Below are 115,343 nucleotides of genomic sequence, written 5' to 3' on the forward strand. Positions count from 1 at the left end.
CAAAAAACATATTATTTCCAACAAGAATCGATAACAAAAATCAAGCAAATACGACACGAATACTACATTTTTGACATAAATAATAAAATATAACTAACTTTAATTTGCAAGAATAGAAAATTAAAATAACTTTGCATTCAACATCAGTCAAAAACAAGAATTGATAAATTTACAAGTATGACAGTTTTCAGTATCCTCATTAGCATTATTATTCTTCTCTGGTACAAAATCAGGGTGAGTTTTGCTATGTAGTTACTGAATCAGTAATAAAAGAATCGAAAGCCTTTCTCACTCTGTATGTGAGAAGGGCTTTTTTTATTTATAAAACATTAAAAACAAACAACAATGGAAAAGTTATTTATTTTCGACACAACACTGCGAGATGGAGAGCAGGTTCCTGGCTGCCAATTGAATACAATCGAGAAAATCGAAATAGCCAAAGCCCTCGAATCACTCGGAGTTGATGTTATCGAAGCAGGTTTTCCGGTATCGAGCCCGGGAGATTTCAATTCGGTTGTCGAAATATCGAAAGCGGTAACTTGGCCAACAATATGTGCTTTGACCCGTGCCGTTGAGAAAGATATAGATGTTGCGGCCGAAGCACTGAAATACGCAAAAAACAAACGCATACATACCGGAATCGGAACATCCGACTATCACATCAAATATAAATTTAACTCAACACAAGACGAAGTTATCGAGCGTGCAATTGCTGCCGTGAAATATGCTAAACGCTATGTTGAAGATGTTGAATTTTATGCCGAAGATGCTGGTCGTACGGATAATGCTTACTTGGCCCGTGTGGTGCAGGCAGTCATCAATGCAGGTGCTACGGTCGTAAACATTCCCGACACGACAGGCTATTGTCTTCCGACCGAATACGGTGCAAAGATCAAATATTTGATCGATCATGTTGATATGAAAAATGCTATTCTTTCGACACATTGTCACCAGGATTTAGGTATGGCTACAGCCAACTCGATAATGGGTGTATTGAATGGTGCTCGCCAGGTAGAAGTTACGATCAACGGAATTGGCGAACGTGCAGGTAATACGTCATTGGAAGAAGTTGTGATGGCTATAAAGAGCCACAAAGAATTGAATATCGAGACAAATATCAATACCAAGAAAATATATCCTCTTAGCCGTAAGGTGTCGAGCTTGATGAATATGCCTGTTCAGCCTAATAAGGCGATTGTCGGACGAAATGCATTCGCACACTCATCGGGCATTCATCAGGATGGAGTATTGAAAAATCTTTCCACATACGAGATTATTGATCCGAAAGAAGTCGGAATCGATGATAACGCAATTGTATTGACAGCCCGCAGCGGTCGAGCTGCTCTTAAAAACAGAATGCAAATTCTAGGAATCGAGACAAACGAGGACGAATTGGCTGCTATATATGAACGTTTCTTGAATCTTGCCGATAAGAAAAAAGACATTACCGATGAAGATATCTTGATTCTTGCCGGTAAAGAAACAAACAATATGCATCGTATCAAATTAGAATACTTGCAAGTCACTTCGGGTATTGGTATTCGCAATGTAGCATACGTTGGATTAGATATAGCAGGCGAAAAATTCGAAGCTTCATCTACAGGAAACGGACCGGTTGATGCTGCTATCAAAGCAGTGAAAAACATCATCCGCCGTCAAACGACAATACAAGAATTTCTAATTCAAGCTATCAACAAAGGCAGCGACGACATAGGTAAAGTACACATGCAAATCGAATATGAAGGGCAAACATATTACGGTTTCTCGGCCAACACCGATATAGTTGCCGCTTCAGTAGAAGCATTTATAAACGCTATAAACAAATTCGTAAATTAAAACATACAGTATAATAATCATATGAAAACTCTATTCGACAAGATCTGGGATGCACACGTTGTATCTACCGTAACTGATGGACCAACACAGTTATACATCGACAGACATTTCTGTCACGAAGTAACTAGCCCGCAAGCTTTCAACGGACTACGTGCAAGAGGATTGAAAGTATTTCGTCCGCTACAAACAACAATTGTAGCCGACCACAACACACCTACAATCAATCAAGATCAGCCCGTAAAAGACCCGATTTCGAGAAATCAGCTGGATACGCTTGACAAGAATGCTAAAGATTTCGGTATTCCATTTTATTATCCTTTGGGAAATAAAAAGAATGGAGTTGTTCATATCATTGGCCCCGAGAATGGATTTACGCAACCAGGAATGACCATTGTTTGTGGCGACAGCCACACATCAACTCACGGAGCATTCGGAGCAATAGCATTCGGAATCGGAACGAGCGAAGTCGAAATGGTTCTTGCTACTCAATGTATTTTCCAATCTCGCCCAAAAACGATGCGTATCAATTTCGAAGGCAAACTAAAAGCCGGCGTTACAGCAAAAGATGTAGCACTATACATGATATCGAAACTGACTACTGGCGGAGCTACCGGATATTTTGTCGAATATGCAGGAGAAGTTATCCGAAACATGTCGATGGAAGAGCGCATGACACTTTGTAACTTAAGTATCGAAATGGGAGCTCGCGGAGGTATGGTCGCTCCTGATCAAACAACATTCGATTATCTGAAAGGTCGCGAATTTGCGCCTAAATCCGACGAATGGGAAAAAGCTTTAGCCCATTGGAAAACTTTGTTTACCGACGAAGGAGCTAAATTCGACAAAGAACTGACGTTCAGTGCATCTGACATAGATCCGATGATTACATACGGAACAAACCCTGGAATGGGTATGGCTATCAATGATGCAATACCTACTCTGGACGAAGTTGACGAAGCCGGACGTATTTCTTTTCAAAAATCGATGGATTATATGGGCTTCAAACCGGGAGAAAAAGTAGAAGGTAAACAAATCGACTACGTTTTTCTTGGAAGCTGTACCAACGGACGTATCGAAGATTTTCGTATGTTTGCAAACTTCGTAAAAGGTAAAAAGAAAGCAGACAACGTAGTTGCTTGGCTTGTTCCGGGTAGCTGGATGGTTGAGAAGCAAATCCGAGAAGAAGGTCTTTACGATATTCTAAAAGAGGCCGGATTCGAACTTCGTCAACCGGGATGCTCGGCATGTCTTGCAATGAATGATGATAAAGTTCCTGCCGGAAAATATGCAGTATCTACATCCAATCGCAATTTCGAAGGTCGCCAAGGTCCAGGTGCACGAACAGTTCTAGCTGGTCCGCTTGTAGCTGCAGCTGCAGCCGTTACTGGGCGCATAACCGACCCCCGTAAAATCTAATTTTCTGATTCCTTTTAAAACTCAATAAACTATAATGGAAAAGTTTACAACATTGACATCAACATACGTTCCACTTCCGATAGAGAATGTGGATACCGACCAAATTATACCGGCTCGTTTCTTGAAAGCCACTACAAAAGACGGATTCGGAGACAATCTGTTTGCCGACTGGCGTTACGACAAAGAAGGAAATCCTAAAAAGGACTTCGTTCTGAACGATCCAACTTACAGCGGGCAAATCCTTGTAGCAGGTAAAAACTTCGGTAGTGGATCGAGCCGCGAACATGCAGCTTGGGCGGTAGCAGGATATGGTTTCCGTGCAGTAGTATCGAGCTTTTTTGCCGATATATTCCGTAACAATGCACTAAATAACGGCGTACTGCCAGTAGTAGTTTCGCCCGAGTTTTTGTCTGAAGCTTTCGATTCAGTAAATAAAGATCCGAAAGTAAGTTTAACTATCGATCTCGAGAAACAAACTATAACTAATAATGCAACCGGTAAATCAGAATCATTCGAGATAAACTCTTATAAAAAAGAATGCCTCTTGAAAGGTCTTGACGATATAGACTATCTACTTGCCCAAAAAGTAAAAATAGAAGAATACGAACAAAATCGTGAATCATTTTAAATAATCAAACAGATTGAAACCTATGCTCGAAATAATGGACACCACCCTGCGTGACGGAGAACAGACTTCCGGAGTCTCGTTTTCGGGACAGGAAAAGCTGAATATAGCTCGTCTACTCCTCAACGATCTGGGTGTAAACCGCATCGAAATAGCATCGGCACGTGTATCGAATGGCGAATTCAAAACGGTAAAAGATATAGCCGATGTAGCCATCACAACGAATAATATCGACAAAATCGAGATTCTTGGCTTTATCGACAATGGAGAATCCATCAAATGGATACACGAAGCTGGTTGTCGCAATATAAATCTTCTGACAAAAGGTTCCTACTCTCATGTAACCGAACAGTTGCGTAAGACTCCCGAACAACATTTGGAAGATATAAAGCGGGAAATTGCTATTGCACAAGAATACGGCATCGGCGTCAATATATACTTGGAAGATTGGTCGAGAGGGATGAGCAGCTCGGAAGATTATGTTTATTTCTTGATGGATGGTCTGCGCGATCAGCCTATCAAACGATTTATGCTGCCTGATACACTTGGAATCCTCAACCCGCATACTACTTGGAAATTTTGCCGTAAAATGATAAATCGTTATCCTGAACTTCATTTCGATTTTCATGCCCATAACGATTATGATCTGGCTGTAGCAAATACAATGGTAGCTGTAGAAGTAGGAGTAAAAGGTATACACCTGACAATAAATGGATTGGGCGAGCGAGCCGGAAATGCAACAATGTCGAGTGTTATAGCTGTACTGCACGATCAGTTGAAGATAAGAACCAGCATCCGAGAAGATCAAATCAACAATGTTAGTCGTATTGTTGAAGGCTGTTCGGGACAATTGATATCATCCAACCAACCTATAATCGGAAACAATGTATTCACACAATGTGCCGGTATTCATGCTGATGGTGACAACAAGAACAATTTGTATTACAATGAATTGATTCCTGAACGATTCGGACGCCAACGCGAATATGCCCTCGGAAAACTATCGGGCAAGGCCAATATCCGCAAGAATATTGATGCACTAGGTATTCAGTTGACCGAAGAGCAGATGCGAATAATTACCGATCGTGTTATCGAATTAGGTGATAAAAAGGAAATAATCACTCAAAGTGATCTTCCGTTCATCATCAATGACGTTATCCACAATTCGACAGAGCAAAAGATCGAAATCGTCCGATTTCATTCGAGTATTTCGAAAGGTTTACGACCTACTGCTACTGTCAGAATCAGGATCAACGGCGAAGAGTACGAAGACACATCGGCAGGAAAAGGACAATACCATGCATTTTCAAAAGTACTTTGGAAAATTTATTCTAAATTAGCCAAGCCAAAACCGGAATTAGTAAACTACTCGGTTGCTATACCTCCAGGAGGGCGAACTGACGCTTTGGTACAGACAATCATCACATGGAAGTTTAAAGAAAAAGTCTTTAAAACTCATGGTCTTGATGTGGATCAGGTAGAAGCAGCAGTGAAAGCTACTGAGAAAATGTTGAATATAATTGAAGATTTGTAATTTGCATGAGCGTCGATAAAGAGCGTGTAGAATGGATTGATATTGTAAAGGGAATAGGTATTATATGCATAGTGATCGGGCACATCTTCATGCCCAATACATTTATACATAAATCCATGCTCCTATTTAATCTTCCTCTGTTCTTTTTTATGAGTGGATTTCTATACAAAAAGGGACAAAACAGCAGAAGTTTTATAACCAAGAAAGCAAAAAGTCTGCTTATCCCTTATGTTGCAATTTTCTTGTTACTCTATCCATTCGTAACTGTGTTTCTATTTTCGGCAGATTTATCGTTCGAACAATTCAAAACCGATGCATTGTATTATCTCATGAGCGGGATTGAATTACGAAATCGTATGGATCATATTTTTGTTGCAATGTGGTTTATTACTTGCCTTTTCTTGGTACAAGTTCTTTATCACTTTATGCACAAGCTGCTATCTGAAAAGCAGGTACATATAGTAACCCTTATCATGCTCGTAGCTGGATATTATGTTTCGACAAATTATAAATATTTTTTCATGTACTGGTCAGCGCAGAATATACTTGCAGCACTACCCTTGTATCATGTAGGATACACGATAAAGCAGAATATGAATGTACTGAACAAATATACAATCGTATATTATCTGGCAGGAACACTTTCTCTACTGAGCTTGTTTGTTTTACCTAAGAATATGTACGATATATTGGTTAATAACTACGGAATACCCGTTCTTACTTTGGCTTGTTGCACAATTGTTATCGTTATGATAATCTATATATCTAAGTTTATTATGGATTATAAAATCTTATCCATACCACTTCAACATATAGGTCAAGCATCGTTAACAATCATGGCCTTCCATTTACCGCTTTATGCTTTTTTGTGGAAGTACTTTCAACTAAGTTCGGCAATAGCTATTCCGCTAATGATTATATTACCTTTTCTGCTTCATCAAGCGTTCAACCAGTTCAGAATAACTAAATTCCTATTTTTAGGAAAAACATTTCGTAAAAAAGCGATAATCAACTAATAAAAAACAATTATAATCATGAAGCTTAACATTGCTGTACTACCGGGCGACGGAATAGGCCCCGAAATTGTAAAACAAGCACTTCGTGTAACCGAAGCTGTATGTAAGAAATTCAATCACGAACTGGAATACAAATATGGCATCGTTGGAGCTTGTGCTATCGATCAGGTTGGCAATCCTTACCCTGACGAAACACACGAATTGTGTATGAAATCCGATGCTGTATTGTTCGGAGCAATCGGAGATCCCAAATTTGACAACGACCCATCAGCCAAAGTTCGTCCTGAACAAGGATTGCTGGCTATGCGTAAAAAATTAGGTTTGTATGCAAATCTTCGTCCAGTAACTACGTTCCCTTCACTTATACATAAATCGCCACTCAGATCAGACCTTGTTGAAGGAGCTGATTTCATGTGCGTCCGCGAATTGACCGGAGGTTTGTATTTCGGTCGTCCGCAAGGAAGAAGTGAAGATGGCAATACAGCTTATGATACTTGTATCTATACACGCGAAGAAGTTGAACGTATCCTTCATCTGTCGTATAAATACGCACGTATGCGTCGCAAAAAGCTGACTGTAGTCGACAAAGCAAATGTATTGTCTACATCTCGTCTGTGGCGACAAGTAGCACAAGAAATCGAAAGACAATATCCTGATGTAGAAACAGAATATATGTTTGTTGACAATGCTGCTATGCAGATTATACAATGGCCGAAACGTTTCGATGTATTGGTTACTGAAAACTTATTCGGAGATATCCTTACCGACGAAGCCTCTGTTATTACAGGATCTTTAGGTATGTTACCATCGGCATCTATCGGCATACACACTTCGGTATTCGAACCTATTCACGGATCATATCCTCAGGCAGCAGGAAAAAATATTGCAAATCCATTAGCTACAATTCTTTCAGCAGCAATGATGTTCGAATATGCATTCAATCTTCAAGAAGAAGGTGCACTTATTCGCAAGGCTGTCGATGCATCAATGCAAGCACGTATCGTAACCGAAGATATTGCTTTAGGCGACAAAGCCCATTCGACCAGCGATGTTGGCGACTGGATAGTAAACTATATCAACCAATAAATGAAGTTAAAAAGATCGGATTTTTTCCGATCTTTTTTTATCTTTATAAGGAACGCTAAAACTTTGAGGCTATGAACAATATTGCATACGAAGCCCGTGCTGAATTTTTAGAAGGTTCAGCTGATATAGGAGTACTTGTTATCCACGGATTTACTGGTGCAACCCAAAGTATGAGACCAATAGCATATGCACTAAACAAACAAGGTTATACTGTGAGTATGCCCCGATTGGCCGGGCATGGCACTTCTGCCCAAGAAATGGTTACAACCGGTTATCAGGATTGGATCAATTCGGCAGAAGAAGCCTATCACCAACTTCGAGAGAAAGTGAAAAATGTATATGTATTTGGTCTATCAATGGGAGGGACCTTATCGCTTTACTTAGCTCAGAAGTATGATCTAAAAGGAATTATTACAGTAAATGCGATAGTAGTAATGCCCGAAGAGTTTAATCAAGTAATCAATAATCCTCAAATACCCGACTTTATTGGAGGAATAGGCTCGGATATAAAAAAAGAAGGAATGAAAGAATGGGCATACCCTCAGACACCTAAAAAGAGTATTATCGAAATGGCCAAACTCTGTGAGATTATTCGTGATAAGCTCAATGATATCAAGCAGCCCATACTTATTTTCAAATCGTTAGAAGATCACGTAGTGCCTCCTACAAATCAGAATTACATTTTCGATCATATAGGAAGTTCCATCAGCACGTTGATTGATCTTCAAAACAGTTATCATGTTGCAACCCTAGATAACGATGCGCCATTTATCATCGAAAGTACTATCAAGTTTATAGACAAAACAAGCAACTTATAAAAACTTCGAAACGACTCTTAGTTTTACAGACAATAAGGCATTGATAAAATGCCTTATTTTTTATACTTTTGGGACTTATTATAATTTAGTCTAAATGACACTCAAAGGCGCATTCGAAAATTTCCTAGTATGGAGGACAAAGAATATAAAACCAAATCAATTTATACTTTTTGTCAGCTTTCTTGTTGGGATACTTACAGCTTTGGCTGCATATATCCTGAAATCGTTAATACATTTTATTCAACACTTGCTGACGAGCAACCTATCTGAAAATTTCAATATTCTATATCTGGTTTTCCCCGTTCTGGGTATTTTGATAGCTGGCCTATATGTCAAATACATCGTGAAAGATGACATAAGCCATGGTATTACCAAAATACTATATGCGATATCGCAACGAAAAAGTTTTATCAAACTTCACAATGTCTATTCATCGGTTGTAGCCAGTGCAATAACCATCGGATTCGGGGGATCGGTAGGAGCCGAGGCTCCAATTGTATTAACAGGTTCGGCCATTGGCTCAAATCTAGGTCGCCTATTCAAACTCGAATCGAAATATCTGATGTTGATGATTGGCTGTGGAGCTGCCGGTGCTATTGCCGGAATCTTTAAGGCGCCAATAACAGGTCTGGTATTCGTTATCGAAGTACTGATGCTTGACCTGACTCTGTTCACGGTACTACCTCTGCTTGTATCTTCAGTAACAGCCGCTACATTCTCCTATCTGACAATGGGTACAAAAGCGATGTTCGACTACTCGCATAGCGATGCTTTTCTGATGGAACGTATCCCTTACGTGATTCTTTTAGGAATTTTCTGCGGATTTGTATCGCTCTATTTTACCAGATCGATGATTTGGATAGAAGGGAAATTCAAACGCCTTACCTATTGGAAGAAATTCTGCTTAGGAGCTTGCATCCTTAGTACATTGATATTTCTTCTACCTCCATTATATGGTGAAGGTTATAATACAATAAACACACTGATAGACGGAAGCAATGATTACGGTTCAATCCTTTTCGGTAGCTTCTTTTATCAATACAAAGATCACAGCTGGAGTATAGCAATATTTTTAGGTGCTGTACTGCTTATGAAAGTATTTGCTACATCTGCCACCAATGGTGGAGGCGGAACGGGTGGTACATTCGCGCCTTCCCTTTTCGTTGGATGTATTGCTGGATTCTTATTCTCATACATACTGAATAAAACTGGGATGTTCACTCATTTATCGGTACAAAACTTTGCCCTTATGGGTATGGCCGGAGTTATGGCTGGAGTTATGCATGCCCCGCTTACGGGTACATTCCTTATTGCCGAGCTTACTGGTGGATATGAATTGTTCTTGCCCTTATTGATTGTATCGGGTGCGGCTTATTTCACAATTAAATTGTTCGAATCGCATAGTATTTACTCAATGCGTCTGGCTCAGAAAGGAGAACTGTTAACTCACCAAAAGGATAAAGCTATTCTTACACTGATGAATAATGAGAGTTTGCTCGAAACTCATTTTCAGGTAGTGAAGCCAGAGATGTCATTAGGTGATATGGTGAAAGTAATAGCTACGTCGAGTCGTAATATTTTCCCTGTAGTAGATGACAACAACTACCTGAAAGGTGTTGTTCTGATGGATAATATAAGGAATATCATGTTCCGTCCAGAATTATATAATCGCTTTAAAGTTAATAATTTCATGACCGAACCTCCTGCCATTATATCGATGGGAATGCCTATGGAGAAGGTTATGAGAATTTTTGACGATACCAAAGCATGGAACTTGCCGGTAGTAGACGAGAAGGGAGTTTATCTGGGATTCATTTCCAAGTCAAGTATCCTTAACGTTTATCGAGAGGTACTTGTCGATAACTTTACTGAAGAATAAAAAGAAAAATGGATAAAAAAGATCTGAAAATAGTTTTCATGGGAACGCCCGATTTTGCGGTCGAGAGTCTTCGTATCCTTGTCGAAAACAATTACAATATTGTCGGAGTAATAACAATGCCCGACAAACCTGCCGGACGTGGTCATAAATTACAGCATTCGGCTGTAAAAAAATATGCTTTAGAAAATAATCTTCCTCTTCTTCAACCTGAAAAATTGAAAGATGAAGATTTCCTTACAGCATTAAAAGCATGGAATGCTGATCTACAAATTGTAGTTGCTTTCCGTATGCTTCCAGAGGTGGTATGGAATATGCCTCGCCTAGGAACATTCAATTTACACGGGTCTTTGCTACCTCAGTATCGCGGAGCTGCTCCAATCAATTGGGCTATAATGAATGGTGATACCGAAACCGGTGTTACAACCTTCTTCTTAACTCACGAAATTGATACGGGAAAAATCATCCTTTCAGAAAGAGTTCCAATTGGGGAAAATGATAATGCTGGAAAGATTCACGACGAATTGATGCACATAGGTGCTAAGCTAGTGAAGCAGACTGTTGATCTTGTGCTAGAAGACAAAGTGGAAGCAATAGCTCAAGAGCAGTTGTACACAGACGAAAATCAGCTGAAAGCTGCGCCCAAAATATTCAAAGACACTTGCCGCATCAATTGGAATAAATCTCCAAAAGACATACACAACCATATTCGTGGACTATCTCCCTACCCTGCTGCATGGACTGAATTGCATGGCGACAAAACAGAACCGCAATTGGTGAAAATATACAGTTCGCAATGGTCATGTTCCGAAATACAGCACCCAATAGGAAGTATCATAACAGATAACAAAACATTCCTTCACGTTGCGTGTTCAGGAGGAATTATAGATGTATTGGAACTGCAATTCGCCGGTAAACGCGCTATGAAGATTGGTGAGATACTAAATGGTTTTAAATTTGATGAGAATATGAAATTCATCTAAATCTCTGTAATGTTTCGATCATACATACCATCATCAGTAAAGTACAATTGGAAATTTGGACTTGCATTGATAGTGATTCTCACTATTGCACGTTTTATTCTTGTGATTGATGCAAACATAACAAAGAGCTATCATACTGCGTCAATAATCTTTCTGATAATGATTATACTTCCTTTCCTTATATTAAATAAATCAGGAAGGAAGACTATCGGCATAATTAAACCTAAAAGCTTTCTCTGGCTCATATCATCATTAGTTATAGGCATAGCGATTTCCTCAATAACATATCTTATATTTTGTATATTATATGATGACTCTATAAGTAACAGCTTTGTTTATATTGCACAATCTTATGCTATTGATGGATTAAATGATCAGAACCGACTTCTTATATTTTTAATATTATGTCCTTCAGTAATGACATTTAGCCCTTTCGGCGAAGAATTATTCTACAGAGGATTGGTACATGGAAGCTTTGTATCTGAATTTGGAGAAAAGCGAGCATCAATATTCGACAGTCTGGCTTTTGCTATAGCGCATTTACCTCACTTTGGATTAATATATACTCTAGAAAAAGGAATAACTTTATTGTTTATACCAGCCTTGGTTTGGATGTGCTGCATGTACTTTTTAAGCCGTGCTTTTTTCTATTGCAAGCAAAAGTCCGGATCTATTCTAGGAGCGATAATTGCTCATGCCGGATTCAATATTGCCATGACATATTGGATCATCTATCATATACTTTAAATTATCATTTTCTCTTAAAACCTCAGTTACAATGCAAAAAGTTATAAAAGCAACCAACTTAGATCAGGATTTATCGAATGTTATTTCTCAACATAAATTCGACAAAATCTTCATTCTTACGGACGAACATACCGAAAAGCTATGTTATCCATTAGTTGCCAACAATAAATACATTGCTCAGGCTGAGAAAATTGTAATTCCTTCGGGTGAAAAATACAAAAGTATAGAAACACTCAGCAATATATGGATGTTCTTATCGCAAAACGATGGAACGCGTCATTCGCTACTTATCAATCTCGGAGGAGGCCTACTAACCGACATCGGAGGATTTGCTGCTGCAACCTTCAAAAGAGGGATCAAATGCATTAATATTCCAACCACTTTACTTGGAGCAGTTGATGCTGCCGTAGGTGGAAAAACCGGAATCAATTTTAATGAATTGAAGAATGAAATCGGAGCTTTTGCTCCGGCTGATGCTGTTCTGATCGACTCGGTATTCTTTCGTTCACTAGATCATAAGAACCTGCTATCGGGCTATGCCGAAATGCTAAAACACAGCTTGCTCGATAATCGAGAGGAATGGAAATCGATTATATCATTCGATACTGAAGAGATTGACTATGACAAATTGAAACAGCTCACAGTTAATTCAGTTTTAGTGAAAGAGCGGATTGTCGAAGAAGACCCTTTCGAAAAAGGTATACGCAAAGCACTGAATCTTGGTCATACGATTGGTCATGCATTCGAAAGCTTATCGCACAAAAAAGAGAAACCTATTCATCATGGCTACGCTGTAGCATGGGGAATTATTTGCGAGTTATACTTATCAAGTAAATACTGCGGTTTCCCGAAAGATGAATTATACAAAACTGTATATTTCATCAAGGATAACTACGAAGGTTTTATGTTCGATTGTGACGATTACGAGCAATTGTATGAATACATGAAACACGACAAAAAGAATGAATCGACTGAAAAAATCAACTTCACATTTCTATCCGATATCGGCAAAATAGAAATTAATCAATCGGCAACTAAAGAAGATATCTTCGAATCAATTGACTTTTTGCGTGAAAGTGTAGGCCTATAATTCTCAAGAAGATACTGCCTGCTCGAAAGACTCCAGATTGATTCTTTCTCCTGCCAACCACAATACGTCTCCTTCTTCAATATTGGTTGTCGCTGAAAACGATTCGAGACTAGTCCCTACTCTATCAATTCCAACAATAGCACAATGTGCTTTTTCTTTGATATGAGAATCTTTGATGGCAACGCCCACCAAGGGTGAACCTTCTTTTATAAGATATTGAGAAATCTCAACTTTGTGTCGGTTCTTCAAATACTCGTGTTCCGAAGGAAGATCTGATTTTACTTTCTCTATCTCTGCCTCGAATTTCTGTATCTCACTATCCGTTCCCGCTATTACCAATTCATCGAATGGATATATACGTATTTTACCATCAGGAATATTAATTCTTTCGCGTCCACGGTCGATACTGATCACATCTACTCCTATCTTTTGTTTGAAATTCAGTTCGGATAAGGTTTTTCCAATCAATTTTGAGTTCTGGGGTACAGCTATTCTTTCGATATGAATATTCTTATTCAGCATGGCTTCTCGAGTCTGATGACTAACCGAAGCTAATTGCTCTCTGATAATTTCATTCGAATTCAGATTTTCGAAGAAATGCTGTTCCATTTTTTCCGAACGTGAACTGAAACCTTCTGATAATGTGATGACAATCACAACAACAATTGCAACGATAAGAAGTACTCCAAACATCCTAGGGAATAGAGGTATAAGCACCAATAAGATAAGTAAAACACAAGGCAATACTCTCAGAAGATTCAGTATAATCAAAGCACCTTTATTAAAGGTACTATTTTGCCACAATTCTTCAGTATCCTTAGTTTTTCGATGCCGCTTTATAATAGCACTCATAAACGGTGACATAAACAATAACGTTATCGCAGCCGATAATACAGTTCCCCATATACCAGGTAAAAGATCGCGAAGTATTGGAATTAGAAATTTCTGTGAAAGCAGAAGAACAGCAAATGCCAATGTAAAATATATTACAATCGTTATAGCTAAATCTTTCAAAACAGAGCTCCAACCTTTATTATTAGTTATATTCTTCGTAGTCGTAGCCGAATAACCCTCTATGATACGTGTCCATCTCTTAGGTACAATTTTCTCTACTCCGTTATATATGGATGACGAATATCGTATTAAATGAGGAGAAATAAACATTGTAATAACTGCCACACAAACAATCACAGGATAAAGGAAATCACTCAAGACTCCTAGTTTTATACCTAGTGTAGCAATGATGAACGAAAACTCTCCGATCTGTGTCATACAAAGGCCAGACTGGACAGCTACTTTCAAGCTTTCACCAGAAATAAGTATACCTGCCGAACTCAAAATAAAACGACAAATAATAAATACGACTGCTAATAGTAAAATAAGTGACGTATATTCCAGTATAACGTTAGGAACTATCATCATCCCAACCGAAACGAAGAAGATAGCAGCAAATAGATTTTTAACCGACTGCATGATCGAACTGATACGTTTCGAATCAATTGTTTCGGACAGAATAGACCCCATAAGGAATGCTCCAAGAGCTGAAGAAAATCCGACCGAAGTAGCAAACAACACCATACCCAGACACAATCCAATAGATACGATAAGCAAAGTCTCATCGTTCAAATACTTTCTGAATTTTTTGAATAGTGGTGGGATGATATAGATTCCTCCGATAAACCAAACCAAGATAAAAAAGACGAGTACTAGTATTTTCTCAGCAAATTCGCTTCCTTCGAAATGTTGACTAATTGCTAATGTAGGTAATAATACCATTATCAGAATTGTACCAAGATCCTCGACGACAAGCATGCTAAATACAATTCCGGCAAATTTCTTCTTTGCCAGCCCCATATCGGTCAGAGTCTTTATAATGATGGTTGTAGATGACATTGACAACATACAACCCAGAAAAAGGCTTTGTGTATTTCCCCACCCTAGCATTTGTCCGAGCGTATGCCCAATAGCAATCATGCCGATCATATTTATGGAAGTTGCGATAAAGGCGGTTCCACCCACAGCAACTAGCTTTTTGAGACTGAAATCCAAACCTAAGGTAAATAGCAAGAAAATAACTCCGATATCAGCCCAAGCATTAATATTCTGAACATCGACAACCGATGGAAGAAATACGAAATGTGGACTTATAAGAAATCCGGCAACAATATATCCTAATACAACTGGTTGTTTAATAGCCTTGAAAACAACCGTTACTACTCCGGCGGTAATAAGTATAATAACTAGATCGTGAAGTAATTTTGATGATTCGTCCATATTACCAATTTATTGAGTTTTCAGAAGATGGTAACAATACGACCTGATGATGACTGTATTGCAGAATCTACTTTGGATACACAAAATTAAGAAATAGTCATTTTATTAAATGCTCAATCCTTTATTTTTTCACGATAAAATAGTATATCCTAATTTTCACTCAGACGAATTTTATCCAAATCCAGAGCAAGATTTCCTTTTTCTATCTCGAAGCGTATAACCGTAGTTATATCCTCGGCTCTATACATAGATAAATTTGCTATAATTTGATGTATGGGTATCGTATCCTTCTCTTTCAGAAGATCTTTTAGACTGTCAGCAATAGCATTATAACGTTTATTGGTTAATCCCGAGTCATTTTTAGCAAGACACACATCACAATATCCGCAATCTTTAGCATCACTTTCGCCAAAATAAGTCAATAGAATACGGCTACGACACTGATCTTTCTGCTCCGCATAATACGACATTGTCTGAATACGCTTTTCGAAACGGCTCTTTCTATCCTCATAGATCAATCGAGGGATACGCACATATTTGCTCTCAATGCGAGGATGTGTATATGTTACTAAAGGAGTTTTTTTATGCGGTATATAATCTAGCACCTGCTGCTTCGACAGCATTTTCAAAGTCTCGTAAACATGCTTGCGAGATACTCCGGCTTTAGATGCTATCGATTCCTCATCAATATTTGCATAATCGGCAAAAAGTCCGGTATAAAGGCGTAAAATTATATTTATAAGATTATCAGTATCACGTTCGAATCTATAATGATAAAGATCATCACGATATACTTTGAACATTAGTCGTGAGCGGTTATCTATCTCGTCCGAATATTCAATATATCCGGCAAGCGTCAAAAGCTTCAAGGCACTATGCACCTGAATCATCGGCAGCTTATAGTTTCCACAAAACTCTTTCAAATTAAAATCGTAAGTCATCCCCATCCCTGCTCCATCAGCTACTTGACAATAATAAGCCAACGAATCATAGACTTTCAGTATAAAGTCTCGATCAGGGAATTCATCTACAATTCGTTTCTTCAGCTTCGAACTGTCTTGCTTTACGTAAAGGATGACTGCATATGCTTTTTCTCCGTCACGACCAGCACGACCAGCCTCTTGAAAATACTCTTCGAGCGAGTTTGGCAAATCCATATGAACGACCAAACGTACATTTGGTTTGTCGATTCCCATCCCGAAAGCATTAGTAGAAACAATGATACGGCACTCGTCGTTTTTCCACGCATTCTGCTTACGTATCTTATCATTATATAATAATCCGGCATGGAAATAATCGGCCGAGAAGCCAACTTTTTGCAGATATTCTGCTATTTCTTTCGTTTTCTGACGACTTCTCACATATACTATAGTAGATCCTTGCACTCGATTCAAGAGGTTAACCAACGGCTCAGTTTTATCCTCAACCTGACGAACAAGATATGCCAGATTAGAACGTGAAAAGCTTGTCTTAAATACATTCTTTTCTTTAAAGTTAAGCCGTTCCTGAATATCATCCACTACCTCAGGAGTAGCTGTGGCAGTCAATGCCAAAACCGGCGCATCGGGCAGTAATTCACGAATTCCTGCAATCTGAAGATATGATGGTCGGAAATCGTAGCCCCATTGCGAAATGCAGTGTGCCTCATCCACAACAATCATGCTGATATTCATAAATTTCAGCTTTGCAATAAAAATATCGGAAGCTAAACGTTCGGGCGAAACATAAAGGAACTTATAATCGCCATAAACAGCGTTTTCCAATGTCGTAATGATCTCCTGACGAGTCATCCCCGTATATACCGCCAACGCACGAATACCTCGATCTCGCAGGTTATCAACCTGATCCTTCATCAAGGCAATCAAAGGAGTTACTACAAGACATACCCCTTCTTTCGTCATTGCCGGAACCTGGAAAGTCAATGACTTTCCACCTCCCGTAGGCATCAAACCTAGAGTATCCTTGCCTTCACTTATCGAATGGATAATATCTTCTTGCATTGGGCGGAAACTTGTGTATCCCCAATACCTTTGCAATATTTCGTGATATATATCCATATTTGTGCAATTATTTTACAGTATTCTAATTCTTCAAAAAGTAACAAAAGTGACAAATATTCACTGTATAATCAGTTCTTATTATCGTCACTTCTGTTTATCTTATCATCCGTATTTCATTGATTTATAGAATACAGATAAAGTTTATCTATTTTCATTATCAATCATAATCGCAAGTATCAATATCCTTTACATAAAGCTGGATATTTTTCTTGCCACGATGATTGTTTTCTTCCAGCGTATAGCAAATATCAAATGTATTCTTTCTTATTTTATCAAAAACCACTCCTTGACGAAATGCAATACCATTAACTGGAAACGATGTACTCTTGTCAATCATGTCCAATTTGATATGTACGTTTCCCTTTCCAACCAATTTACTTGTACCATAATCAATTACATTGCGTGTTACAAAAATCGGATTTTCATTTTCTGGACCAAATGGTTGAAACTGAGCTAAATCCTCAATAAACTGTTGGTTAATTTCACGGAAAGTAAGCTCTGCATTGACATCTATCTGAGGTTGCATCATTTCGGGAGCAATTATCTCCATCGAAATTTCTTCGATACGTCGTCTGAATTCATATAGATTCTCCTCTTTTAACGACATCCCCGCAGCATAAGTATGCCCGCCAAAATTTTCAAGTATATCTTTACACGACTCAATAGCTTTGTAGATATCGAAACCACCTACCGAACGAGCTGAACCAGTAATCAATCCATTCGATTTAGTCAGCACTATTGCAGGACGCAGATATTTCTCAGTCAGACGTGAAGCCACGATACCAATTACTCCTTTATGCCAACTCTCGTCGTAAATTACGATACTTTTTTTATTCTGAATATCAATATGTTCGTCGATGAATACATTTGCTTCGTCCGTAATTCGCTTATCCAATTCGCGACGATCATCGTTATAATGATCTATATTCTCACTCATTTTACGGGCTTCGTCCAATGATGTAGCAATCAACAGATCAACAGCCTCTTTACCATTCATCATACGACCCGACGCATTGATACGAGGTCCTATTTTGAATATAATATCGCTGACAGTAATATCTTTATTGTGAGTCAACCCACAAACATCTATTATTCCTTGCAGTCCTACACTGGGATTAGAATTGAGCTGTTTTAATCCAAAATGAGTCAGAATTCGATTTTCGCCGGTAATAGGAACTATGTCTGACGCCACACTTACAGCTACCAGATCTAACAATTCATACAATTCAGCCGGATCAATTTTATTGTTTTGAGCTAGAGCTTGTGCCATTTTGAATCCTACCCCACACCCCGAAAGATGTTCATATGGATAGATCGAATCTGTGCGTTTTGCATCAATAACAGCTACGGCGTCAGGCAATTTATCGTCAGGCATATGATGATCGCCTACGATAAAATCGATACCTTTGCTTTTAGCATATTCAATTTTATCGATCGCTTTAATTCCACAATCTAAGGCAATAATAAGCTTAACTCCGGTTTCGTGAGCATAGTCAATACCCTGCTCGGAAATACCATAACCTTCATCGTAACGATCGGGAATGTAGTAGTCTAAATTTGTTGTAAACTTGCGTAGAAATTTATAAACCAATGCTACCGCAGTAGTACCATCTACGTCATAATCACCATACACCAGAATGCGTTCTTTTTGGCCAAGCGCCTTTTCTATTCGTGCCACAGCCTTATCCATATCAGGCAGTAAAAAGGGATCGTGTAGATCCTCTAAACTCGGATTGAAAAACCTTTCTGCCTTCTCAACCGAGTCAATGCCTCTCTGGATCAGCAATTGAGCCAAAACAGGAGACTTCGCTATTTTCTTCGCGAGCTCATCTCTCTTCTCTTTTTGCTGGGGTGTAAGGACATCGTAATTCCATTTGTAAATCATTATATATAGTTTTTTCTTTTTCTCAGTCGAGGCGGAAACATAAACTCACATTCAAAAAAAGCATTTCGAAGTACTAGATATATGCATGTTTCCGATAGAAATATCAAGATAAATACGCAACGTATATCGACAGATATTCCAATTTGTAAAGATAATATATATATAGTGATTTTCTGCTATTATTTCATCTTTTTATAAGCGAACAATAGCAGTAAATTAATTAATAAAAGTTATAATCTTTCTTATTGAGAGAAATTACTTATCAACACAACTAGCTTTCAGTCCTCTTATTACAGCTGATGTAAATCCGGCATGCTCAAGCTCGTTGAGCCCTTTTATTGTAATACCTCCGGCCGTAGTCACCTTATCAATTTCTTGCTCGGGATGTGTTCCGTTTGCCTCCAACAAATCAATAGCACCACGCAAAGTCTGAATAGCAATTTCCTTAGCCTGATTTGGATAAAGTCCTAATTCCACACCACCCTCCATCGAAGCTCTAATATAACGAAAGGCATAGGCAATTCCACATGAGGCCAAGGACATACCTGCGCCCATCGTTTTTTCACTGATCACCTCAACTTTACCAAGCTCCTCAAACAAAGACGTAACAAGATTAAGCTGTTCATCTGTCGCATTTCTTGATGTCACAAAAGTCATACTTTGCTTTACAGCAATTGCCGTATTTGGCATCACTCCAAAAACCGTCTTACCCTTGCGACTCCAATCCTCCAACTGATCCAACGTTATTCCGGCAGCAACAGAAAGCAACAATTGACCATCTCGCTGGAGAGATTCATTATGCTTATCCAAAAATTCTTCTATGAGCCAAGGCTTTAGAGCTAAAACAACAATATCTGCGTTAGCTAGCGAAATATAGTCATCAGCAACTGCATTCAGCTCGGTACATTTAGCTTTCAATTCATCTGCTTTTTCTTGTCTACGGTTAATCACCGTAATATCGCTCGGATCAACAAGTTTACCTGCGGCTAACCCTAAAGCTATTGCACCGCCCATATTTCCACCACCAACTATTGTTATTTTCATAGATTACTCTTTTAAATTACATCGTAAAGTTAAACAAAACATCTTAAAACATGACATTATAATCATTTTCATTAAATTTGTAGAAAAAGAAACAATTATGAAACTAACATACTTATATCACAGTGGTTTTTCTCTCGAATTTGATTCTTTTTCTATTATAATTGATTTTTTCGAGGATACCGACACCGAATACGTTCGCAACGTACTACTTAGCAGTAGTAAACCTCTTTACGTGTTATCCACTCATTCGCATCACGATCATTTCAATCGAGAAATCCTAACATGGAAGCATCGCAAGGGAAATATTACATATATTTTCTCGAAAGAAATACTTGACAGTGAACTCGCAAACCAAAATGATGCGATTTACCTGAATAAATTTGACGAATACAAAGACGAATTCATACAGATAAAAGCATATGGATCCACTGATGCAGGAGCTTCTTTCGCGATCAAAGCGGGCAATCTCAAATTATTTCACGCCGGAGATCTGAACAATTGGCATTGGAACGAAGAATCGACAGCAGAAGAAATCAAAGAGGCTGAAGATCATTATAAATTCGAACTTTCGCAAGTAGCGAATGACATCCGTCATCTCGATCTGGCAATGTTTCCTATTGACCCTAGACTTGGAAAAGACTTCATGAAAGGTGCTACTCAATTCATCAAAACCATTCAAACAGATAGACTAATACCGATGCATTTCACTAGCTATCCATCGAAAGTGAAGTCATTCGAAGCAATTGCAAAAGAACATAATTGTGAGTATATTTGTTTAGTCAAAAAAGGAGATTTTATCACATTATAATTTACAAAATCATGGAAATAAAAGGAAGATTCGACCACTTCAATATCAATGTAACAAACCTTGATAAAAGTATCGAATTCTATAACAAAGCTCTTGGGCTTAAAGAAGTAAGAAGAAAAGTAGCTTCGGACGATTCATTCATACTTGTATATCTTGGCGATGGCGTTACACCGTTCAGTTTAGAATTAACATGGCTTCGCGATCATGCCGATACGCCATACGAATTGGGCGAGAATGAAAGCCACCTATGCATCCGCGTAGAAGGCGACTATGATAAAATTCGCGAATATCATAAAGAAAACGGCTGGGTATGCTACGAGAATCACAGCATGGGTTTGTATTTCATTAACGACCCGGACGACTACTGGATTGAAGTTCTACCCGTTAAATAACTAGGATTTAGACTTTTTTTAAGCCTTTTACAATCAGTATTCTAAGAATTTAACAAAATTCATACCGATGGAGTTACAAAGAATGCAATGAAGTATTATCTTTGTAACTTTATCATTTGTATAAATTAAAGATGGAAATATTTCTCTCTATTCTAATTACTCTATTTTTCGTACTACTTAACGGTTTTTTCGTCGCAGCTGAGTTTGCAATTGTTAAAGTTAGAGGTTCACAAATTGAACTAAAAGCACAAGAAGGCAATCGCACAGCGGTACTTGCAAAACACATAACACATCATCTGGATGCATATCTTGCAGCAACCCAGTTTGGTATTACCATAGCCAGTTTGGCTCTGGGGATGATCGGAGAACCTGTCGTTTCAAAACTTGTCACTGCATTTTTCAGCCTGATAGGGATTAACTTTGAATCATTCTCTATTTTCGGATTCGAAATTACCATTCATGCAATAAGTATTGGTCTTGCATTCCTCATCATTACGATACTGCATATCGTGTTTGGAGAGCTTGCTCCGAAATCGATTGCAATACAACGATCGGAGCAAACAACATTGTTTGTATCTTACCCCTTACAAGCTTTCTATTGGCTATGTCGCCCAATGATTTGGTTATTGAACGGCGTAGCTAACTTTTTCATCAAAGCTATTGGATTACACTCTATATCGGAAGAAGAAAGCACATATAGTAGTGATGAACTTAAATATTTGGTTGATCAAGCAACAGAAAGTGGTCAAACTGAAGCCGAAGGTCCAGACTTTAAACTGATCAAGAATGCTTTCGATTTTTCGGAACGTACAGCCAAACAAATTATGGTTCCACGCACGCACGTTGTAGCCATTGACTTGAACGACTACGAGTTGAAAGATATAGAGCATGTCATAGACGAAGGATTTTCACGTATTCCCTGCTATGAAGACAACATTGACAATACAGTTGGAATTGTACACCTAAAAGATTTGCTCGAACAAATGTGGAGGAGCGATGCAGAACTTGTAGATATTCGGTCGGTTGTTCGTCCGGTTTCTTTTATTCCTGAGACAAAACGTATCGGAGTACTACTTAAAGAATTCCAAATAAAACACCAGCAAATAGCTATGGTGCTGAACGAATATGGCGGTGTAGAAGGCGTTATAACGATGGAAGACATTCTTGAAGAACTAGTTGGTGAGATCCAAGACGAGTCGGACAACGAAATTCCATTTGTAGAAAAGAAAGACGATAATACATATGTCGTATTAGCTACGGCTGCCATAAGCGATATTAATGATAACTTGCCTCACCCTATCGACCGCGAAAAGCAATACGATACACTTGCAGGGTATTTGATCGATAAATTTGGGCGCATACCAACTGCTCACGACAGCCTCGAATCGGAAGGTTATGAGTATATAGTACTGAAAAAGATGAAAACATCAATCGTACTGGTACAGATGAGAGACCTACTAGTAAATCAGAACGAGGAAGACGAATCAACAAAATAAGTAAATGGATTTTGAATTACAATATACCGATCCAAACTCGGATGCCCGAGCTGGATTGATAACTACTGATCATGGTCAGATAGAAACTCCTATTTTCATGCCTGTAGGCACACAAGGAGCAGTAAAAGCCGTTCACATGCCCGAGCTAGAAAATGACATCAAGGCTCAGATCATTCTTGGCAATACATACCATCTATATCTGCGTCCGGGGATTGAAACTCTGAAAGCTGTGGGTGGACTACATAAGTTTAACAGTTGGAGCAAACCTATACTGACCGATAGTGGCGGTTTTCAGGTATTTTCTCTAGCTCACAATCGTAAACTAACCGAAGAGGGTGCAATTTTTCGCTCCCACATTGATGGCTCCAAGCACTATTTCACTCCTGAATCGGTAATGGATATCGAACGTGCCATTGGAGCTGATATCATGATGGCTTTCGATGAATGTACTCCGGGAACTGCAGACTATAATTACGCAAAGAAATCTCTCGAGCTAACAGAAAGATGGCTCGATCGCTGCATTACGCGCTTCAACGAAACAGAATGCGAATATGGCTATCGTCAGGCACTGTTTCCTATTGTGCAAGGATGTGTTTATCCCGATCTGAGAAAACGTGCTGCCGAAAATGTAGCATCCAAAGGAGCTGACGGAAATGCCATCGGAGGACTTGCCGTAGGTGAACCTACAGAGAAGATGTACGAAATGATAGAAGTTGTCAACGAAGTACTTCCAAAAGACAAGCCACGCTATCTGATGGGCGTTGGAACTCCTGCTAATATTCTCGAAGCGATAGAGCGAGGTGTAGATATGTTCGATTGTATTATGCCAACACGCAATGGACGCAATGGACAACTATTCACACAGAATGGTATTATGAATATGCGTAATGCTAAATGGGCAAAAGACTTCTCTCCACTTGATGAAAATGGCACTTCATTTGTCGACACATTATATTCAAAAGCTTATCTTCGTCACTTGTTTATAACTGACGAGATATTAGCTCTGCAAATAGCATCTATTCACAATCTGGCATTTTATTTATGGCTTGTGAAAGAAGCTCGCAAACATATTATTGCAGGAGATTATGCTTCGTGGAAAAAAGAAATGGTAATAAACGTATCGAGAAGACTTTAATATATAAGCCTAAGTATGAAAAAAGCGATATCGAAAATAGATAAATACATCATAGTGAAGTTTTTGGGAACATACGTATTCTCAATCATCCTCATTATTTCGATCGCTGTAGTTTTCGATTTTAACGAAAAGCTGGATAAATTCATCAAGAACGATGCTCCTACCAGTGCAATTATATTCGATTATTATCTGAACTTCATCCCATACTTTTCTAATCTGTTTAGTGCTTTATTCGTCTTTATATCTGTAATTTACTTCACATCAAAGCTAGCTGACAACTCCGAGATTATCGCCATGTTATCGACCGGTATGAGTTTCAAACGTTTGATGAAACCATACATGATTTCGGCAGGAGTAATTGCACTTATCACGTTCGTTCTCAGCTGCTTTATAATTCCGCCGGCCAATAAGAGTAGAATTGATTTTCAGAACAAGTACGTAAGAAACAAAGAGATTACGCATGCTAATCGTGTACAGATGCAGATAGATGAAGGACTCATCTTCTACATTGGTCGATTCAATAAGAACGACAACAAAGGTCGCGAACTAGCTCTGGATAAATTCTCAGAAAAGAATCTCGACACACGATTAACTGCTCAGAGTTTTACATATAACGACAGTAATTCGTGGACATTGAATAATTACACGATTCGTGATTTGCGAGGTACGCAAGAAAAAATCATTAGCGGAACAAAACTTGATACAACAATAAACGTAACACCTCAGGATTTTCTGGTATCTCCTACCGACTACGAACTCATGACTTCTCCCGAGCTGTACAGATATATCAAAAGGCAGAAAGAAAGAGGTATGATTGACATTGGAGGAGTAAGTCTGATGCAATTCGAAGTAGAATATCACAAACGCTTCGCTTCGGTATTCTCTGCATTCATATTAACAATCATCGGGGCATCGCTATCCGCACGTAAAGTTAAAGGTGGAATGGGACTTAATATCGGTATAGGACTTGGACTAAGTGTTACATATATACTATTTATGACGGTCAGTTCATCATTTGCAGTATCTGGTTCTATGTCACCAATGCTTGCTGTTTGGTTTCCAAATATAGTGTATATTTTTATTGCTGCATATTTCTACCGAAAAGCACCAAATTAAGAAACTGTTCAATTAATTGGCATAATTCATTGCATGATAGTAATCTAAAGTTCCTTCCTGCAATTGAATCACTATTCTTTCTATATTGGCATCTTTACCTTGTGGATCATATTCAGCTTTCAAGCTATTACCAAACAATCCTGCAAAAGCATTATATACTCCTGCACGAAAATCTCCTAAAAGGGCTTTTACAATCGTATAAGAAGTAATATTACATTCACGATCAATCAGTTTAATTAAAATTTGACCTTGAGTACGAGTCATTTTCTTCATATGTGGCTTATACTCATCCATCATATATTTCTGCACCGCTTCAAGATGTTTTTGCTTAGCTTTTTCGTTAGGTAAAGTTTCCATAAACTCGTAAGTTTCAATTACCGATCGAGCTATCATACGAGCATACGGATATGTTTTACGCACATCACGAACTAATTTTGAATAAGCTACTTTTTCTTTCCTATTCTTAAACTTCATAGGAGCAAATACATGTACTTGCCGCAAGGCAAAAAGCGGAATAGTATCATTATCTACCAATATATAAACCTGCCGATGCATCAAGGGTTTCTTATCATCTTCCTTCTCTTGTGCATTTACACCTAAAGAAATGATAATAAGAAATATAAACAATAATATTTGGACAAGTTTTTTCATAGAAAAAAGCATACTATTTTCATCAAATATACTAGAAAAAGGAACTAAGAGGTCAAATTTTATATTAAAAATTCTTCAAAGCAGAATAGACTTTCTTCCCCTTTAAGTAATAAGCACTTAATATACTCTTGTTAAATTGAGTCGGGATCACTTTTTGCGTTGTTTTGTTAAGGTTATCCAATCGAATCGAATCGTACTTCGATCTTATATTTACAAAGTCTTTATAGGCATCTAATACAGCTTTAGCATTTGCTATATTTCCGGTAAGTAAAAACTTAAGAGCTGCTACCCTATCAAGCATTTTCCTTACTTTATAGATCGATTTAAACTTCGAATCTGGTAGATTCTTGTATAACATCAATAGATTATTTCGAAAATTCAGAAAAGTTTTTCTCGGACTCTCTTGATTTAATGTGGCCCCACCTACATGATAGACGACTGATTGTGGCACACATTGTAATATCCGTCTACGTGCATTAAGCCTCCAGCAGAGATCTATCTCTTCCATATGTGCAAAGAAGCTGGCGTCAAGGCCACCGGCACTGAAATAATCCTTCGAACGGATAACTAAGCATGCACCTGTCGCCCAGAATATATCTGCAACTGAATCATATTGCCCTTGATCTTTTTCGAGTGAAGTAAATATACGGCCTCGACAGAAGGGATAACCGTATTTATCAATAAATCCACCGGCAGCTCCGGCGTATTCAAAATATTCTTTATCGCGAAAAGCACAAATTTTAGGTTGGACAGCTGCTACCTGCTCGTTCGAATCAAGTTGATACACTAGAGGTTCCAACCAGTTTTCAGATACTTCGACATCTGAATTAAGGAGTACAAAATATTCTGCTTCGATTTCTCTTAATGCCCTATTGTAACCTTCTGCAAAACCATAATTCTGATCTAACTCGAGAAGACGAATATTGGGATAATTAGCTCGTATAAAAGATACTGAGTCGTCGGTTGAAGCGTTATCTGCTACAACAATTTCAGCTAAAGCTGAAGAGGTATAGCTTACTACCGATGGGAGAAATTGTTCGAGCAATTTCATTCCATTCCAATTCAATATAACGACTGCTACCTTTTTCACTTATCTCTGTGTTTTATTTCTTGCTGTTGGCGTTCCACGTCTTCACGTTTACGTTTCCAGCGCTTATGCGACCACAACCAATATGCAGGATTACGAAGTATTGTTTTTTCCATAGCACGTGCATACTTTTCGGTAATTGCAAATTCAGGTTCTTCTTTAGGATTATCCGAAATCAATCGAACAGTAGCTTCGTAATATCCTCGTTTAACCTTTTGTACATCCAAATAGCAAACATAAAACTCAGTCTGTTTAGCAATACGCTCTACCCCATTGAAAAACGGTGTTTCTTGATTTAAGAATGTTGTCCAATAATGGATATTCATTACCGAAGGAGTCTGATCTGCCATGAAACCAATCATCGTCTGGATACCATCCCTACGCTTACGGATAATTGCCCGAAATGTATCATCCTTTGCTATACTGAAGGTATTGAAGCGACTACGTATCTTCAAGAAAAGACGATCGAAAGCTTTATTCTTTAAAGGACGATAAATTTGGCCAAGCTGAAAATTTGTTCCACCAAGATGCATCATCAATGAGGGTATCCACTCCCAATTACCATAGTGTCCCAGATACATCAAAACAGAATTTCCGTCTTTTGACAATTCCTGCACTAACTCAAGATTATGAAACTTCATCCGTTTCAATATCTCCTTATCCGATACATGCAGCAGTTTAATCGTCTCGAAATAATAATCACATAGATTGTGATAGAAATCCTTCTCTATCCTTTTAAGTTCATCGCCCGATTTATCAGGAAAGGAGGCTGCCAGATTCCGACGTACAACTTTAAGACGATACCCTACCAAATGATATACAACATAATACAACATATCTGAAAAGACATACAAAACCCTAAAAGGCAGGATTGCGTGTAGCCACATGTACGCATATAAGATATAGTATTGTATTTTGTCCATTATTTCAGTTTTAACGCAGTTTTAGTTTCTCCGAATTCGCCTAATGTACCAATTGTTATTTCATTGATCTTTGCAGCATCATACGGAGCTTCGACCTTCACATAGTTTTCAGTAAAACCATACATAATTCCATCGTACTCGGTATGTTCGAAAAGAATCTTAGCTTCTTTTCCTTGCTGCGATTTATAGAAGTCATGCAATTTACGATCAGAAATATCCAACAAAGTTTTTGAGCGGGCATGCTTTGTTTTAGGATCAACTTCGTGATCTATTTTCAACGCCATAGTTCCAGGTCTTTCGGAATAGGTAAATACGTGCAATTGCGAAAAATCTAAGCTTTCAATAAATTGACGGGCATCTTCGAAATACTCATCTGTTTCGCCACGTGTACCAACAATTACGTCAACTCCGATAAATGCATGAGGCATAACCGACTTAATTTTTTCTACTTTGTGTCTGAACAAAGCTGTATCATACTTACGTTTCATCAGCTTCAACACATCATCTGATCCCGATTGTAATGGTATATGAAAATGCGGAGCAAAACGTTTTGAAGTAGAAACAAAGTCAATAATTTCGTCTGTCAACAAGTTTGGTTCTATTGACGAGATACGGAAACGCTCGATTCCTTCTACCTCATCTAATGCTTTTACAAGATCAAAGAAACTCTCACCGGTTGTACGTCCGAAGTCTCCGATATTTACACCTGTAAGAACAATTTCCTTCCCTCCATTAGCCACAACTTCTTTTGCTTGTTTTACTAAGCTTTCGATAGATCCGTTGCGACTTCGTCCTCTCGCAAATGGAATTGTACAGAACGAACAGAAATAATCGCACCCATCTTGTACTTTTAGAAAATAACGTGTACGATCATCATCATTCGAACATGAAGGTACAAATGAGCGTATTTTTCCTATCTTGGTAGTATGTATTACTCCTTTATCCTTTTTCTTTAGTTCATCCAGATAAGAAACTACATCTAGTTTCTCTTCAGAACCCAGAACTAAATCAACCCCCTCGATATTTCCCAAATCTTCTGGTTTCAATTGAGCATAACATCCCGTAACAATTATATAAGCTCCGGGATTATCCTTTATCATTTTACGAACTGCCTGACGGCATTTCTTATCAGCAAATTCTGTCACCGAACATGTATTAATAACACAAATATCGGCACTTTCCCCTTCGCGGGCACGTCTAACACCTACAGCTGAAAGCTGTTTTCCTAACGCTGAAGTTTCAGCAAAATTGAGTTTGCAGCCCAATGTTAAATAAGCTGCACGTTTATTTTCGAATACTGAATGATCAATCATTTAAATTTATACCTTTTTATAAGGCTACAAAGATAAGTTTTTTTCAGCAAAGAAGTGTCTAGTCTATGACATATAGATAATTATGATTGCCCATAACTAACGTATGCCCTATATAAGCCTTACTACACAAAAAACAGAGCAATGATGCAGACAAAAAGTTATAAATTACAAAGAACTCATTAATCTATGTTTAAAGGATTGGATTCTACACCTCTTTTTTATATTTTCGCATAACTTATTTAAGAAATATATTACTATGCAATATAAAATAACAGCTCCGAAAGACATAGAGACATCCATCAATTTACCAACATCAAAAAGTATCAGTAACAGAGCGATTATCTTGAATGCTCTTAGCATGAGCGACTATCCTATTCAGAACTTATCTGACTGCGATGATACGCGTGTTATGATCGATGCATTCGAGAACGAGACTAACCTTATTGATGTTAAAGCTGCTGGAACTGCCATGCGATTCTTAACAGCTTTCTTATCACGAGTACCTGGCACATGGATCATTACCGGAACCGAGCGAATGCAGGAACGCCCAATCAATGTATTGGTCGATGCTTTAATATCGTTAGGAGCGCGAATTGAGTATCTAGGTAAATTGGGTTATCCACCACTCAAAATAAAAGGGACAGCCTTAGATGGTGGCGAGATCTATCTATCCGGCGAAGTTAGTTCACAGTTTATATCTGCGCTATTAATGATTGCTCCTACAATGAGCAAAGGTCTCACTATTCATCTAGAAGGGAACATTATATCTGTTCCATACATCAAACTCACATTAGGTATGATGGCTCAATATGGTGTAAAATCTCATTGGAATGGCAATACAATTAAAATATATTACGAAGACTATCGCCCTACCCCTTATATTGTAGAAGCCGATTGGTCTGCTGCATCCTATTGGTACGAAATTGCAGCTTTGTCTGATCATGCCAGAATAGAGCTTAAAGGCTTATTTAAAAACAGCATGCAAGGGGATGCCAAAGTTGCCGAATTATTCATGGATCTTGGTATTGCGACTGAATTTACAGAAGATGGAGTTATCTTGACAAAGACAAATCGTATAACCAAAAAGATGTTCCACGACTTCGTCAACGAACCCGATTTGGCCCAGACTTTTGCTGTTACCTGCTGCATGATGGGAATACCATTTATGTTTACAGGATTGCAATCTCTGAAAATAAAGGAAACAGATCGCATTGAAGCTCTAAAAGTTGAGCTTGCAAAATTGGGTTTTGTACTTCGTGATAGAGAAAATAGCATTCTCGAATGGGATGGAGAACGTTGCATTCCTGATGCTAAACCCGTAATAAAAACTTACGAAGATCATCGAATGGCTATGGCATTTGCGCCTGCTGCGATTAAAGTTGAAGGTCTGATAATTGACAGTCCAGGAGTTGTATCTAAATCATACCCTAGATACTGGAATGATCTAGAACAGATAGGCTTTACGGTCGAAGAATAAGATTACTTTTCAAAATATAAAAACGGTTCATAAAATTTCACGAACCGTTTTTTTTTGTTTTATTCACTTGGAGTATTAGCTACTACGCGTCTTATCTTATATTCTCCAAAAATTGAGATATAATCGTCAATCCACTTATACATTCCATTTTTACGCAATAGGCGTTCTGCTTCAAGTGGCATTATCTGAGGGTCTTGCCATGAAATATGGATATAGCACCGGCCACCATTGTTAGATTGTATATAAAGACGAATCCCTGAGAATAGACGTTCACCTTCTTCACCCAAAGAATATCCTATACCCATAATCATAGGGCGAATATTCAAATCAGCCATTAACTTTCCAAAAGACTCACCCACATATGCTTCAGCTCTATCCTCGAAATTATACCGAATAAATGCTACAGTATCAAGTTTAAAATCTGTAATAGTCTGATAGACGAGAGTATCTGTTTCCTCTTTCTGCGAATACAGATTTATCAGTCCCACAATGGATATCAATATGATTAACAATATTTTTTTCATAAACCAATCTCTATTAATAAATAACAAATATAAAGAAAGAAGCTCTCATATCATCAGATAAAAGAACTTCTCGTCAAAAAAACTTATTCAACTAATTTAGGGATTTCAATTCTCAGCTTCGAACTCTCTCAATTCATCTAAAGAGTCATTTATATTTTTTATCTTATTGATAAATATCTTTTTATAAGCATATAACATTATCAATATCGCTATTACTCCAATTATTACCGCAGTCAGGATGCCATACAAACTTATTCGATTATTAGAGATAACCATCAAAATCATCCAGCCTATAAACCATATCAAACCAATATACAATTCATACTGGATATACTTTCTATAATTAGCGACCTTAGGTGCAACCTTTGTCACGGGCATACCCATCAAATCAATACCTTTTAGGTATCTCAATTTATAGAATTGCCAGACTCCTCCGGCAATACATGGCAAAGTAAAGTATAGTGCTACATATAGCTTTTCAGTATACAAGTAAACTACACAGATAGGTAATATGAATATCAACAAGACAAGCGCAAAAGTCTCCCATCTCACAAGAGAGGCATGAGCACTATGCCCTCGCTTACGTATAATATTCTGAAGTTTTTCTTCGTCGATAACAGATTTTACGTTCAAGTTCTGCCATCCACTTTTTATATTATCTAGTTCCATCATACTATTAATTTGAATTTCCTTCGGACATTTTTCGAAGTTTTTCTTTAATCCGATTTAGTTTTGTAGCTACATTAGTGACTGTCATCCCCATAATTTCAGCCATTTCTTTATATGATTTATCTTCTAGATAAAGTAGGACAAGAGCGCGCTCTAACTTTCCCAATTGATTAATCATTGCATATAGTTCCTGAATCTGATCATCCTTCTGATCTATAGCCTCGCTTAATTCAGGTAAGATTTCTAAATACGAAGTAGACACTTTTTTCCTTCTGAAGAATGATATACATGTATTCAACGCAATACGATATATCCATGTCGATGGTTTACTATCCCCTTTAAAGCTAGGATAGCCTTTCCACACATTTATTATGACTTCCTGATAAAGGTCTGCTATCGGATTCTCGGCATCAGCATAGAATGAGGCTACTTTATATATAATCCGCTCATTTTGTTGAATAATCGATAGAAACTCTTTATCTACAGTTTCTTTCTCCATCAGGATTTAAAAATCTTTTTTTTATATAAGACGCGACACTTTCTATTTTGTCACATCAAAAACGATTAAAAATAAAAAGAACCTCGCAAAATCACACAAGGTTCTTTAATATTATCTTAGACTACAGCTTTACTCTGCTTTTTTTGTAGCAAACTTAGCTTTCAATACTTCGTATATCGCAGGCATAATAGAGATTAGAATAATGATTCCTGCAACTATTTGCAAGTTATTTTGAATTATTTCTAAACCTCCAACGCAATATCCAAGCATACAGAATACTGTTACCCATACAATTCCTCCGATTATATTAAACGAGAAGAAATGATGATATGTCATCTTACCCATACCTGCCACAAATGGAGCAAACGTACGAACAATAGGGACAAATCGAGCTATTATTATTGTTTTACCGCCATGCTTTTCATAAAACTGATTCGTTTTCTCCAGATAACTTTGTTTGAATATCTTCGAATCAGGATTCCTGAATAAACGTTTCCCAAAAGAGTGCCCAATATGATAATTGGCTGCATCGCCTAAAATGGCAGCTACAATCAAAATCAACATCAGTATAACGATATTTAAATCGTTCGTATCGCGGTGTGCAATGGTTCCAGCTAAAAACAACAACGAATCGCCCGGTAAAAACGGAGTTACAACCAATCCGGTTTCACAAAAAATAATAATAAATAAGATTGCGTAAACCCATAAGTTGTAGTCTGTAACTAACTTGTCGAGAGTTGGACCTGTTTCTACCAACAGGTTTATAAGGAACTCCCATATCCCTTGAATAAATTCCATCTGTGTAATTAAACTTTTATTAATCTATTAATTAAGTAAAAGTCCTTGAGCCACCTCATCACGTTTTGCTTTGCCCGCAACCAGTTCAACTAGTTTCAGTGCGAAGTCGAATGTCAAGCCAGGACCTCTTCCTGTTGTTATATTTCCGTCAACCACAACAGCCTTCTCAGTCTGAAGAGTTGCTCCTTCCAAATATTTCTCAAAGCTAGGATAGCACGTTGCATTTTTACCTTTCAACAATCCTAATCCTCCTAACACCATAGGTGAAGCACAAATTGCAGCTACTTTTTCACCTTTGTCAGCAAATGCCTTCAACATGGCTTTCACACCTTCGTGCTCATTATAGTTTGTTGTACCACCAGGAAGCACTAATAATTCGGCCGAAGCTATATCCATTTCGTCAAACATAATATCTGCAACAACAGTCACACCATGGCTAGCTGTCACTTGTTTACTTTCAGTCAATGATACCGTTTTCACGTTCAACCCTGCACGGCGCAGAATATCTACTGTAGCCAATGCTTCAATTTCTTCGAACCCTGTAATCAGGAATACAAATATATTCTTCATAATGATCTTAATTTAGAGTGAATGTATATGTAATTGTTCCAACTTCATCTTTATTTGTCCCAATCTCGTTAAAACGAGTTCGCTTTGCAGCTTTCATCGCCTCTTGAACCAGCGTAGGATTACTAGCAGTAGTTCCTTGCCCTAAAGTCGCTTCAACAACAATTCCTTTCGGATTTACACGTATATTTACGACAACACGTCCTTCGGCATTCACATTATATTCGGGACGAATCAAACCGCCGGCACCAAGTTTACGGTTACCTAGTTTAAATCCACCTCCTACTCCACCGATTCCTGTCTTTTCACCAAAACTTGCATTACCAGTCTCTACACCTTGTGTACCCGTTCCCTGACTATCACCGCGACTTCCGCTACCATCTCCATTCCCGAATAATCCGGCAACCTGATTTCCGATCTTAGCACCAGCTGCAGCTCGTTCTTGAGCCTCACGTTCAGCTTCAGCTTTTTTACGGCGTTCTTCAGCCAATCTTGCTTCGGCAGCTTTTTTCTCGGCTTCTGCTTTCTTGTCTGCTTCCGCTTTGATAGCTACAGTTTCATCTAAATCTTGTGTTGCTAACGTATTGTTAGATTTTGTAGGTTTAGTCACAGCCGCAGCGGCCTCTACAGTTGTAATATCAGCAGCTTCTTCAAAAGCCACAGTTTCATCAGTAGCTCCCATATTTCCTCTGCCAAAAGGTTCATCATCACCTCCGGCTTCTGGTACATTTCCAAACATTACTGGGATTCCACCCAACATCGAGTCGGTTTCGGCATGTACCGTTGGCTGCAAATATGCAAATAGGAGCATCAATATAATAAGAACGTGAAACACACCTGTTCCAACGAGGCTTATCATTTTATCTTTATTAGTTCCCATATCTCCGGCTCTAATTTTAATTCTCTATTATTCTTCCTCTTTCAGCTTCAAACAGTCTTGATATGCTGCAATAGTATTTTCAATGCCTAAATAAAGCGCATCGCTAATCAAGGCATGACCGATCGACACCTCGTCCATCCATGGAATATTTTTGTATAGATAATAAAGATTCTCAAGACTTAAATCATGTCCTGCGTTCAAACCTAATCCTAATTTTTTCGCCAAAGTAGCAGCTTCTAGATATGGAGCCAAAGCTTCTTCTTTATTTCTTGGATAAAGAGTAGCATAAGGCTCAGTATACAGTTCTATACGATCTGTACCCGTCTTTGCAGCGTACTCTATCATCTTCGGATCGGGATCTACAAAGATTGATGTTCGGATACCTGATTCCTGAAACTTATCCACTACTTCCGACAAAAGCGTCAGATGCTCTTCCGTATTCCATCCAGCATTCGAAGTGATAGCGTCTGGCGCATCAGGGACTAGAGTTACTTGTGTTGGACGCACATTAACTACTAACTCGATAAATTTTGCAGACGGATAACCTTCTATATTGAATTCGGTAGTCACTCGCGAACGCAAATCATACACATCTTTGAAACGTATATGGCGCTCATCCGGACGGGGATGAACAGTAATACCATTTGCTCCGAAACGTTCACAATCCATAGCAAATTTCACTACATCCGGAGTATTACCTCCACGTGCGTTACGTATCGTAGCAACTTTATTGATATTTACACTCAGCTTTGTCATTTATCTCTATTAATAAATATATATTCCAAAAGTTTTCCCCAAATTTGTATTGGGCTAATCGAAGTGTACAAATGTACTATGATTTAACGAAAGTAAGGAATATAGATTCTTAAATATTTCTTTTTAAGTTAAAACTTAATATAAAAAGGCCCTTATAATTATAAATCAGGATTAAGAAATCACCCCATAATAAGAAGATGAAAGTAGCGATATTTGGAAGTCGAAACAGTAAAATAGATCGAATTGCCCGTATGTTTGAAATCTTAAACAAACATGAAGTAGAAATTGCTATTCAAGACAATTTCTACAAGCATATTAAATCTCTTGGAATAAAAAACAACATTAACGAAACGATCAAAGATGACAATTTCGATGCAGATATGGCGATTAGCATCGGCGGTGATGGTACATTTCTACGTACAGCTCTGAAAGTAGGACAAAAAGACATTCCTATTTTTGGTATTAATGCAGGGCGTTTAGGCTTCCTTGCCGATGTAGGCGATACTGAATTAGAAATTGCTCTTGAAGATATAGTATATGGAAAATATCGCATCGAGAAACGTAGCCTTTTAAATTTATCAACAGAGAACAAATGTTTTAGCGGATTCAATTGTGCTCTGAATGAAATTGCAATTCTGAAGCAAGATACAGCATCAATGATAACCATCCATGCAATCGTTAATGGCGATTATCTGAATTCGTACGAAGCCGATGGATTAATCATAGCAACTCCAACCGGGTCGACTGCATATTCGATGAGCGTTGGCGGCCCAATTTTGACTCCGACTAGCTCCAACTTTGTTATTTCCCCCATTGCACCTCACAGTCTAACTACACGTCCGCTGGTAGTTGACGATGACTGTGAGATAACACTTGATGTAGCTAGTAGAAGTGGTAGTTTTCTTATATCATTGGATGGTCGCTCCGAAATATGTCCTGTTGGAACGAGACTTACAATTTCGAAAGCAGAATACTCGCTTAAAGTTGTGAAACGTCTTAATCAGACATTCTTCAACACCTTGCGTGAAAAGTTAATGTGGGGAGCTGATTCGAGAAACCTATAATTTTTTTATCAATACATATACTTAGTGTTACTAATCTTATAATATCACATAAATGAAAAAGACCCTACTAATTATTGTATGCTCATTTGTTGTATGCTACAGTCTGAAAGCGAATCCAATAATCGGACTATTGGAACGGATCGATAAAGGAGCTTCCTCTAAATTTGAAATAGAAATAAAGGAAAACAAAACTGATATCGATTACTTCGAGTTAGATCAGAAGGATGAAAAAGTTGTAGTCAGAGGCAATTCATACGTAAGCATTGCTACTGGTATCAATTGGTACCTGAAATATCATGCCAATATACATCTTTCATGGAATGGAATGTCTGCAAAGCTGCCTGATACACTTCCTCCTGTAACAAGCAAAGAACGGCACGAAACGACTCAACAGTTACGATATTATCTCAACTACTGTACCTTTTCTTACTCAATGGCTTTTTGGGATTGGGATAGATGGGAAAAAGAAATAGACTGGATGGCCCTGCACGGGATCAATCTCTCTTTAGCAATTACTGGAACTGAAACGGTATGGCACAATTTATTAAGCAAACTCAATTACACAAAGGAAGAAATCAACTCTTTTATTGCAGGATCAGGATTTCTTGCTTGGTGGCATATGAATAACTTAGAGGGATGGGGAGGGCCTAATCCTGACAATTGGTATAAACAACAAGAAGCATTACAAAAGAACATTCTGTCAAGAATGTCTGAATATGGTATAGAACCTGTGTTGCCTGGGTATGCAGGTATGGTTCCACACAATATCAATGAGAAACTAGACATCAATATATCCGGAACCGGAGATTGGTGTGGATTTCCTCGACCAGCCTTTATCCAACCAACGGAACCCTATTTCAACAAAATATCGGATATGTATTATCAGGAATTGGAGCATCTTTACGGCAAAGCAAAATATTACGCAGTCGATCCTTTTCACGAAGGTGGCAGTACGGAAGGTGTTGATTTGCCATTAGCTATAAGAACAATGCATAGCGCAATCAAGAGAGCAAATCCCGAAGCTATTTGGGTAGCACAAGCATGGCAAACTAATCCTCGCCAAGAGATGATAGACATTATAGAAAAAGGAGATTTACTCGTTCTTGATCTTTTCAGCGAAAGTCGTCCCATGTGGGGGATGGAGTGGTCATCATGGTATCGTCCAGATGGATATGGAGATCAGGATTGGATATTTTGTATGCTACTCAATTTCGGTGGAAGAACTGGGATGCACGGTAAGATGGAATCGTTGATCAACTATTACTACGAAGCTGTAAAAAGTAAAAAAGGTGTGAACCTGCGAGGTGTTGGCGCCACAATGGAAGCCATAGAAAACAACCCAGTAATGTTCGAATTATTATATGAATTGCCCTGGAGAAAAGAAAAAATTTCATACAAAGAATGGCTCGATAATTATACTATTGCCAGATACGGAAAAAAGGATAAAACAATTCAAGAAGCATGGGAAATATTATCAAAAACAGTCTACAACTGCCCTCCCCAATCTACACAAGAAGGCACGACAGAAAGCGTTTTTGCCGCAACTCCAAAACTTGATATAACAAATGTTTCATGCTGTTCAAAAACCGAACCATTCTATAATACCGACTCTGTCAGATTAGCTGCTAAAAAAATGCTATCAGTAGCCGAAATATACAAAGGCAATAATAATTTTGAGTATGATTTGATAGATATTGTACGGCAGACAATAGCCAACAAAGCCTACTACCTTCAGAAAGATATAACTGAAGCTTACAGAGCTAAAGACAAGCAAAAATTCGATTTATTAAGCCAACAATTTTTAAATCTAATGCTTGCGCAAGACACTTTACTAAACACTCGTCCCGAATTTATGCTCGGCACGTGGATCAACCAAGCTAGAAAAATTGGACAAACTAAAGCTGAAAAAGATTTATACGAATGGAATGCCCGTACGCAAATCACGGTATGGGGCAATAGAACGAGTGAATATATGCTCGGAAACTATGCTTACAAAGAGTGGGCGGGTATATTGAAAGATGTATATTACCCTAGATGGAAAACATTCTTCGATCAGCTGTGTGCAGACTTGAATGGCGAAAAAACAAATCAAATAGATTTCTTCGCGATGGATGAAGCTTGGACTAATAAGAAAAATGCTTACACCTCTACCCCATCAGACTCGGCAGTAAATACTGCTAAGCAGATTTACAATAAATATGTAAAAAACACTTATTAATAAATAGCAATAACAAAGGGGGATATAATATTATATCCCCCTTTGTTATTTACAAATCTTTTAGTTTCATCCCACTAGTATATCATTGTATTCCGGATGACGCTTTACATAGCTAACTGTATATGGACATACCGGTTTAATTTTTATACCATTCTCTTTCGCATAGTCCAACAAAGTTTTTGTTAATGCTCCTGCAATACCTCTTCCCTCGAGATGAGGTGGAACAAATGTATGAACAACTGCCCAATGATCGCCACGATCGCGATACTCGACAACAGCCATATGAGTGTCGATCTTCACTTCGAATCGATGCTCAAGTTCGTTATAAATTACCTGATAATCCATAGTCGTTATAATTTATTATTTACCAATAGTAAAATTTACGGGAATATAAATAGGTGATGTCACTGGATAATTCCCTACCATAAATGTCGGTTTTATTTTAACCGATATATTTGATTGCTTACTTCCAATACCTGCTATATTCTTTATAGCATTCAACATCGTATCCTTATTTTCTCCTTGCATAAAAGTAGCCAAGTCAAATCCTATGCTTAATGGCAACATCTGAGTCTCGCCTGAAGCAATGCTCAAAGCATTATTAACTATACCAGTTGTCAGTTCAACATTATCAACACTTATTACATATTGCAATCCGCTCAACGCTGCTTCTGTTGCATTCGGATTGTTTACGTTCATATTTACAGTAAAATTAACCGGAATTGACGATTTGTTTCCTCCCGTCAACAAATTAGTCAGAGACAGAATAGATGCGGCATTGAATCCATTAGAGAAATTTGCACCACCAACAGATAGGCCAGAGATAGACTTATAGGTATATTTACAGTTCACCATGTTATACGCGCTACCTATTCCTTGTCGCGCCGAGTCACAGCTAACCATAGTCACCAATACTATCAATAAAACTGATATTTTTCGAATCATAAAATTTTAGAATTAGTTTGTAATCTTATTTAACAATTATCATTGTAGCTCCATATCCATACTCTCTGAAAGAAGCATCTTGATAGTGAGCCGTTTTATATTTATTTTTCAACTCTTTCAATAATTCTTTTTTCAGCACTCCGTCGCCCTTCCCATGAATGAACACGATACGATTTCCTCTCTTTGCGGTATTCATCACTTCTCTGAATTTATCCATCTGATACTCCAGGATATCTGCAGATGACATACCCGTTGTATCATCAAGCAACTGATCAATATGAAGATCAACTTCAGTTATCGCATTTTTCTGAGCACCATTTTTAGCAGGCTGAATTCGAGGACGGCGTTCGATTTCTTTCTTCTCCTTCATAGCCAATTCGATATCTTCAGCCGAAACTTTCAATTCGCGACCAGCCAGATCTTTCTTCACTAGCAAGTACACTAAAGCATTTTCGTCGAAATAATCATTTTCTTGAAAGCTATGCAATTTATAAAATTTCACCGTATCTATGCGCAAATCTATCGAATAAGAATTTTTCAAATCAAAAGCTTTCCCTTGCTTGTATGCTATAAATTGCAAACATACACGCTCTAGGTCATTCAGATCAACTTTTTCAAATTCTTCGATAAAAAGCTTTGTATTTGGCTCTATCACTCCAGCATGACGACAAGTCCAACCCTCTTCGCTTTTGCTCGAATACGAATATGACAAATAATAGTTACTGTCGTTTATCAAATAAGATTCGAAACCGGTTGTCGACATATTCCGAGGATCAATCGGTAAAAAAGCTAACGCAACATTTAAAAGTTCTCCTTCTTTAGTTTCTTCTGGAATATACACCTCTTCTCGGCGAGATGGCTCGTAAGCAGCTAAAATCTCATTTACTATCTTCTCTTGTTGAGGTTGTTGACGTACTTGAGCATCATTATTTGGCGCAATCACAACACATTCGCGAATCAGAATCGGGATATCAAATCCATCTTCATCTTCTACAATTGCGATATCTTTACCCTGAAAACCTTTAACAACACCTCCTCCTACAGAATTCAGGAAGCGAACTTTATCTCCTATTTTCATATAATTATATTATATTCTATCTTAACTTTTTACTTTTATTCTCTTTCTACCGAAGCGTATATTTGTCATCATTATCGTGCCGAAGATAATAGCTACACCCAACCATTGCAAAGCGTCGACATCTTCATGAAGCACAAAAAATGAGCTACATACCGCAACTGGCAATTCAGCTGCACTGAGTATTGTACCCAAAGCTATTCCTGTACGAGGCACTCCGTAAGAAAAGAATGCCGGTGGAATGACAGTACCTAATAAGGCCAATATCAATCCCCATTTATACAATCCATCAATCAGCATTCCATCCCAAAAGAATGTAGGTCGGAAAATAATAAAGGTCAAAATGCATGAACCGGTTATCATTAATGCACTTTTCTTGAATACTGGCAGATCAGTACCTACACGTCCGCTAGCTAGCAAGAATATAGCATAGCATAATGCCGCTAACATGCCATATACAATACCGACTGGATCGACATCAAGCGATTCTTTAAACAGACCTCCGGCAAATACTGTACCTAAGAGGACGAAAGCCGCCCCTATCAACTGAATCTTTACTGGTCGTTTTCGATAAATGATATAATCCAATATAATACTTATCCAAAGATATTGCATCAATAGAATTATTGCTATCGATGCCGGAATAAGTGTTACGCACTTGTAATAAAACACCCCAACCAGACCGGTAAATGTTCCTGCAAACATTACTTTCCAATATGCAGTTTTAGGCTTAGAGTTTTCTTCAGATTGCTCCGAATCAAGATCTTTCTTCTTCACTGAAATTGTACGCGACTGGATAAAATATAATATCCAAAGGATAGTCATTCCGAAGAATGATTGCGAGCTTGTTATGTGTCCTACATCATAACCCTCTCCGTACGCATTTTTTACAATTGTGGACAATAATCCGAAGCTCGCAGCCCCAAGAAATACGATTATCCCACCTTTCAGTTTCTCGTTCATTATTTTTTTATTCTCAAATTGAGACTGCAAAGATACTCTTTTTAGATCTTTATTACGAAAAAAGCAAGATTTAGTACATATAACACTCGAAAGAATAGAAAAATAAAAAGGGATACTAATAACCCTATCCAAATGCTGATTCAATAACGCTTTCCGAAATATTAATATATAATCACAAGAAGGAATTTAATACTAAATTAACCACCAAACAGCATGATTTATGAGCAAATTGTTTCTATATCAGGCTTATTATTCGTATTTTTGCAAGACAAAACACCATTAACATAAATAATGACTATTATGAAAGAAAAAATTGGAGCAAACGCAGGCCTTGTATGGAAATGCCTTGATGCAGAAGGCAAAAAAACTCTAAAAGAGTTGAAGAAAGCATGTAAATTAACAGAGAAAGACTTATTTGCAGCGCTAGGATGGCTAGCACGAGAAGGTAAAATTGCATTTAATCAACTAAAAGACGATACTGAAGTAACACTACTTTAATCTTCGTTGTATAAGTGTGAATTAATCGAAAAAAATTCAAGCTCAAACTAAAAAGATAGTTTGAGCTTTTTTACAGCTCTTTTTCAAACATTTGAGGTCAATATTTTTTTACTAATTTTCGTGATGCGATATTCGTAAATATTCTACCTTTGCGTGTTGAAAATAATAACAATTTAGCATGGACTTTTTAAGTATCTTTTTAGAACCCTCAGCTTGGTTAGCACTACTAACCCTTACATTTCTGGAAGTTGTTCTTGGAGTTGACAACATTGTCTTCTTATCTATCATGTCATCTAAACTTCCTGCTCATGAACAGCCTAAAGCTAGGAGTATTGGTTTGATATTAGCAATGATATTCCGTATCGCATTGCTATTCTGCATATCATTCTTAATGCAACTAACGAAACCGATTTACACATTCGACAGTGAGCATCTGGACATTGCTATTACTGGGCAAAGCTTAATCATCCTGATCGGTGGTTTATTTTTACTTTATAAAAGTGTTACCGAAATACACCATAAACTGGAAGGAGCAGATCATTCGGAAAGCAGTAAAAAAGCAAAAAGCAGCTTCGTTGCTGTTATAGTCCAAATTGTAGCTCTAGACATTGTATTCTCATTGGATAGTGTTCTTACTGCCGTGGGAATGGTAAGTATGAATGAGTTTGGATATGCAGGAGCAATGACAATCATGGTTAGTGCTGTTGTTATAGCTGTCACAGTAATGTTATTGTTTGCGGGTCCTGTCAGCAAATTCGTCAACGAGCACCCAACTATACAAATGCTTGGACTATCATTCCTTATGTTAATCGGAGTTATGCTACTTGTTGAAGCAGCACATCTATCAAATATTTCGATACTGGGAAGCGTAGTAGGAGAAATACCAAAAGGATATATCTATTTCGCTATAGCATTCTCACTACTTGTGGAGTTCTTAAACATGAAACTTCGCAAAAAATCTTCACCAGTCAAATTCCATGATAATGAATTAATAGAGAACGACAAGAAATAGTAGTTTACCTAAGAAAATATTAGAACTCGAATTCGCAGTTATATATAGCCTTATTACCTGCTGCATCTATAACTGTAAATTCGAGTTTATGTTTCCCCTTCCCTATTCTATCCTTATCGAAATAGTAAGTATATATTGGCGATTTCATATCATGTTCGAATAGAGCATATTCGTCATCTATAGTTCCATTATATGAAGCTATTCCGCTGAGATTATCTGTAGCTTTTATTTGAATTTTCTTGTTTGTTCTCCACTTATCTTTATTGATCGGAATAACAAGTGGCGATTCTGTATCTGTAGTTACTGCGTAAACATTCCCCAGCCTATTTATTTCGACCGAAACAAATCCACCGGCATATTTACCACCAACCCAAACAGGTCTTTTACCATCGATTGATATTATCCCATACTGATCTTTATTAGACAAGGTATCAGAAGTCAATTTAAGCTTCATACGTGCATTTTTTTTCAACGAAATATACCGATCGTTCACTTTATAGATTTTAGAGTTATATTCACTCGAATTTACCTTCTCCAGAGAAAAACACAAGTCATCATATAAAGCATTAGGAGGTATTATTAAAGTAAAGTCAGAATTTATATAGTAATTATTCTGTTCAGATGTCATATATAGAGCACAGCTACGATGTTCGGGGATTTCCTGTCGCTTGCCAATTAATTCGAAAGAATAGGAACTTTTATTACCATGCACATCTTCCAAATCGTAACGCATAAGATAAACTTTCTCTTCATTGACATCTACATATCCATCATTCTTTAATTGAAAAAGATCTAAAAGATTCCCCTTCTCCACAAATGACTTCATATAAAATATCTTTTTTCTGTACCAATAATCATAATCGGTCAAACTATTAATCATTTTTGAAGTGGCAAAATCAATAGACTCAACATTGAATGAAAATATTTCTTCATTATCACAAAATAGCTTGATGGATTTTACTCCATAAATATTATTGGTATTGTCCATATAATCGTTCGCATAGATTCCAAAACCCACTTTACCCCAAGCATAAAGCTTCTTATCTAATGCTGAATATCCTCCACTTTTATCAATCGAGACATTTTGCCTGAATACCGATGAAGATCCGTTCAAAACTCCATCACCCTGAATAGGATAAATACTAATACCTCGAACTCGAGGTGGTTTTGTATCTTTGATATTATCTTTATAAAAAGGAATCACGTCCAATGCCTTTTGAGTTCTACTGTCTCTGATCTCGAAATGGACATGAGGCCCTCCGGATGATCCAGTATTCCCACTATAAGCTACTAGATCACCTTTCTTAACAGGAAATACAGTTTCATCCAATCGTATATCAATTCTGTATTGTTTCTGTTCGTATTGCTTTTGCTTAATATAATCTGTTATCTGAGGAATAAATTTATTCAAATGTCCGTAAACACTTTCATGACCTGTGGCCGGATGCATTATATATAATGCTAATCCATAACCTCCAGGTGATATAGATATACGCGATATATAGCCATCTGCTATACTATATACTGGTTTGTTTATTACCCCTTGCGTTTTAAAATCTATCCCCGAGTGAAAGTGATTAGGACGAAGCTCTCCAAAATTTGCACTCAATACGGTAGGTATATCCAAAGGAGAACGATAAACTTCTTGTGCAATAACAGCAAATGGTAGTAGTAAAAACACTAGTTCAAAAAAAATCTTCTTTTTCATCATTTTTTATTTACCCAACAAAAGTATGACTTTTGATGCTGAAATGCAATAAGTTCGCTTGTATTTGAGTGTGGGAGCCAAGTTCAACAAAAAGAAAAAAACGAAGAAAAATGAAAAATTTTTCATGAAACATTTGCAGGTATTAAAAAATTGCATACCTTTGCATCCGCAATCAGGAAACAAAACGACTTCCGAGTCGAGACGAAAGTCTAAAATGTTTCAACTGAATGGCCCATTCGTCTATCGGTTAGGACGCCAGATTTTCATTCTGGAAAGAGGGGTTCGACTCCCCTATGGGCTACTAAAGAAAAAGATTTTAGAAAATATAAAACAGATTAGTCAAAATGGCAAATCACAAATCAGCAATAAAAAGAGTAAGACAAGCAGACGCAAAACGTCTAAGAAACAGATATGTTGCTAAAACTACTCGTAACGCAGTTCGTAAATTACGTTCAATCACAGAAAAAGAAGAAGCAACTAAGCTTTATCCTTCTGTATGTTCTATGCTTGATAGACTAGCAAAAAGAAACGTAATACACAAGAACAAAGCTGGCAACTTGAAATCAAAGCTTGCAGCTCACGTAAATTCTCTATAAGAATTAAACGAATCAAAATACAGAGGATCGATTTGTAATCGATCCTTTTCTTCATATATAAATAGACTGTAAACAAGCATCAAAAGAAGAATACAAACAGGACATAAAAAATCTACCCCATAATACAACACACTTAAACTGAGACATAAGTAACCAGCACAAACATTTCGCACAAATAAATACCGCTTCTTCGCTAAACTCTCTCACCCAAGCTTAATCATACGAAACAATCAGAAGAACAATACACACACCCAGAGTACATAAAGAACACATATACCAATATAATTATACTTACCTACCTACACCTACTCATCATCACTTTCTAAATTATTTATCATTACACGCAATAAGATTAAAAGATCTATTAAAGGTGAATATCGAAGAGCAAATAGAGCGTCTTCAATTGGCAATTATCAACCTCTTCTAAAAATCCAAACTTAATATTTTTAAGACTCTAATATCTACCGCATACCACACCCATATACAGCCCGTAATTAGACATATTTGCAATGTGATTTCTCTACAACTAAATAAAAGGACAATCTAATACACCCGTAAACGCATAGGCCATAAGAAGAGAATAAAACACACAAACCTTAAAAAAGCCTAGCAAACATAGGACAAAATATACTTAGCTTCAATATAAGCTAAACTAAGAATAAAAATTATAATAAAAAAAGGTCATCCATATCGGATGACCTTTTTTATTATAGATAACTTATCAGAATTATTATTCCATGATAAAGATAGCTACACGGTTCCATGCATTGTTGTTAGAGTATGGTTGAACTGAATCACCTTTCCACTCAACTTGTACACGGTTGCTATCAATGCTATATTTGTTGATCAACGCATTCGCTACGTTTTTAGCACGTTTTTCAGACAATTTTTCGTTGTATGCTGGAGTACCAGTTTTCTTATCAGCATATCCTACAACTTTAACTTTAGCGTTAGGATTGTCTTGTAAGAATTTAGCAGCATTGTAAACATTGATTTCTTGAGCTCTATCGATGTTAGCACTGTTGATACGGAAAACAACGAAGTTGTTAGGACCTGCAACACCAACTGGAACTTCTTTAGTTATAACTTTAACTTCTTGTTCTGGGCAATTAACTGGACGTTTTGCAAGTTCAGCATTTTCAGCACGTAGTCTGTTAATTTCACCATTTAAGCCATCGATTAGGTCTTGATCAAGAAGAATTGCTTCAGTAAATTCTGTTTTACCAAGTTTATAAACTACACTAGCAGAAACACCTGCCATACCATCAGCACTGTATTTTCCTCCGATTTTCTTATCAAATCTATCTTGCAATAATGCACCAGAAAGTTCAATATCCAGATTCAATCTATTAGATAGACGGAAGCTATTGATGATACCAAAGTTAATTGTCGCAGATTTGCCATTCTTGCTACCTGTCATAAGAGTGACACCTTCTGGGTTTTGGAAATTAGCACTATGTCTCCATCCAAAAGCGAAACCAATACCTGCATAAGGGATAAAGTTATAAACTCGTTTTGAGTTATATTTCAAGAAAGTATTAGTAACGTTCCACATCAAATCTACGTGTCCGTTAACCATGTTCATTCTGTGCATAACATCTGCATCTGAGTTTACAGAAGAGAAAGTATGAAGACGTCCACCGTCTAATTTTCCACGGATACCCCAAAGTGGGCTATTCCATTTTCCAACCTGAATAGTTGGCATAAAGTTCACACGTGAATGAGTAGCTGCATCAGCATCATTGTCACCAAAATACATATTTGCAGAAGCACCAGCTCCAATGAACCAGTTATCCCAAAATCCGTTCTTAACGAATGTTGTCTTACGACCTGCATTTACGCTTGTTCCTGCTTCTTGAGCAAAAGCTGTCGTAAGAGCCGCAAAAGCTAAAATTAAAAGTAAACTTACCTTTTTCATAACCATAATCATTATTTAATTTAAAAAATATTTATCTAATTTGTATAATTATAAAGTTTTATTAACTCCTATACCATTCATATAATCTACATATACCGGTTTGTATGTCTATTGCCGATTTCCAACCAAGCTTGTTTAATAGTGTTACATCTGTCAGTTTCCGCATAGTTCCATCAGGCTTTTCGCTATTAAACCAAATATCGCCTCCAAAATTAACAATATTTTTTATAATATCAGCAACATTTGCTATAGAGATTTCATTTCCTGTACCAATATTTATGTGAGTATTCCTTACCTCTTCAGTTCCGGAACCACCAATTACATCCTGAAAATCAACGTTTTCCATCACAAAAACAGAAGCATCTGCCATCTCTTCACTCCAAAGAAACTCTCTCATAGGCTTACCCGTTCCCCAAAGTTCTACTCGAACTTTCTCACTTGCCGTATCCTTCTGTACGCCATACTTTGCTAAGATACGCAAAATTTCGTTCACGGAACAACTTCCCGATATTTTTTCTATCGGTCGATCATTCAAATCTTTACATATAGCATCCCAATCATCTTTTTCCAGACAACTACCCAAATATATCTTACGTAACATAGCTGGCAAGACATGAGAAGTCTCTAAGTTAAAATTATCATTAGGACCATAAAGATTTGTAGGCATTACTGAGATAAAATTTGTGCCATATTGAAGATTATAACTTTCACACATTTTTATTCCGGCGATCTTCGCTATCGCATATGGTTCATTTGTATATTCTAAAGGAGATGTCAGTAAAGAGTCCTCTGACATTGGTTGAGGTGCTTCTTTTGGATATATGCATGTGCTTCCTAAAAAGATTAACTTTTTCACACCATTAACATATGAGTGATGGATCACATTATTCTGAATCATCAAATTCTCATATATAAATTGACCACGATATACATTGTTTGCCAGAATACCTCCTACTTTGGCAGCAGCCAAAAAGACATATTCCGGTTTTTCCGTTGAGAAGAATTGGGCAACTGCAGCTTGGTCTGTTAGATCTAATTCAGCATGACTTCTTAGAATAAAATTATTATATCCTTTATCCTTCAAGTTTTTTAATATCGCAGAACCAACTAATCCGTTATGTCCTGCTATATATATTTTCGAATTATAATCCATCTTACGAAATGTCTGTGAAAAGTTATTCAAAATAATTCAAGATCCGATATCCGCCATTCTTCAAATATTCTTCTTTCTTCATCAATTCAAGATCACAAACAACCATTTCTTGACAAAGTCTCTGCAAATCATATTCCGGTTCCCATCCCAAGACCCGTCTGGCTTTTGAACTATCACCTATCAATAATTCGACTTCAGTTGGACGGTAATAAGCTGGATCTACTCCAACCACCACCTCACCTATACGTTTTTTTATTGCATCAAGATGCTCAGCACCTACAACCTTCGAGAATATCGAATCTTCAATACCAATTATAAAGCCTTTTTCTTCTTCTTGCTCTCCTTTAAAAGCAACAAATATTCCAGCTTCAGCAAATGCCATTTTGATAAATTCTCGAATAGAAGTAGTAACCCCTGTTGCAATTACATAATCGTCTCCTTTATCTTGCTGAAGGATTAAATGCATTGCTTTTATATAATCTTTGGCATGTCCCCAGTCTCTTTGACTGGAAAGATTACCCATATAAACTGTATCTTGTAAGCCTAACGCTATTTTAGCAACTGCACGTGTCGCTTTTCGAGTGACAAAAGTTTCGCCACGCAAAGGGGACTCATGGTTGAATAAGATCCCATTACTAGCATGCATTCCATAAGCTTCACGATAGTTCACTGTTATCCAATAGGCATATAATTTCGCAACAGCGTAAGGACTCCTTGGATAGAAAGGTGTAGTCTCTTTCTGAGGAACTTCTTGAACCATACCATACAATTCTGATGTAGATGCCTGATAGATTCGAGTCTTTTTCGTTAGATCTAACAAACGAACAGCTTCTAGGATACGTAACATACCAATACCATCAGCATTTGCAACATATTCTGGCGTATCGAAACTGACTTTAACATGGCTCATTGCAGCCAGGTTGTATATTTCATCAGGCTTTACATCGCCAATAATACGCGTAATATTCATACTATCGGTCATGTCACCATAATGCAATATCATTCTACGATCTTCTTCATGAGGATCTTGATATATATGGTCTATTCTATCTGTATTGAAAAGAGATGTACGACGTTTTATTCCGTGTACTATGTAGCCTTGCTTAATTAGATATTCTGCTAAATAAGCTCCATCTTGACCAGTAATACCTGTTATTAGAGCAGTTTTTTTCATATAAATACATTTACATAAAACAGAACAAGCTACAAATATAGCTTTTTTTTATTCACAGACATCTAGGTATCATCATCATTCTTCCGTCAAGCATATCTTTTTATCAGATTACGATGTGTATTATTTACAAATCAATATTAGCCAACTGACTGAATCGCTTCATTACTCTAAACTCCGAATCAAGAAGAAAATAAGTAGGTGTAGCAGATATTCCATAATTCAAAAAGTTGATTCCGGCGAAACCTTTATAATCGCATAAAGCATCTTTCCATGGTATATCTTTTACAGCATTACTATATGCCTCTCTATCATGATCGGCTGACACCGACACAATACGAATATTCTTTTCCTTTAATTGGGCATAGGCATCTCTAAGCTTTTTCAACTCAGCCCTACAATTATTACAATCTGATTCAAAAAAGAAAACCAAAGTTTGTCCATTGTGTTTTTTATTCGATAATCCATCTAAGTTCGGAGCTAAAGCACCTTTCACCAATTTAGCCATTTGGAAAGCATCATACAAAGTTCCCTGAGGATATTTTATCCTTCCAGACTCAACTATTGAAGGAACAATCAGGTCGAAAGCTTCTTCCCAACTATATTGATTCAATATCGTAACTAAATTCTCACTAAGGCCTATATATACTTTTTCAGATTTTACCCTATTCAATATTGAGATCATAGCCTTTGCAAAAGACTCCTGATCTGGATAAAGCTGGGTAAGTCCATCAATTACATAAAACCATAGACCACTTGAGTATAAATCATCTGCATTTAATTTCTCTTCTGCATAATTTCGCACTTTATAGCGATCACCTAACCCCATACTCTGTCCAGATAAAACAGATCGCAAAGACTGAAAATAAGATGACAATTCAAAAAACCGATTAGCATATAATGAGGTATCACTCAATAGGCTTATATCTTTCTTATTAAAAGCATCGTTCTCTCGCGAATTCTCAAATTCGGGCATAGTGTTCCCTAATTTAACTTTGAAATCTTCACTATTAATAATAAGTATCTGCATTGGACGATCTTTAACGCAAAAAAAGGCTAAGCCTTTATATCCTTTATTTTCTTCTGGTAATTTTATAGTAATACCACCTGCCTCATCCAGACTACCGGATGCTATTGTATCCATTTCTAAGCCATAACATAGCGAAAAGAAATATTCTTCTCCAGCAGCTTCAGATTGTTCAATATTTATAGTTTGTGCTTTTAAACTAATATTAAGAATAAATATAAGGGCAAGGAGCACCAATATTTTAAGTTGATTCATAAGCTAAAATATTTACTTTATAATAAAGGCGAAAATAAACGGACAAAAGATTCTTTCAACTTATCTCTTTTCGACCTATTTACCCAACTTTCGGCATCTAAAAGCGTACTCATCTGTAAATCTTTTTCGAATATACTATTCGCCTTATGGGCTGTATCTTCACAATAGATGAATGCGTTAATTTCAAAGTTATGCTCAAAACTACGCACGTCCATATTTGCAGAACCTGTTATTGTTAAGGAATTATCTATAATCAACATCTTCGAATGCAAGAATCCTGGTTCGAACATATAAATGCTTACACCTGCATCCAGCATATCTTGCAAGAATGATCTTGTAGCGACATTTACGAAAGTGGTATCTGACTTCCGAGGAATCATAAGTCTTACATCTACCCCTCGTTTGGCTGCCGATTGTAAAGCCGTATTTAGATTATCCGTAGGGATAAAATAAGGAGTCTGCACATAAACATATTCTTTAGCATTATATATTGCATGAATTATGCCCATATGAATACTTTTATATTGACCAATTGGACCACTTGTCGCAAATTGTATCATATTATCTCCTACTTTTTCTAATTCAGGGTAATAGATATCATCAGTCAGCATTTCTTTTCGTGCATAATGCCAGTCAATAATAAACGAAGTCTGCAATCCCGCTACAGCTTTACCTTCCACTTTTATATGACTATCGCGCCAGATACCAAAATCAACACCTTTAACATAACGATCGGCAACATTCATACCCCCTACAAATCCGACCTTACCATCAACGACTACTATCTTGCGATGATTTCTATAATTTACACGATAGGTAAGTGAGCGGAATGCAACTTTTAGAAAGGCCTGTACTTCTATACCTTCGTCTGCCATTTCCTTAAAAAACGACCGCTTTGCTTTCCAGCTTCCCACATCATCATACAGCAGTCGGACTTTTACCCCTTCTTTGCATTTACGAACCAGCAAATCTCGCAGCCTACATCCAGTTTCATCGTCCATAAACACATAATACTGAACGTGAATAGAGCTTGTAGCTTTTTCAATTTCTTCGCACAGTGCATCCATTTTGCTCTTTCCATCCGAGTAAAACGTAACTTTCGAATCAGTATACACTTGAGAATTGTCCAGATTCTGCAGTAAATGCGCTAATGCTTCATGTTCTTGCGGGAAAAGCGTATATTGGCTTGTATCTTGTTGTTGAAATACTTCAGGATTTAGCTTTCTGAACATTCTATGAGATATGATACGCTGTTTTCGCCCATCTTCTCCAAAGAAATAATAAATAACAAGTCCAATAAGAGGGAAAAAAAGTAAAACCAGAACCCATGACAACGTTTTCACGGGATTCCGATTCTCTGTTATTATCAGCACGATAACACCAAACGCTGTAACAATATACAACATCTGGAATAACAGAATCACATTATCTGATGATAGCCAGTCTAACATCTAATATCTTTATTTTCCTTTTGCTTTAATCGGCAATTTACTACTTTTTTCTCAAACTAATAAATAATGTATCATTTTCTAACTATATGTTATACCGTACAAACTATCAGGCAAACAGAAAACCATTGCCACAGATTCGTAGATAAAAGAAATATTCGTAAATTGCGCAACATTTATAAACATAATATGAACCGCAGTATCTGTCACATCCTATTACTACTAATATTACTCCTCTCTGGATGTAATCCTTACGGTAGTAGCGATGCCAATAAAAAGCTCCTTCAAGGCAAATGGCGGCTAATTCATCAAAACTATATACATCCTGATTCTTCAAAAGTCAATATTCTGCAAGACACTGTATTTATTACATTCAAAAAAGACAGTATATTTGAACTAATTAATAGCGACTATAAACAGCCTTATAATTATAAGATTAAGAAGTTTCAAATTGATTGGTTTGTTGAAAATACTTTTGTAACAAAATCGAGGATAGTAAAGCTAAGCCAAGACACTCTGAAAATGGAAACTCTCAACGATTTCAGAATATTCGTTAAAGAATAATACAGAATAAATAAAAAAGGCTTCTCTTTCGAGAAGCCTTTTTTATTATTATAATCTGATTTTATTCAGCATCAGTATCTACAATTTTCCAAACTACAGCAGCCAAAGCAGCTCCAATGAATGGGCCTACAATGAATAACCACAATTGTTGAAGAGCAACCATGCTACCATTAACAGCTTCGAATAGAGCTGGACCAACGCTACGAGCTGGGTTAACAGATGTACCTGTCAATGGAATACATACGATATGCACTAAGACAAGCGTTAAACCTATAGCTAAACCTGCAAAATTACCTGCTCCATTTTTAGAAGTTGTACCTAATACAACCAACACGAAAACAAAAGTAAAGATAATCTCAGCCAGCAAACCACCCATCGTACTTACTCCCGGCTGAAGTCCATTTGCACCTGTCGTTGTTGCAAAATATCCACTCTGAGCGATATAAGAAGCAGATCCAGCATCAATAGATGAAACAATAGCGTAAAGAATTGCAGAACCTAAGATAGCTCCCAATACTTGGAATAACATATACATTCCTGCATCTTTACCAGACATTCTTTTTGAAAGAAAAACTCCTAATGTAATTGCCGGATTGATATGGCATCCCGAAACTTTTCCTACTGTATATGCCATAGCAACTACAGAAAGTCCAAAACCAAATGCCACTGTCAACACTTGAGCGGTTGAACCTACCCCGAAGTTAAAAATAGCGCTACCACAACCCATTAGTACAAGAACCATAGTTCCTACTAATTCCGCTAAATACTTTTTCATAATTCTATTTCTTAAATGTTTAGTTTTCTTGTATTTCGGTATAGATAAAATACAATCTATCGTCTAACAATCGAAATACTTTCTTGCTTGTTGTTAAATTATATTTAATGATAACAAGGTAAAGATAAATATTTTTTTTACATCTTTTCGACTTTTCATGTAAATCCGCTATTAAAGTATAGTTACGGCTTCACTCCATTATCGTATAAAATCCTTACTTTTGTAAGAAAAACAGCAATATAGTGATTTCTATAGAAGGATTAACAGTCGAATTTGGAGGTTTCACCCTCTATGACAACGTTTCATTTGTCATCAATAAAAAAGAGCGCTTGGCTCTGGTCGGAAAAAATGGTGCAGGTAAATCTACTATGCTCAAGATTCTGGCTGGTATGCAAGAAGCCTCAAACGGGCACATCTCGATACCCAAAGATGTTAGTATAGGCTACCTCCCTCAACATATGGTTTTGAATGATATAAATTCAGTTTTTGATGAAGCTGCTCTTGCATTCGAACATATCCACAAAATGGAAGCCGAACTGAATAGAGTAAACCAACAATTAGCCGAAAGAACTGATTACGAATCGGATGAATATCATGCTCTGATTGAGCGATCTGTATACTTAAACGATCAGTTCCTAATGTCGGGAGGGACAAACTTTCAGGCCGAAGTCGAAAAAACACTCTTTGGATTAGGTTTCAAGCGCAGTGACCTTGAAAGACCTACAAAAGAATTCAGTGGGGGATGGCGTATGCGAATAGAGTTAGCAAAACTCCTGCTACAACGCCCGGATGTACTACTTCTTGACGAGCCGACCAATCACTTAGATATAGAGTCAATACAATGGCTCGAAAATTTCCTTGCTACACGTGCTAATGCTGTCGTATTAGTATCTCACGACCGTGCCTTCTTGGATGCTGTTACTACACGTACAATCGAAATATCCTTAGGAAAAATCTACGATTATAAAGTTCCTTATTCAAGATATGTTGAGCTGAGAAAAGAATATCGCGAACAACAATTAAGAGCATATGAAAATCAGCAAAAAGAGATTCAGAAGACAGAGGAATTCATAGAGCGATTCAGATATAAAGCAACTAAGGCTGTACAAGTTCAATCTCGAATCAAGCATTTGGATCGTATTGACCGTATAGAAGTAGACGAGGAGGATTCGGCAATGTTGAATCTTAAATTTCCGCCTGCGCCCCGTTCGGGTTCCTACCCAGTCATCATCGAAAATCTGAAAAAAGCTTATGGCGATCATATCGTTTTTTCGGATGTAACAATGACGATAAACCGTGGCGATAAGGTTGCTTTCGTTGGAAAAAATGGAGAAGGTAAATCTACGCTGGTTAAATGTATTATGAATGTCATAACAGATTATACGGGAAAACTAGAATTAGGGCATAATGTAAAAATCGGTTATTCGGCACAAAACCAAGCACAACTACTTGACGATAATCTTACGGTATTCGACACAATAGACCAGATTGCCGTAGGCGATATACGTACCAAGATCAGAGATATACTGGGTGCTTTTATGTTCGGAGGAGAAGCTTCGGACAAGAAAGTAAAAGTGCTTTCAGGAGGAGAACGCAATCGTCTGTCGATGATTCGTCTACTTCTTGAGCCGGTCAACCTACTTATTCTGGATGAGCCTACAAACCACCTCGATATGAGATCGAAAGATGTCCTGAAAGGTGCATTGAAAGATTTTGATGGAACTGTTATAGTTGTTTCGCACGACCGTGACTTTTTGAATGGCCTGGTCGACAAAGTTTATGAATTTGGGAATGGTCAGGTTAAAGAGCATCTTGGAGGTATCTATGAATTTCTTGAAAAGAAAAAGATGGATAGCCTAAAAGAACTCGAAGCTGCAACACCTATTTCTAAAGAAAAAAATGTAACTTCGTCACAGACTGAGACTAAGACCGAAAACAATCTTACTTACGAAGAGCGAAAAGAAATCAATAGACAAATAAAACGCTTCGAGAAACAGATCGCAGAAAAAGAAGAGTTCATTGAGCTCAAAGAAAGTGAAATCGAACAACTCGAACAGAAAATGATTACTCCCGAAGGAGCTTCGGATAGTAGTTTATTCGAAAAACATGCTGCACTCAAGAAGGAGCTTGACGAGGCCATGACCCAATGGGAGAATTTGACTCTTGAACTAGAACAACTTTCAACAAATATATAGTGTATGAAAAAGATTTATTACTACGTACCGGTTGCATTATTCGCATTAGGTACAACTTTGAGCTGTAGTGACAAGGCTAAGAAACCTAGCCAAACACTAGCCATGAGCAATATTGATTCATCGTTTGTCATTGGCGACGATTTTTACGGTTATGCAACTAACGGATGGTCTAAAGCAAACCCGATAAAAGATGAGTATGCTCGTTATGGCTCATTTGATCAATTGGCAGAGCAAAATGACATTCAAGTAAAAGGAATTATCGAAGAACTAGGTCAGGGAACCCATGAAGCTGGTTCGAATGCGCAGAAAATTGGAGATTTATATAAAATAGCAATCGACAGTGTGAAACTGAATAGCGATGGAGCTTTACCAATTAAAGATCAGTTAGATAAAATTGCAGGAGTAACCGATAGAAGTGAAATGATCAAGATGATTGCGGAAGTGAATAAATATGCTTCTACTCCATTCTTTAGTTTATATGTAGGTGCCGATGACAAAAACAGTACAATCAACATTCTGCACCTCAACCAAGGAGGTCTTAGCCTTGGTAATCGCGAGTACTATCTGAATGAAGACGAACACTCGAAAGAGCTACGTAAAGGCTATGTAGAATTGATGAACAAACAATTTGCAAATGCCGGATATTCAGCAGAAGATGCAGATAAGGCTGCACAAGCTGTCATCAAGATGGAAACTGAACTAGCCAAATCACATTTTACAAAAGAAGATCGCAGAAAGCCAGAGCTAAATTACAACAAAGTCGCAGTAAATGACCTTGACAGCAAGGTGGCGAAATTCGAATGGGATGCATTCTTCAACGCTGCTGATCTAAAAGGATTTGATGATTTGAATGTAAGCCAGGTCACACCTATTGCTGCTGCGGTTAATTTAATTAACACTGCTTCACTTGACGATATCAAAGCATATCTGTCATGGAAAGTAATCAACTCTGCATCACCTTACTTGAGCGACACATTCTCTGATGCAAACTTCGAATTTTTCGGCAAACAATTATCAGGACGTAAAGCTCAGCAACCTCGTTGGAAAAGAGCTGTCAATGCTGTTAACGGCGTTCTTAGCGAAGCTGTCGGAGAAATCTATGTATCCAAATACTTCCCTGCCGAGTCTAAAGAACGTATGCTGACTCTTGTAAAAAATCTTCAAAACACTTTTGGAGAGCGTATTAACAACTTGACTTGGATGAGTGATGAAACTAAAGCTAAAGCTCAAGAGAAATTGAATGCATTCACTGTAAAAATCGGCTATCCTGACAAATGGAAGGACTACAGCTCGCTTGAAATCAAAGGAGACAGCTATTGGGCAAATATTGTTCGTGCTTCATTATTCGAATACAATGATAATGTCTCAAGACTAGGCAAACCTGTTGACAAGACCGAATGGCATATGCCACCTCAGATGGTAAACGCTTATTACAGCCCAAGTTCGAACGAAATATGCTTCCCTGCAGGAATCCTTCAGCCTCCATTCTTCTATGCTGATGGCGACGATGCTATCAACTACGGAGCAATAGGTGTTGTCATTGGCCACGAAATGACTCACGGATTTGACGATCAAGGTTCGAAATTTGATAAAGATGGAAACCAACAGGATTGGTGGACTCCTTCTGATACTACAAAATTCAAAGAACGCACTCAAGTATTGGTTGAACATTTCAATAACATAGAAGTATTACCAGGACTAAAAGCAAATGGGGAATACACTCTAGGTGAAAATATTGCTGACTACGGAGGTTTACAAATTTCTTACGATGCTTTCACTAAAACTCAAGAGGCAGAAAAAGCAGTCAAAATAGACGGCTATACCCCTCAACAACGTTTCTTCCTTGCCTATGCAGCAGTTTGGGCTGGCAATATTCGCGAAGCAGAGATTCGCCGTCGCACAAAAGACGATGTACACTCATTAGGTAAATGGCGCGTAAACGGAACATTGCCTCACATCAATGCATGGTATCAAGCATTTGGTATTACTCCTGAAAACTCTCTGTTCATTCCTCAAGAAGAAAGAGCAGACATCTGGTAATTCCAATTTACAGTATAGATAAAGAAAGGGATAAACTATCGAAGTTTATCCCTTTTATTTTTATCATATAATAATCTATTACCAGTCAGTGCTACTAGTTTTCTCGATAACAGAAATGTCTTCGACAATCTTATTTTTAATGATAGTTACTTGTTCTAAAGCCATTTTAGAAGTCTTCTTGTTAGGCTTATTCAACATATCTTTCATAATCGACTTATTACCATCGATATAGACATCCAATACTTCGATCAAGAATCTGAATCTTTCATCTTTCGTATCAAAAGTTATTAGTACGTCACATTTACCATGCGTCTTTTTCACAACCATCTGAGTAAACTCGAAAGGAAAAGATGCTTTAATGATCAATCGCTGTCTTTCAGTATCTTCCATCTGAATCGTCTTAGCCATAGCTTTGAACTGATTGTTATACCACACATTCAGATCGGAGAAAATATAATCTGCCGTTTGACCGTTTACCTCAACTACGCCCTGATAAGTAGGGAAATCGTTCGAGGTCATTTTGAGCTGAGCATTAATCAGCGTACTGAAGCTCATAAATACAATAAGGGCAATAATAATTTTTTTCATAATGTTGTTTTGGTTAAAGTGACTTACAGCAGACGACTTCTATTTGTGCTAATCATATTTTAAAACAATACATAGTTTGGCTAAAGAATGTATAGCTGTAAGGTATGTAAATGTTTGAATTAAAAAATAAGCACGGAATCCTAGTATATAGGATATAATCCGTGCTTTTATATTGTTCTGATTACTGTGCTTTGCGAGACATTGATGCTTTAGGTGCAGCTTTCGATGCAGCTGATGCTTTAGGAGCAGCTGCCTTCTTCGGAGCAGCAGCTTTAGCAACTTTCTTCGGAGCTTCTTCTGCTATTGCAGCTTCTTCACCTTCTTCTGCTTTTTCTTCAGCTTCGAAATCGATATTAGCATCAATCAACAAGTTATACCAGCTGATCAATTTCTTGATATCTGTTGGGTATACTCGTTCGCGATCGAATGTAGGAAGTACTTCTTCCAAGTATTTTTTCAAATCTTCTGGTTTGTTTCCAGCGATTACTACTTTAGCTCCATTTTCTTTGTTCTTGATTGATACAAGTACATCTTTCAATGGCGCTTCGTCTTCTTCAGTGTATATTGAAATATCGCCCAACGATACTACTTTATCGCGAGCATAGATAGGTAATTTCTTTTTATCGGTTAAGGATTCTACGATAAGCATGTTTTTTCCGCTAGAAACTAGCTGATATAGACCCGGTTTTCCGGAAACAGACAAAATCTTTTTTAGCATAATATTGTTTTAGTTTAAAATTAAACTTTTATTTCAGGGGGTAAAAATAGTACTAAACAATCGAATAATAAACGAATTAGCCGAGAAAATTGTCTAGGCACCTATTAATTAGTTGATATACAATAGTGTTAATCTAGTTAAAATATCTTAGTATAATGATGGCAATACGGACGACCAGCCTTTTTATCATAATATTGCTGATGATAATCTTCTGCTTTCCAGAACTTAGAAGCAGGTTTCAGCATAGTAGCAACCTTGTAACCTTTAGATTCTAATATAGCTATATATTTTTCGGCGATAGCTTTCTCCGAGTCGTCACTATAAAATAGGCAAGATAAATATTGAGGGCCTATATCAGGACCTTGTCCATCAGTCTGAGTAAAATCGTGAGTTTCGAAAAATAGCTTTACCATATCTTCGTATGTAGTCTTTGTCGTGTCATACTCAACTTCCGTTGTTTCAAGGTGTCCCGTATCTTTTCCACATACTTGTTGATAAGTCGGATTCTCTACGTGACCACCCATAAATCCAACGGCTGTATGCTTGACGCCATTGGCTTTCATGAAATAAAATTCGGTGCCCCAAAAACATCCCGAAGCGAAATAAGCTTTCTTGATATTTGCATTGACCTCTGGAATAAACTTCATCGATATTGAATTTACGCAATGACGTGTATTCTTTTCTGTGAAGCCCTCGCCTAGAAACACATGCCCCAGATGTCCTCCACAATTGGCACAAACTATTTCAGTACGTTGTCCATCCACATCCGGAATACGTTTCACAGCACCTTCTATCTCGTCATCGAAAGAAGGCCATCCACATTGCGAGTCGAATTTATCCTCCGATCGATACAGCGGTGCATCGCATTGTTTACATACATATGTCCCTGAACGTTTATTATTCAACAATTCGCCAGTATAAGGATATTCTGTTCCTTTGTGTACAATTACCGCTTCTTCTTCGGGCGTAAGTTCGTTATATTTCATATTATCTTTATTTTTTGTTGTTTGAGAAAAACCGCATGAAACAAAAAAAGTGACAAATGTAACAAAAGTTAGCACTATTCTCAGTTTTTCAATTATTGTATTCATTGTCTTCAATTTGAGTATAAATATAGCTAAAGGGTTTAAAACAACGCTATCAAAATAGATTGTTAACAAGTTTAATTTATCTAATTTTGTTGCCATTTATATTTTAAATAACTTTCCTATTCTTTTCATCAATATAGATAAATTAAAACAAATCAGATATGGATTATGTTCTCATTTTGGCTATTTCAGCCATTATAATACTTGCTATTGCCGTTATTCTCGTACTTCAAAAAAACAGTAAACAACAAATCGGCGAATTGAAAGACAATATAAAAACGCTCAATAAAGACAAAGAAAATCTTCAACGAGTACAACTTGAACATATTCGCCAAATTGCAGAAAAGGAAGCTCAGATAAAATCAAAAGAAGAATTATTGAAGTCGCAACAAGAAGAACTCTTAAACACGCGCCAGCAACTGAATAAAGACTTTCAGGTTTTAGCGAATCAAATATTGGAAGAGAAAACATCGCGTTTTACAGTCACTAATCGCGAAAATATAGAAGCAATACTAAAACCTCTTAACGAAAAGCTTATCGAATTCAAATCAAAGGTGGAAGAAACCTACGATAAAGAATCCAAACAACGCTTTTCTTTAGAAGAACGCATCCGCGAATTGGTCGCGCTCAATAATCAAATCAGCAATGATGCCAATAATCTGACGAAAGCACTGAAAGGCAACAATAAAATTCAAGGCAATTGGGGGGAGATGATTCTTGAATCGATCCTTGAGAAATCCGGACTAAAAAAAGGAGAAGAATATTTTGTCCAGGAAACTCTGAAAGACGAACACGGCAATACTCTCCAGAATAACGAAGGTAGCCGAATGCAACCCGACATCATAGTTGAATATCCGGGAGGGCGTAAAATTGTGATCGACTCGAAAGTTTCACTGAATGCTTACATTAAATACGTAGAATCGGAAGATGATGCTGAAAAAGCTATCGCCGAAAAAGAACATTTAATATCAATCAAGCAGCATATAGACGAATTAAGTCGTAAATCATACCAAGATTATATCGATTCACTAGATTTCGTTATGATGTTTGTACCTAACGAGCCTGCCTACATTTTGGCCATGCAACTAGATTCATCGCTTTGGGATTATGCGTATCGTAAACGGATATTGTTAATTAGTCCAACCAATCTTATTGCCTCGCTAAAAGTTGTTGCCGATTTGTGGAAACGCGAGTATCAAAGTCGTAATGCACAAGAGATAGCTAATAGAGGTGCTATGCTATATGATAAATTTGTCGGATTTGTAGAAAGCTTGCAGGATGTAGGTAAAAGTATTGAAAAGTCGCAAAGATCATACGACAAAGCATTTTCTCAGCTCAAAGATGGTAATGGTAACCTTATACGTCAAGCAGAGATGTTAAAAGAACTAGGTATAAAATCTCAAAAACAACTACCTAATAGCGACATTTAATTAAAAAAAGTTAACTAAGCGAAGTTTTTCAGCAAACATGTTGCATAACATAAAAAAACACCCTACATTTGTAATGTGTTTTTCATGGTATTAGATTTAAGGTTAACAATGAAGATTGGTTGTCGTGATGACAACCTTTTCTTTTTTACAGCAAACACCTAAATACAAAGCCCTTAAAAGATCTCTAATCACACAATCCGCAAGTATAATCAATACATTTTTTTGACAGAAGAAATAAATATTACAAAATCGAAACAGAGACTACGAAATTGTTAAAATACAATTCAATACATCTTGAAATGAAAATCTAAGAGATATTTCAGAATGAACTTTTGAAAAAAAATATTCTTTCCAGCACACCCTTTCTCTCGAAATAATGTTTTGGAAAGAATATCCAAATATAAACTCAAACAAAACAAGAATTTCTAATCTATATAATCAATCGATATACGATTTAGGAATGCCACAGTTTTATGTATCTCCTTATACATCACAATATCATCTTTAATAAAAGAAACTTCCTTGCGATATTCTTTCAGGAAACGCTCTAAAATCGGCGAAGTCTTAGCCGGACGACGAAACTCTATACCCTGAGCAGCGTTCATCAGCTCGATAGCCAAAATATGATTCAGATTATCTATGATCTTATGTAGTTTCGTTGCAGCATTTGCACCCATACTCACATGATCTTCCTGACCGTTAGACGAGACAATCGAATCGCTAGAAGCTGCATAACAATACATCTTATTTTGACTAACCATGGATGCAGATGCATACTGAGGAATCATAAGACCAGAGTTTACTCCCGGATTGGCAACCAAAAATTCAGGTAATCCACGTAAGCCCATGATCAACTGAGAAACTCGACGTTCTGATATATTACCAAGCTCGGCAAGTGCTATAGCAAGAAAATCGTAAACAATAGCTAAAGGCTGACCATGAAAGTTCCCTCCCGATACAATTTTATCCTCATCTGGAAAAATTGTAGGATTATCAGTCACCGAATTTATTTCAGTTAGTAATACCGAAGCCACATACTCCATTGCATCTTTCGTGGCTCCATGAACCTGGGGAATACAACGGAAAGAATATGGATCTTGTACATATATCTTATCGCGTGATATTAATTCGCTTCCGTCTAGTAATTTCCTAAAATTAGCGGCAGTTCTTTGCTGACCTTTATGAGGACGAACAGTGTGCAGACCTTCGTAAAACGGATCAATCAAACCATCGAATGCTTCTAACGATAAAGCTGCAATCAAATCAGCTTTCTTCGACAATTTGAATGCTCTAAGCATAGCAAAAACACCATTAGCACTCATAAATTGCGTTCCATTCAACAAGGCTAGACCTTCTTTGCTCATCAAATGAATCGGTTTCCAACCAAATTCATCCAGAACACTCATAGCCTCCCGTCTTTCGCCACGATAATAAACATCTCCTGCTCCAATAAGAGGCAAGAATAAATTTGCCAATGGAGCTAAGTCGCCCGAAGCTCCGAGAGAACCTCTATCGCAAACAATCGGAATTATATCATTATTGAAGAAATCAATAATACGTTGAACTGTAATAACCTGAACACCACTATATCCTAATGATAACGCATGTGCTTTCAATAACATCATCAACTTGACAACAACTGTCGAGATTTCACGGCCTACACTACAGGCATGCGATTTAATCAAATTTTCCTGAAGTTGAGTCAACTGATCTTCCGATATACTGATATTACACAGCGAACCAAATCCGGTTGTAATTCCGTACAAGGGTTTCTTCGAAGCAGCAATCTTCTGATCAAGATAATCTCGACATTTCTGTATACGATCTCTCGCTTCGGGAGCTAGTTCAAGCTTCAGATTATTATTTATTATTTCTTCGATGATCTCGAAAGTGAGATCACCCGAACCTACGTAATATACGTTTTTCATAAACTACAATATTTCGTTTACTTTTTTCAATAAGGCTTGCTCTTTGGCAATAGCATCTCTTTCCAATTGGGCACACTCAGATTGCATTTTAACAACATATGCTTCATCTTTGATTGAAGACAGATTGATTTTCACATTCAAGATTGCAGCCAGAACAGCTGTACGAGCAGTCATCATACTCACACAAGCATCAGTCACTGCATTCTGATTTCCATGCTCGGCAACTACTTCGATAGTTTCCATTATTGTAAATGCTTTACGAGCAACTGACATAGGTACCTCAGCTGCTACCTTAGTTGCAGCCTGGATAGCTTCGCTACGTTTTGCTTTTTCTTCATCGGTTTCTTTCGGCAGTTTGAATGCAGCAAAAACTTCGTTGTAAGCATCCGAATCAGCATCTATATCTTTGATAAATCCACCTTGGTAATGATTTGCTGTCTGAATAACTTCTTTCATCAGACTTTCTTTGTCTTCGTATTTTTTCTTTCCTACTGTAAGGTTAGCAACCATTTCTGCCAACGAAGCTGCAATAGCAGCATTCAGCGCAGCAATACTACCTCCACCCGGAACAGGATCGCTACCAGCTGTTTTAGCTAAGAACTCTTTTATTGTTAAATCTACTAACATATGTTTTTCATTTATTTAGTTTTATATTTTAATTTTCTTTCAATCAGGTCTATTTCACGATCGAGATTCTGATTGAAATTTTCTTTTTTCTTTTTATACCAATAGGGATTCTGTAATATCAAAGCTAACTCAATGAGTTCTCTATCATCCAATTCTTCCATATCTTTACCAAACACCTTTCTAATACCTAAATCGTTTTCATCTAATCTTTTAATAACATAATAATCAAGGCATCGTTCCTTACTAATCTTAGATTCGACGAAAGATACGAGTGGCATTATTTCAAATGCGCTGGTATATTTCGGATAGATTGCCTCATATACAGCTTCTCGACAAGCACAATAACCCCCATTACTGGAACGATGTATGAAAAAGTGTTGAGAAAAATCGGGTTTTAGCGTTTTAGGCTTTACTAATTCATATATCTCATAGAAACGATTCCCTAATTTCGGAGAAGTTTCTATTTCTTTTATGATATATTCCCTATCCTCTTTATCAATAATAAGATAAGCACCATATTTAAAAGCCATCAATATCCCTATTACAATAATAGAGAATCCTAAAGCCAAAAACAGTAGTACTCTTTTCATCTATAACTCTTTCAATTCGAGTAAACTACTCCGTCTTTTACGACATGCTCAACGATATTCATTCCAATATGATATGGTAAGAATCGATATGAAGGATATTCCAATATCACTAAATCACCTTGTTTACCTACATCAATACTTCCTATTCGATCGGCGCGACCGACAGCTGCGGCTCCATTGATTGTCAAGGCTGTTACTGCTTCTTCGGGAGACAACTGCATATAGATACACGCTAATGCAAATAACAAAGGAATAGAATTAGTAAAACAACTTCCCGGATTCAAATCTGTAGCCAATGCTACAGCACAACCCAAATCGATCATATAACGACCACGTGCATAATGTTCTTTCAATGAAAATGCAGTACAAGGCAATAAGGTAGCTACTACCCCACTCGATGCCATATCGGCAATACCTTCATCCGATGCCTGCAACAAATGATCGGCAGATAAAGCTTTCAATTCGGCTGCTAACTCAGCACCTCCGATACAAACAATTTCATCGGCATGAAGCTTCAACTCAAAGCCTAAATCTCGAGCTGCAGTCAGATAACGGCGAGATTGTTCGATATCGAATACATTCTTCTCACAAAAGATATCACAAATCTCAGCCAAATTACGTCTTTTGACTTCAGGCATTACTTCTTTTATCATATAGTCGATAAAATCATCTTCGCGACCTTTATATTCGGCCGGAGTTGAGTGTGCTCCCATAAAAGTGGAAACAACATCAATCGGATGTTGCCGATTAAGCGACTTCATTACTTCTAGCTGTCTCAACTCAGTATCCATATTCATCCCATAACCACTTTTTCCTTCTACTGTGGTAACTCCCATACGAAGCATTGAGCTAAGACGTTTTATTCCTGATTGAAAAAGCTCGTCGAAAGATGCTTTACGCGTAGCATTCATCGTATTGTGTATACCTCCGCCACGCTCCATAATTGACATATATGTATCGCCACGCATGCGCCACGAGAACTCCTCTTCGCGATATCCGCCAAATACAAAATGCGTATGTGAATCTACAAAGCCGGGTAAAACAGCTTTACCCCGAGCGTCTACGACCTCGTGATTGGGATAATTCTCCAGAGGCGGACAGTCCGAGTCTTTACCTACAAAACGGATCATTCCTTCGGTAATGATAACTGTTCCATTTTCGATCACAGAAAGATCAGACATTTCCTTTCCTTTCTTTGCCGCAAATCCGGAACAAGTCACCAACTGACTCGCATTTTTTATAATAACATTTCCTTGTTTCATAAGCTCTGAATTATTCCATCAGATGAGTCTCAAGCACTTGTTTTGTCGAGAAATCTTCTAATCCAAGATAATAGGCAGCTGTATCTATCAATGCATCCATCGGAACAAGACCGATAATCTCTGCCCCAACAATTGTTACTCCATAACGCTGTGCTTCGAAGCGTACCATTTCATGCGCACGATATATAGCAGTTTTAGTAAAGTCTGTCAGATTCATTGACACCTGAACGATGCCTCTGTCAGTCAATTCTACGCCCATTGCTTTACAGAAGCGAAGACCTCCACCTAAGAAGCGTACTTTCTTAGCAATAGCATCAGCTATCTCTAGTTTATTAGTATTCAGATTCACGTTATAAGCTACTAAAGGCATACGTGCACCAATTACTGTTGCTCCAGCTGTCGGATGCGGTTGATCTGGCCCAAAATCAGGTTTCCACTCGGGTTGAGCCATTTTATCTTTCAATCCTTCAAATTCACCTTTACGGATTTTCGCCAGATTTTCACGATCTGGACTAGACGCTGCTTTTTCATACAGATACATCGGAAGATTATAGCGTTTAGCTGCTTCTTCGGCAACTTCTTTCGACATAGCGACAGCCTCTTCCATCGTTACGTTACGAATAGGGATAAACGGAACGACATCAACAGCTCCCATACGAGGGTGTTGACCACTATGCATAGTCAGATCTATAATTTCGACAGCTATACCTATTGCTTCCAGAACCGCAGCTTTCAGAGCTTCCGGTTCGCCCACTACAGTTACGACCATACGATTGTGATCTTTATCTGTACTATAATCTAAAAGCTTTACACCCTGTTTGGCACGAAAAGCATTTGCTATTTTTTCTACTTTTTCAAGATCGCGTCCTTCACTAAAATTTGGTACGCATTCTACTATTTTTGCAGTACTCATGTCTGGTTATTTTATTTGGTATTATTGGTTACAAAGTTTCTTTACTAAATCTTCATCAGCCACAAATGGCATTGTGATATGGTAACCGTCGGCATGCGACTGATTGAAAGCTTCCGTCGTTTCCATAGCATTCTCGTTACGAGCCCACGAACGACGTGCAACTCCACCCATTACATCCCACAACATAGCCGAACGGATAATTTCATCGGCACGTTCACTTCCATCGCATACCATACCGAATCCGCCGTTTATTGATTTTCCGATACCTACACCACCCCCGTTATGAAGAGCAATTAGGCTCATACCACGTGCTGCATTGCCGGCAAAACATTGCACAGCCATATCAGCCATTACGTTGCTACCATCTTTTATATTAGCAGTCTCACGGAAGGGCGAATCTGTTCCACTAACATCATGATGGTCACGCCCAAGCATAATAGGTCCTACTTCTCCATCACGAACCAGTTTATTGAATCGCAAGGCGATATTCATTCGTCCGACAGCATCCTGATACAAAATACGAGCTTGTGTACCTACTACCAGTTGGTTCTTTTCTGCATCGCGAATCCAATCGTAATTATCTTTATCCTGACCTCTGCGAGTCGGGTCTATGCACTCCATAGCAGCTTTGTCTGTCTTAATAAGATCTTCGTGTTTACCACTAAGACATACCCAACGGAATGGACCATAGCCATAATCGAATAATTCAGGTCCCATGATATCCTCAACATAAGAAGGCCAAATAAATCCATCTTTTTCGTCGATACCATTTTTCGAGATCTCCTTCACTCCCGCATCATACATTGCTTTCATGAACGAGTTACCATAATCGAAGAAATAAGTGCCTTTATCCACTAGTTTTTTTATTACTTTAAAATGACGGCGAAGCGACTCATCGATCATTTTTTGGAAAGTTTCACGATCTTCTTTCAACAAGCGTGTACGTTCTTCGAACGAAATTCCAGCAGGACAGTACCCACCTTCGTATACTGCATGACAAGATGTTTGATCCGATAATAGAGGTATATCAATATTATTCTTATCAGCATATTCTAACAGATCGATTATATTTCCATGATAAGCGATCGAGCACGGGCGTTTATCGGTCAAAGCCTGAGTAGCCAAATCAAAAATTTCCTTCAGATCACTTGACACATGATGTACCCATCCTTGAGTATGACGAGTCACTATTCGTGAATAATCAACTTCAGCAACTATCGAAACAGCACCTGCAATATCTGCAGCTTTCGGTTGAGCCCCGCTCATACCTCCTAAACCTGAGGATACAAACAGATATCCTGCTAGATTCTTATCTTGAGGAATGCCTAATTTCTTGCGTCCTGCATTCAATAGTGTATTAAACGTTCCATGAACAATTCCTTGCGGACCTATATACATCCAACCTCCTGCTGTCATTTGTCCATAATTGGCCACACCCATCTGAGCTGCAATTTCCCAATCTTTCTGATTATCGAACATACCGATCATCATCGAGTTGGTTATTATTACACGTGGAGCATCGGGTTTCGATTTAAATAATCCTAGCGGATGACCTGATTCAATTACAAGAGTCTGCTCATTAGTTAATACTTCAAGATATTTCTTGATCAACCGATATTGCATCCAATTTTGACAAACCTGACCTGTTTCACCATAAGTCACTAATTCATAAGGATACAGAGCTATATCGAAACAAAGATTATTATCAATCATTACCTGAAAAGCTTTTCCTTCAATACAATGACCTTTGTACTCGTCTATTGATTTCGGGTAAATATCTCCTTCCGGTCGATAACGATATCCGTATATACGTCCTCTCGTACGAAGTTCTTCTAAAAATTCGGGAGCAAGTTTTTCATGTAATTCAGAGGGAACATATCTTAATGCATTCTTCAAAGCAGTCTCAGTCTGAGCCGAAGTCAAGCAATAGCCTCTGTCGGGAGCGCGACGTATCCCCTCTACAAATGAGGGATAATTCGGCAACTGATTGTCGAGTCGTATTTTCATGATATATAGATTCTAAGTTTATTCTCCTAAGATAGAATATATATTTCAAAATGTAAAGGTATTTACATAATTTAGCAAGTAAAAACTGACATTTTCACACAGAACACACATGAAAACAGAAGCATCCACACAACAGGTGCTCCAATCTCAGTCTCGAAATCCTCAAAAATAACAAAAAGACACTTCTACTGATTGGAAAATAACATAATTCCAAACAAGCTCATTAGAATTAGTTAAATGCATAATACACCTTATTATTTGCCCAAGCGACTATCATCAACTTCTTTATATTTTTTCGCTTTATATCCTCCAAAACTCCAAACAAAAGATATATTAAACGAACTTTTCTCTCTTTGCTTCATCAATTGATATTGATTTCCATAGTCCAATTTCAAAGGTCGAGGAATACTATTTCTTACTATGTTATTATATTTTGCAACAATATACATTTTACCATTGATATTCCATTTCAAGCTGCTATTTAAGCTCCACATCGGCCCTAGACGATAAACTCCTTGTCGCGCATTAGTCTGATAAAAAACATCAAACTGGAATGCTAGATTTTTCGTTATATTAAGCGTATTATTAAGCATTACAACTGCACTATACGAAGTATAATCGAAAGATGAGCCATAAAAGTCTTTTATTTCCTCATCCGAACGCATGGCTTGAAGCAGTAATCTATTATTGTATATTTCACCAAATTTGAAGTTAGCAGTAAACATTATTCCCGATCGAAGCAAATAATCATAGTTTTCATATTTATATACCAATTTTAATTCATCTTCGCTCAAATGTGGTAGCTGAACAAAATAATCGGGTATATACTGCATAAAAGCCATCAACGTATATTTACGATCACGCATATACATTAATTGACCTCTGAAAACTTTACTTGGCTTCAGTTCAGGATTTCCTTCAATCTGCGAATACGAGCTCATATTTGCAATTTCTGGATTAATAGCCCAATAGGAAGGATAGTTTTTATCGCTTGAAAAACTCAGTTGAAACATGTTTCTTTCACTCTGGTTATATGTAAAAGACAGATTCGGAAACAACGTCCAATCATCCCAAAGAGTTGTTTTAACCTTATTTTTAATATAATCAGCACGGAAGTATTCTAACTTGAGAGAGAAATTTGCCGATAATTTATCATTAAATTTATATACACCATCAACGAAACCAGTACCAGTATACTCCTTTTGCTTACTAACCAATCGCAAACTGTCACGATCAATATATACATCATTTTCATCTCGAACTTTGTAATGTATACTCGAATTCGAGTGATTATAACCGCCATTAAGTCCATAATTTAATTCAAAGGCAGATCCAAAATTGACTCCATGGTTTACGAAAGCCGACCATCGTGCTATTCTTTGATTCGAATTATTGATATAGCCGGACAGTAATGAATTATTAGAAACTATCGAATCCGTATAATTTTGTGTTGATGGATTACCATAAAATGTATATTCTCCTCCCAACTGTAACTTTCTATTAGTATATTGTATGTAACTATTATGAAGTTGATCTCTATCTCTACGACGATTAGAACTTTCTATATTATAATTTAAAGTATCCATGTAATTTGTATTACCCACACGACGGACTATATTTTTATTCAGATCTGTGTAATAAGCTAAGACCAAATTACTTTTATCATTAAACGTATAATCTAAACCTAATCTTAAATCTCCACTCAAATGATTTCCTCTGCCACTTGTATTTTCATCAACTTCAACCATACGATCCTTTAGTGAATGGCGTGAATATGAAATCTCCTCCTGCCAATTCTTACCGGAACTGATATTAGTAAACAAATCAATACGCAAATTATCCTTATTATAAGATAAGCTTAATCTACCTATGCTTGTCGCAAATACCGATTGCTTATAATTTACCATTACCTCACCCGTAAAAGGGACTTCTAACGCAGCTTTATCTAGTACAACATTTATCAATGCACCTTTTACATTATATTTTGCTGGAGCGTTATACATAACATCCACCTTCTGTATAGAAGAAGCTGGAATACTTTTCAGCATACTTACAATCTGACTCATTGTCATAGTGCTAATCTGCCCATTAATAACAATATTCAACTTATCAGTTCCAGCTAAAGACAACTTTTCTTCCACAGCCATTACACCTGGAATTTCTTTAATAATCTCATAAGCATTCAATACTGTACGCTTCGAAGCAATCAACTTTGCATCATACGATAATGCGTTTCCCTCCATACGCACTAATGGACGCTCTGCCACCACCTCAATATCTTTTAGGTTGATATCTTTCTGCTTAAGTACTATCAATAAAGGCTGTAACTGATCGGTAGATAAACTAAGTGTATCTGCTTCATACAAAATATGCTGCAATATTAATTGATACTCGTTACCTATTGTACCAATTCTAAAATGACCTACACTATCGGTAAAAACTACATCAGAATGCTTTCTATCAAGAGTCTGTAACAATACAGTAGCATATTCAACAGGATGTTTCTCTTCATCAACGACACACCCTTCTATCCAAATATTTTGAGCAAGAAGGACTTTAACTATACATAGAAATAAAACAAGTACTATTGAAAATCTTCTCATAACGAAAGTGGTTATAATTAGCTGACAACAAATCTACTAAAATTTCGTAGATATAAAACTATAAATAGAATACAATAATTCGAATTAATAATTTTATTTCTTTGGAGGCTAAAAAAGACATAAGACATAACTCCTCATAGCTCAATAACATAAAATATTCTATAAAAAAAATTGTTAGTCCAATATTATTCTTAAATTTGCTGTGCATAAGAGTTCTTTTCTAAATTTCAGACACTAATAGCATCTTCTCCTAGTCTAATACATCTCATTGTACTACACTTCGTTAAGCAAGTATTTTTTCTGCCATTTAATTTTAGTCTTCTTCGTGCAACAATTTATTACATTATTTTTTTTTAATTTTTTTATTTAAGATGAACATTTTTATTGCAGGATTGAGTTACAGAGTTAACGATGCAGATTTGAAAGTACTATTTGATGAATACGGTGAAATTACTACAGCTAAAGTAATTATGGATCGTGAAACTGGCCGTTCAAAAGGTTATGGTTTCGTTGAAATGCCAAATGACGAAGAAGCTCGTAAAGCGATTGAAGAACTAAACGGAGCAGAATACGACGAAAGAACTATCTCTGTATCTGAAGCTCGTCCACGCGAAGAACGTCCACGTCGTGATAACAACGGTGGAGGATTCCGCGGACAACGCGAAAGAAGATATTAATTTTCTGAAAGTATAACTCTAGGATATTAAATCCACAAGATATAGATCTGAAAATATATATTGATAAAAGTTGTAAGAATATCTTACAACTTTTTTTATACCCAGGAATCAGCACTTTAGTTATAATATTTATGACTGATAGACCAATAGGATAAAGATCACAAATAAGCATATAATAATCTAATAATAAACAACTTAAACAAATAGTCTTGAGATATCAATACACTTGTAGGCAACCTACAGCAAGAAAGGAAGAAACAATTTAAGTTTTTGGCTGTTTATAGAGTAGACATTAACAAAAGCAATAATTGCACTGCTAAAACATCATCTGTATATAAATGGAATCTGTTATACATCAAGAATTCGTAAAAAACATAAGAAAGGCTATCCTAAATAAAGAGATGGCCGTAATGAAATTCGAAAAAGACCAAGTTGTTTCTATATTAACTGACATTCTATGCCTTGGGCGTGAAGCAGTTTATAGACGATTAAGAGGCGAAGTGAAATTTTCGCTAGAAGAAGTCTCTCTTATTGCACTAAAACTTGACATATCCATTGACTCACTACTTGGCCTCAAAAGCAAAGAAAAATCAGTTATTGAGCTAAACTTCCTAGATCCAAATGGGTTCATTAAACAATATCATGCCAAGATAAAAGAATATATACATCTGTTCGAGACAATGAATGAGAAGTATGGAGACATTTCGATCTTATCTGCTTTTGACAAGTTACCATATACTCAATATTTACATCACAAGAATTTAGCTAAGTTCAGATTATATAAGTGGGCATACCAAATGAACGCATTGAAACGAGTTCCATTCAATGAATTTACTATGCCCGAAGAAGTTGTTCAGTCTCAAGTCAAATTCGTTTCTACAATTAGAAAAATAAAGGAATACACATTAGTATTAAGCCCCAATATATTTTCATCTTTCATAAAAGATCTAAAATACTTCAGAGAATTAAATCTTTTGACTGATGAAGATGTACTGATTCTAAAAAATGAGCTGATAGCCGTACTTGCCGAAGGAGAAACATTAGCAATAACAGGCGGATTTACTCCAAATAACTATATCAATATATACATATCCGATCTAGACTTCAGTTTTTCTAATATGCTATTCACTTTCGATAGACATTACTACACCTACATTAATGTTTATGATGTAGGGGGAATCGAATCGCAGAACGAAACATTGTGCAAATATCAGGCTAAATGGATTACAGCAATACAAAGATATAGCAAGCTTATTTCAGGAAGCAACGAAATAGAAAGACATCGCTTCTTCGAACAACAAAGACAAATCATAAATGGAATATAATCGTCCAATATATATTGGACGATTACTACTCATTCTTATTTTTTCTTCTTTTTGCTTTTCGAGCTTGTACTCCCTTTAAATAAAGAAGTTAAAACATTTTTTGCCACTGGCACCAAAATAGCAGTAGCCAATCCGCTCCAGAACTTTTTACTCTGAGCGGATTCTTTCTTCTTCTCCTTTTCCTCTGCTCTTTGAATTTTCTCTTGTTCTTTTCGTTCTTTTTCAGCCTGCTTGGCCTGAGCTACAGCCTCTTTATCGCTCAATGTATTTTTCATTTTTTCGTCTAGAATCTCGTAGGCTGATTCACGATCAACGGCTTTTGAATAATGACGGCTCAATAATGATTTCTCTATCATTTGCATACGTTCGCTAGATTCCAAAGGACCAATCTGCGATTGTGGAGGCAAAATTACAGCTCTCTCGACTTGTTGAGGTGCACCTTTCACATCCAACAACGAAACTAATGCTTCGCCCGTTTCAAGTTCGGCAATAGCTTGCTCAGTATCAAATTTGGGATTGGCACGAAAACTCTGAGCTGCTGCTTTCAAAGCTTTCTGATCTTTCGGCGTATAAGCCCTCAGAGCATGCTGTATGCGATTTCCTAACTGCCCCAATACCGAATCAGGTATATCACTCGGAGTCTGAGAGATAAAATATATACCAACTCCTTTCGAGCGGATCAGACGAACAACTTGTTCGACCTTTTCGAGCATCACTTTCGGAGCATCATTGAATAACAAATGAGCTTCATCAAAAAAGAAGACTAATTTTGGCTTATCCATATCTCCTACTTCGGGCAGCACAGTGAACAGTTTAGTCATTAGCCAGACCAAAAAAGTAGAATATACTTTTGGATTATTGATCAGCTTATCGGCTGCCAATATATTTATAACACCTTTATCACCTTCGGTCTGAATTAGGTCGTCAATATTCAAATCCGGCTCACCAAAGAAAAGTCCTACACCTTCATGTTCAATAGCAACCAATCCTCTCTGAATTGCACCTAAGCTAGCTGTTGATATATTGCCGTAAACGGATGTATATTTCGAAGCATTGTTGCTAATATATTCCACAATCTTCTGAAGATCTTTCATATCAATCAAATCCCATCCTTCGTCTTTGGCAATCTTGAACAAGATAGTTAAAACAGCAGTTTGAGTTTCGTTCAACAACAAAAGACGACTTAGCAACATTGGCCCCATATCTGTAACAGTTGCACGTATAGGTGCGCCTTGTTCGCCAAATAGGTCCCAAAATTGAACTGGAAATTTTTGATATTCGAAGCCGTAATCGGCTAATTTATATTTTTCAACGCGCTTCTTTACGCTGTCTTTATTTCCACCGACAGCAGCTACACCAGACAAATCGCCTTTCATATCGGCAGCGAAAACGGGTACTCCCATCTGACTGAAAGTTTCGGCCAAAGTCTGCAAAGTAACGGTTTTACCGGTACCAGTTGCACCAGTTATCAGACCATGACGATTTGCCATCTTAGAGACTAAGCACACATTCTCGGTATCAGATATAGCTATAAAAGCTCGTTTTTCGTTATCAAACATATTATTTGTAGTTTTTAAGCCTTAAAATATTATACAATAATCGTAATCAGTATAAGAAAATCACATTCTTACAGAACCTAAAGCACGATCGTAACAGCAAAAATATAAATTTATAAGTTAATTACTCATTTAATACAAAAATCTTTCGATATGGTTCTTCTTCGATTTACATAAAACAATAATTACAAACACATTAACTCACAAAAAGTGACACTTGTGTACAAAATATCACATTTATATTATTATTGATTTTCATGACACTTATTTATGCCTAATTTACCATATAGATAAAGTTCTCAGCACAATATCCAACAAATACAAAAAGCAAATAATAGTTTACTAAAATCCAGGATTTAAAATACAAGAGAAATAATTAACTTTGAACAAAAAGCCTTGAGATCAATAGACATAGAACGATCATATTTTTCAAGACACTCAATAGTCCTGATTTTACTTGTAGCCATCGCACTGCGAGCGATTATCTCTGTATTGTATGGGCATGAAACTCTCTATCCCGATAGCGAAGGATACCTTGATTTAGCCAAACGACTGATAAATTTCGATCTTGCAGGCTACACCGGCGAACGATCTCTCGGCTATCCGCTCTTACTGGCACTAGCAAACTTATCAAACCCAGCAATTGTTACGATACAGTTTTTTATCGGTATGATCAATCTCTGTGTGATCTATCAAATCTGCATACTTCTAGGCATAAATAAAAAGCACTCAGAAATGCTAACACTCGCAATCTGCTTATATATTCCTGCCATATTTTTCGAATATGCGATACTTTCTGAGACTATGACACTCCTATTTATGTCGCTTCTATTCTATCTAGTACTGAAAATTCTAAAAAGTGACAAAGGGAAAATAACAAACTACCTGCTTCTCGCATTGACTTGCGGAATATTAGTACTCATAAAACCATTCTACATTTTCGTAGGTCCAATACTAGCTATATTAATATATATATCTAAGAAAAAAATTATTCTCGCCTCGTCTATTTTCTTATTTCCGACAATTATTTTCCTCAGCTGGTCAACTGTCAATTTTGTGAATACGGGATACTTTACATCCACTACATTCTATGGATTCAATCTAGCTCAGAATTGTGTCAATTTTGCTGAAAACACAAGTGAAGAGTACAAAGAAATTGGCGAGACGTATGCTAAATACAGAGAAGCCAACGACACAACGGATCTTGAATTAGCTATGACCATCTGGCAAGCCTATCCTGAACTTCAAGCCAGAACGGGACTATCTTTCCCTGATTTATCTAAAAAGCTATTTGATTACAGCATTGTGACTATTAAAATGAATATGGCTGATTATGCCAAACAAGTATTTATCTCGTGGCGCGACTTCTGGAAAACTTCACTGTACTGGGAATACGATAACTTTGCAATAAACGGAAGCAACGTTGTACTTAAATATATTTGTTATGCGGAACGCATTTTACTACAAATCATAAAAATCGCATTTATACTACTTATACCTATTTGTATTATCAGGTCTGTACAACAAAGAAAAGTTTCTTTTCAACTTATAGCTATCACTATTATAGCTTCGGCCTCCATTCTGCAAGCCATGATGACTTACGGAACAAATTCACGCTTCAGCTTTCCTTTCGAAATGATTATGGTTATTTGTGTTGCTTGGGAAATACACCAAAGATTCAATAAACAAAAAAGTTGAAAGCTTACACTTTCAACTTTAATTCTATTTCTGAAATTTCATCTCTGAAATTTTTATCTACTTCCATTTGTTCCCTTACTGTACGGCAAGCATGCAGTACTGTCGCATGGTTTTTCTTTCCTATCAATGTACCAATTTGCGCAAATGGCATCTCGGTATACTGTTTCGACAAATACATTGTCACTTGTCGGGCCTGAACAATTTCTCTTTTACGAGACGCTGTATGAATCAGATCAGGTTTGATATTGTAAAAGTTACAAACAACATCCTGAATAAGATCTATCGTAATTTTTTTCTTCTCAATTTTCTTGATTGCCTGATCAATCACTCTACGAGCCAAAGGAAGATCTATCTCCTTATTGTAAACCAACGAGTGAGCCATAATTGACACGATTACACCTTCCAAGTCACGTGCATTTTCAGTCACATGCTCAGCAATATAATCAATCACATCATTAGGAATAGACAATCCATCTTGAAGAATCTTGTTTTCAAGAATCTTACGACGCAAAGCCTTACTAGGATGATCAATCTTTGTAGTCAATCCCCATCTGAAACGAGTTAATAATCGTTCTTCGATTCCTTTCAATTCTGATGGAGCTTTATCACAAGTCAAAATCAATTGCTTATTGTTCTGATGCAAGTGATTGAAAATATGGAATAATGTATTCTGAGTTTTCTCGATACCGGCCAACTCATGAATATCATCTAATATAAGGACATCAATACCTTGATAGAAATTGATGAAGTCGTTTGTCGTATTATTACGTCCCGCATCAGCATATTGCACTTTAAATAAGTGTGCAGATACATATAGGACACGTTTATCAGGAAACTGCTGTTTTATTTGTTCACCTACTGCATGACACAAGTGAGTTTTTCCAACACCTGATGTACCATGAACAAACAATGGATTGAAAGCTGTTTTTCCGGGATTTTTAGCGATAGCATCTCCCGCAGTACGAGCTAGCTTGTTACTTTCATCCTCATAGAAGTTATCAAAAGAATATTTCGAATTCAATTGCGAATCAAAATCCTCAACAACCTTAGTAAACGGACTAGGAACTTTATTTGCACCACGCGGAGTATATCTATCTACTACTGATGATTTGGCTGTACCTTGATATGTTACATGTGTATTGGTAGTATTCTCTACAAGTACACGATATTGTAACTGAGTACCAGCTCCAATAACGCGATTTATTGTATCACGTAATAAATCCACGAACTTTTCCTCAAGATATTCATAAAAGAACTGGCTCGGCACTTGTATTGTGAACACCTTATCTTTATATGATAAAGGTACAATAGGAAGAAACCATGTTTTGAAAGCTGCCTCAGGAACATTATCCTGAATGACCTTCAAACAGTCAGCCCATAAATATTGAGTATTCGAGTTCATTTTTTTAAATTAGTAATACAATATATCTAAAATCTCAGAGTTTAATTCCTTAGAAGGATTTCCACTTTTATCAGTTCAGGAATGTAAAGTTGTCAATATATTTCATCAAAAAAAAATGCTAATAAATTTGCTTTTCCAAGCCAAGACATTCCCCATTGATTCTCAAAACTTTACAGACCTACAAGAAAAAACAAAACTACAAAGCCACACACCTTAAACAACTATCAGATTGCCAGAAACTTACAACCAACCCAATAAAATAGACGAGCTTTCCCGTCTATCTTAAAAAGCCTCAACTACACTAGTCTTTGGGCATTTTTTATTTTATTTGTTATTTATACGAATTCTAAATAACTACTTTTAAAACACCTTTACATTAATATATCTCGAAGGGTTCTTTTTGACATCTTCAAGTAGCAAAGATGCATTATTTAAGGTAATCATTAAGCTATCATAAAGCTGTCTATCATTCAATAATAAACCTATAGAACTATCTTTCGATTTAAGCTGATCTGACAAATGCTGTATATTAGACATGGTAGCATCCAAGGATGCATATGTAGCTTTTATATCCAGAGACTGAATATCGCCTGTCACTTTAACAAGATCCTTAGAAGACGTTGCTAAATTACCAGTTATCACTGGTACATCTTTATTCAGAGTCGCCAGCATCTTATTTAGTTCGCCAGTTGTATGCGCCAGATTACCCGTAATAACATTTACATTTGAAACCGTACTTGGCAATGTCGAATCGTTAACTAAACGCTGCAACCCAGTCATAATAGAGTCCAATTTCGGTATCAATAAAGCAACCTGAGGAGCTGCCCCACCTAATGCGTCTGTAATACCTTTTGCTCTTTCACCAGGGATTGTATCTTCAGATGTATAATAAGTTGTATTATCGCTCATCTTGATAATAATCTCAGGACTTCCGAGCATCGGATTATCCAATGAAACAACAGAACCGACAGGCACTTTAACACCTTTATGAAGATTTAGTCTTACATACACTTCTTTCATATCATCTTCATGCATCTCGATCGAATGCACTTGTCCTATCTGCAAGCCCTTCGTAGAAACACGCGTTGCTGTCGTCAAACCTGTCACATCTTCAAAAGCTACAATATAGGAATTTGTCGGTCTGAATATATTCACTCCTTTTAGAAAATTTATTCCAAAATAAAGCATAGCTATTGCAGCCAAAAACATTATTCCTATCTTAATTTCTTTCGATCCTTTCATAATTTTTTGTGTGTAATTTTATTTTATTTCAACCGCTTACCATCCTTAAATCGGACAACAAACGCATCTTTAAATTTAACCTTAGCCTCTTTCAGCTTCTTCTGTATCTCCGAGAAATTTGTAGTAGACCCATAAGTGTATTTATAGCCATTTTCATAATAATAACTAACCGGCTTCAATCCTTTAAATCGAGGTGAATTTGCAGGAAGTTTCTTATCCGACAAAAAAATCTGAACTCGATATTCGACTTCCGATTTACTCACTGTTGCCTGAGTAGGTTTTGGTTGACTCTGCGAAGCAATAGCCGGCTGCTCTGCTTGTTTTACAGGCTGACGGCCGACAGATACTAATCCGTTGTTATTTCGCCCATCTTTTTTATCGAATTCTCTCTTATATCGACGAAAACCTTCATAAATTGATTCAGCCATTTTCTTTTGACCAGCCTTGGTATTGAGAAATGCAGCTTCTGTAGCATTATTAATAAATCCTAACTCAATCAAAATACTTGGCATGCTAGGTTTTCGCAACACCAAGAATCCAGCTTGACGAACTCCTCTATCTACACGTTTAGCTCTTGTCTTGAATTGAGTCTGAATAGCCGATGCCAGTTCTAGGCTTTGCTCCATATATTTATTCGACATAAACTCGAATATAATATACGATTCGGGTTGATTAGGATCAAACCCCTCGTATTTTGCAGAATAATCATCTTCAAGCAAAATCACAGAGTTCTCACGCTTAGCAACCTCCAAACTTTCCTCACTACGTGCCAAACCTAAGATATAGGTGTCAGCTCCTTGAGCTGATGTTTTTTTGGCTGCTGTAGAATTTGTATGAATTGAAATAAACAGATTGGCTTTTTCCCGATTGGCTTTTTCAGCTCTTTCATTCAGCGTTAGATATGTATCTTTACTACGGGTATAAACGACCTTTACATCGTTCATGCTAGCCTTGATCATATCACCCAAAGCCAGCGCTACACCCAGATTAATATCTTTTTCTCTAATTTTACCTCTTACAGCACCAGGGTCACGACCTCCATGTCCTGCATCAATAACAACGACAAATTTGTCTGCAGCCGAAAGCATTATTCCGACACAGAGCAAAATCAAAATAAGTTGTATTCGCTTATGCAACATGAATGGCAGTTTTATTAACCTTTATATGCAACTTCGTTAGCTAGAGTTTCGCCAGCAAAGAAACTTCTAATATTTTCGAATGTAGTCCCTGCAATATTTCTCATCGCCTCTTCTGTAAAGAATGCCTGATGAGATGTAAGAATCACATTATTGAACGATAGCAAACGTGCTAATATATCATCCTCCATCACTCTATCCGAGTAATCTTCATAGAAATAAGCACCTTCTTCTTCGTAAACATCAAGTCCTGCAAAACCGACCTTACGGCTGATTAATCCTTCTATCAGATGTCTCGTATTGATCAGCTTACCTCTACCGGTATTGATTATCATGACTCCATCTTTCATTTTAGCGATCGATTCGTCACAAATCATATATTCTGTTTCTTTAGTCAGAGGACAATGCAAAGTAATCACATCCGAAGCACCATAAATTTCATCCAGAGAAGCATAGGTGAAACCTAAATCTTTAGCCGCTTGCTCGTTCGGATAAACATCATAAGCAAGCACATTCATTCCAAGCCCTTTCAGAACACTTATCACAGTTCTTCCGATACGCCCTGTTCCAATCACTCCGACTGTTTTACCATGCATATCGAAACCAAGAAATCCATTCAGAGAGAAATTACCTTCACGCGTACGCAAAAAAGCGCGGTGAACACGGCGATTCAGGCAAAGCATCAAGGCCAATGTATGTTCAGCAATTGCATGAGGCGAATACTCGGGAACGCGTACCACTGTTATACGTCCTGCAGCTGCAGCCAAATCAACATTGTTGAACCCGGCGCAACGAAGCGCAATAAGTTTTACACCATAAGAGCATAGCTTATCTATAGTTTGTGCGTCAACTACGGCATTTACAAAGATACATACAGCATCATAACCCGATGCCAATATAGCATTATGCCGATCCATATGTTCTTTGAAATACTCAATTTCGAAGCCATATTCGGCATTCACACTCTCGAACATAGCCTGATCGTAAGGCTTTGTATCAAATACAGCTATTTTATATGCCATTACTATCTCAATTATTTTTATTTTTTAATCCTATTACCGCCACAAATTTAGGCAAAAAAAATTTAACTCTAATCGATTATCAAATTCTTTGACACAATCGTCACTAAACAATGAAATTAAGAAAAGAATAATTTTTTTTATTCACACGCAATTCCTACATTTGTAATGATTTTTGCTGTCTATGATTGAGAGAGAAAGAAAACTACTAGCCGAATTCGAACTGAGGATGAAGCAATTGATGTATCTATGCGATACATTAAAGACAGAGAATCAAACTCTCAGAAATCAACTTGCCAACAAAGATGCTGAAATAAGCAATCTGCAAGACGAGATAGCACAGCTCAAATATAAATATGATAATTTAAAATTCGCTCGGGCACTTACTTCTGGCAATAACGAAGAAGCTCAGGAATCGAAAAAAAGATTATCAAAATTAGTGCGAGATGTAGAAAAATGTATCGCTCTGTTGAAGGGTTAAAATATAAAAGACAGTGGAGATGGACGAACATTTAATAATCAGTCTTAGAGTAGCTGACATGAGGTATCCCCTCAAGGTAAAACGCAAAGATGAAGAAATTTACCGCAAAGCAGCAACAGAAATAGACCGGAAAATAAGTCAATATAAAAGGAGTTTTGCCAACAATTCGAATCAATCGCTCCGCCAATTGGACTATGTAGTAATGACAGCCATCCAATCGGTAGCCGAAAAAGCTGAACAAGAAGTTCGGGCAGATTTATTCGAACAAAAGATATTAGAATTGACATCCGAATTGGATGATTATTTGAAAAAGAACAGGTAGACACCTTCTGTAAAGGTTTACTTAAAGCATTAAGCACTAATCATGATATGGCTAAAGTCATATGCATGTTTGGTGCTTATTTTATTATAATTATTGTTGAACATTTTTTTAATTTAAACTAAGAATAGAAATGGATATACTTTTTTATGCAGTAGCTCTACTGGTCGGCATACTGATCGGATGGCTTATATTTAGCGCTATCGCTAAATCGAAAGCCAAAAGTCAGCTCGAAGAAGCCGCGAAGGAAATAGAGGTTATGAAAAAGAATAAGCTTCTCGAGGTTAAAGAACAGGCTCTTCAGATGAAAGCCGAATTCGAAGAACAAGCGACAGCTCGCAACGCGAAGCTACAGTCGGCAGAAGCTAAAGCTAAACAACGCGAACTAGTACTTAACCAAAGACAAGAAGAACTTCACCGCAAAAAACAAGAAGCTGACGCTGTAAAAGCGAATCTTGACAGCCAGTTAGAAATACTTGAGCGCAAGAACCTTGAATTGGACAAACTTCACAAACAAGAAATCGAAAGACTAGAAGCTCTTTCTGGACTATCGGCTGAAGAAGTTAAAGAAAAACTAGTTGAAGCTCTTAAGGAAGAAGCTCAGACAAACGCACAGTCTTACATCAACGAAATGATGGAAGAAGCTAAGATGACAGCTAACAAAGAAGCTAAACGCATCGTAGTACAATCGATCCAACGTCTGGCTACAGAAACCGCTATCGAAAATGCAATTACTGTATTCCACATCGATTCGGATGAAGTAAAAGGTAGAATCATCGGTCGCGAAGGTAGAAATATCCGCGCACTGGAAGCTGCCACTGGTATTGAGATAGTAGTTGACGATACTCCGGAAGCAATTGTACTTTCAGGTTTCGATCCAGTACGCCGCGAAGTTGCCCGTTTGGCACTTCACCAATTGGTTGCCGATGGACGTATCCACCCGGCACGTATCGAAGAGGTTGTTACTAAGGTCAAGAAACAAATCGAAGAAGAGATCATCGAAACTGGTAAGCGTACAGCTATCGATCTTGGTATTCATGGACTACACCCTGAGTTGATCAGAATGGTAGGTAAAATGAAATATCGTTCATCATACGGACAAAACCTACTACAACATGCTCGCGAGACTGCCAACCTATGTGCTATTATGGCTGCAGAGCTTGGTTTGAACGTCAAGAAAGCAAAACGCGCTGGATTGTTACACGATATTGGTAAGGTGCCTGATGATGAGCCAGAATTACCTCACGCATTATTAGGGATGAAGCTTGCAGAAAAATACAAAGAAAAACCAGACATCTGCAATGCTATCGGTGCTCACCACGACGAAGTAGAAATGACTACACTTCTTGCTCCTATCGTACAAGTTTGTGACGCTATATCAGGTGCTCGTCCTGGAGCTCGTCGCGAAATTGTTGAAGCATACATCAAACGTTTGAACGATTTGGAACAAATGGCTCTATCTTACCCTGGTGTATTAAAAACTTACGCAATACAAGCAGGTCGCGAACTTCGCGTTATTGTAGGAGCAGACAAAGTGAGTGATGTTGAAACAGAAAAATTATCGAACGATATAGCGAAGAAAATTCAAGACGAGATGACTTATCCTGGACAAGTAAAGATCACTGTCATCAGAGAGACTCGTTCTGTAAGCTTTGCTAAATAATCTGATTTTCAAAATCAATTTATTAATACAGCACAAAAAGCCGCTAAGATTTATTTCTTAGCGGCTTTTTTATTCATCCATCGCTAGCAGAACATTATGACTGCATTTTTAACACGAATAAAACTTATTACACTATAAAATTTATACCTTTGCAATCAGAATATGGTGAATCGTTTGTATTCTACATTCGATGAGAGGGAATTTGGTGAGAATCCAAAACAATACCCGTTGCTGTATGCCGGTTTTGTCATAAAAGACAAAACTCACGAAAACTTCATACCACTGGCCATTTTAGGCTGGGAAGGTTCGATAGGCAAAGTCAGAAAACCTGCCATAAGAAATATTCGTAGTCTCGGGATTAAGACTCGATAATTTGTTATATATCACTTTTATTTTTGATCGAATTGGCATAGAATCAGCTAATATCAGATCGTTGCATATTATGAAGAATATTATCTTTCTATCCGTATGGATATTTTGCTTGTTAACAGCTTGCAAAGAAAGCCCAAAGAAAACAGCCACCACACCGGAACAGAATTCGCTTGTCGAATATGCTGAAGTATTCACTGTTGACAAACAAAAAGAATATACACTAATCAATATCAAAAATCCTTGGGATTCAACAAAGCTTCTTCAAACTTATGTTCTAGTAGATAGAGATAAGCAACTGCCTGCAAACCTACCCAAGGGCACAATTATCCGAACTCCCGTACAATCGGCTGTGGCATATTCGGTTGTACACTGTACAAGCTTGTACGAGATTGGAAAATTCGACATACTTAAAGGCATCTGCGAATCAAAATACATTCGTAAGGCTGAGATACAACAGAAACTGCTTGAGAACAAAGTTCAAGACTTGGGCTTAGCTTCGAGTCCAGACATTGAAAAAATAATGGAACTGGAGCCTGAAGTAATTTTCACATCACCCATAAGTGGACAGAATTATGGTCAAATTGAAAAGCTCAGAATTCCTATAATAGAAGTCCCCGACTATATGGAATCACACCCTTTGGGACGCGCTGAATGGATTCGCTTCTATTCATTTTTTGTAGGAAATGAGACTATCGCAGATTCACTTTTCAATGAAACAAAAAATAACTACAATCTTATAAAAGAGAAAGTAGCAAATGTTCTGTATAGACCCAGCGTCTTTACCGATACTCGTTACCAATCGAGTTGGAATATGCCCGGAGGGAAAAGCTATCTTGCTAATATGCTAAATGATGCAGGTGGATATTATGTCTGGAGTGATGACAATTCCAAATCATTCCTACCGCTTCCATTCGAAGCTGTACTTGATAAGGCTGGAGAAGCTGATTATTGGCTAATAAAATATCATGCGAATGAAAATCTCACACGCGAAAGCCTAAAAAAAGAATATTCTTCATACGCACTATTTAAAGCTTACAAAGAAAAACATGTTTATGGGTGTAATACTTTTTTCAAAGACTATTACGAAGATCTGCCTACACACCCCGACTATATCCTTAAAGATTTCGCAGCAATCTTTCATCCCGACTTATTCCCTGATTACCAATTAAAATACCACAACATATTAAAAGACTGAAAGTATGAAAATCAAAAATTTAAAAACTTTTTTACTTGTTTTTGCAAGTATCTGCTTTTTCGCTTGTAGCGATGACGACAACAACACTCCGGAGATTGGCCCAGTTGACTTATCCAACATAGAAACAATTATTGTCAACGAAGGCAATTATAAAAAAAACAACTCTATGATAAGTGGAATCACTAAAGACAAAAAAGTTGTAAAAGATCTTTATGGCAAAGCAAATGAGGGGCACAAAATTGGAGACTCAGCACAGTCTGTGGCCATCATAAACGATAAAATATATGTCGTACTCAGCAGAACTAAAGAGGTAGTAGTTTTGGATAAAGATTTCAAATATATTAAATCTATCAAAAGCGAACACTTCATGGGACCCCAATATATTGTACAAACATCCAATAAAGAAGCTGCTGTTTCAGATTTATACAATGGAAAAATTGTTTTTATAGATACCGAAGAAGACGAAATATTAGGCGATTTCACACTGGAAGGCAACGGCAAGCAACTGCTAAATGTAAACAACAAACATTTATATGTTGCTAAAGACAATTATATCGATATTATTTCAATCGCCGATAAAAACCTGGTAAAAACCTTGCCACTTCCCGTAACATCAAATTCGAAACTTGTTCTTGACAAAAACGGATATGTATGGGCATTATGCTGCAAATATGAAGACGGATGGACTACAATAGAAAAAGAAGGCAACGCATATCTTGCCAAAATTAACCCGAATAATTTAGATGATATTCAAAAGATCGAATTAGACAATTCTCTTTATCCTCAAAAATTTGCTGCACGTCTCGAAACGAACAAGGCTAAAGATAAATTATACATGACTCTTTGGTCAAATCCGTCATTTAAATCTTTGAAGGACTATCAAATCGTAGACGGAGGAAAACTTGGTATTTTCTCATTACCTATAAATGCTACCGAAGGCCTAAGTTCTGAATCCGAACCTTTATTCTGGACTAAAGACATGGCAAAAACGAATGAGAAAAACCCAGTTGAGCAACTGTATAACTTCGCCGTTACTAAAGACGAAACAATATATATCTGCGATGCTAAGGACAATGCTCAAAATGGAGCTTTGTACGAATACAGCAAAGATGGCAAAAGAATCAACACATTTGCACTTACCATATCCCCTCAATACATATTATTTGTAAATGAATAAATTATCTCTCGTCATACTATTACTGACATTATGTACTATCAGTAAGGCTCAACAAAGTCTTACTGATAGTATTTTTGAATTGAAAGCAGTAGCAATAACTAAAATTCAGACCAATGACAACAACATTGGAGCTCATACATCACAAATCAATTCAACTATCCTCGAATCAGGCATAACACAGTCCATCGGCACGCTGTTATCCGACAATAGCCTAATCTACATAAAAAGCATGGGACAGGGCGGAATGGCTACCTCCTCATTCCGTGGAACATCATCCAACCACACGCAAGTCAACTGGAATGGAATTAATATAAATCCGATAAGTAATGGTTCCTTCGATTTTTCGCAAATACCAACTTTCTTTGTCGACGAAGTTTCACTTTATCATGGCAGCAATTATTTGAAAAACGGAACCGGAGCGTTAGGGGGAAGTATAAACCTCACAAACACCCACAATTCCACTATTTGGGATAAAACAGGGCTCCACGGCCGAGTATTAGGCGAATTAGGTTCTAATGACACTTACACCGGTGGATTAATGACTTCTTACACAAACAGTAAAATACACAGCAAAACACGGCTTTACTATCAGCAATCTGACAATAATTTCAAATACGAATATAGTTTCAGACCAGGAACTACAACAACGCAACGACGCAAAAATGCTGATTACGACCAATGGGGAGTAATGCAGGAAGTCCAATACAAAATATCGGAAGAGAACAATCTCTCAGCAAATGTATGGTTTACTGACAACAGAAACAATTTACCTCAGCCAATATTTGTTCAAGAAGAGGACTTCGACTCTTATTCTGAAAGACAGAGAGTAAAAAATCTACGTTCTGTCATCAAATACAATGGTAAAAACAATAAAAGTGACTATTCTTTTTCGGCAGCTTATCTATTCAGTGATTACAAATACCGCCTATGGCAACCAAAAATGAGCAACGATGCTTTTTCAAAAAACAAAGCACATACCATAATTGGTAAAGGAGACTACAACTATCAATTAAACCCTGGTCTCTCTATCGGAGGGGCTTTCACTTATCGTTACGACTTGCTGCATATTGACAACCTTTCAAAGCGAGACACTTCCAATTATCTAGTATTATCGAGCAAACATCGCAATACTGCCACATTGCAAGCAAACTTACTTTGGCAGATAAGCCGTCCTTTAGCTTTTAATATGCAAGTAATGGCCGAGCAGAACGATGATAAATTCATGCCAACATTCTCGGCAGGAATCAATTACGAATTGATAAAAGACCGCTTATACATCCAGTCTAGCACCGCCTATAATTACCATTATCCTACGCTGAACGACCATTATTGGATTCCTGGAGGAAATGAAGATTTACGCCCCGAAAAAGGATTTTCTTACGATGCTACAATCAACTATATGACTGATATCGACAAGCCTCTTTATTTTAAAGGAAGCGTAACTTATTACATTACTACGGTTCGAGATTGGATTCTTTGGATACGCAGAGGATCTTTCATTGCAAGTCCCGAGAATATACACAAAGTGTTAGCTCACGGAGCTGAAGTTATGACAGAAACATCCCTACACACGGGCAGCCTATGGCATCGTCTATTCCTTAATTATGCATACTCGTCAACCGAAAAACAATCAGGATCAGAGCGCTTCGAGGGAGATTTCTCAACACACAAGCAACTGCCATATATACCTATACATAAATTCAATGCACGGTATATATTACGTATTCAAAATTTTATGTTTGGATATGGAATGGCTTACACTGGTAAGCGGTACACATCAACAGATCAGCAAAATTCGACTCCAAGTTATCTGATTCACGATACCGAGATAAGCTACAATCTGCGTTTCAAGCAAAACAAAAGCCTGCAACTGAAAGTACGCGTAGACAATCTGTTCGACGAATTTTACGAAAGCACTGAATACTATCCTCTCCCACTGCGATCTTGGTACGTTTCAGCGCAGTTCAGCTTTTAATTTTTCGGGTTATTCAATGTACTGTTCTTGATTCCGTAAACGAAATAGATCACCAAACCAATAGCGATCCAACCTAAAAGGCGATTCCATGTTACCATCGGCAACGATCCCATTTGTATAATACACACAGCCGCACCAAGCAGTGGGACAAACGGCACAAATGGAGTTTTGAAAGGACGTTTAAGATCCGGACGGGTTTTACGCAACACAAGTATTCCTATACATACGATAGTAAATGCTAATAGCGTACCAATCGATACTAGCTCATTCAATACATGTAGAGGGAACAGACCTGCAATTAGCCCCGTAATTATACTAGAAAAGACTGTCGCATTCTGAGGAGTACCCTTCTTATCATTTACTTTCGAGAAGAATTTAGGAAGAAGTCCGTCTTTCGATATTGAATAATAGATACGTGACTGCCCCAACATCATCACTAATATAACTGAGCTTAATCCTGCAATTGCCCCTAACTTGATCAATGGTCTCAACCATGCAAGTCCGTCACCGGCTCTATCAATAGCCAATGCAATTGGTGCACCTACATTCAAATCTTTATAATTCACCATGCCGGTCAAAACAGCCGTTACCGCTACATACAACAATGCACATATCAGCAAGGAAATTAATATACCCTTAGGCATATCCTTCTGAGGATTTTTAGCTTCCTGAGCAGCTGTTGCCAGTGCATCAAATCCAAGATAAGCATAGAATACCACAGCTGCGCCTCGCAAAATACCCGACCAACCGTATATTCCATACTCACCAGTATTTTGTGGTATATATGGAGTCCAGTTAGAAGTATCGATATATGAAATTCCAAATGCGATAAATAATAGAATAACTCCTACTTTAATTACAACAATTACATTGTTAATCATCGCCGATTGCTTAATTCCACCTAACAGCAGAGCAGAAAGCAAAGCTACGATAGCTACTGCAGGGAAATTAAATAAACTTCCACTAAAAATCCAACCTTCGGCAGTATGATCAAATGTTGCTCGACTTAATAGAGGGGATAAGTGGACTCCCCACTCATTGAGCAAGCTCAACATATACTCGGACCAGCCAGCAGCGACACTCGAACATGCAAACAAGTATTCCAATATTAAGATCCAACCTACAAACCAAGCAGGAAATTCGCCCATAGTTACATAACTATATGAATAAACACTTCCTGATACGGGAATCATCGATGCAAATTCGGCATAACACAATCCTGCCAATACGCAGCAGATTGCAGAAATAAGGAACGAAATAGTTAATGCAGGGCCTGCATATTGCGCAGCAGCTTGCCCTGTAATAACAAATATACCGGTACCTACAATTGCACCAATACCTAGTGTTACGAGATTAGCAGCACTCAGGTTTCTCTTCAACCCGCCCGAACCCTCTTGCGATTCACGGATCACGAGATTGAAATCTTTCTTTTTAAATAGTTTCTGGATCATCATTAATATTGTAATTTCAAGCTTGCAAAGCTATAAACTTTAACCTTTAAAACAGCATATAAAAGACCACTTATTTATCAGAATTCTTACTATTTAAACAAAAAAATAGTTTTTTCATTACTCTTAGTTACATATTTTACGATTTAAACTTATCTATAGCCAATAAAACCTGACAAAATTCGGAATTTACGAAATGCACCGATTAGCAAAACAATAGCATAAATCTCATCTATAATTTTATCTTCCCTTTTCCTTTTTCAATAGAATATTGATTACTTTTGCGGTGTTTTTCAACGATATAAAGACAAGTAAAATTAATGAGTAAAAAATCGTCAAGGCAAACAGGTGTTCGCAATCTGACTGAAGGCCCAATATTCAAAACCCTACTTAGACTTGCACTTCCTCTGATGGGAACTAGTTTCCTGCAGATGGCATATACGCTTTTAGCCATGTCGTGGGTAGGCCGGTTAGGAACTGAAGCACACCCCGAAATAGCTACAAAAGCCGAAGCAGCAATAGGTTCTATCGGGATGATATTATGGTTTACATCATCCATCGGATACATGGCCATGATAGGAGCCGAGGTAGCTGTAGGCCAATCTATCGGAGCACGAAAAATGCGTCAGGCAACTGCATACGCATCTACCGCTACTACAATTGCAGTAATAATAGGTACAATATGGACTCTGACTTTATTTATCCTAGCTCCACAAATTCTATTATATTTCAAGCTTCCAGCTGATGTAACGGCTGATGCCGTTTTATTTCTACGGATAGCATGCGTTGCACTTCCATGCCAATTTATGACATATTGTTTTTCGGGAATATATAATGGCTCGGGACGCAGTTCTGTTCCATTCCGTAATTATGCAGCAGGACTGATTCTGAATATGATACTCGATCCCATCTTAATGTTTCCTCTGGGAATGGGATTACAAGGTGCAGCAGTAGGTATGGCAATTTCTCAATTATGTGTATTCGCTCTATTCTTTTATCAAATACGTTACGGAAAAGGTATTCTGAATGAGTTTAGGTTTTTCGTATTACCTCGTTGGGCATTTCTTCGCCGTATATTCTTCCTCGGCGCACCCGTATCGGTCATGAACGGAGCTTATGCATTTATAAATATGAGCTTGGCACGTGTAGCATCTACTTTTGGTGGGCACTTAGGTTTGATGACTCAGACAACCGGAGGACAGATAGAAGGCATTTCATGGAATACATCGCAAGGATTTTCAACAGCCCTCAGCGCTTTCGTTGCTCAAAATTATGCTGCAGGTAAGCCCGAAAGAGGTCAAAAAGCATATATCAATACACTACAAGTACTTATAGCATATGGGGCTATCGTAAGTTTAGCTTTTGTGTTTTTCGGCGGAATAATTTTCGGAATAATCATTCCCGAAAAAGAAGCTATGGAAGCCGGAGCACAATATCTGTTTGTTATGGGATTAGTACAAATATTCATGATGCTTGAACTCACAACCCAAGGCATGTTCAATGGAATAGGACGTACTATCGAACCGGCAGCTATCAGTATTTCATGCAATGCACTACGCATTCCTCTAGCATGGTATTTGGCATCCAATATGGGTATGGGCATCATGGGTGTATGGTGGGCAATCGCTATATCAACAGTTATCAAAGGGATAATATTACCTACATGGTTTTTATTTATATATCGTAAGATCATAAAAAAGGCTCATGCTTCTGAAACTAAGCATTAATGCGTATTTGACGAAATATTAATTAAAATATAGATAGTAGCCATCACATAATAAATATTTTTGATCGTAATAATTCATTAAATCTGCAAAGTGAACTTTGCAATTCCATAAAAAACAAGTATCTTCGTCATTCAAACAAAGCGTACGCGTGGAATCATTTTTCAGAACACATAAGTATTTAGTAGAACATCTTGGAAATCCGACAGATAGACTACTAATGAAGCAGATTGACTGGTCTCGGAGACTAATCGCAGTTAAAGGTACTAGAGGTGTAGGAAAGACAACTTTTCTACTTCAGTATGCTCGTGATTATTTCGATCTGGAAAAAAGAGACTGTCTCTATATCAATCTTAATCAATTCTATTTCACTGAAAATTCGATAATCGATTTTGCAAAAGACTTTGTAGCCGGAGGTGGTAGAACACTCATTCTTGATCAGATTTACAAATACCCAAACTGGTCGAGCGAGCTGAAAGAATGCTACGAACAGCTACCAGATCTAAGAATTGTATTTTCGGGATCTACCGTACTGAAACTAAGTCAGAACAAAGAGCTTGCCTCAATTGTCGACATTTACAATCTTAGAGGATTTTCATATCGTGAATTTTTAAATATTCTTTTCAAGAAGAGTTTCAAAGCCTATACACTGGAAGATATAATTGCTAATCATCAAAAGATTGCTGCTGAAATATGCTTACATCTCGACCCTACTGAACACTTCTGGTCGTATATGCATCACGGATATTATCCATTCTTCCTCGAGAAAAGAAACTTTTCTGAAAACCTCCTGAAAACCATAAATATGATGCTCGAAGTCGATGTACTATCCATCCGACAAGTAGAACATTCATATCTCCCAAAACTTAGAAAGTTATTATATCTTCTATCTCTCTCTACACCGGGAAAACCAAATATCAGTCAATTAAGTATCGATTGTGAGATCTCGCGGGCTACAGTTACAAATTATCTTGAGTATCTGAAAAGTGCACGCCTGATCAATATGGTATATCGTAGAGGCGAAGAATTTCCCAAAAAACCAGATATGGTATATATGCACAATACGAATTTGGTATTTCTGTTCAAAATGAATGAAACCGAAGATCAGGAGTTGTGCGAAACTTTCTTTTATAATCAATTGCACCACAGCGATTGTCTAATAAAGAAAGGCCCTAAAAATGCAATGTTCATCGTCGAGAAAAACGGAGTTGAATATAACATGAAGGTAAAAAAACAAAAAGATAAAGAACGCCAGAAAGATGACATCATCTATGTCATCGATAAGATAAAGACAGGTAATAACAATGCCTTTCCATTATGGCTTTTAGGCTTTTTGTATTAAGAAGTATAACTACAAATTAATAATAGAACAAATCATTTAAAAGATTTTAGGACTAGTATAAAATTAAAAAGTATGGCTAAAGAGAAAAAATTTATCACATGTGATGGTAATCAGGCAGCAGCGCATATCTCGTATATGTTCAGCGAAGTTGCTTCGATCTATCCAATCACACCATCATCTACAATGGCAGAATATGTAGATGAATGGGCCGCTGCCGGACGTAAAAATATTTTCGGCGAAATATTGAAAGTACAGGAAATGCAATCGGAAGCCGGTGCAGCAGGAGCTGTTCACGGATCACTCCAAGCAGGAGCATTGACTACAACTTACACTGCATCGCAAGGGTTGTTGTTGATGGTTCCTAACATGTACAAAATTGCAGGGGAATTACTTCCATGTGTATTCCACATATCAGCACGTGCACTAGCTGCACAGGCATTGTCAATCTTCGGTGACCACCAAGATGTAATGGCTGCTCGCCAAACAGGATTCGCAATGTTCTTCTCTGGATCAGTTCAAGAAACAATGGACCTTTCAGCAGTGCCTCACTTGGCTACGCTTGAATCTCGCGTCCCATTCATGAACATCTTCGACGGATTCCGTACATCGCACGAGATTCAAAAAGTAGAGGAAATGAATCAAGAGGATCTTATCCCATTGATCGACCAAAAAGGTTTGAAAGAATTCCGTGAAAGAGCATTGAATCCAAACAACCCGGTAACTCGTGGTACTGCTCAGAACGACGATATTTACTTCCAATCTCGTGAAGCAGCAAACAAATTCTACGATGCAGTTCCTGAAATTGTAGAGAAATACCTTGCTGAAATTACAAGAATCACTGGCCGTAAATATGGTTTGTTCGATTATTACGGAGCTGAAGATGCAGACCGCGTAATCATCGCAATGGGTTCGGTAACAGAAGCTATCCGCGAAACAATTGATTATTTGAATGCTAAAGGTGAGAAAGTTGGATTGGTTGCAGTTCACTTATATCGTCCATTCAAAGCTGAAGCATTCTTAGCTGCAATTCCTAAAACAGCAAAACGCATCGCAGTACTTGATCGTACAAAAGAACCAGGAGCTCTTGGACAACCACTTTATATGGATGTTAAAGACTGTTTCTTTGGTAAAGAAGATGCTCCTACAATTGTAGGTGGTATCTATGGTCTTTCATCGAAAGATACAACTCCGGCTCAAATTATCTCAGTTTACGAAAACTTGGCAATGAAGATGCCTAAGAATGATTTCACAATCGGTATCGTAGACGATGTAACATTCAAATCTCTTCCTCAAAAAGAAGAAATTTCTGTTGATGACAGTAACTACGAAGCTAAATTCTATGGTTTAGGATCAGATGGTACAGTAGGTGCTAACAAAAATACAGTTAAGATCATCGGTGATAACACTTCAAAATATTGTCAAGCATACTTTGCTTACGACTCTAAGAAATCTGGTGGTTTTACAGCATCTCACCTTCGTTTCGGTGATCATCCAATTCGTTCTACTTATTTGGTAAATACCCCGAACTTCGTAGCATGTCACGTTCCAGCTTACCTACATCTATATGATGTAATCAAAGGTTTGAAAAAGAATGGCACATTCCTACTTAACTCAGTTTGGCCGAAAGAAGAAGTTGGAGAACACCTTCCAAATCACATCAAAAAATATCTAGCTGACAACAATATCAATTTCTATATCATCAATGCAACTAAGATTGCAACAGAAATTGGTCTTGGAGGACGTACAAATACTATCCTTCAATCAGCTTTCTTCAAAATATCTAATGTAATTCCTTACGATCTAGCAGTAGAGCAGATGAAGAAATTCATCGTTAAATCTTACGGACGTAAAGGTGAGGACGTTGTGAAGAAAAACTACGCTGCGGTTGATCGTGGTAACGAAATTGAAAAAGTTGAAGTTCCAGCAGAATGGTCTAACCTTGTTGAAGAGAAAAAACAAGAAGACGATGCTCCAGAATTCATCAAAAAAGTAGTTCGTCCGGTTAATGCTCAACGTGGTTACGATCTTCCAGTATCAGTATTCGTTGGTCGCGAAGATGGTACTTGGGATCATGGTACAACAGAGTACGAGAAACGTGGTGTTGCAGCATTCGTTCCAGTATGGGAAGCAGAAAACTGTATCCAATGTAACCAATGTGCTTATGTTTGTCCTCACGCAACTATCCGTCCTTTCGTATTGGATGCTGACGAACAAGCTAAAGCTCCTGCTGACTTGACATTATTGAAAGCACAAGGAAAACAATTCGATGGAATGGGATTCCGTATCCAAGTAGACGTATTAGACTGTCTAGGCTGTGGTAACTGTGCTGATATCTGTCCTGGTAAAAAAGGTAACTCTGCGCTTAAGATGGTTGAAATCGAAGGTCAGTTCCCAGAACAAGACAATTGGGATTTCATGATCAAGAACGTTAAGAGCAAAGCTCACTTAGTTGACGTATCATTGAACGTTAAGAACTCTCAGTTTGCTCAACCATTGTTCGAATTCTCGGGTGCATGTTCTGGTTGTGGAGAAACTCCATACATCAAACTTGTTACTCAATTGTTCGGAGATCGTATGATGATTGCCAATGCTACAGGTTGTACTTCAATCTATGGTGGTTCGGCTCCTTCAACTCCTTATCGTAAGAACGACGAAGGAAAAGGTCCATCTTGGGCTAACTCATTGTTCGAAGACAACGCTGAGTTCGGTATGGGATTTGCTTTAGCAAACTCTGCTATGCGTAACCGTATAGAGAAATTCATGAAAGAAGGTATCGCTAACGAACACGTTCCAGCTGACGTGAAAGAAGTGTTCCAATCATGGATCGATAACAAACAAAGCGCTGAAATAACAAAAGAACTATATCCTCAAATCATAGCTAAACTAGAAGCAGGTGTTGCAGCAAACTGCCCTATCTGCAAAGAATTGCTTGACTTGAAAGATTATCTAGTTAAACGTTCAATCTGGATCTTTGGTGGTGACGGATGGGCATACGATATAGGTTTCGGTGGTCTTGACCACGTTATCGCTTCTGGAGAAGACGTAAACATCCTAGTACTAGATACTGAAGTTTACTCTAATACTGGAGGTCAATCTTCTAAATCTACACCAACTGCTGCTGTTGCTAAATTTGCTGCTGCTGGTAAGAAAGTACGTAAGAAAGACCTAGGTATGATTGCTACAACTTATGGATATGTATACGTTGCTCAAATTGCGATGGGTGCTAACCAAGGTCAAACATTGAAAGCAATCAAAGAAGCTGAAGCATACCAAGGACCATCTCTAGTTATTGCATACTCACCTTGTATCAGCCACGGATTGAGAAAAGGGATGGGACATGCTCAAGACGAAGAGAAAGCAGCAGTAGCTTGCGGATACTGGCACCTATGGCGTTACAACCCAACTTTAGCTGATCAAGGAGAAAATCCATTCACTCTTGACAGTAAGGAACCAAATTGGGAGAATTTCCAAGCATTCTTAGGCAACGAAGTTCGTTACACTTCTCTTCAGAAGTCTAACCCTACTGAAGCTCAAGAGCTGTATCAGGCTGCTCAAGAAAATGCAATGCATCGCTACAAAGGCTACAAACGTCTTGCTAGCTATGACTACAGTGCAGAAAAAGGAACCCAAGAGTAAATAACTCGATAAGTTTCATTGAGATAATAAGGCTCAGACTAAATTTAGTCTGAGCCTTATGTTTTATATGCCAAATAAAGTAACCTAGTGGTTACTATTAGCTTTTGATAAAAATTTCTTTTAATTCATCCATTATTTGTAATTTTATAGAAGCATAAGACAACAAAGTCGAAAGTAAAATTATAAAACTACAAATATGAAAACTACAATCTTATTTGCCCAGTCCTATGGACAAGCCGACGTACTAAATTTTCACACACAAAATTTACCAATGCTTACTGACGGAATGGCACGCATAACAGTTAAAGCTGCAGGTATAAACCCTATCGATGCCAGACGTATGACAGGCGAGTTTAAACATGCAGCACTTCCACAGACCTTCGGTACTGAGTTTGCCGGTATAATTGAGGAAATTACACCTAATAGCCAATGGAAAGTCGGAGACGAAGTTCTTGGCTCTGGAGGAGTTTTTACTCATGCAACCGTAATTGATGTTCCGATCAATAATCTGGTAGCCAAGCCCAAATCAATGACTTGGGAAGTATCAGGAACTATAGCTGGAGCTGCACAGACTGCAATGACTATTCTTGACGAAATAGGGAAAGTAAAATCACTACTCATACATGGAGCTTCGGGGGGGGTTGGTTCAATTACTGTTCAATTGGCTAAAGAACGTGGAATAGACGTTGTAGCTACCGCTTCGGAACGTAATCAGGATTATTTGAGAAACTTAGGTGCTATTCCGGTTGTATATGGAGAAGGATTGATAGACCGATTAAAAAATGTATACCCACATCAATTTGATGCATCAATAGATATGTCAGGAACCGAAGAGGCTGCAAAAGCTTCGGTTGAATGTGTTAAGCCAAATGGCTTTATTGGCTCTATTGCAGGAAAAAAACTTTCAGAATCAAGAGTTCAAGCTGTATGGGTTAAACGCAATCCGGCTAACTTAAAACACGTTGTAGATGGTCTTGCAGACGGTCGTTTTAGCTGGGAAGTGGATAAAGACAATATATATCCATTTGAAAAGGCTTCTGAAGCTTATGCAAACATCTTGAAAGGACACACTAGAGGAAAAAGTGTCTTAACATTTTAATTTAGAAAAATATGAAAACAACTAGCAATATAAAAAATACATTTTTAGCAAATCACCTATTAAGTGGACCATATGAACGCCTTTTCTTGACTCCAGAACAAGAAGAAGCATATGTAAATAGTTATTTAAACAATCTGGACGGAGTAATTGAATACGAATTCAGACTTGAAGAATATTTCAATCTGAAAGTGATCGGCCTTCAATCAGTACTAGGTAGTGTTTCGATAGTAATTATCTCGGAAGAAGACAGAAAGAAATTACCTTACTTCATCCAAGAAACTCGTACGATGTATATAGTAGATTCGATAGTGGAAGTATACAAAGAAGCTGAGAAAAGAAATATTCCTATTCTGCAAAAATATACTCCTAACATAATGGGAGCTCAAGGACGGCTAGAACTAGCTCCAGGATATATTGTAGAACTTACAGAGGCTACAAACAAAGAGCTATTCTTATCAGATCCTAAAGATTACGGATTCGAGCTCAGATAAGAAATTATATTAAAAAGAAAAAAGTCTTTCAAAATCCGGTATTCGGAACTTGAAAGACTTTTTATTTATATGTACTTATTTATAAGCTTACTTATGCAAGATTTAGATCAAAGATAAGCCCAGGGAAAATACCTAGAATGATATTAAGTAATATTGCACAAACAGCAATCACTTTATAGATCATTGGCACGGTTAAAACACTCTCATGCGAATCGCGCATTACCAAAGTATTAATAACACCAAAATAGTAATAGATTGCAATGATCGAATTTATAACCCCAAAAATCACTAACGTAATATGTCCTGCCGAAAGCATTGCTCCAAACATAAATGCTTTTGCAAAGAAACCGGCCATGATAGGAATACCACCCATAGACAGCATAGCTAATGATAGAACACCAGCCATCAGAGGTTGATGACGAGCAAGTCCGTTGAAGTAAACGAAGTCTTCATCCGGCTTATTTTCTGTAACAGCCATAATAACAGCAAACGCTGCAATAGCTGCAAATGAATATGCTGCAGAATAGTACAATACTAAGTTTGCTCCATTATTCATAGCCAACAATGCCATAAGCATAAATCCGGCATGAGAAATACCCGAATAAGCCATCATACGCTTAATATTCTTCTGACGAAGACCTGTAATATTAGCTACAGTAAGAGTCAATATAGAAAGGACTACGATAACCATCTGACATGCCGGAGTCATAGCGCCAGCCATGGTTACAGACAATTTGAATAATGTACCAATAGCAGCTACTTTTACCACAGTACTCATCATTGCTGTAGTCAATGTAGGTGATCCTTCATAAACATCTGGTGCCCAAAAATGAAAAGGGAAAATTGATGCTTTGAACAACATACCTACACTCAACATGATGAACCCAATGTTAAACCATATAGGAAGATTATCTCCTTGTGAAATAAAGAATATCTCTGATGCATCAAACGTTGCAGTAGCACCATAGATCAGTGCGATGCCGAAGAGGATAAATGCTGAAGCAAAGGCTCCCATCATGAAGTATTTCAACCCAGCTTCGTTACTTTTTGCTTTACGAACATCACTCGAAGCTAGAATATATACTGCTACCGAAAGGACTTCCAATCCAAGGAAGAACATAATAAGATTTCCGTAAGATATCATTGCAATAGCTCCAGCTAAGAGGAATATCTTGAGCGACACATAATCTGTCAGCTTCAATATTTCATCTCTGTAGAAACGCTGACTCATAGCGATAACGAAGATCATCAAAACCACAAGCAATGCTGAAAATCCTAACGAGAAGTTCGAATTAATGATCATTCGATAGTTATCTACTTCCATCAATGGTTGCGCACTATCGTACTCAATATATATCAAACCAAGTATGGCCAACAAACCGGCTATAGTGAAAGGAATCAGAATCTTTCTCAAATTGAAAATTTCAATAATAAGGCAAAGAATTCCTAAAGCCGAGACCGCAATTAATGTACTCATCTATATATGATATTTCTTAGTTATTATCTATTAATAAAGCTCAGTATTTCGGTAAGTGAACCGCTTATTAGCTCCGACATAGGTATAGAATAAATACCCAGAACAAACGCAATCAGACCGATACATACAAATACGAAGCTTTCGCTTGAAGTCAGATCCCAAAATGGTTTCGTATTTTTCACTTCTCCCAGCATTACATGCTGATACATCTGCAGCATAAAGAATGCCCCCATAAACATAGACACCCCTACACCGATCATATACCAGATACTCAATTCGTACAATCCTAACATGATTGTAAATTCACCTAAGAAGTTCAAAGTAAGAGGTAAAGTTATCGAAACCAATACTACAACAAAGAACAATGTCGCAAAACGAGGAGCTAAGCTCTGGATTCCTCCCATTCTTTTGATCGATAGTGTTCCCCAACGACGTTGGATAATCTCTGCCGCAAAGAATAGACCTACAACACCAAATCCGTGTGCAATCATCAAGAATACGGCTCCTTCGAGGCCATCGTAATTTCCAGAATATGCACCAGCAGCAACAAAACCTACGTGAGCCAATGATGCATAAGCAAACAAACGTTTTATATTATCTTGCTTCAAAGCTACGATTGATCCATATATTACGCCTATTACACAAAGAATCAGCACGATTGTTTGAAGTTCTTTTGCAGCATCCGGAACAATAGGAAGTTGCCAACGCAATACACTATATAATCCCATCTTCGACATCAAACCTCCTAATAACATTGTTCCAACATATGGCGAACGCTCATATACATCAGCCTGCCATGTGTGGAAAGGGAAAATAGGAATCTTGATTGCATACGCTAAAAAGAATGCCAGATAAATCCATGTTTGCTCTGTGGCTGACAGATCAGCATTATACATATCCATCAGTTCGAAGCTACCTACTTTTGTATACAAGTAGATGATGGCTGCAAGCATAAACATTGAACCTGCAAAGGTATAGATGAAGAATGTCATCGTCGCTTTACGACGAATAGCCATTTCTCCACTACCCCAATATATAGTGATGAAGTAAATAGGAATAAGTGACAATTCCCAGAATACATAATATACTAAAGCATTACTGCTTAGGAAAACCCCTGCAATAGAGAATGCCGTAAGCATCACAAGACTATAGAAGTATTTCTCATTTTTCATTTTGTCTGATACCGACGAGATCAGAATTAGCGATAAGATGACAGTAGTCATCAATAACATCGCCATGCTAAGACCATCAGCACGCAGAGAGAACGAAATATTGAGATCGCTTATCCACATTGTCGAATAAACTAATTCGCCGCTTCCTGTAAACTGTACTAGCAAAGCTATCGAGAAGATAGCAGCAGCCGCACCGAACAAGATAGCGACCTTGGATGCAAATTTGTTACCTGACAAGCAAGTAGCAATCGCTCCGACCAATAAAATAATTAATATGACAGCAATATTCATATCTCAATAAATGATTAAACAAGAAACAATCCAATAACGATACCACAGAATCCTAGAACGAAGCAGAACAAATAAAATCCTAAACTTCCGTTTTGTAATCTGCGCATAGGGTACGATGCAAAGTCAATAGTACGAGCAACACCCACTACTATTCCTGACACAGCAGCTTCGATCCATTTGTTGAAGAACCTAGCCAATATATAACAAGGCTGAACAAATAGTGTATCGTATATTTCGTCAATGTAGTATTTATTATAAAGTACCTTGATAAGACCTGACTTTTCTTTATCATCAGCAGGTACATCACCTTTCTTCATATAAACAACCCATGCTATAAGCAATCCTGCAAAAGCAATTACTGTTGAGATCGCCATAACTGTCCACATAGTAGACGAATCGGCATGAGCATGAGATGCAATCTCTGGCATGATTGGAAGTAAATATTCGTTCAACCAATTATATCCGAATGGGAGGGCAATTACACCACCTACTACTGACAATACAGCTAAGATAATTAGCGGAAGAGTCATTGTTTTAGGTGACTCATGCACATGATCATAAGCTTCCTTAGTTCCTCTGAATTCTTTGCAGAAAGTAAGAAACAGCGCGCGGAACATATAGATTGCTGTTAATAGCGAAGCCAAAGCTCCGACTGCCCACAGAATAATATTTTTCTCGAATGCAACTAGCATGATCTCATCTTTCGAGAAGAAACCGGAGAATAACGGAATACCCGAAATTGCCATAGTTGCGATAAGGAATGTGGTAAATGTTATAGTCATTTTCTTGCGAAGACCTCCCATTTTACGCATATCTTGTTCGCCATCTACACCATGTATTACAGAACCTGCTCCAAGGAACAAACAAGCTTTGAAGAAAGCATGAGTTATAACGTGGAACACTGCTACATGATAAGCTCCACAGCCTATAGCAAGGAACATCAATCCAAGCTGTGATACAGTAGAGTAAGCTAAAACTTTCTTTATATCAGTCTGAACGATTGCAATAGTTGCAGCAAATAGAGCAGTTACAGCTCCTACTATAGCTATCAGCCAAAGCACGTCAGGTGTAAGTTCGAATAAGAAGTTCAGACGTGAGATCATAAAGATACCACCCGTAACCATCGTAGCAGCATGGATCAAAGCTGAAACCGGAGTTGGACCAGCCATCGCGTCAGGTAACCAAGTATATAATGGTAATTGGGCACTCTTACCAGTAGCTCCTATAAATAGTGCAAAAGTAGCTAATGCCAACAAGCCTGTTGTTTGGATATCATTAGTTGAACTTACAGCAGCTTTCAATCCGTCGAAGTCAACTGTATTGAATAGATAGATCAGGGTGAAAACTCCTAACAGGAAGAACATATCTCCGATACGGTTCATGATGAAAGCTTTCTTTGCAGCATCATTATAACTCTGGTTTTTATACCAGAATCCGATCAATAGATATGAACATAGTCCAACACCTTCCCATCCAACAAACATGATCAGTAGGTTGCTTCCAGTTACCAAAACTGCCATAAAGAATATAAACAGATTAAGGTAAGCAAAGAACTTACTTATATTTTCGTCTTTCTCCATATAACCTATCGAATAGATATGGATCAAGAAACCGATTCCTGTTACGAATAATAACCATAGAATAGATAGTTGATCGAGTACAAATGCGAAATCAATACTTACCGATCTTAGATCTAACCATGGGAATAAATTTACATGTATTGCTTCTCCCGTCGAAAGGATTCCGGCGAAGAAATAAATCGAGATTAAGAAGCTAACCAATACTGCTAGGTTTGCAATTGTACCGGATAGTGTTTTTCCCAATTTATTGCCGAAGCATAAATTGATACCAAAGCCAACTAGGGGACTGAGTAATAATATTAATAGTAATACTGTTTCCATATGTTCTATCCTCTTAGTTTTTTAAGCTTGTCAATATCTACTATTCCCAGATTTCTGAATATTGTAACCAATATAGCCAATCCGACTGCTACTTCGGCAGCAGCTACTGCCATCGAGAACAGTACGAAAACCTGCCCACTGGTATCGGCATGATAAACAGAAAATACTACTAACAACATATTTGCCGCAGCCAACATCAATTCGACCGACATCAGCATCACAATACTGCTACGTCTGAAAAGAACTCCCGCTGCACCGATAGCAAACAAAAGAATGCTAAGGTAGATATAGTTATCGAGTCCTATTTGTTCTAATATACTTTGCATATCTTAAGCGTTTTTCTCTCTTTTAGAAATTAATACTGCTCCAACCATTGCCGTGATCAACAAGATAGCAGCAAATTCGAATGGAACGAGATATTCATCGAAAAGCACTTGACCTACTACTGCCACCGATTGATAATCGGCTCCCGCAACTTGATAAGTCTTAACGATCGGATCAGCTTTCACGATTGCTGCCAATACTACTAAAGCCATCAATCCGGCTGAAGATACTGCAGCAATACGAGTCGCTATTTTCTTTTTCTCTTCGTGCACTTCACTCAGATTCATCAACATCAGGGCAAATAATAACATAATCATAATTGCACCTGCATAAACGATGATCTGAACGATTGCCAGAAACTGTGCATCAAGCAACAGAAAGTGTCCGGCCAACGAAAAGAAACAAACAATCATAGCAACAGCACTATGTATCGGATTGCGCGAAGCAATTGTAAATACACCTGCTGATAGGGTTATTGCCGCCAAAATATAAAATACGATTGTCAACATTTATTTTATTTTTATGCGTTTTTATTCTTTAGCTTGAGTAATGATGCTCCGTATCTTTCGCTCTTAGCATCTTCTACCGAGATTACCAACTGATCTTTACCATAAATAAATGACTTACGATCTAGTTTTGGTTTTACGAATTCCTGCGATTTCGACAAGAAGATTGCTTCTTTCGGACAAGCCTCTTCACATAGTCCACAGAAAATACAACGAAGCATATTTATTTCGTATATCTCAGCATATTTTTCTTCACGATACAGATTTTCTTCACCTGGTTGACGTTCGGCAGCTTTCATCGTAATCGCTTCGGCCGGACAAGCCAATGCGCACAATCCACAAGCCGTACAACGTTCACGTCCTTCGTCATCACGCATCAATACGTGGCGTCCACGATATACAGGAGCCAAGGGGCGTTTTTGTTCAGGATACTGTATCGTCACTTTCTTCGAAAAGAAGTGCTTGATCGTAATCCACATCCCTTTCAAAACAGACACAAGGTAGATCTTCTCGATGAGTGTCATCTTTTTATTGACAACCTCAACTTTACGACCCGAAAGTGACATTTTTTCTATTGACATATATAAATCGTTTTTCTATTAAAAAATCAATTTCACAAATGCGATGATGAAAATGTTTATTACCGATAGCGGGAATAATACTTTCCAACCTAAGTTCATCAGCTGGTCGTAACGGAAACGTGGTATTGTCCAACGTACCCAAATGTAAACGAACATGAAGAACAATGTTTTTCCGAATATCGCAGCAAAGCCAAATAATGCATCAATGTTAGTTCCCCAATTTTCGGCTACCCAATCCATTCCCGGATAACAATATCCTCCGAAGAAAAGAACAGAGATAAATGCTGAAGAGAAGAACATTGCAGCATATTCCGAGAACATATAGAATCCCATCTTCATTGACGAGAATTCTGTATGGTGACCATTTACAAGTTCCGATTCACACTCTGCCAAGTCAAACGGTGTACGATTACATTCGGCAAACGAACAAACGATAAAGATTAAGAATGTCAGCGGATGATAGATTATATTCCAATTCATCCCGAAACTACCTATTTGTTGTTCTGTTATTGTAGATAAACTCATCGACCCTGCTGTCATGATGATAGCGATCAACGCTCCACCCATTGCCAGTTCGTACGAAATCATTTGTGCTCCGGCACGAATTGCTCCTTGAAGCGAGAATTTATTACCCGATGCCCATGCACCCAAAACTACACCATAAACACTGATTCCAAGAACAGCCATCACATAAAGCACAGCTACATTTACATCAGCAACTTGCGGTATAACAATAAAATCGCCAAAGTCAATTGCTCGTGCCCAAGGAATAACAGCCGAGCCCAACAAGGCTACAACCATCGAAATACCAGGTCCGGCAATGAATAGCCATTTGTTAGGTGTATCTGGACGAAAGTCTTCTTTTGCAAAAAGCTTTGCTCCATCACAAACCGGTTGAAGTATCCCCCAAGGTCCTGCTCTATTCGGTCCGTAACGGTCTTGAATAAATCCGGCAACCTTACGTTCTGCCAATGTTGCATACATGGCAACAACCAATGTGATGCTAAATACCAACAGAATGAGGATCAGTTTCTCTAAAAAAATTGCTACATCCATAATATCTGATTATTCTTCTTTTACTCTTTTGATAGCTTCTATTTCACGTTCATCGTACGGAACATCCACCATACTAATCTTCTGCTGGTCTTGTTTACGACCTTCAGTAACTAAATCATCTTGATTCAATGCTACTTTTTTGACAGGTTTCGTATAGTTATTTACATTCAGCACCGAGTTTTTTGCAAATTTACGTGGTCCTTCGATCACCCAGTCATTTGCATCTTTATGATCGAAACGACATTCGTTACAGATAAAGTCTTCAACTTCGTTCCATTCATCTTTACGAGCTGAGACGCGTTGTACTTCATCTCCAAACATCCAAAGGACAGCTTTTCCTGAACATTTAGAACAGTTACGATGAGCGTCGAATTTCTTGTTAAACCATATGCGCGAATCGAAACGGAACGTTTTATCAGTCAAAGCCCCAACCGGACAAACATCGATCATATTTCCTGAGAAATCATTTTCAACAGCATTGTTGATATATGTCGAAATCTCGGCATGATCGCCACGTCCCATTACTCCGTGTACACGACCATCTGTTATCTGATCAGCTAAACGTACACAACGATAGCAGATAATACAACGATTCTTGTTTAGTTCGATATAAGGACCTATATCTTCTTTCGGATATGTATTTTTTTCTTCAGTATATCTCGAATGGTACGCTTTGTTTTCGTAAGCTAAATCTTGCAGATTACATTCTCCTGCCTGATCACAAACCGGACAATCCAGCGGGTGATTAATCAGCAACATTTCTGTAATTGCCTTACGTGCTTTCACTGCACGCTCAGACGTAGCACTTTTAACCTCCATACCGTCTTGAACTGCAGTTACGCACGATGGCTGCAATTTAGGCATCGGACGAGGATCGCGTTCGCTACCCTTTGATACCTCAACTAAACAGCAACGGCATTTCCCTCCGCAGTCTTTCAGTTTAGAGTAATAACACATAGTTGGAGGCACACATGGACCGCCAATCATACGAGCTGCCTGAAGTACGGTTGTACCTGGCTCGACCTCTATTGTATGTTCGTCTATAGTTATTTTCATTTTATTTTTATCTTAATAGATGTCTAACTTTTTCCATTGGTTCGTTTACAAAGTGATCTCTGTTTTTTACCTTTTCAGGGAAACGAACGTGATATTCAAATTCTTCGCGGAAGTGATGTATTGCCGCTGCTACCGGCCAAGAAGCCGCATCGCCTAGAGGACAGATCGTATTCCCTTCAATCTGACTCTGAATACTGAACAACAGGTCAATATCTTCTTGACGGCCATGTCCATTTTCTATACGATGGAGGATTTTCTCCATCCATCCAGTACCTTCACGACATGGTGTACATTGTCCACAGCTTTCGTGATGGAAGAAGCGAGATATATTATGCGTATTTCTTACAATACAAGTAGTATCGTTGAATACCATAAAACCACCTGATCCCAAAGAAGAACCGGTTTGTTTACCGCCATCCGACCACGATTCGTAGCTCATCAGACGAGTATCGCCTGCTGCTGTTTTGAATATATATTCAGGAGGTAGTATCTGCACAGATGCTCCACCAGGAATTATAGCTTTCAACGGACGATCGTCCATCATGCCACCACAATATTCGTCAGAATAGAAGAATTCTTCAACCGAAAGTCCCATTTCAATCTCGTATACACCCGGATTTTTGATATGTCCCGATGCACTGATCAATTTAGTACCTGTCGATTTCTCTGTTCCTATTTTAGCATATTCTGCGCCACCGTTATTTACGATCCACGATACTGCAGAAATTGACTCAACATTATTTACAACTGTAGGGTTAGCCCACAATCCGCTTACTGCTGGGAATGGTGGCTTCATACGTGGATTACCACGTTTACCTTCAAGAGATTCTAACAATGCTGTTTCTTCTCCACAGACATAAGCTCCACCTCCACAGTGAACATTCAGATCAAGATCGTATCCCGACCCTAAGATATTTTTACCTAACCAGCCATTCGCATAAGCTTCTGCAATCGCCTTCTCTAGGATTTTATAAATCCACATGTATTCTCCACGGATGTAGATATACGAGCGATTAGCTTCCAAAGCATAACTTGCAGTAATTGCCCCCTCAATCAAAAGATGTGGAATATGATGCATCAAATAGCGGTCTTTGAAAGTTCCTGGTTCTGACTCATCGGCATTAACTACCAAGTGACGAGGTTTTCCCGATTTTTTATCGATAAAGCTCCACTTCATTCCCATCGGGAAACCGGCTCCCCCACGTCCGCGCAATTGAGAAGCTTTCACTTCTTCAACGACCTGATCGGGAGTCATCGTTTTCAAGGCTTTTTCTACCGAACTGTATCCGCCGTTTTTGCGGTATACTTCATATTCGTTTATGTTCGGAATATCCAGCTTTTCAAATAATATCTTTCTACTCATTTTTTCAGCCTATCAATGAAGTTTTACTTTTCCTTGTTTACAATCTTCCAGCAAAGCGTCGATTTTCTCTTCAGTCAGATGTTCGTGATAGTAATCACCTAGCTGAAGCATAGGTCCAAAACCACATGCTCCTAGACATTCTACACCTACTACGCTGAACATTCCGTCAGCAGTCACTTCACCTTCTTTCACTCCAAGTTTATTACATGTATATTCCATCAGGTCTTCGCCACGACGGATAGCGCAACATGTTGTACGGCAAAACTCGAGCATGTATTTACCCTTCGGCTTTTGATTGAACATTGTATAGAATGTTACAACCTCATACACCTCAATCGGAGTCACTTCTAATATTTCTGCAGCTTTATCCATCAATGCAACACTCAACCAATTGTCGTGAGCATCTTGCAAAGCATGCAATACGGGAAGCATTGCCGATTTTTTCTTATCTGCCGGATAGCGGCTCATCAATTCATCGATACGAGCTTGAAGTTCCGGCGTTATATTTATTTCTTGTCTATATTCTCTCTTTTGTTCCATAATCACTTATGCGTCTAGTTCTCCTGCAATTACGTTTATGCTCGAAAGGGTTGTTACAGCATCCGAGATTGATCCACCACGTATCATCTCAGGAAAAGCCTGATAATAGATAAAACATGGACGACGGAAGTGAACACGATATGGAGCTCTTGATCCATCGGTAATCATGTAAACACCCAACTCACCGTTTGCAGCTTCTACCGAATGGTAAACTTCTCCCACCGGAACCGGATATTCACCCATCACAATTTTGAAGTGATTGATCAATGCTTCCATCTCGGTATATACTTCATCTTTTGGAGGTAGATAATAATCAGGCACATCTGCATGATATACTTCATCCTCTATATTCTTAATCTTAGCTATTGCTTGATGTATAATTTTCAAGCTCTCTTTTACCTCACCAGCACGTACACACCAACGATCGTAAGTATCTCCGGATTCTCCTACCGGAATATCAAAGTCAAACTCTTCGTACGAGCTATATGGGTTCATCTTACGAACATCATAGTCAATACCTGTTGCACGTAGATTCGGTCCTGTAAATCCGTACTCCATCGCTTTTTGAGGCGAGATTACTCCGACATTGATTGTGCGATCCATAAAGATACGGTTACGTACAAACAAAGCTTCAAGTTCGTCCCATGCGTGAGGTAATTCATTTAATAATCTATCGATTTTATCCCAGCAAGCTTCGCTCCAGTTACGTTCGAATCCTCCGATACGTCCCATATTAGTCGTTAAGCGTGCTCCGCAAATCTCTTCAAATATCTCATAAATAAGCTCACGGTAAGTCATTACGTAGAGGAATCCCGAATATGCACCTAAGTCCACACCCAAGATACCATTACAGATAATATGGTCTGCTATACGAGCCAATTCCATTACGATCACACGCATATATTGCGCACGTTTTGGAACTTCTATATTAAGAGCCTTTTCTACTGTCATCCACCAGCACATATTGTTGATTGGTGCCGAGCAGTAGTTCAAGCGGTCTGTTAACGTAGTAATTTGATAAAATGTACGATGTTCTGCTATTTTTTCGAATGCACGGTGTATGTAACCGATTGTTGTATCTGCATCCAAAATAATATCTCCTTCAAGTAACAAGATATTCTGAAACACACCGTGTGTTGACGGGTGCGTAGGTCCAAAGTTTATGACCGACAACTCACGACCATCAGCAAAATTCTGATTCTGAATGATCTTCTCGAACTTGTGTCCCGTTGACTGAAACATATCTGACATAGGTTGTCTCTTTTATATTATTTTACTTGTTCTGCATTATGTGGCGTACGACCGAAGAAGCGGTCATCCTTGTCCGAACGTCCCGAATCTTCCAAAGCATATTCTTTACGCAATGGGAATGAAGTCATTGTATCGACATTCAATATACGTCTCAAATCAGGGTGTCCTTCGAAGTGAATTCCGAAGAAGTCATATGTTTCACGCTCCATCCAGTTTGCGGCATGAAATACAGTTGTCATTGTATCAACCTTCGGATCATTACCCGACAAATAAGTTTTGATTCTTACTCGAACATTGTCAATCCAATTGTGCATCAAATAAGCAACAGCAAACTGAGCTGCTTCTTCATTTTCTGGATAATGAATGCCACATAGATCTGTCAGAAAATTAAAGCGCAAAATCTCATCTTCTTTCATAAAACGTACAATCTCAACAACTGAAGCTTTATCTGCATCAAAAGTCAAGATATCATATTCCATACGAAAGTTCGACACATTATCTCCGAACTGTGCTTCTAGTTTATTTTGTATATCAATTATTTCCAGAGCCATCTTATTCGAATTTATACGATTTCAACAATTCTTCATATCTTTCAGAACCGCGTCTGTGAATTGATTCATGCTTTACGATTTCTTGTAATTGCATCAACCCATCAATAATTTGCTCTGGGCGAGGCGGACAGCCCGGCACATATACATCCACGGGGATTACCTTATCGATTCCTTGCAGCACAGAATAGGTATCAAAAATTCCTCCCGACGATGCACAAGCTCCGACAGCCATTACCCATTTCGGTTCAGCCATCTGCTCATACACACGACGAAGTACAGGCACCATTTTCTTAGAGATTGTACCCATAACCATCAACATATCAGCCTGACGCGGAGAGAAGCTATTACGCTCGGCTCCGAAGCGACCCATATCATAAGTAGATGCCATAGTTGCCATAAACTCGATACCACAGCACGAGGTAGCAAATGGCAAAGGCCACATCGAGTTGGAACGAGCCAACCCTATTGCATAGTCAAATTTAGTAGCAAAAAAGCCTGTTCCGACATAACCTTCGGGACACGGCACAACGTTAACATTTGACGAATTCGACTTACTCATTATATAATTTTGATTATCTTATTCTTATTTTTCCCATTTCAAAGCCTTACGCTTTACCACATAAAAGAATCCTGCAGCAAGAAGCAAGACAAAGACTCCCATCTTTATCAAACCAGGCCAACCCATAGCTTCAAAATTGATAGCCCATGGATACATGAAAATTATCTCGATATCGAACAATACGAAAAGTATAGCTATTACGAAATAGCGTATTGAAAATGGAGTTCGAGCATTACCTATCGAATCCAATCCACATTCGAAATTAGCACCCTTACGTTTCGTTTTAACTTTCGGGCCCAGCAGTTGTGAAATAAAAATCACACCAAACACAAAAACGACGCAAAAAACGATCTGCATCAAAATTGGGATAAAATCCACTTGCGAAGTTAATTCCATTACACTTTATCTTTAAAAGATTTTCTAGTTCATTTTGCACCACAAAGATAATGCCTTTCCTCCTCAGAAAAGCAATTTTAATTAACATATCTTCGCCCATTGGGGTCTAAAAAAGGGCTTTTAACATGTTCCTAAAAACATTTTGCTAACTGTACTTTACAAATATATTATTATAAAAAATATCTATACCTCATAAACGAGAAATCGAATTTATCTACATTCTTCAGCAATACCGTTCTGATGATCTACCAACATAATCACCGTTGATTTCTTTTTGGTTCCGAAAGAAAATCCGACACCTCCTCCAAATCCTCTTCCCATTCCTACTCCAACAGATACACCAGGAGGGACTACAGTTTCGGTTTTGGTTGTTCTAAACTTTAAATCATTACCATCAAAATATGCCTGCCGGAACTTACGATCATAAGCTATATAAGCCTTGCCATCAGCTACAACTGCGTATATTTCTCCGATAGGTATTTTTCGCCATTTACCTTCAGCAGACAAAACTTTCACATCCTTCAATTCGTTCTTTTTTATATTCAAGCGCAGATCAACTGTTTCGGGATTTTGCTGAGCAAACTGATAGAAGTCATAGTAAATACCATCAACAAAAGACTTGTTCAAATATAGTGGAATATCTTCTTTTTCAAAGTCATCTATTGCTTGTAGTTCCGATAAACTAAAAGGCACTTCCGAATTTTGGACAGCGTCTAAATTATCAGCTATATAACTAGTCAAACATTCAACACCTCTACTCAATATATTATCAGGACTTGATTCTATTACAGTATCTAGCTTATTGATAAAGTAGTAATCATTGTCTTCTTTCTGATACAAATTGACTCGCAGTACACATACTCCTAAATCTCCATCATTGCTTTTCGTTTCAAAAAAACTTAGTTTCCGCAGCTGAATCAGCATAATTTTGTCTTCTTGAGTATTATTTATCATCTGAGGGAATACAGCTTCTAATTGAACAGCAAGAGGCACATCATCTATAACTTTTCGCCCATTCAAGAAACCAAAGTCCTTTTGATTTGATCTGCTATCCAGATAAGCGATCTTGCTAAACCTACTGTCTTTAGGCACTCCATCATATCTCAATATAACATATTCAGTTTGGGCGATCATCTGCAACACTGACATCACTGCTATAAGAACTATCAATAATCTTTTCATAACAATACTCTTGGGATTATAGATACTATATACAAAAGGACTCCAATGTTATTATTGGAGTCCTTTCTTAACACATATATGTAGTTTATTCTTCCTCCGTCAAACTATCGCTGTATTCTTTCAACAAACGTTCTTGAACATCGGATGGTACTAATTCATAAGCTGAGAACTGCATTACGAATGAAGCACGTCCTCCGGTAAGAGAGCTCAATGTTATTGAATAGTTCGAAAGTTCTTTCAACGGAACTTTAGCTTTCAAAACATCAATATCTTTATCACTTTCCATTCCTAAGATCAGACCTCTACGATTCTGAAGATCACTCATAACATCCCCCATCTTATCGGTAGGAACGAAAACTGTAACATCATAAACCGGCTCAAGAATCTTAGGTCCAGCATTCTTAAATGCTTCACTGAAAGCATTACGTCCCGCCAGCATAAACGATATTTCATTTGAATCTACCGGGTGCATCTTGCCGTCATATACTATAACACGTACATCACGAGCATAAGACCCTGTTAATGGGCCACGTTCCAGACGCTCCATAATACCTTTTACAATAGCTGGCATAAACCGGTTGTCGATCGCACCACCTACTACGCTATTTACAAACACAAGCTTTCCACCCCACTCCAAGTCATAAGTCTGAACATCGCGAGCCTGAATCTTAAATTCCTGACCATTGAAACGATAAGTTGAAGGCATATCCATTCCTTCGATATACGGCTCTACAATCATATGCACTTCACCAAATTGTCCAGCACCTCCCGATTGTTTTCTATGTCTGTAATCCGAACGCGCAGCCTTGGTTATAGTTTCACGATACGGAATACGCGGTTCAGAATATACAATCTGAATTTTATCATTATTCTCGATACGCCATTTCAATGTCTTCAAGTGGAATTCTCCCTGACCTGAAACTATTGTTTGACGTAACTCTTTCGATTGTTCGATGATCCAAGTTGGATCTTCTTCACGCATACGAACCAATGCTTCGTTCAGCTTCTCTGAATCTTTTTCGTTTTCAGCCTTAATAGCTCGACGGAATTTCGGTTGTGGATATTGTATAAAGTTAAATTTATTATCAGCACCTTTACCGTTTAGGGTATTTCCCGTACGGACATCCTTAAGTTTAACAGAAGCACCGATATCTCCAGCACAAAATTCTTCAACTTTCGTACGCTGTTGACCTGCTACAACAAACAATTGCCCTATACGTTCTTTCGATCCACGATCGGCATTCAACAAATCATCACCTTCTTTAACTTTTCCGCTCATCACCTTGAAGTATGAAACTTCACCAACGTGAGGTTCAACAGTTGTTTTGAAGAAGAACAAGCTAGTAGGATCTTCTACATTAGGTTTAATCTCTACACCTTCGGTATTATGCGGAGCCGGCAAGTCGCGCACGTAAGGCACCACATTACCCAAGAACTCCATTGTACGACGCACACACATATCCTTGCCTGCACTCACACAGAATATAGGGAACAGGTCACGGTTTACTAATCCCCAGCGGATACCCATACGCATATCTTCTTCGTCAAGAGTTCCTTGCTCGAAGAATTTCTCCATCAATGATTCCTCGTTTTCGGCTGCAGCTTCCACCAACTTCTGGTTTAGCTCGGCTGCTCTTTCTTTTTCGCTATCTGGTATTTCCAGAACTTCGGGTTTTCCTCCTTCAGGTCCCCAGCGATACATTTTATTCTTCAACACGTCAACCACAGCATTAAATTCTTCACCTATATTCACAGGATACTGAACTAATACTGCTTTGCTCCCGTATTTAGACTGAAGCTGTGCCACCACATTATCAAAATTAGCTTTCGGATGATCGAGTTGATTTACTATAAAAATTACAGGTTTCTCAAACTTCTGTACGTAGCGCAATTGATTGATAGTTCCTACTTCGATTCCGTATTGTGCATTCAATACCATCAATGCAGTATCCGTCACATTTATTGCCGAAACAACACTACCTACAAAGTCATCAGATCCCGGACAGTCAATAAAGTTCAATTTACGATTCATCCATTCTACCGAGAAGATACTAGAAAATACAGAATATCCGTATTCTTTCTCTACAGGGAAATAGTCGGTTACTGTATTCCCATCTTCTACACGACCTCGGCGTTTTATAACTCCACTCTCGAAAAGCATTGCTTCTGCAAGAGTGGTTTTCCCGGATCCAGAACTACCAAGAATTGCGATATTCTTGATTTCGTGATTTTGATATGTTTTCATGGCACAGTATAAATTTTAAGTTATACATAAAGTTAAACTCCTTCGAGGAGGAGTGTGTTTCCCAAATATAATAAATTTAGCGAATCTTTCTATCTGATCAACAATTAATTTTAGTCAAAAACTGCTCCTTTTTACAAGCTCTATAAATCCTCTCT

At 37.7% G+C, this 115,343-nt stretch carries 98 protein-coding genes, 1 tRNA gene and 1 riboswitch; of the genes, 41 read left to right on the forward strand and 58 right to left on the reverse strand.

Features of this window, described 5'->3' with window-relative positions; all coding sequences use genetic code 11:
• Positions 1-345: 345 nt before the first annotated feature.
• The 11 genes from C1A06_RS04270 to aroB all read left to right on the forward strand — a co-directional run bounded on the left by C1A06_RS04270 (position 346) and on the right by aroB (position 13,027).
• Positions 346-1,836 carry a 2-isopropylmalate synthase gene (locus C1A06_RS04270; protein ID WP_101689003.1) on the forward strand — a complete coding sequence of 497 codons (1,491 nt, stop codon included), beginning with the start codon at positions 346-348 and terminating at the stop codon, positions 1,834-1,836.
• A gap of 21 nt (positions 1,837-1,857) precedes the next feature.
• Positions 1,858-3,252: a 3-isopropylmalate dehydratase large subunit gene (leuC, locus tag C1A06_RS04275; protein WP_101689004.1), complete on the forward strand. Its 1,395-nt coding sequence runs from the start codon at positions 1,858-1,860 to the stop codon at positions 3,250-3,252.
• A gap of 34 nt (positions 3,253-3,286) precedes the next feature.
• Positions 3,287-3,880, forward strand: a complete 594-nt coding sequence (leuD, locus tag C1A06_RS04280) for a 3-isopropylmalate dehydratase small subunit (RefSeq protein WP_101689005.1) — start codon at positions 3,287-3,289, stop codon at positions 3,878-3,880.
• A gap of 22 nt (positions 3,881-3,902) precedes the next feature.
• On the forward strand, positions 3,903-5,411 hold the full coding sequence (locus C1A06_RS04285; RefSeq protein ID WP_101689006.1) for a hydroxymethylglutaryl-CoA lyase-like TIM-barrel protein: 1,509 nt from the start codon (positions 3,903-3,905) through the stop codon (positions 5,409-5,411).
• Between the two features lie 5 nt (positions 5,412-5,416).
• Entirely contained in the window at positions 5,417-6,427 is a 1,011-nt protein-coding gene (locus C1A06_RS04290; RefSeq protein ID WP_101689007.1) for an acyltransferase family protein, read from the forward strand.
• Positions 6,428-6,445: 18 nt separating this feature from the next.
• Positions 6,446-7,513 (forward strand): 3-isopropylmalate dehydrogenase, encoded by a 1,068-nt coding sequence (gene leuB / locus C1A06_RS04295; protein WP_101689008.1) that lies wholly within the window; start codon positions 6,446-6,448, stop codon positions 7,511-7,513.
• A gap of 71 nt (positions 7,514-7,584) precedes the next feature.
• Positions 7,585-8,331: an alpha/beta hydrolase gene (locus C1A06_RS04300; RefSeq protein ID WP_101689009.1), complete on the forward strand. Its 747-nt coding sequence runs from the start codon at positions 7,585-7,587 to the stop codon at positions 8,329-8,331.
• Between the two features lie 94 nt (positions 8,332-8,425).
• Positions 8,426-10,210, forward strand: coding sequence for a chloride channel protein (locus tag C1A06_RS04305; RefSeq protein WP_101689010.1), 1,785 nt, complete (start codon positions 8,426-8,428; stop codon positions 10,208-10,210).
• Positions 10,211-10,218: 8 nt separating this feature from the next.
• A complete protein-coding gene (gene fmt / locus C1A06_RS04310; protein WP_101689011.1) occupies positions 10,219-11,190 on the forward strand; it encodes a methionyl-tRNA formyltransferase in 972 nt (323 codons plus the stop codon).
• 9 nt (positions 11,191-11,199) lie between these two features.
• On the forward strand, positions 11,200-11,937 hold the full coding sequence (locus tag C1A06_RS04315; protein WP_101689012.1) for a CPBP family intramembrane glutamic endopeptidase: 738 nt from the start codon (positions 11,200-11,202) through the stop codon (positions 11,935-11,937).
• A 31-nt stretch (positions 11,938-11,968) separates the two neighbouring features.
• Positions 11,969-13,027: a 3-dehydroquinate synthase gene (gene aroB, locus C1A06_RS04320; protein ID WP_101689013.1), complete on the forward strand. Its 1,059-nt coding sequence runs from the start codon at positions 11,969-11,971 to the stop codon at positions 13,025-13,027.
• Positions 13,028-13,030: 3 nt separating this feature from the next.
• Here aroB and C1A06_RS04325 read toward each other — a convergent pair whose 3' ends face one another.
• The 4 genes from C1A06_RS04325 to proC all read right to left on the reverse strand — a co-directional run bounded on the left by C1A06_RS04325 (position 13,031) and on the right by proC (position 20,290).
• Complete coding sequence (locus C1A06_RS04325; RefSeq protein ID WP_101689014.1) at positions 13,031-15,301, reverse strand: monovalent cation:proton antiporter family protein; 2,271 nt, start codon at positions 15,299-15,301, stop codon at positions 13,031-13,033.
• Positions 15,302-15,450: 149 nt separating this feature from the next.
• Complete coding sequence (locus C1A06_RS04330; RefSeq protein WP_101689015.1) at positions 15,451-17,358, reverse strand: RecQ family ATP-dependent DNA helicase; 1,908 nt, start codon at positions 17,356-17,358, stop codon at positions 15,451-15,453.
• 160 nt (positions 17,359-17,518) lie between these two features.
• On the reverse strand, positions 17,519-19,246 hold the full coding sequence (gene recJ / locus C1A06_RS04335) for a single-stranded-DNA-specific exonuclease RecJ (protein ID WP_101689016.1): 1,728 nt from the start codon (positions 19,244-19,246) through the stop codon (positions 17,519-17,521).
• 255 nt (positions 19,247-19,501) lie between these two features.
• Positions 19,502-20,290 (reverse strand): pyrroline-5-carboxylate reductase, encoded by a 789-nt coding sequence (gene proC, locus C1A06_RS04340; RefSeq protein WP_101689017.1) that lies wholly within the window; start codon positions 20,288-20,290, stop codon positions 19,502-19,504.
• A gap of 97 nt (positions 20,291-20,387) precedes the next feature.
• On the opposite strand from proC, the gene C1A06_RS04345 reads away from it, so the two are divergent.
• The 5 genes from C1A06_RS04345 to C1A06_RS04365 all read left to right on the forward strand — a co-directional run bounded on the left by C1A06_RS04345 (position 20,388) and on the right by C1A06_RS04365 (position 25,237).
• Entirely contained in the window at positions 20,388-21,098 is a 711-nt protein-coding gene (locus tag C1A06_RS04345) for an MBL fold metallo-hydrolase (RefSeq protein WP_101689018.1), read from the forward strand.
• Between the two features lie 11 nt (positions 21,099-21,109).
• Positions 21,110-21,490: a VOC family protein gene (locus tag C1A06_RS04350; protein WP_101689019.1), complete on the forward strand. Its 381-nt coding sequence runs from the start codon at positions 21,110-21,112 to the stop codon at positions 21,488-21,490.
• A gap of 131 nt (positions 21,491-21,621) precedes the next feature.
• Entirely contained in the window at positions 21,622-22,986 is a 1,365-nt protein-coding gene (locus C1A06_RS04355) for a hemolysin family protein (protein WP_101689020.1), read from the forward strand.
• Between the two features lie 4 nt (positions 22,987-22,990).
• Positions 22,991-24,121, forward strand: coding sequence for a tRNA guanosine(34) transglycosylase Tgt (tgt, locus tag C1A06_RS04360; RefSeq protein WP_101689021.1), 1,131 nt, complete (start codon positions 22,991-22,993; stop codon positions 24,119-24,121).
• A 15-nt stretch (positions 24,122-24,136) separates the two neighbouring features.
• Positions 24,137-25,237 carry an LptF/LptG family permease gene (locus C1A06_RS04365; RefSeq protein WP_101689022.1) on the forward strand — a complete coding sequence of 367 codons (1,101 nt, stop codon included), beginning with the start codon at positions 24,137-24,139 and terminating at the stop codon, positions 25,235-25,237.
• Positions 25,238-25,249: 12 nt separating this feature from the next.
• On the opposite strand, the gene C1A06_RS04370 is transcribed toward C1A06_RS04365, so the two are convergent.
• From C1A06_RS04370 to mtaB, 4 genes are all read right to left on the reverse strand, one after another.
• Positions 25,250-25,888, reverse strand: a complete 639-nt coding sequence (locus C1A06_RS04370; protein ID WP_101689023.1) for a DUF4294 domain-containing protein — start codon at positions 25,886-25,888, stop codon at positions 25,250-25,252.
• A gap of 64 nt (positions 25,889-25,952) precedes the next feature.
• Complete coding sequence (locus C1A06_RS04375; protein ID WP_101689024.1) at positions 25,953-26,978, reverse strand: glycosyltransferase family 2 protein; 1,026 nt, start codon at positions 26,976-26,978, stop codon at positions 25,953-25,955.
• Complete coding sequence (locus C1A06_RS04380) at positions 26,975-27,898, reverse strand: lysophospholipid acyltransferase family protein (RefSeq protein ID WP_101689025.1); 924 nt, start codon at positions 27,896-27,898, stop codon at positions 26,975-26,977. Before C1A06_RS04380 ends, C1A06_RS04375 begins: the two co-directional genes overlap by 4 nt.
• Positions 27,898-29,211 (reverse strand): tRNA (N(6)-L-threonylcarbamoyladenosine(37)-C(2))-methylthiotransferase MtaB, encoded by a 1,314-nt coding sequence (gene mtaB, locus C1A06_RS04385; protein WP_101689026.1) that lies wholly within the window; start codon positions 29,209-29,211, stop codon positions 27,898-27,900. The genes C1A06_RS04380 and mtaB overlap by 1 nt, the downstream gene beginning before the upstream one ends.
• Before the next feature lie 256 nt (positions 29,212-29,467).
• Here mtaB and C1A06_RS04390 point away from each other — a divergent pair, with 256 nt between their 5' ends.
• On the forward strand, positions 29,468-30,688 hold the full coding sequence (locus C1A06_RS04390) for a 3-phosphoshikimate 1-carboxyvinyltransferase (protein WP_101689027.1): 1,221 nt from the start codon (positions 29,468-29,470) through the stop codon (positions 30,686-30,688).
• A gap of 59 nt (positions 30,689-30,747) precedes the next feature.
• Here C1A06_RS04390 and C1A06_RS04395 read toward each other — a convergent pair whose 3' ends face one another.
• From C1A06_RS04395 to C1A06_RS04425, 7 genes are all read right to left on the reverse strand, one after another.
• Entirely contained in the window at positions 30,748-31,212 is a 465-nt protein-coding gene (locus C1A06_RS04395; protein WP_101689028.1) for a hypothetical protein, read from the reverse strand.
• A 105-nt stretch (positions 31,213-31,317) separates the two neighbouring features.
• A complete protein-coding gene (locus tag C1A06_RS04400) occupies positions 31,318-31,884 on the reverse strand; it encodes a hypothetical protein (protein ID WP_145996338.1) in 567 nt (188 codons plus the stop codon).
• A 4-nt stretch (positions 31,885-31,888) separates the two neighbouring features.
• Positions 31,889-32,380, reverse strand: a complete 492-nt coding sequence (locus C1A06_RS04405) for an RNA polymerase sigma factor (RefSeq protein WP_101689030.1) — start codon at positions 32,378-32,380, stop codon at positions 31,889-31,891.
• Positions 32,381-32,509: 129 nt separating this feature from the next.
• Positions 32,510-33,178, reverse strand: coding sequence for a DedA family protein (locus C1A06_RS04410; protein ID WP_101689031.1), 669 nt, complete (start codon positions 33,176-33,178; stop codon positions 32,510-32,512).
• 27 nt (positions 33,179-33,205) lie between these two features.
• Positions 33,206-33,748 carry a DJ-1 family glyoxalase III gene (locus tag C1A06_RS04415; protein ID WP_101689032.1) on the reverse strand — a complete coding sequence of 181 codons (543 nt, stop codon included), beginning with the start codon at positions 33,746-33,748 and terminating at the stop codon, positions 33,206-33,208.
• Between the two features lie 7 nt (positions 33,749-33,755).
• On the reverse strand, positions 33,756-34,625 hold the full coding sequence (locus C1A06_RS04420) for an energy transducer TonB family protein (protein ID WP_101689033.1): 870 nt from the start codon (positions 34,623-34,625) through the stop codon (positions 33,756-33,758).
• Between the two features lie 27 nt (positions 34,626-34,652).
• Positions 34,653-35,381, reverse strand: coding sequence for a pyridoxine 5'-phosphate synthase (locus tag C1A06_RS04425; RefSeq protein ID WP_101689034.1), 729 nt, complete (start codon positions 35,379-35,381; stop codon positions 34,653-34,655).
• A 197-nt stretch (positions 35,382-35,578) separates the two neighbouring features.
• Here C1A06_RS04425 and C1A06_RS04430 point away from each other — a divergent pair, with 197 nt between their 5' ends.
• Both C1A06_RS04430 and C1A06_RS04435 read left to right on the forward strand, forming a co-directional pair.
• Positions 35,579-36,445: an NAD kinase gene (locus C1A06_RS04430; protein WP_101689035.1), complete on the forward strand. Its 867-nt coding sequence runs from the start codon at positions 35,579-35,581 to the stop codon at positions 36,443-36,445.
• Positions 36,446-36,497: 52 nt separating this feature from the next.
• Positions 36,498-38,663, forward strand: coding sequence for an alpha-N-acetylglucosaminidase (locus C1A06_RS04435; RefSeq protein WP_101689036.1), 2,166 nt, complete (start codon positions 36,498-36,500; stop codon positions 38,661-38,663).
• Positions 38,664-38,729: 66 nt separating this feature from the next.
• Here the strand turns inward: C1A06_RS04435 and C1A06_RS04440 are convergent, their stop codons facing one another.
• The 4 genes from C1A06_RS04440 to C1A06_RS04455 are packed head-to-tail and all read right to left on the reverse strand — an operon-like array spanning position 38,730 to position 41,646.
• The gene (locus tag C1A06_RS04440; protein WP_101689037.1) at positions 38,730-39,008 is read right to left on the reverse strand and encodes a GNAT family N-acetyltransferase; all 279 of its coding nucleotides are present in this window, start codon (positions 39,006-39,008) and stop codon (positions 38,730-38,732) included.
• A 15-nt stretch (positions 39,009-39,023) separates the two neighbouring features.
• Positions 39,024-39,608 carry a hypothetical protein gene (locus C1A06_RS04445; protein ID WP_101689038.1) on the reverse strand — a complete coding sequence of 195 codons (585 nt, stop codon included), beginning with the start codon at positions 39,606-39,608 and terminating at the stop codon, positions 39,024-39,026.
• 25 nt (positions 39,609-39,633) lie between these two features.
• A complete protein-coding gene (locus tag C1A06_RS04450) occupies positions 39,634-40,686 on the reverse strand; it encodes a DUF2027 domain-containing protein (protein WP_101689039.1) in 1,053 nt (350 codons plus the stop codon).
• A gap of 21 nt (positions 40,687-40,707) precedes the next feature.
• Positions 40,708-41,646 (reverse strand): EamA family transporter, encoded by a 939-nt coding sequence (locus tag C1A06_RS04455; protein WP_101689040.1) that lies wholly within the window; start codon positions 41,644-41,646, stop codon positions 40,708-40,710.
• 300 nt (positions 41,647-41,946) lie between these two features.
• Here C1A06_RS04455 and C1A06_RS04460 point away from each other — a divergent pair, with 300 nt between their 5' ends.
• Positions 41,947-42,144, forward strand: a complete 198-nt coding sequence (locus tag C1A06_RS04460) for a winged helix-turn-helix domain-containing protein (RefSeq protein WP_101689107.1) — start codon at positions 41,947-41,949, stop codon at positions 42,142-42,144.
• Positions 42,145-42,322: 178 nt separating this feature from the next.
• Positions 42,323-43,156 carry a TerC family protein gene (locus tag C1A06_RS04465; protein WP_101689041.1) on the forward strand — a complete coding sequence of 278 codons (834 nt, stop codon included), beginning with the start codon at positions 42,323-42,325 and terminating at the stop codon, positions 43,154-43,156.
• 19 nt (positions 43,157-43,175) lie between these two features.
• Here C1A06_RS04465 and C1A06_RS04470 read toward each other — a convergent pair whose 3' ends face one another.
• A complete protein-coding gene (locus C1A06_RS04470; RefSeq protein WP_101689108.1) occupies positions 43,176-44,864 on the reverse strand; it encodes a M23 family metallopeptidase in 1,689 nt (562 codons plus the stop codon).
• A gap of 229 nt (positions 44,865-45,093) precedes the next feature.
• Here C1A06_RS04470 and C1A06_RS04475 point away from each other — a divergent pair.
• Positions 45,094-45,165 (forward strand) — tRNA-Glu (locus C1A06_RS04475).
• A gap of 43 nt (positions 45,166-45,208) precedes the next feature.
• Complete coding sequence (gene rpsT, locus C1A06_RS04480; protein WP_101689042.1) at positions 45,209-45,460, forward strand: 30S ribosomal protein S20; 252 nt, start codon at positions 45,209-45,211, stop codon at positions 45,458-45,460.
• Positions 45,461-46,190: 730 nt separating this feature from the next.
• Here rpsT and C1A06_RS04485 read toward each other — a convergent pair.
• The 5 genes from C1A06_RS04485 to cls form a co-directional block, all read right to left on the reverse strand.
• Positions 46,191-47,378, reverse strand: coding sequence for an OmpA family protein (locus tag C1A06_RS04485; RefSeq protein WP_101689109.1), 1,188 nt, complete (start codon positions 47,376-47,378; stop codon positions 46,191-46,193).
• A gap of 61 nt (positions 47,379-47,439) precedes the next feature.
• Positions 47,440-48,531, reverse strand: a complete 1,092-nt coding sequence (locus C1A06_RS04490) for a GDP-L-fucose synthase family protein (protein ID WP_101689043.1) — start codon at positions 48,529-48,531, stop codon at positions 47,440-47,442.
• Positions 48,532-48,553: 22 nt separating this feature from the next.
• Positions 48,554-49,705, reverse strand: a complete 1,152-nt coding sequence (gene gmd, locus C1A06_RS04495; protein ID WP_101689044.1) for a GDP-mannose 4,6-dehydratase — start codon at positions 49,703-49,705, stop codon at positions 48,554-48,556.
• Between the two features lie 124 nt (positions 49,706-49,829).
• Positions 49,830-50,984, reverse strand: coding sequence for a TlpA family protein disulfide reductase (locus C1A06_RS04500; protein WP_101689045.1), 1,155 nt, complete (start codon positions 50,982-50,984; stop codon positions 49,830-49,832).
• A gap of 17 nt (positions 50,985-51,001) precedes the next feature.
• Positions 51,002-52,435 (reverse strand): cardiolipin synthase, encoded by a 1,434-nt coding sequence (gene cls / locus C1A06_RS04505; RefSeq protein ID WP_101689046.1) that lies wholly within the window; start codon positions 52,433-52,435, stop codon positions 51,002-51,004.
• Positions 52,436-52,621: 186 nt separating this feature from the next.
• On the opposite strand from cls, the gene C1A06_RS04510 reads away from it, so the two are divergent.
• Positions 52,622-52,996, forward strand: coding sequence for a hypothetical protein (locus C1A06_RS04510; protein WP_101689047.1), 375 nt, complete (start codon positions 52,622-52,624; stop codon positions 52,994-52,996).
• Between the two features lie 61 nt (positions 52,997-53,057).
• On the opposite strand, the gene C1A06_RS04515 is transcribed toward C1A06_RS04510, so the two are convergent.
• Entirely contained in the window at positions 53,058-53,771 is a 714-nt protein-coding gene (locus C1A06_RS04515) for an MIP/aquaporin family protein (protein ID WP_101689048.1), read from the reverse strand.
• Between the two features lie 242 nt (positions 53,772-54,013).
• Here C1A06_RS04515 and C1A06_RS04520 point away from each other — a divergent pair, with 242 nt between their 5' ends.
• On the forward strand, positions 54,014-55,966 hold the full coding sequence (locus C1A06_RS04520; protein WP_101689049.1) for an ABC-F family ATP-binding cassette domain-containing protein: 1,953 nt from the start codon (positions 54,014-54,016) through the stop codon (positions 55,964-55,966).
• Between the two features lie 3 nt (positions 55,967-55,969).
• Positions 55,970-58,006, forward strand: a complete 2,037-nt coding sequence (locus C1A06_RS04525) for a M13 family metallopeptidase (protein ID WP_101689050.1) — start codon at positions 55,970-55,972, stop codon at positions 58,004-58,006.
• A 78-nt stretch (positions 58,007-58,084) separates the two neighbouring features.
• Here the strand turns inward: C1A06_RS04525 and C1A06_RS04530 are convergent, their stop codons facing one another.
• From C1A06_RS04530 to C1A06_RS04540, 3 genes are all read right to left on the reverse strand, one after another.
• Positions 58,085-58,594 (reverse strand): DUF4468 domain-containing protein, encoded by a 510-nt coding sequence (locus tag C1A06_RS04530; RefSeq protein ID WP_101689051.1) that lies wholly within the window; start codon positions 58,592-58,594, stop codon positions 58,085-58,087.
• 181 nt (positions 58,595-58,775) lie between these two features.
• Entirely contained in the window at positions 58,776-59,312 is a 537-nt protein-coding gene (locus C1A06_RS04535; protein WP_101689052.1) for a DUF5606 family protein, read from the reverse strand.
• A 137-nt stretch (positions 59,313-59,449) separates the two neighbouring features.
• On the reverse strand, positions 59,450-60,298 hold the full coding sequence (locus C1A06_RS04540; RefSeq protein ID WP_101689110.1) for a bifunctional methionine sulfoxide reductase B/A protein: 849 nt from the start codon (positions 60,296-60,298) through the stop codon (positions 59,450-59,452).
• 263 nt (positions 60,299-60,561) lie between these two features.
• Here C1A06_RS04540 and C1A06_RS04545 point away from each other — a divergent pair, with 263 nt between their 5' ends.
• Positions 60,562-61,830, forward strand: a complete 1,269-nt coding sequence (locus C1A06_RS04545) for a DNA recombination protein RmuC (RefSeq protein WP_101689053.1) — start codon at positions 60,562-60,564, stop codon at positions 61,828-61,830.
• A gap of 425 nt (positions 61,831-62,255) precedes the next feature.
• On the opposite strand, the gene hutH is transcribed toward C1A06_RS04545, so the two are convergent.
• The 7 genes from hutH to C1A06_RS04580 all read right to left on the reverse strand — a co-directional run bounded on the left by hutH (position 62,256) and on the right by C1A06_RS04580 (position 71,760).
• Positions 62,256-63,758 carry a histidine ammonia-lyase gene (gene hutH, locus C1A06_RS04550; protein WP_101689054.1) on the reverse strand — a complete coding sequence of 501 codons (1,503 nt, stop codon included), beginning with the start codon at positions 63,756-63,758 and terminating at the stop codon, positions 62,256-62,258.
• A gap of 3 nt (positions 63,759-63,761) precedes the next feature.
• Positions 63,762-64,385 (reverse strand): cyclodeaminase/cyclohydrolase family protein, encoded by a 624-nt coding sequence (locus C1A06_RS04555; protein ID WP_101689055.1) that lies wholly within the window; start codon positions 64,383-64,385, stop codon positions 63,762-63,764.
• 11 nt (positions 64,386-64,396) lie between these two features.
• Positions 64,397-64,975 carry a hypothetical protein gene (locus C1A06_RS04560; protein WP_101689056.1) on the reverse strand — a complete coding sequence of 193 codons (579 nt, stop codon included), beginning with the start codon at positions 64,973-64,975 and terminating at the stop codon, positions 64,397-64,399.
• A gap of 11 nt (positions 64,976-64,986) precedes the next feature.
• Positions 64,987-66,237, reverse strand: coding sequence for an imidazolonepropionase (gene hutI / locus C1A06_RS04565; RefSeq protein ID WP_101689057.1), 1,251 nt, complete (start codon positions 66,235-66,237; stop codon positions 64,987-64,989).
• 10 nt (positions 66,238-66,247) lie between these two features.
• The gene (gene ftcD / locus C1A06_RS04570) at positions 66,248-67,150 is read right to left on the reverse strand and encodes a glutamate formimidoyltransferase (RefSeq protein ID WP_101689058.1); all 903 of its coding nucleotides are present in this window, start codon (positions 67,148-67,150) and stop codon (positions 66,248-66,250) included.
• Between the two features lie 21 nt (positions 67,151-67,171).
• Positions 67,172-69,157 (reverse strand): urocanate hydratase, encoded by a 1,986-nt coding sequence (gene hutU, locus C1A06_RS04575; RefSeq protein ID WP_101689059.1) that lies wholly within the window; start codon positions 69,155-69,157, stop codon positions 67,172-67,174.
• Between the two features lie 254 nt (positions 69,158-69,411).
• Complete coding sequence (locus tag C1A06_RS04580; RefSeq protein WP_101689060.1) at positions 69,412-71,760, reverse strand: outer membrane beta-barrel family protein; 2,349 nt, start codon at positions 71,758-71,760, stop codon at positions 69,412-69,414.
• A 371-nt stretch (positions 71,761-72,131) separates the two neighbouring features.
• Between C1A06_RS04580 and rbp the strand changes: the two genes are divergently transcribed.
• Complete coding sequence (rbp, locus tag C1A06_RS04585; RefSeq protein WP_101689061.1) at positions 72,132-72,437, forward strand: RNA-binding regulator; 306 nt, start codon at positions 72,132-72,134, stop codon at positions 72,435-72,437.
• A 338-nt stretch (positions 72,438-72,775) separates the two neighbouring features.
• Positions 72,776-73,762 carry a helix-turn-helix domain-containing protein gene (locus C1A06_RS04590; RefSeq protein WP_101689062.1) on the forward strand — a complete coding sequence of 329 codons (987 nt, stop codon included), beginning with the start codon at positions 72,776-72,778 and terminating at the stop codon, positions 73,760-73,762.
• Between the two features lie 35 nt (positions 73,763-73,797).
• Here the strand turns inward: C1A06_RS04590 and C1A06_RS04595 are convergent, their stop codons facing one another.
• Positions 73,798-75,321, reverse strand: coding sequence for a helicase HerA-like domain-containing protein (locus C1A06_RS04595; protein WP_101689063.1), 1,524 nt, complete (start codon positions 75,319-75,321; stop codon positions 73,798-73,800).
• Between the two features lie 393 nt (positions 75,322-75,714).
• On the opposite strand from C1A06_RS04595, the gene C1A06_RS04600 reads away from it, so the two are divergent.
• Positions 75,715-77,016, forward strand: a complete 1,302-nt coding sequence (locus tag C1A06_RS04600) for a glycosyltransferase family protein (RefSeq protein ID WP_245872001.1) — start codon at positions 75,715-75,717, stop codon at positions 77,014-77,016.
• Positions 77,017-77,020: 4 nt separating this feature from the next.
• Here the strand turns inward: C1A06_RS04600 and dnaA are convergent, their stop codons facing one another.
• The 4 genes from dnaA to C1A06_RS04620 all read right to left on the reverse strand — a co-directional run bounded on the left by dnaA (position 77,021) and on the right by C1A06_RS04620 (position 81,818).
• Positions 77,021-78,418, reverse strand: a complete 1,398-nt coding sequence (gene dnaA, locus C1A06_RS04605) for a chromosomal replication initiator protein DnaA (RefSeq protein WP_101689065.1) — start codon at positions 78,416-78,418, stop codon at positions 77,021-77,023.
• A 360-nt stretch (positions 78,419-78,778) separates the two neighbouring features.
• Complete coding sequence (locus C1A06_RS04610; protein ID WP_245872002.1) at positions 78,779-79,660, reverse strand: MlaD family protein; 882 nt, start codon at positions 79,658-79,660, stop codon at positions 78,779-78,781.
• A 23-nt stretch (positions 79,661-79,683) separates the two neighbouring features.
• Complete coding sequence (locus C1A06_RS04615) at positions 79,684-80,799, reverse strand: N-acetylmuramoyl-L-alanine amidase family protein (RefSeq protein WP_185116812.1); 1,116 nt, start codon at positions 80,797-80,799, stop codon at positions 79,684-79,686.
• Positions 80,800-80,813: 14 nt separating this feature from the next.
• Positions 80,814-81,818, reverse strand: a complete 1,005-nt coding sequence (locus tag C1A06_RS04620) for a 2-hydroxyacid dehydrogenase (protein WP_101689067.1) — start codon at positions 81,816-81,818, stop codon at positions 80,814-80,816.
• A gap of 181 nt (positions 81,819-81,999) precedes the next feature.
• Between C1A06_RS04620 and C1A06_RS04625 the strand changes: the two genes are divergently transcribed.
• From C1A06_RS04625 to C1A06_RS04650, 6 genes are all read left to right on the forward strand, one after another.
• The gene (locus C1A06_RS04625; protein ID WP_101689068.1) at positions 82,000-82,296 is read left to right on the forward strand and encodes a coiled-coil domain-containing protein; all 297 of its coding nucleotides are present in this window, start codon (positions 82,000-82,002) and stop codon (positions 82,294-82,296) included.
• A 19-nt stretch (positions 82,297-82,315) separates the two neighbouring features.
• Positions 82,316-82,618 (forward strand): cell division protein ZapA, encoded by a 303-nt coding sequence (locus tag C1A06_RS04630; RefSeq protein WP_101689069.1) that lies wholly within the window; start codon positions 82,316-82,318, stop codon positions 82,616-82,618.
• A gap of 130 nt (positions 82,619-82,748) precedes the next feature.
• Positions 82,749-84,278 carry a ribonuclease Y gene (gene rny, locus C1A06_RS04635; protein ID WP_101689070.1) on the forward strand — a complete coding sequence of 510 codons (1,530 nt, stop codon included), beginning with the start codon at positions 82,749-82,751 and terminating at the stop codon, positions 84,276-84,278.
• Between the two features lie 153 nt (positions 84,279-84,431).
• Positions 84,432-84,628, forward strand: a riboswitch (cobalamin riboswitch).
• Between the two features lie 92 nt (positions 84,629-84,720).
• Positions 84,721-85,845, forward strand: coding sequence for an ABC transporter substrate-binding protein (locus tag C1A06_RS04640; RefSeq protein ID WP_101689112.1), 1,125 nt, complete (start codon positions 84,721-84,723; stop codon positions 85,843-85,845).
• 4 nt (positions 85,846-85,849) lie between these two features.
• Positions 85,850-87,022 (forward strand): YncE family protein, encoded by a 1,173-nt coding sequence (locus tag C1A06_RS04645; RefSeq protein ID WP_101689071.1) that lies wholly within the window; start codon positions 85,850-85,852, stop codon positions 87,020-87,022.
• A complete protein-coding gene (locus C1A06_RS04650; RefSeq protein ID WP_101689072.1) occupies positions 87,015-88,997 on the forward strand; it encodes a TonB-dependent receptor plug domain-containing protein in 1,983 nt (660 codons plus the stop codon). Before C1A06_RS04645 ends, C1A06_RS04650 begins: the two co-directional genes overlap by 8 nt.
• On the opposite strand, the gene C1A06_RS04655 is transcribed toward C1A06_RS04650, so the two are convergent.
• Complete coding sequence (locus C1A06_RS04655; protein ID WP_101689113.1) at positions 88,994-90,448, reverse strand: amino acid permease; 1,455 nt, start codon at positions 90,446-90,448, stop codon at positions 88,994-88,996. The two genes, C1A06_RS04650 and C1A06_RS04655, sit on opposite strands and share 4 nt — an antisense overlap.
• Before the next feature lie 317 nt (positions 90,449-90,765).
• On the opposite strand from C1A06_RS04655, the gene C1A06_RS04660 reads away from it, so the two are divergent.
• The 5 genes from C1A06_RS04660 (at position 90,766) to C1A06_RS04680 (ending at position 98,737) form a co-directional block, all read left to right on the forward strand.
• On the forward strand, positions 90,766-92,172 hold the full coding sequence (locus C1A06_RS04660; protein WP_101689073.1) for an MATE family efflux transporter: 1,407 nt from the start codon (positions 90,766-90,768) through the stop codon (positions 92,170-92,172).
• A 148-nt stretch (positions 92,173-92,320) separates the two neighbouring features.
• On the forward strand, positions 92,321-93,511 hold the full coding sequence (locus tag C1A06_RS04665) for an AAA family ATPase (RefSeq protein WP_185116813.1): 1,191 nt from the start codon (positions 92,321-92,323) through the stop codon (positions 93,509-93,511).
• Between the two features lie 72 nt (positions 93,512-93,583).
• Positions 93,584-97,147, forward strand: a complete 3,564-nt coding sequence (gene nifJ, locus C1A06_RS04670; protein ID WP_101689074.1) for a pyruvate:ferredoxin (flavodoxin) oxidoreductase — start codon at positions 93,584-93,586, stop codon at positions 97,145-97,147.
• 196 nt (positions 97,148-97,343) lie between these two features.
• Positions 97,344-98,246 (forward strand): NADP-dependent oxidoreductase, encoded by a 903-nt coding sequence (locus C1A06_RS04675; RefSeq protein WP_101689075.1) that lies wholly within the window; start codon positions 97,344-97,346, stop codon positions 98,244-98,246.
• An 11-nt stretch (positions 98,247-98,257) separates the two neighbouring features.
• Positions 98,258-98,737, forward strand: coding sequence for a hypothetical protein (locus C1A06_RS04680; protein ID WP_101689076.1), 480 nt, complete (start codon positions 98,258-98,260; stop codon positions 98,735-98,737).
• A gap of 91 nt (positions 98,738-98,828) precedes the next feature.
• On the opposite strand, the gene C1A06_RS04685 is transcribed toward C1A06_RS04680, so the two are convergent.
• The 16 genes from C1A06_RS04685 to fusA2 all read right to left on the reverse strand — a co-directional run bounded on the left by C1A06_RS04685 (position 98,829) and on the right by fusA2 (position 115,188).
• Entirely contained in the window at positions 98,829-100,214 is a 1,386-nt protein-coding gene (locus C1A06_RS04685; protein WP_101689077.1) for an NADH-quinone oxidoreductase subunit N, read from the reverse strand.
• A 23-nt stretch (positions 100,215-100,237) separates the two neighbouring features.
• Positions 100,238-101,677 carry a complex I subunit 4 family protein gene (locus tag C1A06_RS04690; protein ID WP_101689078.1) on the reverse strand — a complete coding sequence of 480 codons (1,440 nt, stop codon included), beginning with the start codon at positions 101,675-101,677 and terminating at the stop codon, positions 100,238-100,240.
• Between the two features lie 14 nt (positions 101,678-101,691).
• On the reverse strand, positions 101,692-103,578 hold the full coding sequence (gene nuoL / locus C1A06_RS04695; protein ID WP_101689079.1) for an NADH-quinone oxidoreductase subunit L: 1,887 nt from the start codon (positions 103,576-103,578) through the stop codon (positions 101,692-101,694).
• A 5-nt stretch (positions 103,579-103,583) separates the two neighbouring features.
• Positions 103,584-103,904, reverse strand: coding sequence for an NADH-quinone oxidoreductase subunit NuoK (nuoK, locus tag C1A06_RS04700; RefSeq protein WP_101689080.1), 321 nt, complete (start codon positions 103,902-103,904; stop codon positions 103,584-103,586).
• Positions 103,905-103,907: 3 nt separating this feature from the next.
• On the reverse strand, positions 103,908-104,411 hold the full coding sequence (locus C1A06_RS04705) for an NADH-quinone oxidoreductase subunit J family protein (RefSeq protein WP_101689081.1): 504 nt from the start codon (positions 104,409-104,411) through the stop codon (positions 103,908-103,910).
• Positions 104,412-104,422: 11 nt separating this feature from the next.
• On the reverse strand, positions 104,423-104,989 hold the full coding sequence (gene nuoI, locus C1A06_RS04710; RefSeq protein WP_101689082.1) for an NADH-quinone oxidoreductase subunit NuoI: 567 nt from the start codon (positions 104,987-104,989) through the stop codon (positions 104,423-104,425).
• Between the two features lie 18 nt (positions 104,990-105,007).
• Positions 105,008-106,045, reverse strand: coding sequence for an NADH-quinone oxidoreductase subunit NuoH (nuoH, locus tag C1A06_RS04715; RefSeq protein ID WP_101689083.1), 1,038 nt, complete (start codon positions 106,043-106,045; stop codon positions 105,008-105,010).
• Between the two features lie 9 nt (positions 106,046-106,054).
• On the reverse strand, positions 106,055-107,101 hold the full coding sequence (locus tag C1A06_RS04720) for an NADH-quinone oxidoreductase subunit G (protein WP_101689084.1): 1,047 nt from the start codon (positions 107,099-107,101) through the stop codon (positions 106,055-106,057).
• A 7-nt stretch (positions 107,102-107,108) separates the two neighbouring features.
• The gene (nuoF, locus tag C1A06_RS04725) at positions 107,109-108,464 is read right to left on the reverse strand and encodes an NADH-quinone oxidoreductase subunit NuoF (protein WP_101689085.1); all 1,356 of its coding nucleotides are present in this window, start codon (positions 108,462-108,464) and stop codon (positions 107,109-107,111) included.
• A gap of 12 nt (positions 108,465-108,476) precedes the next feature.
• On the reverse strand, positions 108,477-109,004 hold the full coding sequence (locus tag C1A06_RS04730) for an NADH-quinone oxidoreductase subunit NuoE family protein (RefSeq protein WP_101689086.1): 528 nt from the start codon (positions 109,002-109,004) through the stop codon (positions 108,477-108,479).
• 6 nt (positions 109,005-109,010) lie between these two features.
• Positions 109,011-110,255 carry an NADH-quinone oxidoreductase subunit D gene (locus tag C1A06_RS04735; RefSeq protein WP_101689087.1) on the reverse strand — a complete coding sequence of 415 codons (1,245 nt, stop codon included), beginning with the start codon at positions 110,253-110,255 and terminating at the stop codon, positions 109,011-109,013.
• A gap of 17 nt (positions 110,256-110,272) precedes the next feature.
• Positions 110,273-110,806, reverse strand: coding sequence for an NADH-quinone oxidoreductase subunit C (locus C1A06_RS04740; RefSeq protein ID WP_101689088.1), 534 nt, complete (start codon positions 110,804-110,806; stop codon positions 110,273-110,275).
• A 1-nt stretch (position 110,807) separates the two neighbouring features.
• Positions 110,808-111,365: an NADH-quinone oxidoreductase subunit B gene (locus C1A06_RS04745; RefSeq protein WP_101689089.1), complete on the reverse strand. Its 558-nt coding sequence runs from the start codon at positions 111,363-111,365 to the stop codon at positions 110,808-110,810.
• Between the two features lie 24 nt (positions 111,366-111,389).
• On the reverse strand, positions 111,390-111,761 hold the full coding sequence (locus tag C1A06_RS04750) for an NADH-quinone oxidoreductase subunit A (RefSeq protein WP_101689090.1): 372 nt from the start codon (positions 111,759-111,761) through the stop codon (positions 111,390-111,392).
• A 210-nt stretch (positions 111,762-111,971) separates the two neighbouring features.
• On the reverse strand, positions 111,972-112,943 hold the full coding sequence (locus C1A06_RS04755) for a hypothetical protein (RefSeq protein WP_101689091.1): 972 nt from the start codon (positions 112,941-112,943) through the stop codon (positions 111,972-111,974).
• An 85-nt stretch (positions 112,944-113,028) separates the two neighbouring features.
• On the reverse strand, positions 113,029-115,188 hold the full coding sequence (fusA2, locus tag C1A06_RS04760) for an elongation factor G2 (protein ID WP_101689092.1): 2,160 nt from the start codon (positions 115,186-115,188) through the stop codon (positions 113,029-113,031).
• Positions 115,189-115,343: the final 155 nt, after the last annotated feature.

Origin of the sequence: Dysgonomonas massiliensis, assembly GCF_900240225.1 — a bacterium.
GTDB lineage: Bacteria > Bacteroidota > Bacteroidia > Bacteroidales > Dysgonomonadaceae > Dysgonomonas > Dysgonomonas massiliensis.

Bases quoted from the DNA above. Each gene is read 5' to 3' on its own strand.
- C1A06_RS04595 (WP_101689063.1), bottom strand. From the start codon at position 75,321: ATGTTTGATAACGAAAAACGAGCTTTTATAGCTATATCTGATACCGAG.
- aroB (WP_101689013.1), top strand. From the start codon at position 11,969: ATGCAAAAAGTTATAAAAGCAACCAACTTAGATCAGGATTTATCGAAT.
- C1A06_RS04365 (WP_101689022.1), top strand. From the start codon at position 24,137: ATGAAAAAAGCGATATCGAAAATAGATAAATACATCATAGTGAAGTTT.
- C1A06_RS04560 (WP_101689056.1), bottom strand. From the start codon at position 64,975: ATGAAAAGAGTACTACTGTTTTTGGCTTTAGGATTCTCTATTATTGTA.
- fmt (WP_101689011.1), top strand. From the start codon at position 10,219: ATGGATAAAAAAGATCTGAAAATAGTTTTCATGGGAACGCCCGATTTT.
- C1A06_RS04675 (WP_101689075.1), top strand. From the start codon at position 97,344: ATGAAAACTACAATCTTATTTGCCCAGTCCTATGGACAAGCCGACGTA.
- C1A06_RS04470 (WP_101689108.1), bottom strand. From the start codon at position 44,864: ATGAAAAAGAAGATTTTTTTTGAACTAGTGTTTTTACTACTACCATTT.
- C1A06_RS04625 (WP_101689068.1), top strand. From the start codon at position 82,000: ATGATTGAGAGAGAAAGAAAACTACTAGCCGAATTCGAACTGAGGATG.
- C1A06_RS04270 (WP_101689003.1), top strand. From the start codon at position 346: ATGGAAAAGTTATTTATTTTCGACACAACACTGCGAGATGGAGAGCAG.
- C1A06_RS04315 (WP_101689012.1), top strand. From the start codon at position 11,200: ATGTTTCGATCATACATACCATCATCAGTAAAGTACAATTGGAAATTT.
- C1A06_RS04405 (WP_101689030.1), bottom strand. From the start codon at position 32,380: ATGGAGAAAGAAACTGTAGATAAAGAGTTTCTATCGATTATTCAACAA.
- hutH (WP_101689054.1), bottom strand. From the start codon at position 63,758: ATGAAAAACGTATATTACGTAGGTTCGGGTGATCTCACTTTCGAGATC.
- C1A06_RS04515 (WP_101689048.1), bottom strand. From the start codon at position 53,771: ATGAAAAAGTATTTAGCGGAATTAGTAGGAACTATGGTTCTTGTACTA.
- C1A06_RS04500 (WP_101689045.1), bottom strand. From the start codon at position 50,984: ATGAATCAACTTAAAATATTGGTGCTCCTTGCCCTTATATTTATTCTT.
- hutI (WP_101689057.1), bottom strand. From the start codon at position 66,237: ATGAAACAAGGAAATGTTATTATAAAAAATGCGAGTCAGTTGGTGACT.
- C1A06_RS04685 (WP_101689077.1), bottom strand. From the start codon at position 100,214: ATGAGTACATTAATTGCGGTCTCGGCTTTAGGAATTCTTTGCCTTATT.
- C1A06_RS04490 (WP_101689043.1), bottom strand. From the start codon at position 48,531: ATGGATTATAATTCGAAAATATATATAGCAGGACATAACGGATTAGTT.
- mtaB (WP_101689026.1), bottom strand. From the start codon at position 29,211: ATGATTGATCATTCAGTATTCGAAAATAAACGTGCAGCTTATTTAACA.
- gmd (WP_101689044.1), bottom strand. From the start codon at position 49,705: ATGAAAAAAACTGCTCTAATAACAGGTATTACTGGTCAAGATGGAGCT.
- C1A06_RS04430 (WP_101689035.1), top strand. From the start codon at position 35,579: ATGAAAGTAGCGATATTTGGAAGTCGAAACAGTAAAATAGATCGAATT.
- C1A06_RS04450 (WP_101689039.1), bottom strand. From the start codon at position 40,686: ATGAAAATAGGAGATAAAGTTCGCTTCCTGAATTCTGTAGGAGGAGGT.
- rpsT (WP_101689042.1), top strand. From the start codon at position 45,209: ATGGCAAATCACAAATCAGCAATAAAAAGAGTAAGACAAGCAGACGCA.
- C1A06_RS04465 (WP_101689041.1), top strand. From the start codon at position 42,323: ATGGACTTTTTAAGTATCTTTTTAGAACCCTCAGCTTGGTTAGCACTA.
- C1A06_RS04395 (WP_101689028.1), bottom strand. From the start codon at position 31,212: ATGAAAAAAATATTGTTAATCATATTGATATCCATTGTGGGACTGATA.
- C1A06_RS04545 (WP_101689053.1), top strand. From the start codon at position 60,562: ATGGATTATGTTCTCATTTTGGCTATTTCAGCCATTATAATACTTGCT.
- C1A06_RS04610 (WP_245872002.1), bottom strand. From the start codon at position 79,660: ATGAAAGGATCGAAAGAAATTAAGATAGGAATAATGTTTTTGGCTGCA.
- nuoH (WP_101689083.1), bottom strand. From the start codon at position 106,045: ATGGATGTAGCAATTTTTTTAGAGAAACTGATCCTCATTCTGTTGGTA.
- C1A06_RS04690 (WP_101689078.1), bottom strand. From the start codon at position 101,677: ATGAATATTGCTGTCATATTAATTATTTTATTGGTCGGAGCGATTGCT.
- C1A06_RS04355 (WP_101689020.1), top strand. From the start codon at position 21,622: ATGGAAATATTTCTCTCTATTCTAATTACTCTATTTTTCGTACTACTT.
- ftcD (WP_101689058.1), bottom strand. From the start codon at position 67,150: ATGAGTACTGCAAAAATAGTAGAATGCGTACCAAATTTTAGTGAAGGA.
- nuoK (WP_101689080.1), bottom strand. From the start codon at position 103,904: ATGCAAAGTATATTAGAACAAATAGGACTCGATAACTATATCTACCTT.
- C1A06_RS04720 (WP_101689084.1), bottom strand. From the start codon at position 107,101: ATGAAAATAACTATAGACGAACATACAATAGAGGTCGAGCCAGGTACA.
- rbp (WP_101689061.1), top strand. From the start codon at position 72,132: ATGAACATTTTTATTGCAGGATTGAGTTACAGAGTTAACGATGCAGAT.
- C1A06_RS04580 (WP_101689060.1), bottom strand. From the start codon at position 71,760: ATGAGAAGATTTTCAATAGTACTTGTTTTATTTCTATGTATAGTTAAA.
- C1A06_RS04650 (WP_101689072.1), top strand. From the start codon at position 87,015: ATGAATAAATTATCTCTCGTCATACTATTACTGACATTATGTACTATC.
- C1A06_RS04370 (WP_101689023.1), bottom strand. From the start codon at position 25,888: ATGAAAAAACTTGTCCAAATATTATTGTTTATATTTCTTATTATCATT.
- C1A06_RS04460 (WP_101689107.1), top strand. From the start codon at position 41,947: ATGAAAGAAAAAATTGGAGCAAACGCAGGCCTTGTATGGAAATGCCTT.
- rny (WP_101689070.1), top strand. From the start codon at position 82,749: ATGGATATACTTTTTTATGCAGTAGCTCTACTGGTCGGCATACTGATC.
- hutU (WP_101689059.1), bottom strand. From the start codon at position 69,157: ATGAAAATACGACTCGACAATCAGTTGCCGAATTATCCCTCATTTGTA.
- C1A06_RS04435 (WP_101689036.1), top strand. From the start codon at position 36,498: ATGAAAAAGACCCTACTAATTATTGTATGCTCATTTGTTGTATGCTAC.
- C1A06_RS04640 (WP_101689112.1), top strand. From the start codon at position 84,721: ATGAAGAATATTATCTTTCTATCCGTATGGATATTTTGCTTGTTAACA.
- C1A06_RS04485 (WP_101689109.1), bottom strand. From the start codon at position 47,378: ATGAAAAAGGTAAGTTTACTTTTAATTTTAGCTTTTGCGGCTCTTACG.
- C1A06_RS04535 (WP_101689052.1), bottom strand. From the start codon at position 59,312: ATGCTAAAAAAGATTTTGTCTGTTTCCGGAAAACCGGGTCTATATCAG.
- C1A06_RS04440 (WP_101689037.1), bottom strand. From the start codon at position 39,008: ATGGATTATCAGGTAATTTATAACGAACTTGAGCATCGATTCGAAGTG.
- tgt (WP_101689021.1), top strand. From the start codon at position 22,991: ATGGATTTTGAATTACAATATACCGATCCAAACTCGGATGCCCGAGCT.
- C1A06_RS04750 (WP_101689090.1), bottom strand. From the start codon at position 111,761: ATGGAATTAACTTCGCAAGTGGATTTTATCCCAATTTTGATGCAGATC.
- C1A06_RS04290 (WP_101689007.1), top strand. From the start codon at position 5,417: ATGAGCGTCGATAAAGAGCGTGTAGAATGGATTGATATTGTAAAGGGA.
- C1A06_RS04425 (WP_101689034.1), bottom strand. From the start codon at position 35,381: ATGACAAAGCTGAGTGTAAATATCAATAAAGTTGCTACGATACGTAAC.
- C1A06_RS04330 (WP_101689015.1), bottom strand. From the start codon at position 17,358: ATGGATATATATCACGAAATATTGCAAAGGTATTGGGGATACACAAGT.
- C1A06_RS04740 (WP_101689088.1), bottom strand. From the start codon at position 110,806: ATGGCTCTGGAAATAATTGATATACAAAATAAACTAGAAGCACAGTTC.
- C1A06_RS04555 (WP_101689055.1), bottom strand. From the start codon at position 64,385: ATGTTAGTAGATTTAACAATAAAAGAGTTCTTAGCTAAAACAGCTGGT.
- cls (WP_101689046.1), bottom strand. From the start codon at position 52,435: ATGTTAGACTGGCTATCATCAGATAATGTGATTCTGTTATTCCAGATG.
- C1A06_RS04305 (WP_101689010.1), top strand. From the start codon at position 8,426: ATGACACTCAAAGGCGCATTCGAAAATTTCCTAGTATGGAGGACAAAG.
- C1A06_RS04455 (WP_101689040.1), bottom strand. From the start codon at position 41,646: ATGAACGAGAAACTGAAAGGTGGGATAATCGTATTTCTTGGGGCTGCG.
- C1A06_RS04590 (WP_101689062.1), top strand. From the start codon at position 72,776: ATGGAATCTGTTATACATCAAGAATTCGTAAAAAACATAAGAAAGGCT.
- C1A06_RS04705 (WP_101689081.1), bottom strand. From the start codon at position 104,411: ATGTTGACAATCGTATTTTATATTTTGGCGGCAATAACCCTATCAGCA.
- C1A06_RS04420 (WP_101689033.1), bottom strand. From the start codon at position 34,625: ATGGGAACTAATAAAGATAAAATGATAAGCCTCGTTGGAACAGGTGTG.
- C1A06_RS04630 (WP_101689069.1), top strand. From the start codon at position 82,316: ATGGACGAACATTTAATAATCAGTCTTAGAGTAGCTGACATGAGGTAT.
- C1A06_RS04410 (WP_101689031.1), bottom strand. From the start codon at position 33,178: ATGGAATTTATTCAAGGGATATGGGAGTTCCTTATAAACCTGTTGGTA.
- C1A06_RS04755 (WP_101689091.1), bottom strand. From the start codon at position 112,943: ATGAAAAGATTATTGATAGTTCTTATAGCAGTGATGTCAGTGTTGCAG.
- C1A06_RS04645 (WP_101689071.1), top strand. From the start codon at position 85,850: ATGAAAATCAAAAATTTAAAAACTTTTTTACTTGTTTTTGCAAGTATC.
- nifJ (WP_101689074.1), top strand. From the start codon at position 93,584: ATGGCTAAAGAGAAAAAATTTATCACATGTGATGGTAATCAGGCAGCA.
- recJ (WP_101689016.1), bottom strand. From the start codon at position 19,246: ATGATTTACAAATGGAATTACGATGTCCTTACACCCCAGCAAAAAGAG.
- C1A06_RS04445 (WP_101689038.1), bottom strand. From the start codon at position 39,608: ATGATTCGAAAAATATCAGTTTTATTGATAGTATTGGTGACTATGGTT.
- proC (WP_101689017.1), bottom strand. From the start codon at position 20,290: ATGAAAATAACAATAGTTGGTGGTGGAAATATGGGCGGTGCAATAGCT.
- C1A06_RS04380 (WP_101689025.1), bottom strand. From the start codon at position 27,898: ATGGACAAAATACAATACTATATCTTATATGCGTACATGTGGCTACAC.
- C1A06_RS04285 (WP_101689006.1), top strand. From the start codon at position 3,903: ATGCTCGAAATAATGGACACCACCCTGCGTGACGGAGAACAGACTTCC.
- C1A06_RS04415 (WP_101689032.1), bottom strand. From the start codon at position 33,748: ATGAAGAATATATTTGTATTCCTGATTACAGGGTTCGAAGAAATTGAA.
- C1A06_RS04540 (WP_101689110.1), bottom strand. From the start codon at position 60,298: ATGAAATATAACGAACTTACGCCCGAAGAAGAAGCGGTAATTGTACAC.
- C1A06_RS04655 (WP_101689113.1), bottom strand. From the start codon at position 90,448: ATGATCCAGAAACTATTTAAAAAGAAAGATTTCAATCTCGTGATCCGT.
- C1A06_RS04400 (WP_145996338.1), bottom strand. From the start codon at position 31,884: ATGATGGAACTAGATAATATAAAAAGTGGATGGCAGAACTTGAACGTA.
- leuC (WP_101689004.1), top strand. From the start codon at position 1,858: ATGAAAACTCTATTCGACAAGATCTGGGATGCACACGTTGTATCTACC.
- C1A06_RS04660 (WP_101689073.1), top strand. From the start codon at position 90,766: ATGAGTAAAAAATCGTCAAGGCAAACAGGTGTTCGCAATCTGACTGAA.
- nuoL (WP_101689079.1), bottom strand. From the start codon at position 103,578: ATGGAAACAGTATTACTATTAATATTATTACTCAGTCCCCTAGTTGGC.
- C1A06_RS04345 (WP_101689018.1), top strand. From the start codon at position 20,388: ATGAAACTAACATACTTATATCACAGTGGTTTTTCTCTCGAATTTGAT.
- C1A06_RS04530 (WP_101689051.1), bottom strand. From the start codon at position 58,594: ATGAAAAAAATTATTATTGCCCTTATTGTATTTATGAGCTTCAGTACG.
- C1A06_RS04680 (WP_101689076.1), top strand. From the start codon at position 98,258: ATGAAAACAACTAGCAATATAAAAAATACATTTTTAGCAAATCACCTA.
- C1A06_RS04300 (WP_101689009.1), top strand. From the start codon at position 7,585: ATGAACAATATTGCATACGAAGCCCGTGCTGAATTTTTAGAAGGTTCA.
- leuD (WP_101689005.1), top strand. From the start codon at position 3,287: ATGGAAAAGTTTACAACATTGACATCAACATACGTTCCACTTCCGATA.
- C1A06_RS04325 (WP_101689014.1), bottom strand. From the start codon at position 15,301: ATGGACGAATCATCAAAATTACTTCACGATCTAGTTATTATACTTATT.
- C1A06_RS04350 (WP_101689019.1), top strand. From the start codon at position 21,110: ATGGAAATAAAAGGAAGATTCGACCACTTCAATATCAATGTAACAAAC.
- nuoF (WP_101689085.1), bottom strand. From the start codon at position 108,464: ATGAGTAGAAAGATATTATTTGAAAAGCTGGATATTCCGAACATAAAC.
- C1A06_RS04525 (WP_101689050.1), top strand. From the start codon at position 55,970: ATGAAAAAGATTTATTACTACGTACCGGTTGCATTATTCGCATTAGGT.
- C1A06_RS04735 (WP_101689087.1), bottom strand. From the start codon at position 110,255: ATGTCAGATATGTTTCAGTCAACGGGACACAAGTTCGAGAAGATCATT.
- dnaA (WP_101689065.1), bottom strand. From the start codon at position 78,418: ATGAACTCGAATACTCAATATTTATGGGCTGACTGTTTGAAGGTCATT.
- nuoI (WP_101689082.1), bottom strand. From the start codon at position 104,989: ATGTCAATAGAAAAAATGTCACTTTCGGGTCGTAAAGTTGAGGTTGTC.
- C1A06_RS04620 (WP_101689067.1), bottom strand. From the start codon at position 81,818: ATGGCATATAAAATAGCTGTATTTGATACAAAGCCTTACGATCAGGCT.
- leuB (WP_101689008.1), top strand. From the start codon at position 6,446: ATGAAGCTTAACATTGCTGTACTACCGGGCGACGGAATAGGCCCCGAA.
- C1A06_RS04730 (WP_101689086.1), bottom strand. From the start codon at position 109,004: ATGGAACAAAAGAGAGAATATAGACAAGAAATAAATATAACGCCGGAA.
- fusA2 (WP_101689092.1), bottom strand. From the start codon at position 115,188: ATGAAAACATATCAAAATCACGAAATCAAGAATATCGCAATTCTTGGT.
- C1A06_RS04510 (WP_101689047.1), top strand. From the start codon at position 52,622: ATGAACCGCAGTATCTGTCACATCCTATTACTACTAATATTACTCCTC.
- C1A06_RS04615 (WP_185116812.1), bottom strand. From the start codon at position 80,799: ATGTTGCATAAGCGAATACAACTTATTTTGATTTTGCTCTGTGTCGGA.
- C1A06_RS04390 (WP_101689027.1), top strand. From the start codon at position 29,468: ATGCAATATAAAATAACAGCTCCGAAAGACATAGAGACATCCATCAAT.
- C1A06_RS04745 (WP_101689089.1), bottom strand. From the start codon at position 111,365: ATGAGTAAGTCGAATTCGTCAAATGTTAACGTTGTGCCGTGTCCCGAA.